Raw genomic sequence first — 113,838 nt, 5'->3', positions numbered from 1 at the left:
GCCAAGGACCTGGTCGAAGCTGCACCGAAGCCGGTTAAGGAAGCTGTTTCCAAGGCCGACGCAGAAAAGATCAAGGCACAGCTCGAAGCTGCTGGCGCCAAGGTCGACCTGAAGTAACTGTCGTGTTTCGGCGGGTGGCGCAAGTCGCCCGCCGATCCCCGCGACGGGGAACTACGTATTGGGAACCTCTTTCCTGAGGGCCGAAAACGGCCTTCCGGAAACGGGTTTTTACCCGTTTTGAATAGGCTGCCGTTCAAGCAGCCGGAAATGCAAGGCGCAGCAGGCGAAGCCGCGCCCCAAGAGACGCAAGCCAAGGAGCGACGATGGCCCAGACCCAGACTTTCAATGGCCGCAGACGCGTACGCAAATTCTTCGGTAAGATACCTGAAGTTGCGGAAATGCCGAACCTCATCGAGGTTCAGAAGGCATCGTACGACCAATTCCTGATGGTGGACGAGCCCAAGGGCGGACGTCCGGACGAAGGACTGCAGGCCGTTTTCAAGTCGGTCTTTCCGATTTCTGATTTTTCGGGCGCTTCGATGCTCGAATTCGTCAAGTACGAGTTCGAAGGACCGAAGTTCGACGTTGACGAATGCCGTCAGCGCGACCTGACCTATGCTGCACCCCTGAAGGTGACGCTGCGCCTCATCGTGTTCGATATCGATGAAGATACGGGCGCGAAGTCCATCAAGGACATCAAGGAGCAGGACGTCTATATGGGCGACATGCCGCTGATGACCATGAACGGTACGTTCATCGTCAACGGCACGGAGCGCGTCATCGTCTCGCAGATGCACCGTTCGCCAGGCGTCTTCTTCGATCACGACAAGGGCAAGTCGCACTCGTCGGGCAAGCTTTTGTTTGCTGCGCGCGTCATCCCTTATCGCGGTTCGTGGCTCGACATCGAGTTCGACTCGAAGGACGTCGTGCATGCGCGTATCGATCGTCGCCGCAAGATTCCTGCGACGAGCCTGCTCATGGCGCTCGGCATGGATGGCGAGGAAATCCTCTCCACTTTCTACCAGAAGATCACCTACAAGCGTTCCAAGGATCATTGGCGCGTTCCGTTCAGCGTCGATCGCTTCCGCGGCCTCAAGGCTGTCGGCGATCTGGTTGATGCCGATACGGGCGAAATCGTCGTCGAAGCTGGCAAGAAGATCACCGCGCGTCAGGCCAAGCAGCTTGCCGAAAAGGGTCTGAAGGCCATCAAGGCGACCGAGGACGATCTGTACGGTTCGTATCTTGCCGAAGACATCGTCAACCACGCAACTGGCGAGATCTATCTCGAAGCCGGTGACGAAATCGACGAAAAGACCCTGAAAGTTCTTCTTTCGACCGGTGCGGAAGAGTTCGAGGTTCTCGACATCGACCACGTCAATGTCGGCGCCTACATCCGCAACACGCTTGCCGTGGACAAGAACGAAGGCCGTCAGGACGCTTTGTTCGACATCTACCGCGTGATGCGTCCGGGCGAGCCGCCGACACTCGAAACCGCAGAAGCGATGTTCAATTCGCTGTTCTTCGATGCCGACCGTTACGACCTTTCGGCCGTTGGTCGCGTCAAGATGAACATGCGTCTCGACCTGAAGGCAGAAGACACGGTTCGCGTGCTGCGCAAGGAAGACATCCTCGCGGTCGTGAAGACGCTTGTCGAACTGCGCGACGGCAAGGGCGAAATCGACGACATCGACAATCTCGGCAACCGCCGCGTGCGTTCGGTCGGTGAGCTCATGGAGAACCAGTACCGCGTCGGCCTGCTGCGCATGGAGCGCGCGATCAAGGAGCGTATGTCCTCGATCGAGATCGACACTGTGATGCCGCAGGACCTGATCAACGCGAAGCCGGCTGCTGCCGCCGTGCGCGAATTCTTCGGTTCCTCGCAGCTCTCGCAGTTCATGGATCAGACCAATCCGCTGTCGGAAATCACCCACAAGCGCCGCCTTTCGGCTCTTGGACCCGGCGGCCTGACCCGCGAACGCGCAGGCTTCGAAGTCCGCGACGTTCACCCGACGCATTATGGCCGTATCTGCCCGATTGAAACGCCGGAAGGCCCGAATATCGGTCTGATCAACTCGCTGGCAACCTTCGCACGCGTCAACAAGTACGGCTTCATCGAAAGCCCGTACCGCAAGATCGTCGATGGCAAGCTGACCGATGAGGTCGTCTATCTTTCTGCAATGGAAGAAGCCAAGCACTTCGTTGCGCAGGCAAACGCCGAGCTCGACAAGAACGGCAATTTCGTCGACGAATTCGTCATCTGCCGTAACGCCGGCGAAGTGATGATGACGCCTCGCGAAAACGTCGATCTTATGGACGTCTCGCCCAAGCAGATGGTGTCGGTCGCAGCAGCGCTGATCCCGTTCCTTGAAAACGATGACGCCAACCGCGCTCTGATGGGCTCGAACATGCAGCGTCAGGCCGTGCCTCTGGTACGCGCCGAGGCTCCGTTCGTCGGCACCGGCATGGAACCGATCGTTGCGCGTGACTCGGGCGCCGCCATCGGCGCACGCCGTTCCGGTATCGTCGATCAGGTCGATGCGACGCGTATCGTTATCCGCGCAACGGAAGATCTCGATCCGGGCAAGTCCGGCGTCGATATCTATCGCCTGATGAAATTCCAGCGTTCGAACCAGAACACCTGCATCAACCAGCGTCCGCTGGTTCGTATGGGCGACCGGGTCAACAAGGGCGACATCATCGCGGACGGTCCTTCGACCGATCTCGGCGATCTGGCTCTCGGCCGCAACGTGCTCGTCGCGTTCATGCCTTGGAACGGTTACAACTACGAGGATTCGATCCTGCTTTCCGAGCGGATCGTGGCCGACGACGTCTTCACCTCGATCCATATCGAGGAATTCGAAGTCATGGCTCGTGACACGAAGCTTGGGCCGGAGGAAATCACGCGCGACATTCCGAACGTTTCGGAAGAAGCGCTGAAGAACCTCGATGAAGCCGGTATCGTCTATATCGGTGCGGAAGTGGCTCCTGGCGACATTCTGGTCGGCAAGATCACGCCGAAGGGCGAAAGCCCGATGACGCCGGAAGAAAAGCTTCTGCGCGCCATCTTCGGTGAAAAGGCATCGGACGTGCGTGACACCTCCATGCGCATGCCGCCCGGAACGTTCGGCACGATCGTCGAAGTGCGCGTCTTCAATCGCCATGGCGTTGAGAAGGACGAGCGCGCGATGGCTATCGAGCGCGAGGAAATCGAACGTCTCGCCAAGGACCGTGACGACGAGCAGGCCATTCTTGACCGTAACGTCTACAGCCGTCTGACCGACACGCTCGACGGTCGCGAAGCGATTGCAGGACCGAAAGGTTTCAAGAAGGGCTCCAAGCTCAGCCGCGAAGCGATGGGCGAGTATCCGCGTTCGCAATGGTGGCAGTTTGCCGTCGAGGACGAGAAGCTGCAGGGCGAACTCGAAGCTCTTCGTGGCCAGTACGACGATTCCAAGAAGGCGCTCGAGCAGCGCTTCATGGACAAGGTCGAGAAGGTACAGCGCGGCGACGAGATGCCTCCAGGCGTCATGAAGATGGTCAAGGTCTTCGTCGCTGTGAAGCGCAAGATGCAGCCGGGCGATAAGATGGCCGGGCGTCACGGCAACAAGGGCGTTGTTTCGCGCATCGTTCCTGTCGAAGACATGCCGTTCCTGGAAGACGGTACGCATGCAGATATCGTGCTCAACCCGTTGGGCGTGCCATCGCGCATGAATGTCGGCCAGATTCTGGAAACGCATCTTGGCTGGGCATGCTCGGGCATGGGCAAAAAGATCGGCGAGCTGATCGAAGCCTATAAGGCGGGTGCTGATATCCAGCCGCTGCGCGACACGATTGAGAGCATCATTCCGGACAATGACCGGAACGAGCCTGTGCGTCAGTATGACGACGAGAGCATTGTGCGTCTCGGCGAGCAGATGAAGCGCGGCGTTTCGATCGCGACGCCTGTGTTCGACGGTGCGCATGAAGGCGACATCGACGAGATGCTGGTGCAGGCAGGTCTTCACACGAGCGGCCAGTCGCAGCTCTATGATGGCCGTACCGGCGAACCGTTCGATCGCAAAGTGACGATGGGCTACATATATATGCTCAAGCTTCACCACCTTGTGGACGACAAGATCCACGCGCGTTCGATCGGGCCTTACTCGCTCGTTACCCAGCAGCCGCTGGGCGGCAAGGCGCAGTTCGGTGGCCAGCGCTTCGGCGAAATGGAGGTCTGGGCACTTGAAGCATACGGCGCGGCGTACACGCTGCAGGAAATGCTGACGGTGAAGTCGGACGACGTGGCAGGACGTACGAAGGTCTACGAGGCAATCGTTCGCGGCGACGACACGTTCGAAGCGGGCATTCCGGAGAGCTTCAACGTTCTCGTCAAGGAAATGCGCTCGCTCGGCCTCAATGTTGAGCTCGAAAACACGAAGCTCGAAGACGGCTCGCAGCGTCTGCCCGACGCGGCAGAATAAACAGAGACAGGCCGCGGGAGAATATCCCGCGGCCGCCTCGATTAGATTTCGGCGGCCGTGCCGGCCGCACATGAAGATCCGGTTACGTTTGCGAAGCGGCGGCGTAAGAGCGGATCACGAAATGGGCTCTATCGCCCGGTATTGTTCGGAAAATGGGATCGTCAAGGTCCCGCAAAGGAGAACGGCATGAACCAAGAGGTCATGAATCTCTTCAACCCTCAGGCGCCTGCGCAGGTGTTCGATTCCATCCGGATTTCGCTCGCGTCCCCTGAGAAGATTCTGTCCTGGTCGTTCGGCGAGATCAAGAAGCCGGAGACGATCAACTATCGTACCTTCAAGCCGGAACGCGACGGTCTTTTCTGCGCGCGCATTTTTGGACCTATCAAGGACTATGAGTGCCTGTGCGGCAAGTACAAGCGCATGAAGTACAAGGGCGTCATCTGCGAAAAGTGCGGTGTCGAAGTCACGCTGTCGCGCGTTCGCCGCGAGCGCATGGGCCATATCGAGCTCGCAGCTCCCGTCGCCCACATCTGGTTCCTGAAGTCGCTACCTTCGCGCATCGGCACGCTGCTCGACATGACGCTCAAGGATATCGAGCGCGTTCTCTATTTCGAGAACTACATCGTGACCGAGCCGGGCCTGACCGCGCTTAAGGAAAACCAGCTTCTTTCGGAAGAAGAATACACGATCGCCGTGGACGAATATGGCGAGGATTCCTTCACCGCCATGATCGGCGCGGAAGCCATTCATGACCTTCTGGCCGGAATGGATCTGGAAAAGATCGCTGGCGATCTGCGTTCGGAACTGGCTTCGACCACGTCCGAGCTGAAGCAGAAGAAGTACCTCAAGCGCCTCAAAGTCGTTGAGAACTTCATGGAATCGGGCAACCGTCCCGAGTGGATGATCATGAAGGTCGTTCCGGTGATCCCGCCGGATCTGCGTCCGCTGGTTCCGCTGGATGGCGGCCGTTTCGCGACGTCCGATCTGAACGATCTCTATCGCCGCGTGATTAACCGTAACAACCGCCTGAAGCGCCTGATCGAGCTTCGCGCGCCCGGCATCATCATCCGCAACGAGAAGCGCATGCTTCAGGAAGCGGTCGATGCTCTGTTCGACAATGGCCGTCGTGGCCGCGTCATCACGGGTGCGAACAAGCGTCCGCTGAAGTCGCTCTCCGACATGCTCAAGGGCAAGCAGGGCCGGTTCCGTCAGAACCTGCTCGGCAAGCGCGTCGACTATTCCGGCCGTTCGGTCATCGTGACCGGCCCGGAACTGAAGCTTCACCAGTGCGGCCTGCCCAAGAAGATGGCGCTCGAACTGTTCAAGCCGTTCATCTACGCCCGTCTCGACGCGAAGGGTTACTCCTCGACCGTCAAGCAGGCGAAGAAGCTGGTCGAAAAGGAAAAGCCGGAAGTCTGGGACATCCTGGACGAGGTTATCCGCGAGCATCCGGTTCTGCTGAACCGCGCTCCGACGCTGCACCGTCTTGGCATCCAGGCATTCGAACCCATCCTGATCGAAGGCAAGGCAATCCAGCTTCACCCGCTGGTCTGCACGGCCTTCAATGCCGACTTTGACGGCGATCAGATGGCTGTTCACGTGCCGTTGTCGCTTGAAGCGCAGCTTGAAGCACGCGTGCTGATGATGTCGACCAACAACATCCTGCACCCTGCATCCGGCGCGCCGATCATCGTGCCGTCGCAGGACATGGTTCTCGGTCTTTACTATCTCTCGATCGTCAACCAGAACGAGCCGGGCGAGGGCATGGTGTTTGCCGACATGGGCGAACTCCAGCATGCGCTCGAGACCAAGGCTGTCACGCTGCACGCCAAAATCCGCGGTCGCTTCAAGACGGTCGATGCCGAAGGCAACGTCGTGTCGAAGATCCACGAGACGACGCCTGGCCGCATGATCATTGCCGAGCTTCTGCCGAAGAACGTCAATGTTCCTTTCGACACCGCCAACCAGGAAATGACCAAGAAGAACATCTCCAAGATGATCGACACGGTCTATCGCCACTGCGGTCAGAAAGAGACGGTCATATTCTGCGACCGCATCATGGCTCTGGGCTTTGCCCATGCCTGCCGCGCCGGTATTTCCTTCGGCAAGGACGACATGCTCATTCCCGACAGCAAGCAGAAGCTTGTTGCCGACACCGAGGCGCTCGCCAAGGAATATGAGCAGCAGTACAATGACGGCCTGATCACTCAGGGCGAAAAGTACAACAAGGTCGTCGATGCCTGGGCAAAGTGCTCGGAAAAGGTCGCCGACGAAATGATGGCCCGCATCAAGGCCGTGGAGTTCGAAGACAACGGTCGTCAGAAGCCGATGAACTCGATCTACATGATGTCGCATTCCGGTGCGCGTGGTTCGCCGACCCAGATGCGTCAGCTTGCCGGTATGCGCGGTCTTATGGCCAAGCCATCGGGCGAAATCATCGAAACGCCGATCATTTCGAACTTCAAGGAAGGTCTGACCGTTCTTGAGTACTTCAACTCGACCCACGGCGCTCGTAAGGGCCTCGCAGACACCGCGTTGAAGACGGCAAACTCCGGCTACCTGACCCGCCGTCTCGTCGACGTCGCTCAGGATTGCATCGTCAACTCCGTGGATTGCGGCACCGACAAGGGCCTCACCATGCAGCCTATCGTCGATGCAGGCCAGGTGGTTGCCTCGCTCGGTCAGCGTATCCTGGGCCGTACCGCGCTCGACGACATCAATCACCCGATTACGGGCGATCTGATCGTCAAGGCGGGAACGCTTATGGATGAACGCGACATCGAGCTGATCGAAAAGGCGAGCATCCAGTCGATACGTATCCGTTCGGCGCTTACCTGCGATATCCGCACGGGCGTCTGCGCGGTCTGCTACGGTCGCGATCTGGCACGCGGTACCCCGGTCAACCAGGGTGAAGCTGTCGGCGTCATCGCCGCTCAGTCGATCGGCGAGCCGGGCACGCAGCTTACCATGCGTACCTTCCACATGGGCGGTACTGCACAGGTGGTCGACAGCTCGTTCCTCGAAGCGTCCTATGAGGGCACCGTTCAGGTTCGCAACCGCAACGTGGTTCGCAACTCCGACGGCAACCTCGTGGTCATGGGCCGTAACATGGCGATCCTCATCCTCGATGAGGCCGGCAAGGAGCGTGCAACGCACCGTGTCACCTATGGTTCGCGTATCTTCGTGGACGATGGCGACAAGGTGAAGCGCGGACAGCGTGTTGCCGAGTGGGATCCGTATACCCGTCCGATCCTCACGGAAATCGAAGGCCGCGTTGTCTTCGAAGACCTCGTGGACGGTATCTCGGTTCAGGAAACGGCCGACGAGTCGACCGGCATCACCAAGCGTGAAGTCATCGACTGGCGCTCGACGCCACGCGGTACGGATCTGAAGCCTGCGATCGCCATTCATGATGCGAAGGGCAAGGTCGGCAAGCTGGCACGTGGCGGCGACGCTCGTTTCATGCTTTCGGTCGAAGCCATTCTTTCGGTCGAGCCGGGCGGTACAGTGCGTCCGGGTGACGTTGTTGCGCGTATTCCGATGGAAAGCGCGAAGACGAAGGACATCACCGGCGGTCTGCCGCGTGTTGCCGAACTCTTCGAGGCACGCCGTCCGAAGGACCACGCCATCATCGCCGAGATCGACGGTACGATCCGTTTCGGACGCGATTACAAGAACAAGCGCCGCATCATCATCGAGCCTAACGACTCGACGCTTGAGCCTGTCGAATACCTGATCCCGAAGGGCAAGCCCTTCCATCTTCAGGATGGCGACGTGATCGAAAAGGGCGACTACATTCTGGACGGCAATCCTGCGCCGCACGACATTCTGGCAATCAAGGGCGTGGAAGCTTTGGCTTCGTATCTCGTCAACGAAATCCAGGAAGTCTATCGTCTGCAGGGCGTTTTGATCAACGACAAGCACATCGAGGTGATCGTTCGCCAGATGCTGCAGAAGGTCGAGATCACCGTTCAGGGCGACTCGACCTACATTCCGGGCGACCACGTGGACGTGATCGAACTGGAAGAGATCAACGACCGCCTGATCGAAGAAGGCAAGACCCCGGCCGAAGGCCAGCCGGTCCTGCTGGGCATCACCAAGGCATCGCTGCAGACGCCATCCTTCATCTCCGCCGCTTCCTTCCAGGAAACGACGCGCGTGCTGACGGAAGCTGCAGTCGCCGGCAAGACCGACATGCTCCAGGGCTTGAAGGAAAACGTCATCGTCGGCCGTCTCATCCCGGCCGGTACCGGTGGTCAGATGAGCCAGATTCGTCGTATCGCAACGTCGCGCGACGAACTGATCCTCGACGAGCGCCGCAAGGCATCTGGCGCCGAAACTGCCGAGCCTATGCTGACGGACATGACGTCGGCCGCTGAATAAACGGTCGATTTCATAATGCTTCAAAAGCCGCCGGGGCAACCCGGCGGCTTTTTTGTTGGCAAGCCGGATTGGCCGCCGCAATCCGAAGTTGTCATTGGTGTTTGACACTCATTCTGTACCGCCCTAACTTTTTTGGTGTGTGTGGGGCACGGATTGAGAGGGAACCGTGACTGACATTGCCAACACCACGTCGGGCGACAAGCCCATCGAGCCAAGCCTGCATCGTGTGATGGGGCCGTGGCTTCTTCTTCTCTTCATCGTCGGCGACATTTTGGGAACCGGCATCTACGCTCTGACCGGTCAGGTCGCCAAGCAGGTCGGCGGCGTTGTCTGGCTGCCGTTTCTCGTGGCGTTCGTCGTCGCGGTCATTACCGCTTTCAGCTATCTTGAGCTTGTAACCAAGTACCCGCGCGCTGCGGGTGCTGCACTTTACGCGCACAAGGCGTTCGGAATTCACTTCATCACCTTCATCGTCGCATTCGCAGTGATGTGTTCCGGCATAACGTCGGCGTCCACCGCATCGCGCGCCTTCGCGGCCAATCTGTCGGATGCGTTCGGGCTCGATCTGGCGAGCGGCATGGGCCTCACGCTGGTCGGCCTTGCATTCATGGCAGTCGTCGCGATCGTCAATTTTCGCGGTGTCGGCGAGAGCGTGAAAGCGAATGTCGTCCTGACGATCGTCGAACTTACCGGCCTGCTGATCATCATTTTCATCGGGCTTTGGGCGATCGGTCTGGGCGAGGGGGATTTCTCCCGCGTGACCCAGTTCTCGTCGTCGCCTGACCGCAGCGCATTCTGGTCGGTGATTGCGGCAACGACGCTCGCATTCTTCGCAATGGTCGGTTTCGAAGACTCGGTCAACATGGCCGAAGAATGCAAAAACCCGACGAAGATCTTTCCGAAAGTGCTTCTGGCAGGTCTGCTCATTACGGGCGTCATCTATGTTCTGGTTTCGATCTCGGCCATCACGCTGGTTTCGCCGGAAGAACTGGGTGAGGGGGAAACGCCACTGTTGAAAGTGGTGCAGGCAGGTGCTCCCGGCTTTCCGCTGGAGATTTTCGGCTTCATCACGATGTTTGCAGTGGCAAACAGCGCCCTGATCAACATGCTGATGGCCAGCCGTCTCGTTTACGGCATGAGCCGCGAGCATGTGCTGCCTCCCGTCCTGGGTAAGGTGCATCAGACGCGCCGGACGCCTTATCTCGCGATCATCTTCACGACGCTTCTGGCGTTCGGGCTGATAACCTTCGTCGGTGAGGTCCCCGCGCTTGGCGGCACGACGGCACTACTGCTGCTTTGCGTCTTCGCAGTCGTGAACGTCGCCGTGTTGATACTTCGCAAGGACAAGGTCGATCATGACCATTTCCATAGCCCGACCTTGTTGCCGATCATCGGCGCGATCTCATGCGCGTTTTTTGCCGGTCCATGGACGGGGCGCGATCCGGTTCAGTATAAGATCGCCGGAATACTGATCGCGATCGGTGTGGTGCTGTGGTTCGTGACTGTCGCGGTCAACCGCTCGATGGGCGTGAAACCGAAAGACCCGGAGATGGAAACGATCGGCGGCGGCGGTCCCGTCAACTAAGGCTTACGTTCAGATCGGCTCCTCGAAGGTGATGATCGAAACTTCACCTTCGACGGCGCCCTGATAGGCAGACATATGGGGCTCCTCATCGGGCTCGCCCTGAAGATCGCCGATCTGGACGAGCTCTGCCTCCACATAACCTTCCTTTGCAAGTGCCTCGAGCGCGACTCGCACTGCAGAATCATCGTCGGGCGCAACGAGCAGAACGTGCACGCCTTCAGAATCACCGCCTTTTCTCTGCCAGACTCGGCCGGTAATGATCGTTACCGGACGTTCTTCATTGTCGTTCATGGCGTGATTCCTGATCTGCTAATTGATAGGATATATTTTCGCATGAAGGCCAATGAGCGAACAGCAGAAATCGGGTTACTTTCTGTATGCGATCGCGCCTTTAACGAAATATTGTTACGCGTCGTCTCTTGCACGCCGTCGGAAGGCTGCCGCGCAAGATAATATCGGGCATGGGCTTGACGATAAGGGCGGTTACGCGTAGAAGCCGCATCACCTGAGCCGATGTGAGGTTTTGATTTCCAGGACGTCTCGTTCTGGAGTTTGCCTCAAACAGGGTTCGTCTTACGAGCGAAAAAACATTTCCGGCATGCATGAAGCGGTCACGCTTCCTCTGCTTTTTGTTCGGGCAAGACCGCCGCTGGTGGTTTGTGGCCTGAATTTTTGCATGGAAATTCTGCCAAGACGGCCCCGAAACGGGCTTGAGACACGGAATTGAAAGACAAGAGGAAGGTTTTATGCCTACCGTAAACCAATTGATCCGCAAGCCGCGCATTGCGCCGGTAAAGCGCAATAAAGTCCCTGCAATGCAGGCAAACCCGCAAAAGCGTGGCGTCTGCACTCGCGTTTATACAACGACGCCTAAGAAGCCGAACTCGGCTCTGCGTAAGGTTGCCAAGATCCGCCTGACCAATGGCTTTGAAGTCATCGGCTACATTCCCGGTGAAGGTCACAACCTTCAGGAGCACTCCGTGGTCATGATCCGCGGCGGCCGCGTGAAGGATCTTCCAGGTGTTCGTTACCACATCATCCGTGGCGTGCTCGATACGCAGGGTGTGAAGAACCGCAAGCAGCGCCGTTCGAAGTACGGTGCGAAGCGTCCGAAGTAAGGGTTTTTCGGCTTTGGCGCCTTTTGAGTGCGCCTTGCCGATGAAGTGAGAGACGAGAACATGTCCCGACGTCACAGTGCAGAAAAGCGCGAAATCAACCCGGATCCGAAGTTCGGCGATCTTGTGGTTACCAAGTTCATGAATGCTGTCATGTATGACGGCAAGAAGTCGATTGCCGAAACCATCGTCTATGGTGCTCTGGATCAGGTCCAGGCCAAGACGAAGCAGGAGCCGGTTTCGGTCTTTCATCAGGCGCTTGAAAATGTCGCTCCTCATCTTGAGGTTCGTTCGCGCCGCGTTGGTGGTGCTACCTATCAGGTTCCAGTCGATGTTCGCCCTGAGCGCCGTCAGGCTCTCGCGATCCGTTGGCTGATCACGGCTGCTCGCAACCGTAACGAAACCACCATGGTCGACCGTCTTTCGGGCGAATTGATGGATGCTGCAAACAACCGCGGCACCGCAGTCAAGAAGCGTGAAGACACCCACAAGATGGCTGAAGCCAACCGCGCCTTCGCGCACTACCGCTGGTAATAGCGCACGAAAGACTGAGAGGCACCTTCCATGGCTCGCGAATATAAAATCGAAGACTACCGCAATTTCGGCATCATGGCGCATATCGACGCCGGCAAGACGACGACGACTGAGCGGATTCTCTATTACACCGGCAAGTCGCACAAGATCGGCGAAGTGCACGACGGCGCTGCCACCATGGATTGGATGGAGCAGGAGCAGGAACGCGGCATTACCATTACGTCCGCTGCGACTACGACCTACTGGAAAGGCCGTGACGAAAAGCTCCGCCGCTTCAACATCATCGACACGCCCGGCCACGTCGACTTCACCATTGAAGTCGAGCGCTCGCTCCGCGTTCTCGACGGCGCAATCGCGCTTCTCGATGCGAACGCAGGCGTTGAGCCACAGACTGAAACCGTTTGGCGTCAGGCAGACAAGTATCATGTCCCGCGCATGATTTTCTGCAACAAGATGGACAAGATCGGTGCCGATTTCTATCGCTCGGTCGAAATGGTCGGCTCGCGTCTCGGTGCGCAGGCTGTCGTCATGCAGTTGCCAATCGGCGCCGAAAGCGATTTCAAAGGCCTCGTCGATCTGATCGAGATGAAGGCTTACGTATGGCGCGACGAGTCGCTCGGCGCAGCCTGGGATATTCTCGAAATTCCTGCCGATCTTCAGGCTAAAGCCGAAGAATACCGCGAAAAGCTCATCGAAGCTGCCGTTGAAATGGATGAGGCTGCACTCGAAGCTTACCTCGAAGGCAATCTTCCCGACAACGATCAGATCCGCGCATTGGTCCGCAAGGGCACGATCGCAGTGAAATTCTTCCCGATGTTCTGCGGCTCGGCCTTTAAGAACAAGGGCGTTCAGCCGCTCCTCGACGCAGTTGTCGATTTCCTGCCTTCGCCGATCGAAGTTCCGGCGATCAAAGGTATTGATGCGAAGACGGAAGCTGATATCGAGCGTCACGCTGACGACAGCGAGCCGGTTTCGATGCTGGCATTCAAGATCATGAACGATCCGTTCGTCGGCTCGCTCACCTTCTGCCGTATCTATTCGGGCAAGCTCACCAAGGGTATCTCGCTTGAGAACACCGTGAAGGGCAAGCGCGAGCGCATCGGCCGCATGCTGCAGATGCACTCCAACTCCCGCGAAGACATCGAAGAAGCTTTTGCTGGCGACATCGTCGCTCTGGCAGGCCTCAAAGAAACGACGACGGGCGACACGCTTTGCGATCCGGTCAATCCGGTCATCCTCGAGCGCATGGAATTCCCCGAGCCGGTCATTCAGATCGCGATCGAGCCGAAGACCAAGGCCGACCAGGAAAAGATGGGCTTGGCTCTTCACCGCCTCGCTGCAGAAGATCCTTCGTTCCGCGTCAAGACCGACGAAGAATCCGGCCAGACGATCATCGCCGGCATGGGTGAGCTTCACCTCGACATCATCGTCGATCGCATGAAGCGCGAATTCAAGGTTGAGGCCAACGTTGGCGCGCCGCAGGTTGCGTATCGCGAAACGATTACCCGCGCCCAGGAGCACGACTACACCCACAAGAAGCAGTCGGGTGGTTCGGGTCAGTTCGCTCGCATCAAGGTTCTTTTCGAGCCAAACTCGGAAAGCGAAGATTTCGAATTCAGCTCCAAGATCGTTGGCGGTTCGGTGCCGAAGGAATACATTCCGGGCGTCGAAAAGGGCATCCAGAGCGTCATGTCTTCGGGTCCGTTCGCGGGCTTCCCGATGATCGGCGTCAAAGCGACGCTCATCGACGGTGCATACCACGATGTCGACTCCTCGGTTCTCGCCTTCGAAATCGCCGGTCGTGCATGCTTCCGTGAAGCTGCTGCAAAGCTCGGCGTTCAGTTGCTCGAGCCGATCATGAAGGTCGAAGTCGTGACGCCGGAAGATTACGTCGGTGACGTGATCGGCGATCTGAATTCGCGTCGCGGTCAGATCCAGGGCACGGAAGCGCGTGGCATTGCCACCGTCGTCAATGCAATGGTTCCGCTGGCCAACATGTTCAAATACGTGGACAGCCTGCGCTCGATGTCTCAGGGCCGTGCCCAGTACACGATGCAGTTCGATCACTATGAGCCGGTCCCGACTGTGGTCGCTCAGGAAGTCCAAAAGAAATACGCGTAACAAACCAAACGTTTACGCAGTTCACTTAATCAAACGCCCAACTGGGCAGCAGGAAATGGAGATCTCACATGGCAAAAGGTAAATTCGAGCGTAATAAGCCTCATGTGAACATTGGCACGATTGGTCACGTTGACCATGGCAAGACGTCGCTGACGGCTGCGATCACGAAGTATTTTGGTGAGTACAAGGCGTATGATCAGATTGACGCTGCGCCGGAAGAGAAGGCACGCGGCATCACGATCTCGACGGCACACGTCGAGTACGAGACGCCTGCTCGTCACTATGCGCACGTCGATTGCCCCGGCCACGCTGACTATGTGAAGAACATGATCACGGGTGCTGCACAGATGGACGGCGCGATCCTGGTTGTTTCGGCAGCCGACGGCCCGATGCCGCAGACCCGCGAGCACATTCTGCTTGCCCGTCAGGTTGGTGTTCCTGCCGTTGTCGTGTTCCTGAACAAGGTTGATCAGGTTGACGACGCCGAGCTGCTCGAGCTGGTTGAGCTGGAAGTTCGCGAGCTTCTGTCGAAGTACGAATTCCCCGGCGACGACATTCCGATCGTCAAGGGTTCGGCTTTGGCTGCTCTGGAAGATTCGAACAAGGAAATCGGCGAAGATGCGATCCGCAAGCTGATGGCTGAAGTCGATGCCTACATTCCGACGCCAGAGCGTCCGATCGACCAGCCGTTCCTGATGCCGATCGAAGACGTGTTCTCGATCTCGGGTCGCGGTACGGTTGTGACCGGTCGCGTCGAGCGCGGCATTGTCAAGGTTGGTGAAGAACTCGAGATCGTCGGCATCCGCGCGACGTCGAAGACGACCTGCACGGGCGTCGAGATGTTCCGCAAGCTGCTCGATCAGGGCCAGGCTGGCGACAACATCGGCGCGCTGCTTCGCGGTGTCGACCGTGAAGGCGTCGAGCGCGGTCAGGTTCTTGCCAAGCCGGGTTCGGTGAAGCCGCACAAGAAGTTCAAGGCAGAAGCCTACATCCTGACGAAGGAAGAGGGTGGCCGTCACACGCCATTCTTCACGAACTACCGTCCGCAGTTTTATTTCCGCACGACGGACGTGACGGGCATCGTGTCGCTTCCTGAAGGCACGGAAATGGTTATGCCTGGCGACAACATCACGGTCGATGTTGAGCTGATCGTGCCGATCGCCATGGAAGAGCGCCTGCGCTTCGCTATCCGCGAAGGCGGCCGCACAGTCGGTGCCGGCATCGTCGCCGCTATCATCGAGTAATTGTATCAATCGATCTGTCGCGGGCGCTGGATATGCCCGCGCCCCGCGCCAGAACAAGGAAGTGACGCATGAACGGACAGAATATCCGCATCCGCCTGAAGGCGTTTGATCACCGGGTGCTTGACGCATCGACACGCGAAATCGTGTCGACCGCAAAGCGCACGGGAGCTAACGTACGCGGCCCAATTCCGCTTCCAACGCGGATTGAAAAGTTCACTGTCAACCGCTCGCCGCACATCGACAAGAAGAGCCGCGAGCAGTTCGAAATGCGCACGCACAAGCGACTGCTTGATATCGTGGACCCGACCCCTCAGACAGTCGATGCTTTGATGAAGCTCGACCTCGCTGCAGGCGTTGACGTCGAGATCAAGCTTTAAGGAGCGGGCAAGAGGCGTGTAGGGGCCGAGGCTCCGACAGGAACTCTGAAGAGGAATTGAACCGATGCGTTCAGGTGTAATCGCACAAAAAGTCGGGATGACCCGCGTCTACAATGACGCAGGCGAGCATGTCCCGGTCACCGTTCTCCGGATGGAGAGCTGCCAGGTTGTGGCACAGCGTACCGAAGAAAAGAATGGCTACACGGCCGTTCAGCTCGGTGTTGGCTTTGCCAAGGTAAAGAATACGTCCAAGGCGATGCGCGGCCATTTCGCGACCGCTTCGGTCGAGCCGAAGTCCAAGGTTGCCGAGTTCCGCGTGTCGGCCGACAACCTCCTCGACATCGGCGCGGAAATCACCGCTGATCATTTCGTCCCCGGCCAGAAGGTCGATGTGACGGGAACGACGATCGGTAAGGGTTTCCAGGGCGTTATCAAGCGTCACCATTTCGGTGGCGGTCGGGCAACCCACGGTAACTCCGTGTCGCACCGTACCCACGGTTCGACCGGTCAGCGCCAGGATCCCGGCAAGGTGTTCAAGGGCAAGAAGATGGCTGGCCACATGGGTTCGACCCGCGTGACCACGCAGAACGTGGAGGTCGTTTCGACCGACACGGATCGTGGCCTGATCCTCATCCGCGGTGCCGTTCCCGGCTCCAAGGGCGCATGGATCCTGGTTCGTGACTCCGTCAAGATTGCTCTTCCGGAAAACGCTCCTAAGCCTGCTGCGGTTCGCGCTGCACAGACGAGTGAAGCTCCGGCCAAAGAAGGGGCGGAATAATGGACATCAAGATTACCACACTGGCAGGTGCCGATGCCGGCAAGGTGAAGCTCTCGGAAGAGATCTTCGGCCTTGACCCGCGCGAAGACATCCTGCAGCGCGTCGTGCGCTGGCAGCTTGCAAAGAAGCAGCAGGGCACGCACAAGACCAAGGGCCGCGCGGAAATTTCGCGCACCGGCGCCAAGATGTACAAGCAGAAGGGAACGGGCCGCGCTCGTCACTCTTCGGCTCGCGCTCCGCAGTTCCGCGGCGGCGGCAAGGCACACGGCCCGGTCGTTCGCAGCCATGAGCATGACCTTCCCAAGAAGGTTCGCGCTCTCGGCCTGAAGCATGCGCTGTCGGCGAAGGCAAAAGCATCGAACCTGATCATCATCGATGATCTGGCTCTGGGCGAGGCCAAGACCAAGCTTCTTCTCACGAACTTCGAGAAGCTGGGCCTGACCAACGCATTGCTGATCGGCGGTGCCGAGCTTGACCAGAACTTCAAGCGCGCAGCGACCAACATTCCGAACATCGACGTTCTGCCGATCCAGGGCATCAACGTTTACGACATTCTTCGCCGCGGCACGCTGGTTCTTTCGAAGGCCGCCGTCGAGGCTCTCGAGGAGCGCTTCAAATGACCGATCTTCGACACTACGATGTGATCATCAGCCCGGCCATCACCGAGAAGTCCACCATGGCTTCCGAGCAGAACCAGGTTGTGTTCAACGTTGCCAAGAAGGCGACGAAGCCGGAGATCAAGGCTGCTATCGAGGCGCTCTTCGGCGTCAAGGTAACTGGCGTGAACACGCTGATCCGCAAGGGTAAGACCAAGCGGTTCCGCGGCACGATCGGTCACCAGAGCGATGTCAAGAAGGCGATTGTGACACTGGCCGACGGTCAGTCGATCGACGTCGCGACCGGTCTCTGAGAGGCGCGAGGAAAGAATTATGGCACTGAAGAAATTCAATCCGATAACGCCGAGCACCCGCCAGCTGGTGATCGTCGATCGTTCGGGCCTCTACAAGGGCAAGCCGGTCAAGGGCCTCACCGAAGGCCTGACCAAGTCGGGTGGCCGCAACAATGCAGGCCGCATCACGGCTCGCTTCATCGGCGGCGGTCACAAGCGTTCGTACCGTATCATCGACTTCAAGCGTCGCAAGTTCGACGTGTCGGCAACGGTAGAGCGTCTGGAATACGATCCGAACCGCACCGCGTTCATCGCGCTCATCAAGTATGATGATGGCGAGCTGGCATACATCCTGGCACCGCAGCGTCTTGCTGTCGGCGACAAGGTCATCGCCGGCGAACAGGTAGACGTGAAGCCGGGCAATGCAATGCCGCTTTCGGCAATGCCGGTCGGCACGATCGTTCACAATGTCGAGCTGAAGCCAGGTAAGGGCGGTCAGGTCGCACGTTCGGCAGGTGCCTATGTGCAGCTCGTCGGTCGTGACCAGGGCATGGCTATTCTGCGCCTGACTTCGGGTGAGCAGCGCGTCGTTCATGGCTCGTGCATCGCCACCGTCGGTGCCGTATCGAACCCCGATCACGGCAACATCAATGACGGTAAGGCTGGTCGTACGGTCTGGCGTGGCAAGCGTCCGCACAATCGCGGCGTCACCATGAACCCGGTCGATCACCCGCATGGCGGTGGTGAAGGCCGCACCTCAGGTGGTCGTCATCCGGTGTCCCCATGGGGTAAGCCCACCAAGGGCAAGAAGACGCGGTCCAACAAGGCGACCGACAAGTTCATCATGCGCTCGCGCCACGCGCGCAAGAGCTAAAGAGAGGTAGTCTGACGTGACCCGTTCAATTTGGAAAGGCCCGTTCGTCGACGGCTTCCTTCTCAAGAAAACCGAGAAGGTTCGTGAAGGCGGCCGTAACGAAGTGATCAAGATGTGGAGCCGTCGCTCCACGATCCTGCCGCAGTTCGTGGGCCTCACCTTTGGTGTCTACAACGGCCAGAAGCATATCCCGGTCAACGTGTCCGAGGACATGGTTGGTCACAAGTTCGGTGAATTCGCTCCGACGCGTACCTATTTCGGTCACGGCGCGGACAAGAAAGCGAAGAGGAAGTAACATGGGCAAGGCCAAAGCTCCGCGCAGGCTTGCTGACAACGAGGCACGTGCGGTACTACGCACGATCCGCGTCAGCCCGCAGAAGCTGAATCTGGTTGCGGCGCTTATCCGCGGCAAGAAGGTCGGCACTGCGCTTTCGGATCTCGAATTCTCGCGCAAGCGTATCGCTGGCACGGTGAAAAAGACTCTCGAATCGGCTATCGCGAACGCGGAAAACAATCATGACCTCGACGTCGACGCGCTTGTCGTTGCTGAGGCCTATGTTGGCAAGTCGATCGTCATGAAGCGTTTCCATGCTCGTGGCCGTGGCCGTGCAAGCCGTATCGAGAAGCCGTTTTCGCACCTCACGATCGTTGTTCGTGAAGTCGAAGAGAAAGAGGAGGCCGCATAATGGGTCAGAAGATCAATCCAATCGGTTTTCGTCTCGGCATCAACCGCACCTGGGATTCGCGTTGGTATGCGAACACCGGCGAGTACGGCAAGCTGCTTCATGAAGACATCAAGATCCGCAAGTATCTTCAGGAAGAACTGAAGCAGGCTGCGATCTCCAAGGTCGTCATCGAGCGTCCGCACAAGAAGTGCCGCGTCACGATCCATGCTGCTCGTCCTGGCCTGATCATCGGCAAGAAGGGTGCAGACATCGAGAAGCTCCGCAAGAAGCTGACCGAGATGACGCAGTCGGAAACGCACCTCAACATCGTTGAAGTGCGCAAGCCGGAAACCGACGCAACGCTCGTTGCACAGTCGATCGCTCAGCAGCTCGAACGCCGTATCGCGTTCCGCCGTGCGATGAAGCGTGCAGTGCAGTCGGCCATGCGTCTCGGCGCAGAAGGCATCCGTATCAACTGCTCGGGCCGTCTCGGCGGCGCGGAAATCGCTCGTATGGAATGGTATCGCGAAGGTCGCGTTCCGTTGCACACGCTGCGCGCCGATGTTGATTACGGTACGGCAGAAGCACACACCGCCTACGGTATCTGCGGCGTGAAGGTCTGGGTATTCAAGGGCGAAATCCTTGAGCATGACCCTATGGCCTCGGAGCGTCGTGCTACGGAAGGCGATCACTCGCATTCGGGCGAACGTGACCGCGGCCGTCGTCGCGAAAACGCCTGAGAAGCATAGAATTTTGGAGTAACGAACGATGCTGCAGCCAAAGCGCACAAAGTTCCGCAAGCAGTTCAAGGGCCGCATCCACGGCGCCGCAAAAGGCGGCACCAATCTGGACTTTGGGGCATTTGGTCTGAAGGCGGTCGAGCCTGACCGGGTCAACGCACGCCAGATCGAAGCGGCTCGCCGCGCGATCACACGTGAGATGAAGCGCCAGGGCCGTGTCTGGATCCGTATTTTCCCGGATGTTCCAGTGACCGGAAAGCCTACCGAAGTCCGAATGGGTAAAGGTAAGGGTGCGGTCGATTACTGGGCATGCCGAGTAAAGCCGGGCCGTATGATGTTCGAGATCGATGGTGTAAGCGAGGAAGTTGCTCGCGAAGCGCTTCGCCTTGGTGCTGCCAAGCTTTCGGTCAAGACGCGCTTCGTACAGCGCATCGCAGAATAGGAAGGGCTGATTATGAAAGCCTCGGAAGTCAGGACCAAGACCCCCGACCAGCTCGGAGACGAGTTGGCCAGCCTCAAGAAAGAGCAGTTCAACCTGCGCTTCCAGAAGGCTACTGGGCAGCTTGAAAAGACCGCTCGCGTGAAGGAAGTCCGCAGGGACATCGCGCGCATCAAGACCATCGCTGCCGAGAAATCGGCCGGCAAGAAGGCTTAAGGACGAAGAATATGCCAAAGCGCATTCTGCAGGGCACCGTCGTCAGCGACAAGAACGAGAAGACGGTCGTCGTCAAGGTCGAACGGCGCTTCACGCATCCCGTGATGAAGAAGACCGTGCGTTCGACGAAGAAGTACAAGGCGCACGACGAGAACAACGCACACAAGGTTGGCGATCAGGTTTTCATTCAGGAATCCGCGCCGATCTCGAAAGACAAATGCTGGGTCGTCATCACTGACGAGCAGGCAGCTCAGTAAATTAATTTTGGACAAGCCGGGGAGGGCGAGAGCTCATCCCCATGAATGAAGAAGGCGGCCAGTCATGATTCAGATGCAAACAAACCTCGACGTCGCGGATAATTCCGGCGCCCGTCGTGTCATGTGCATCAAGGTGCTGGGCGGCTCGAAGCGGAAATACGCTTCCGTTGGCGACATCATCGTGGTGTCGGTCAAGGAAGCTATTCCGCGCGGCCGCGTAAAGAAGGGTGACGTAATGAAGGCGGTCGTGGTTCGCACGGCCAAGGACATTCGTCGTCTGGACGGCAGCGTGATCCGTTTCGACAAGAACGCAGCAGTTCTCGTCGATAATAAGAAAGAGCCGATCGGCACTCGTATCTTCGGACCGGTTCCGCGTGAATTGCGCGCCAAGAACCACATGAAGATCATCTCGCTCGCGCCAGAAGTGCTGTAAGGAGCCGGAACAATGCAAAAGATTCGCAAAGGCGACAACGTCGTCGTTCTGGCTGGCAAGGACAAGGGCCGCACCGGTGAGGTGCTGCGTGTCATGCCTAAGGACGACAAAGCAGTCGTTCGTGGCGTGAACCAGGTTCGTCGCCACCAGAAGCAGTCCCAGTCCCAAGAGGGCGGGATCATCACCAAGGAAGCGCCGATCCACTTGTCGAACATCGCGATTGCCGACAAGGACGGTAAGCCGACCCGCGTCGGTTTCGAAGTCCGCGACGGCAAGAAGGTTCGGGTCGCCAAGACCTCCGGAGAAGTGATCAATGGCTAAGGCAGAATACCAGCCGCGTCTGAAGACGGTCTATAACGAGACCATCCGCCAGACGCTCCTCGAAGAGTTCAAGTATGACAATGTCATGCAGGTTCCGCGCATCGACAAGATCGTGCTGAACATGGGCGTCGGCGAGGCAACCGCAGATTCCAAGAAGCCGACCATTGCGGCTGCTGATCTGTCGCTGATCGCCGGCCAGAAGGCCGTTGTGACCCGCGCCCGCAATTCGATCGCAGGCTTCAAGGTTCGCGAACAGATGCCGATCGGTGCAAAGGTGACGCTGCGCCAGGAACGCATGTACGAATTCCTCGACCGCTTGGTCACGATCGCACTTCCGCGCGTTCGAGATTTCCGCGGCCTGAATCCAAAAAGCTTTGACGGCCGTGGCAATTACGCTATGGGCATCAAGGAACACATCATCTTCCCCGAGATCGCCTATGACAAGGTCGATCAGATCTGGGGTATGGACATCATCGTTTGTACGACCGCCAAGACGGACGACGAAGCACGGGCTCTGCTCAAGGCTTTCAACTTCCCCTTCCGGCAGTAACGGCAGCGAGAAAAGGATTTATCTGAAATGGCAAAGACCAGCTCAGTCGAAAAGAACAACAAGCGCCGTAAGCTCGTTGATCAGTATGCCGCCAAGCGCACCGCGCTCAAGGCGACCATCATGGATCAGAGCCTTCCGATCGAGGATCGTTTCCGCGCTCAGTTGAAGCTTGCCGCTCTGCCGCGCAACTCGGCCAAGACCCGCATTCGCAACCGTTGCGAAGTGACCGGTCGGCCACGCGCGTACTATCGCAAGCTCAAGGTGTCGCGCATTGCGCTTCGCGACTTGGGTAATAATGGCCTGATCCCAGGTCTTGTTAAGTCGAGCTGGTAAGGAGGCACGACAATGTCATTGAGTGATCCTCTCGGCGATATGCTGACCCGTATTCGCAACGCCTATGGCCGCAAGAAGACTTCGGTCTCCACGCCGGCCTCGACGCTGCGTGCCCGCGTTCTCGAAGTTCTGAAGAGCGAAGGCTATATCCGCGATTACAGCCAGACCGACTTCGACAACGGCAAGTCCGAAATCGAAATCGAGCTGAAGTATTTCGACGGCCAGCCCGTCATTCGCGAAATCGCCCGCGTTTCGAAGCCAGGCCGTCGCGTCTACGTTTCGGCAAAGTCGATCCCGCACGTCGCCAACGGCCTCGGCATCGCCATTCTTTCTACGCCGAAGGGCGTGATGGCTGATCATGAAGCACGTGAGCAGAATGTCGGTGGGGAAATCCTCTGCCAGATATTCTAATCCGGCAGAGTTGAATTAAGAACAGGAACGAGGACAACAAAATGTCTCGTATTGGCAAAAAACCCGTTCAGCTTCCCGATGGCGTGACTGCAAATGTCAATGGCCAGACGGTGACCGCAAAAGGTCCCAAGGGCGAGCTGAAGTTCGTGGTGAACGACGAAGTGCTGGTAAAGATGGAAGACGGCGAGATCGCTGTTCAGCCTCGTGACCAGTCGAAGGATGCCCGCTCAAAGTGGGGCATGTCGCGCACGCAGATCATCAATATCGTTCAGGGTGTGAAGGAAGGCTTCGAACGCCGTCTTGAAATCACCGGCGTCGGTTATCGTGCCGCTATGCAGGGCAAAAACCTGCAGCTCGCACTTGGCTTCAGCCACGACGTGATCTATGAAGCGCCGGAAGGCGTGACGCTCGCCGTGCCGAAACCGACGGAAATCGTCATCACCGGTATCGACAAGCAGCAGGTTGGCCAGGTTGCGGCCGAAATTCGCGAGTATCGCAGCCCCGAGCCTTACAAGGGCAAGGGCGTTCGTTATGCAGGCGAAAAGATCGTCCGCAAAGAAGGCAAGAAGAAGTAACAAGCCGCGGTGCGCGGTCGCGGGAGGCCTTTGGGCTTACCGCAAATGGCCGCTCCCGTCTCATGAAGGCAAGGAATACACATTATGGCTTCCAAGGAATCCACACAGCGCCGCGCCGCGCGCGTTCGCCGTCAGCTCAAGGCTGTCGCGGGCGACCGTCTGCGTCTCTCGGTTCATCGTTCGTCGAAGAACATCTATGCTCAGGTCATCAATGATGCCAACGGCACGACCGTTGCTGCAGCCTCGACGCTTGAGAAGGATCTCAAGTCGTCGCTGAAGACCGGCGCTGACACTGCAGCGGCTGCTGCAATCGGCAAGCTCATCGCAGAGCGCGCTACGAAGGCCGGTGTCAAGGACGTCGTCTTCGACCGTGGCGCCTATATCTATCACGGCCGCGTCAAGGCGCTGGCCGAAGCCGCCCGCGAGGCAGGCCTTAGCTTCTGATGATTTTTTCGTGGTGCGTGGCGCCACGTCGCATCGTCTGATAGTTGAATTAAATCCGGCGACGTTATAGACGCCGGATTTAGATGTTTAACCACCGTGCTTCCGGAAAAAAATAAGGATAGGAAAATGGCACAAGAACGTAGGGAAGGCGGTCGTGGTCGCGATCGCGAAGAGCGCGACAGCGAATTCGTCGATAAGCTCGTCCACATCAACCGCGTTGCCAAGGTCGTCAAGGGCGGCCGTCGTTTTGGCTTTGCAGCACTCGTCGTTGTCGGCGACCAGAAGGGCCGCGTTGGCTTTGGTCACGGCAAGGCACGCGAAGTGCCGGAAGCAATCCGCAAGGCAACCGAATCGGCAAAGCGCGATCTGATTTTCGTTCCGCTTCGCTCGGGTCGTACCCTTCACCATGACGTCGAAGGCCGTTGGGGCGCAGGCCGCGTTCTTCTTCGCGCAGCCAAGGCTGGTACAGGCATCATCGCCGGCGGTCCTATGCGCGCTGTTTTCGAAACGCTGGGCATGCACGACGTCGTCGCCAAGTCGATGGGTTCGTCGAACCCATACAACATGGTTCGCGCAACGTTCGACGCTCTCAAGAGCCAGCTTCATCCCAAGGATGTTGCTGCGCAGCGTGGCATCAAGTACTCAACTCTTCAGGCTCGCCGCGGCACCGCCGTAGCGGCTGAAGAATAGTCGGCTCTGACCAGGGATTATGACCATGGCCAAGAAAGCTAAAACCGTCACCGTCGAGCAGATCGGCAGCCCGATCCGCCGTCCGAAAGAGCAGCGCGCTACGCTGGTCGGCCTCGGGCTGAACAAGATGCATCGCCGCCGCACTCTGGAGGATACCCCTTCCGTGCGTGGCATGATTGCCGCCGTCAGCCACCTCGTCCGCGTCGTGGACGAGGCATAGGCGAAAGCGCAGGAGAACGATCATGAAACTCAACGAACTGCGTAATAAAGAAGGCGCGACGCATTCCAAGAAGCGCGTCGGTCGCGGCATCGGTTCCGGCACCGGCAAGACTGCTGGTCGCGGTGTCAAGGGTCAGTCGTCGCGTTCGGGCGTCGCTATCAACGGCTTCGAGGGTGGTCAGATGCCACTCTATCGTCGCCTGCCGAAGCGCGGCTTCACGAACATCTTCGCAAAGTCCTTCACCGTTGTATCGCTTGGCCGCGTTCAGGCTGCGATCGATGCGAAGAAGCTCGATGCCAAGGAAGTCGTCACTGTCGATACGCTCATCGCTGCCGGCGTTGTCCGTCGTGCGAAGGACGGCGTTCGCCTTCTTTCCGATGGCGAGCTGAAGACGAAGGTCTCCTTCGACGTGGCAGGCGCTTCTAAAGCCGCTATCGAGAAGGTCGAAAAGGCCGGCGGTTCGGTAAAGGTGCCTGAAAAGGCCGCCGCCGAATAAATATCGTGGTCAACGCGGCGGTCCTTGTGACCGCCGCTTGCATCTTTGGAGTCCGGAGCCTATCTCGTGGCTTCGGTCATAAGCCGCCTTCGCGAGGTGGCATCCAGCATGACCAAGCGGAGAACTTTGCATGGCATCGGCTGCTGAACAACTTGCATCCAATCTGAATTTCGCAGCCTTTTCCAAGGCCGAGGATTTGAAGAAACGTATCTGGTTCACACTGGGTGCGTTGCTCGTCTATCGGTTGGGGACATACATTCCGCTTCCGGGCATCAATCCCGAAGCTTTCGCGCAAGCGTTTACGCAGCAGAGCCGCGGCGTGCTGGGCATGTTCAACATGTTCGCAGGCGGCGCCGTCGAGCGTATGGCGATCTTCGCGCTGGGCATCATGCCCTACATTTCCGCATCCATCATCATGCAGCTCATGACGTCGGTCATTCCGTCGCTCGAGCAGTTGAAGAAGGAAGGCGAGCAGGGCCGCAAGGTCATCAATCAGTACACCCGCTACGGCACTGTGCTTCTTGCGTTGGTTCAGGCTTACGGTATTGCCGTCGGGCTAGAGAGCGGGGCGGGCATCGTCACCGATCCGGGCTGGTTCTTCCGCGCTTCGACCATCATCACGCTGGTCGGCGGTACGATGTTCCTGATGTGGCTTGGCGAGCAGATTACGGCGCGCGGCATCGGCAACGGTATTTCGCTGATCATCTTTGCAGGCATCGTTGCAGGTCTTCCCCATGCGATCAGCGGAACGCTTGAACTTGGCCGTACCGGCGCATTGTCGACAGGCCTTATTCTCGCGATCATCATTCTGGCTATCGTCGTCATCGCGCTGATCGTCTTCTTCGAACGTGCGCAGCGCAGGCTTCTGATCCAGTATCCGAAGCGCCAGGTCGGCAACCGCATGTTCCAGGGCGACACGTCGCATCTGCCGCTGAAGCTCAACACCGCAGGCGTCATTCCGCCGATCTTCGCATCGTCGCTTCTGCTTTTGCCGGCAACGATCGCAGGCTTCTCGAATTCCGAGAATCTTCCGGGCTGGGCGAGCTCCATGCTTGCCGCACTCGGCCACGGCCAGCCTGCCTATATGGCATTCTACGCCGCGATGATCGTCTTCTTTGCATTCTTCTACACGGCCATCGTCTTCAATCCGAAGGACACCGCCGACCAGTTGAAGAAGCATTCCGGCTTCATTCCGGGCTATCGCCCGGGCGAGCGTACGGCCGAATACATCGATTACGTTTTGACGCGTATCACCGTTATCGGTGCGATCTATCTCGTACTCGTCTGCTTGATGCCTGAGTTTCTCATCTCGGCGACTGGCGTACCTTTCTATCTCGGTGGTACATCGCTTCTGATCGTTGTCAGCGTTACGCTTGATACGGTTGCCCAGGTTCAGGGACACCTCATTGCCCATCAGTATGAAGGGCTGATCAAGAAGTCGAAGTTGCGTGGAGGAAAGAGGGGAAGATGAGGCTGATACTGCTGGGGCCACCGGGCGCGGGTAAGGGAACGCAAGCGAAGATTCTGTCGGCGAAGCACAGCATCCCGCAGCTTTCCACGGGCGACATGTTGCGCGCCGCCGTTCAGGCAGGCTCCGAGATCGGCAAACGTGCGAAGGCGGTGATGGATGCGGGGCAGCTCGTTTCCGACGAGATCGTGAATGCGATCGTAGCCGAGCGCATCGAAGAGCCGGATTGCGCAAATGGCTTCATCCTGGATGGTTATCCACGCACAGTGCCGCAGGCGCGTGCGTTGACCGAGATCCTGGCCGCCAAGGACAAGAAGCTCGATGCCGTCATCGAGCTGAAGGTTGATGAGGCAGCGCTTATTCGTCGTATCGAATCGCGCGTTGCCGAGACGATCGCTTCGGGCGCTCAGGTACGTGCCGACGACAATCCCGAATCGTTCCGCAAGCGCCTTGTCGAATACCGTGAAAAGACTGCTCCGCTTTCCAGCTACTATGCTGGAACCGGCGAATTGAAGACAGTCGATGGCATGGCTGACATGAATGCCGTCACACAACAGATCGAAAACACGCTAAGTGCGGTCGCTGTCGAGTAGGCAATGGAGCGATGCTGCCAATTGTGGCGTCGCCTGTTGACTAAAACGGTAGACTGGACTATAGCGCGCCATCTTCCATCAGGCATGAGGCGGATCGATCCTAACGGACGATGACGTTGTTTGAAGGAAACCCCGCAAGGGCCGGCCTCCACCGGACGCGGGTCAATCAAAGCGCCGGTTTAACCGGCCCACATGGAGAAGAGAGAAAATGGCCCGTATAGCAGGCGTCAATATTCCTACGAACAAGCGCGTCGTCATTGCGCTTCAGTACATTCACGGCATCGGCAAGAAGTTCGCCCAGGAAATCGTCGACACCGTCGGCATTCCTGCTGAGCGCCGCGTCAACCAGTTGACGGACGCCGAAGTGCTGCAGATCCGCGAAGCGATCGATCGCGACTATCAGGTTGAAGGCGATCTGCGTCGCGAAACCTCGATGAACATCAAGCGTCTGATGGACCTCGGCTGCTACCGCGGCCTGCGCCATCGTCGTTCGCTGCCCGTTCGCGGTCAGCGCACCCACACCAATGCGCGTACGCGCAAGGGTCCCGCCAAGGCAATCGCCGGCAAGAAGAAGTAATTTGGTGAATGGTCGTCGGTGGATGTTGATTGGCTTGCCCTTTCATCATTTCACCGGCGGCCTTTTACCAGGTGTAGCCGCTGGTATTACGGCGGCGTAGAGATCGAAAGGAACTACTATGGCTAAGGAAGCCGGTCGCGTTCGCCGTCGCGAACGAAAAAATATCTCGTCGGGCGTGGCTCACGTCAACTCGACCTTCAACAACACCATGATCACCGTGACAGACGCACAGGGCAATACGATTGCCTGGTCGTCCGCTGGTGCGCAGGGCTTCAAGGGTTCGCGTAAGTCGACCCCGTTTGCTGCCCAGATGGCTGCCGAAGACGTTGCCAAGAAGGCACAGGAACACGGCATGCGTACGCTGGAAGTCGAAGTTTGCGGTCCGGGTTCGGGTCGTGAATCGGCGCTCCGCGCTCTGCAGGCTGGTGGTTTCACGATCACGTCCATCCGCGATGTGACGCCGATCCCGCACAATGGCTGCCGTCCGCGCAAGAAGCGTCGCGTCTAAGCAGACTTAACCGCCACACGGGCGCCTCAGTGCTCGTTGTGGCTTTTCCAGATCACCTGTCACGATTGGATGGTGGCAGGGAAACGGAAGGAAGCAAACATGATCCAGAAAAACTGGCAGGAACTGATCAAGCCCAACAAGATCGAGTTCTCTTCCAAGAAAAAAACGGTGACCACGCTGGTCGCAGAGCCGCTTGAACGCGGTTTTGGTCTGACGCTCGGAAACGCGCTTCGCCGCGTTCTTCTGTCGTCGCTGCGCGGCTCGGCTGTCACTGCCGTCCAGATCGATGGCGTGCTGCATGAATTCTCGTCGATTGCCGGCGTTCGCGAAGATGTCACAGACATCGTCCTGAACATCAAGGAAATCGCGATCCGCATGGAAGGCGATGGCCCCAAGCGCATGGTCGTTCGCAAGCAGGGACCCGGTGCGGTTCTGGCTGGCGACATCCAGACGGTTGGCGATGTCGAGATCCTGAACCCGGATCACGTCATCTGCACGCTCGACGAAGGCGCTGAAATCCGCATGGAATTCACGGTCGACACCGGCAAGGGCTACGTTCCTGCCGATCGCAACCGTGCAGAAGACGCCCCGATCGGCCTTATCCCGGTCGACAGCCTTTATTCGCCGGTCAAGAAAGTTTCGTACAAGGTCGAAAACACCCGTGAGGGCCAGGTTCTCGATTACGACAAGCTGACCATGACCCTCGAAACCGATGGCTCGATCACCGGTGAAGATGCAGTGGCTTTTGCCGCCCGCATCCTGCAGGACCAGCTCGGCCTGTTCGTCAATTTCGACGAGCCGCAGAAGGAAGTCGCCGCAGAACAGGTCACCGAGCTTGCCTTCAACCCGGCGTTGCTCAAGAAGGTGGACGAACTCGAACTTTCGGTTCGCTCGGCCAACTGCCTGAAGAACGACAACATCGTCTATATCGGCGATCTGATCCAGAAGACGGAAGCAGAAATGCTTCGCACCCCGAATTTCGGCCGCAAGTCGCTGAACGAAATCAAGGAAGTGCTCGCGTCGATGGGCCTGCATCTCGGTATGGAAGTGCCGGATTGGCCGCCGGAAAACATCGAAGACCTCGCAAAACGTTACGAAGACCAATATTGAGCGGCGGGCTTCGCGCCCGAACCGCCATTTGAAGGAGAAAAGCCATGCGCCATGGATTTGCCGGCCGCCGGCTTGGCCGCAGTGTAAGCCACCGGAAGTCGATGTTCGCGAACCTCGCTGCATCGCTGATCGAACATGAGCAGATCACGACGACCTTGCCGAAAGCCAAGGATCTTCGCCCGATCGTTGAAAAGCTTGTCACGCTCGGCAAGCGTGGCGATCTGCACGCCCGCCGTCAGGCGATCGCACAGATCGGCAACGAGCCGCTGGTAAAGCGTCTGTTCGACACGATCGCACCGCGTTATGCCACCCGCAACGGCGGCTACCTGCGTATCATGAAGGCGGGCTTCCGCCACGGCGACAACGCCGCAATGGCAGTGATCGAATTTGTCGATCGCGACGTTGCAGCCAAGGGTGCAGCAGACCGCGCCCGCGTCGATGCAGAAGCGACCGAGGAAAACGAAGCAGCGTAAGCTTCTTCGATCCAAACATTTGAGGGGCCTTCGCGGCCCCTTTTTTGTGTCTTGAATTTGCTCCCTGCTGATTGATTCAATGTGCCGGTGCAGCTATCGAGCGCACGAAATGGAAGCTTTAAGCCTTTCATTCCGCACAATCTTCACGACTATATACAGGCTCACTTTCCGGGAGGATTCGCGATGCGAATTACAAGAACACCAATCTTTCTGATTTGCGCCTGCCTGCTTGCGGTTTCGATGATCGCGAGTGGCCGTGCCTCTGCGCAGGAACCGCCGCAGCAGGGTCTGAAAGACGTGTTGAACGAATTGCTGGGCGGTGATGAAAAGAAGGCCCCGAACCAGGCGCCTGCCGCAAGCTCTGATCGCAGATTGCCCTTCGGACGGCAGGAAATGCAGCTTTCCTTTGCGCCGCTCGTAAAGGCCACCGCGCCGGCGGTCGTCAATGTCTACGCCTCACAGCAGGCCCGTCAGCGCGTTTCGCCTTTCGCTGGCGACCCGTTCTTCGAACAGTTCTTCGGTCGTCAGGCCCCGCCGCGCGCCCAGTCTTCGCTCGGTTCCGGCGTTATCGTTGACCCGGCAGGCATCGTCGTTACCAACTATCACGTGATCCGCGATGCGGATGAGGTGAAGGTAGCACTGTCCGACGGACGTGAATTCACCAGCAAAGTCCTGCTGAAAGACGAGTCGCTCGATCTCGCTGTTCTCAAGATTGAGTCCGACAAGCCATTTCCGACTATCGCAATCGGCGATTCCGATGTACTTGAAGTGGGCGACCTTGTGTTGGCTATCGGAAACCCGTTCGGCGTCGGCCAGACGACCACGAGCGGTATCGTCTCGGCTTTGGCGCGCACCCATATCGGCGTTTCCGATTTCGGGTTCTTCATTCAGACCGATGCTGCCATCAATCCCGGCAATTCGGGCGGTGCGCTCATCAACATGACCGGCCAGGTCGTTGGCATCAACACAGCCATTTTCAGCCGCAGCGGCGGCTCCATCGGCATCGGCTTTGCCATTCCGTCGAACATGGTTCGTGCGGTTGTGGAAGCCGCCAAGCAGGGTCGTGATTATTTCGAGCGGCCGTTCATCGGCGCGACATTCGAGCCGGTTACCGCGCAAATATCCGAAGCGCTCGGAATGGCACTGCCGGTCGGTGCGCTTGTGTCCAACGTGGCACCGGAAGGACCCGCCGCTCGCGCGGGCTTGAAGCCGGGTGATGTGGTGTTGAAGCTGAACGGCGCGCCCATCGAACATGTGGATGCGCTGGGCTACCGGCTGGCCACGCGGCCCATCGGCGGCAAGGTCAATCTGGATGTGTTGAGCCAGGGTCAGGAAAAGATCGTCGAGGTGGCGCTTGAGCGTGCGCCTGAGGGCCAATCTTCCAATGAGGTGACAATCGACGGCAGAAGCCCGTTCGCGGGCGCGAAGGTGGCGGAACTCTCGCCGCGCCTCGCGCAACGCCTGAGATTGCCGACGGACACGACCGGCGTAACGGTGATCGACATAACGCGGGGTTCGCCTGCCGCGAATTTCGGATTGCAGCCGCGCGACATCGTGCGCGAGGTGAATGGCGAAGCTGTCGAAACCGCCGACCAGTTGAAGCAGGTTGCCGAGCAGGATTCGCGCTGGTGGCGTTTCACCATCGAGCGTGACGGCCAGATGCTGCGGCAGACGCTGCGCTACTGATGAGCGACCTCTTCAACGCAGACGAGCCGCAAAAAGCGCCCCCTGGGCGCCCCCTTGCCGATCGTCTGCGTCCAGCCAGGCTGGAGGAGGTTGTCGGTCAGGATCATCTGACCGGTGAAGACGGTGCGCTGACCCGCATGATCCAGTCCGGTTCCTTGGGCTCCATGATCTTCTGGGGGCCGCCGGGCACTGGCAAGACGACCGTCGCGCGGCTGCTTGCGGGCGAAACAGGACTGGCCTTCGAGCAAATCTCCGCGATTTTCTCAGGCGTGGCGGATTTGAAGCGGGTCTTTGAGACCGCGAGACTGCGTCGCACCAATGGCCGCCAGACACTGCTTTTCGTGGACGAGATTCATCGCTTCAATCGCGCCCAGCAGGATTCGTTTCTGCCCGTCATGGAAGACGGCACGGTCATTCTGGTCGGTGCGACGACTGAAAATCCGTCTTTCGAGCTGAATGCCGCTCTTCTTTCCCGCTCAAGGGTGCTGGTTTTCCATTCACTTAGCGAGGAAAGCATCGCCCAATTGCTCGTAAGAGCCGAAGAGACCGAAGGCAAGAAGCTGCCGGTGGATCAAGAGGCGCGCGAAATGCTCGTACGGCTCGCAGATGGTGATGGCCGTGCATCTCTGACGCTTTCGGAGGAAATCTGGCGCGCAGCAAAGCCTGACGAGGTGTTCGATCCTGAAGGGCTTCTGCGCATCGTGCAGCGCCGCGCGCCGATCTACGACAAGGGGCAGGACGGACATTACAATCTGATTTCGGCACTTCACAAATCCGTCCGCGGCTCTGACCCTGATGCCGCACTTTACTATCTGTGCCGGATGTTCGATGCCGGTGAAGACCCGCTCTACATCGGGCGCAGGCTGGTTCGCATGGCGGTGGAGGATATCGGGCTTGCAGACCCGAATGCGCTCGTCATCGCCAATGCGGCTAAAGACGCCTATGATTATCTCGGCTCGCCGGAAGGCGAATTGGCCTTCGCGCAGGCCTGCGTCTATCTCGCGACCGCGCCCAAGTCGAACGCGCTCTATACCGCTTTCAAAGGCGCGATGCGCGCCGCAAAAGAGCATGGTTCGCTACTGCCGCCCAAGCATATTCTGAACGCCCCGACCAAGCTCATGAAGGAAGAGAGCTACGGCAAGGGCTATCGTTACGACCATGACGAGCCTGAAGCCTTTTCCGGCCAGAACTATTTTCCCGAAAAGATGGGCCGCCAGACATATTACGATCCACCGGAACGCGGTTTCGAGCGTGATATTCGCAAACGGCTCGATTATTGGCAAAAGCTTAGACGCGAGCGCGGCGAAGAATAAGCGTCAAGCATGTCTCCCAAAAGTGGAAGCCGGTTTTGGGAGACATGCGTAAAACAAGAAACTGAAGCGTAAGGAGCGAATCTGAAAGATCGCGACACGCTTCAGGCAAGGGGCTGACGAATGTATCATCTCATGCTGGTGGCAGTCGGCGGCGCGATCGGCGCATCAATCCGGCATCTTGCGAACATTGCAGCGCTTCGATTTTTCGGTGCAGCCTTTCCGTGGGGAACATTGGCGATAAACATCGTCGGCTCGTTCCTGATGGGCGTGTTCATCGAATTGCTTGCCCGGCGGTTCGGCGCTTCCAACGAATTGCGCCTGTTCGTTGCCACCGGCATCCTTGGCGGCTTCACGACGTTCTCGGCTTTTTCGCTGGATTTCGCGACGCTTTGGGAGCGAGGTGCGGCACTTTCGGCACTTTCCTACGTTCTTGCCAGCGTTATCGGGGCAATCCTTGCACTCTTTGTCGGTCTATGGCTCGCAAGAAGCATCGCTTGATGCTATTGCGCGGAGCTTCAGGCATTGCGGCCAGCTTAGTTTGGCCTCGCACATATGCTAAATCGAACATTTTAGAGCGATGACTTCCGTACGATCGGACCTGATGCTCTAGCAGGACAAAGAACTATGGCAGGCGTAGAGCAGATTAAAGTCGAAGCCGACGAAACCGGCATGCGGTTGGACCGCTGGTTCAAGACGCATTTTCCGGGATTGGGTTTCGGCCATCTCCAGAAACTCTTGCGGTCGGGCCAGATAAGGATCGACGGCAGCCGTGCGAAAGCCGATACGCGCGTCGAACCCGGCCAGTTGATCCGCATTCCGCCGCTGGGCATCGACAGAAAAGGCGAGGGTGGCCCTCTGACCGCGCGCACGATGCGCGATCAGGACGATGGTGACGTGCTGGCGAAAATGACGTTGTACGAAGACGACAAGGTCATCGTGTTCGACAAGCCTGCCGGTCTGGCAGTGCAGGGCGGCTCTGGCCTTACGCGTCATGTCGACGGTATGCTGGAAGCGCTTCGCAACAAAAAAGGCGAGAAGCCGCGCCTCGTGCACCGGCTGGACCGGGATACGTCGGGCGTGCTCGTTGTCGCAAAAACGCGTCTCGCTGCCATGCGGTTGGCTGAATCCTTCCGCGCTCGCGAAACCAAAAAGACCTACTGGGCACTTGTGAGGGGCGTTCCCAAAAAGCGCGAAGACAAGATTTCGAGCTGGCTGATAAAGGAACAGACACCGGACGGCGACCGCATGCGTGTTGCACAGCATGGCGAAAAAGGTGCGGATCATGCCGTTTCCTACTACCGCGTGATCGAGCAGGCGGCGCAGACGATGTCCTGGCTGGAAATGGAGCCCTATACGGGCCGAACCCATCAGCTTCGCGTTCATGCAGCGTCGATCGATTGCCCCATCATTGGCGATCCGAAATATTTCGAGGCTGACCAGAATTGGGAATTTCCCGGCGGGCTGCAGAACAGACTTCATCTGCATGCACGTCGCATCATCATTCCACATCCTGACAAAGGCGTGATCGATGTTACCGCTCAACTGCCGCCGCATATGCGCCAAAGCTGGAACCTGATCGGATTCGACGAGAGCAATGCCGAGGCGTGATGGTTGGGGATACGCTGAGACTTTCTGATCGCCGGGACGCGATCGATGCGGCGGCGGTCGCTATCCTTATCGGGATTACTTTCTCCTGGGGATTGAACGGTGTTGCCGCCAAACTCGCCAATACCGGTTTCAATCCGATCTTCGTAACACTTGCCAGATCCGCGCTCGGCGGCATTCTGGTTCTGGCGTGGTGCCGCTATCGAAAGATCAATGTTTTTACGCGGGACGGCACACTTGTTGCCGGGCTGATCGCCGGGTCCCTTTTCGGCGTGGAATTCATTCTCGTTTATGTCGCGCTCGATTATACGAGCGTGGCGCGCAGCACGTTGATGGTCAACACGATGCCTTTCTGGGTGCTGATAGGCGCGCATTTCCTGCTCGGCGAACGTATGTCGGCGATGAAGTTCGCCGGAATGGCGATGGCCTTCGTCGGCGTCGCGCTTGTCTTCTCGGATCGCCTGAGCCTGCCTGATCCGTCTGCGATCACCGGCGACATTATGAGCCTGGTAGCGGGCGCGCTTTGGGCTGCAACGACGCTGGTCATCAAGAAGACCCGCCTTGCGGAAACGAGCGCCGAAAAGCTGCTGCTTTATCAATTGGCAGTAGCTTCGGTAATGGCGCTGCCGCTGCTTGCCGTCAGCGGGCCGATCATTCGCGAAATTTCGGCCATTTCAATTTCGGCAATCTTGTTTCAAGCGGTTTTCATCGTCGCCTTCACCTATATTCTATGGTTCTGGCTGATGCGGCGTTACCCGGCGACGGGCCTTTCAAGCTTTGCCTTTCTGACGCCAGCTTTCGGCGTCATATGCGGCGGTGTATTGCTTGGTGAAACGATCAGCGCGCGGATAGTGATCGCGCTGGTGTTGATTGCGGCGGGGTTGATGTTGGTAAACCGCCCGGCCAAACGAAAAACGATCTAAAGAGGTCATGATGCGCGATCTTCTCGAAGACATTGAAGCTGGACGTTTTCTCTCGGACCCGGACCCGGTCCGCCGCGCCCAGATCCAGATGAAAACGCCATTGCCGAAGCGCTTTTACGAGACGGTTTCCGTTGCGCCCTTGGAAGACAGCTTTGCAATCCATCTCGATGGCAAGTCGGTGCGAACACCGACAAAGGCGCTGCTTGCACTGCGGACTGAGGCCGCCGCCGATCTGGTGGCAGAAGAGTTTCGCGCGCAGGTCGAGGTGATCGACCCGGTTTCCATGCCGGTCATGCGCCTGGTCAATACAGCCATCGATGGTGTCGTTAACGACCCGCAGGCGGTGCTGGAAGACATTCTGCGCTTCGCCTCTTCCGACATGCTGTTCTACCGCGCCGACACGCCGGAACGGCTCGTAGCGCTTCAGGACGAGGCATGGGATCCGATTCTGGAATGGGCGCGCGTCTCGCTTGGCGCGCGCTTTACGCTTGCCGAGGGTGTCGTGCATGTTCAACAGCCGCGCGAGGCAATCGGCGCTGTTGGCATCCATCTTCAGAAGCGCGATGACCCGTTAAAGCTGGCTGCCTTGCATCTGATGACGTCCCTGACCGGCTCGGCGCTGATCGCAATTGCCGTCGAAGCGGGCGAAATCGACCTTGAGACAGCCTGGACCGCGGCCCATATCGATGAAAATTGGAATATCGAGCATTGGGGACAGGATTCGGAAGCGCTGGCACGTCAACAGGCGCGCAAGCGCGACATGCTTGCTGCCGTAAAACTGCTCGAAGCGCTGGAAAGCCCTATAAAAGCTGCCTAATCCGGCGCTTTTCGCCCGGAAACTCGGTCATAGGCGAGCTTTAATGCCAGAAACACTGCCAGAATAACGACATTCGAGATTATGCCGATCCCTATCTGGCTCATCTTGTCGGGAGTTTCGCTGGCAAGTGATGTTGGGATCAGGACGGCCACGAAAACCACGCCAAGCGCCAGCGGAATTAGCGACCCGACCGTTCCAGCCGTGCGCAGGCTCGTCAGAAAAAGTGCTGCGACCAGCCCGATGCGGAACGGATCGGTCAATTGCGCGATGAACATATCGCCAAAGTCCATATCTGCAGCCTCCCTTTGCAGTCCGATTTCAGTTACTTACAGCAATCCATTGAATCATAATAATATTTTTCATCCGATTGCTTTCGATGCTGAAACTCTATTCCGGTTTGGAGGCTACGCGAAGCACGTGCAATTAGACGAAAGTCATAATTCCAAAGCATCGTAGCCGAGTGACCTGATTTTCTGTCATGTCTTGGGAGATGAGTGCCATGAGTCTGCGGTCCGGGAGGGGGCGCGGACCAGTGATGGCAACATCTGTGACACATGGGAGGAGGACACGATGTCAGTGGCAGCAACTGCCGGTTCGGCAAATCGCAGCATGACGAGGGAAGAAAAGAAGGTCATCTTCGCTTCTTCGCTCGGTACCGTTTTCGAATGGTATGATTTTTATCTCTACGGCTCACTCGCGGCCTTTATCGGTGCTGCATTCTTCAGCGAATATCCGGAAGCCACCCGCAACATCTTTGCATTGCTTGCATTTGCCGCCGGCTTCCTCGTGCGCCCCTTCGGTGCGCTGGTGTTCGGCCGTATCGGCGATCTCGTCGGCCGCAAATATACCTTCCTCGTCACCATCCTTATCATGGGCTTTTCGACCTTCTTCGTCGGCCTGCTGCCCGGTTCCGCTACCATCGGTATTGCGGCTCCGATCATCCTGATCATCCTGCGCATGTTGCAGGGTCTGGCACTCGGCGGTGAATATGGCGGTGCGGCAACCTATGTGGCCGAACACGCGCCGGATGGGCGTCGTGGCTTCTACACATCATGGATTCAGACGACGGCAACGCTTGGTCTGTTCCTCTCACTGATCGTTATTCTGGCCATCCAGACCTATCTCGGCCCGGAAGATTTCAAAGCCTGGGGCTGGCGCGTTCCATTCCTGCTTTCGGTGTTTTTGCTGGGTGTTTCGGTCTGGATTCGTCTGTCGCTGAATGAATCTCCGGCTTTCTTGCGTATGAAGGACGAGGGAAAAGGCTCCAAGGCACCGCTTTCCGAAGCTTTCGGTCAGTGGAAAAACGCCAAGATCGCAATTCTCGCTCTGTTCGGCCTCACCGCCGGTCAGGCTGTGGTCTGGTATTCGGGCCAGTTCTACGCGCTGTTCTTCCTGCAGAACGTGCTCAAGGTTAATGCTGTCTCGGTCAACATCATGATCGCGATCGCGCTGGCTCTCGGCACGATCTTCTTCGTCGTGTTCGGCTGGCTGTCCGACAAGATCGGCCGCAAGCCGATCATCATGGCTGGTCTGGCTCTCGCAATCGTCACTTACTTCCCGCTGTTCAAGGCTCTGACCTGGGCTGCGAACCCGGCATTGGCGACGGCGCAGGAAAATATGCGTGCGACCGTTACCGCAGCACCCGGCGACTGCAGGTTCCAGTTCAACCCGGTCGGAACGGCGAAGTTCACCACGTCTTGCGATATCGCAACGTCCTTCCTGACCAGAAACTCCGTGCCATATGATGTCGTCACGACGGCAGCACCCGGCACTGCGGCAACGGTCACGATCGGTGGCGAGACGATCCCGTCTTACGATGCGGTAGCTGCCGGTGATCAGGCAAAGGCGATGGACACGACGTTTACGACGGCGGCGTTCACCTCCTTGCAGAGTCACGGTTATCCGCTGGTCCAGAACGAGGCAGGGGCCTTCACCATGGTCGCTGATCCCGCTCAGGTAAGCTGGCCGAAGGTCATCGCCATCCTGTTCGTTCTCGTTCTCTACGTGACGATGGTTTACGGGCCGATCGCGGCAATTCTGGTCGAGATGTTCCCGACCCGGATTCGCTACACCGGCATGTCGCTGCCTTACCATATCGGCAATGGCTGGTTCGGCGGCCTGCTTCCGGCAACCGTTTTCGCGATGAGCGCTGCACGAGGCGATATCTACTTCGGCCTCTGGTATCCGATCGCGATTGCGGCAATGACGCTGGTTATCGGCATCATCTTCGTGAGAGAGACGAAGGATACCAATCTCGACGCTGTAAAGTAACGGTTCGGCAATCAAGAAAAGCCCGGCGCATGAAAGTGCGCCGGGCTTTTTCACGTCTGGATTCGGTAAAGCTTTAGGTGCTGTTTGCGGGCAACAAAAAAGGCCGGGTAAACCCGGCCTTTCTTTAGTCGATCCGAAAGGATCAGACGGAGTAGTACATGTCGAATTCGACCGGGTGCGGCGTCATTTCGAAACGCATCACTTCAGCCATCTTCAATTCGATGTAGGCATCGATCTGGTCGTCGTCGAACACGCCGCCGGCCTTCAGGAAGCCGCGATCCTTGTCGAGGCTCTGGAGCGCTTCGCGCAGCGAGCCGCAAACGGTCGGGATCTTCTTCAGTTCTTTTGGCGGCAGGTCGTAAAGATCCTTGTCCATCGGCTGGCCAGGGTGGATCTTGTTCTTGATGCCGTCGAGGCCAGCCATCAGGAGCGCTGCGAAAGCGAGGTACGGGTTCGCGCCCGGATCAGGGAAACGAACTTCGACGCGCTTTGACTTCGGATTGGAGCCGAAAGGAATACGGCAGGAAGCCGAACGGTTGCGAGCCGAGTAGGCCAGCAGAACCGGAGCTTCATAGCCTGGAACCAGACGCTTGTAGGAGTTGGTCAGCGGGTTGGTGAACGCATTGACTGCCTTGGCATGCTTGATGACGCCGCCGATGAAGTACAGGCAGCTTTCCGACAGGCCAGCATATTCATTGCCTGCGAAGGTCGGCTTGCCGTCCTTCCAGATCGACATATGCACGTGCATGCCCGAACCATTGTCGCCGAAGATTGGCTTCGGCATGAAGGTTGCCGTCTTGCCGTAGGCGTTTGCGACCTGATGCACGACATACTTGTAGAGCAGCATCTTGTCGGCGTTGCGGACGAGCGTGTCGAACTTCACGCCAAGCTCATGCTGGGCAGCCGCCACTTCGTGGTGGTGCTTTTCAACGCGCACGCCCATTTCGGTGAGCACGGTCAGCATTTCAGAACGCATGTCCTGGGCGCTATCGATCGGCGGAACCGGGAAGTAGCCGCCCTTGACGCGCGGACGGTGGCCGAGGTTGCCGGTCTCATAGTCGGTGTCGTCGTTGGACGGCAGTTCAGTGGAGTCCAGCTTGAAGCCCGTATTGTACGGGTCGGCCTTGTACTTCACGTCGTCAAAGATGAAGAATTCAGCTTCCGGGCCGACGAAGATGGTGTCGCCGACGCCTTCTGCCTTCAGATAGGCTTCTGCCTTCTTGGCGGTGCCGCGTGGGTCGCGGTTGTAGGATTCGCCCGAAACCGGATCGAGAATGTCGCAGAGAACGACGAGCGTCGACTGAGCGAAGAACGGGTCGAGATGGACGGTCTCTGGATCCGGCATCAACACCATGTCGGATTCGTTGATGGCCTTCCAGCCGGCGATCGACGAGCCGTCGAACATGACGCCGTCAGCGAACATGTCTTCATCGACTTCGGCAACGTCCATCGTCACGTGCTGGAGCTTGCCCTTGGGATCGGTGAAGCGCAGATCGACGAATTTTACGTCGTTGTCCTTGATCTGCTTGAGGATGTCTTTTGCTGTCGTCATGTTTTGTATCCTGTATTATGACGTTGAATTAGAATGGTTTAGAGCGGCGCGCTAAAGTCAGATAGCGTCTATGCCGGTTTCGCCAGTGCGGATGCGCACGACTTCTTCGATATTCGAAACGAAGATCTTACCGTCGCCGATGCGGCCCGTTTGCGCCGCCTTGCGGATCGCTTCTATCGCGCTTTCCAGCGCTTCGTCACCGAGCACGACCTCGATTTTCACCTTTGGAAGGAAATCCACCACATATTCGGCGCCGCGATAGAGCTCGGTATGGCCTTTCTGACGGCCAAAGCCCTTGGCTTCGGTGACCGTGATGCCCTGCAGCCCGACCTCCTGAAGCGCTTCCTTCACCTCGTCGAGTTTGAAGGGCTTTATGATCGCTTCGATCTTTTTCATGCGTTTTGTAACCTCCGCGTGGGTACCAACGGGTTATTTACCCCGCTTGTGCCTATGAAAAGCACGAACCGTGCCAGTTTTTGCCGAAAGCAAGAAGTTTTGCCAAGACGGCGAGTTGAGACGGAATCTTGCACTTATGCGCTCTTTATCCGCCATCGACGCAGCTATTTTATGTGCAGCCAAATTCATGGCTTCTCAGGATTGGGTTATTTTTAGGCATAACGCCTAAATAATAAGCATGGATTGGGATTTTGCGGTCAATAATTGCCGCTAAAGTGGACTGGTGGCGAACTCGATTTCAACTAGATTGTTCGGGCCATGTCCAATGAAATCCTGACGCCAAAACAGATGTCGGAGCTAGACCACCTTGCCATAGAGCAGGGACCTTTTGACGAAGATGCGCTCTTGCAGCGCGCCGGAAATGCCGTTGCCGCGACAATCCTTTCGCGGTTTGCGGGGTGTCGTTCTGTCTCGGTCCTGTGCGGACCGGGCAACAATGGCGGTGATGGATATGTCGCTGCGCGTGTTTTGGCGGAGGCCGGCGTTTCGGTTGATCTCTTTTCGAGTGAACGACCGCGCGACGGGAGCGCTGCTGCACGCGCCGCACACGCCTATTCTGGCGAGGTCAGGCCTCTTCCGGAGTTCACCGCTCGTGACGATGCTCTGGTCGTCGATGCACTTTATGGGGCAGGGCTGTCACGCCCGATTTCGCGCGACATCTTGAGTCTAATTGATACTGTCGCTCGCTCGAATGCCCCTGTGCTTGCAGTAGATTTGCCTTCGGGCCTTTCCGGCGAAACCGGAAAAATCCTTGGTGGTGCGTTTAAAGCCGCTGTCACGGTGACATTCGTGCGCAAGAAACCAGCGCATCTGCTTTTTCCTGGCCGCTCTCTGTGCGGTGAAGTCGTCGTGGCTGATATCGGTATTCCTGACGCGCTTGTCTCCGAAATGAAACCTAACTGCTTTGAAAACGGTCCGCGCCTATGGCTATCGGCGTTTCCATCTCCGGCGATCGATGTGCACAAATACAGCCGGGGCCACGTCGCGGTACGATCGGGCAATTCGGCGGCTACGGGTGCGGCGCGCCTGTCGGCAGGTGCTGCAGCCCGCACAGGTGCCGGAGCAGTAACATTGCTTTCTCCCGAAGATGCGCTTGCAGAAAATGCCGCGCATCTCACGTCGATCATGCTTCACAAAGCGGATGGCCCTGCCGAGCTGCGAGAGTTTTTCGAACGACGCAAACCAGCCGCTCTGGTTTTCGGACCGGGTCTGGAGCCAGACGAAGCCACTTCGGACCTCGCACTGAAGCTGCTCGACGCGTCGCCCAATCCGAAACATCTGGTCTTCGATGCCGGTGCGCTTTCTGCGCTTGGGCTGCATGCGAAAGAAAAATGGCGCAGCAAAAAAGGTGGCCCATCACTGGTTTTGACGCCGCATGAGGGTGAGTTTCGGCGGCTATTTCCAGATATTGCGGAGAATGATGCGCTTTCGAAGCTGGAAATGACGCGAAATGCCGCCGACAGGTCGAACGCGACTGTCATTTTCAAGGGACCGGATACGGTGATTGCCGCGCCGGATGGACGAGCGGCAATAAATACCAATGGCACGCCGTTGCTGGCCACTGCCGGGTCCGGCGACGTGCTTTCAGGGATTGTTGGCGGTCTGCTGGCCCAAGGCATGCCTTCGTTCGAAGCGTGTTGCGCTGCCGTGTGGATGCATGCGCAAGCAGCGAGGCGCTTCGGGCCGGGACTTGTTGCGGATGATCTGGCCGATGCGCTTTTGCCAATATTGCGGGAGTTGTTTGCGGAAAAAGACGCTCAGACTACGCGCAAATAGGTCGAACCGGATACGCGATTTCGACCGTCACGCTTGGCTCCATAAAGCGCCTGATCGGCATCGATGAGAAGACGCTCGAAACTTATGTCTTCCTGGCCGCTGAACCCGACGCCTGCACTTACCGTGCAGCTCAGCATGCCGTTATCCGTCATGATCTGGCGCCGTGCAAACGCCGCACGGATGCGTTCTGCAGTGCTTTCGGCTCGATCCGGGAGGATTTGCGTCAGTACCAGCGCGAATTCCTCGCCGCCAAGCCGCACAGCGACATCGGTAGAGCGCTTGTTCGCAATGAGTTCGCTGGCGAAGATGCGCAAAACCTCGTCGCCCGCTGCGTGCCCGTATTCGTCATTGACCGCTTTGAAATTGTCGAGATCGAACATGATCACAGCCATCAGCGGGCCGGGCTTGCTCTTTCCGAAAAGCTCAAACAGGGCACGACGATTGAACAAACCGGTCAACTGGTCTGTTTGTGCGTCATGCTGGTGGACACGCGCCATGCGCGAATGGTTGAGGGTCAGGGAAATCGCGCCGATGCCGGTCAGGCCGGCAATTGCGGTGGCAAGATTGAGATTTTCAGCCCAGTTTTTCGGAGCGCTGCCGAGGATCAGGTTTCCATCCCAAATGAGAACGGCGGCGCACAGGGCGAATGAAATTCCGGTCAGTGTGTAAAGCACAACCATGCCTATGATCTGCCCCGGCGCTTCCTTGCGGCCACGCCAATATTCGACGGCAACAGCAAGAAGAATGACGCATGCGGCGATGTTCAGCAGCATGAAGCCCAGCCCATCATACCCGATTACCAACGGCGTTATGGCGATCAGATTGGAAATGATGCCTACGGAGGCAAAAAGCGGGATTGGCGAATTGCCAGTGCGAAACTGATGAGCCGCACCGAGCATGAGTGAAAAGCCACCCAGCAAAAGTGCGTATGTCGCGTAGGCGTAAAGCACCTGACCGGTATTGATGTAGAGGCTGTAGGCGAAGACGTTGACCACGATGAGCAGAACGGCCAACGACCAGGTCAGCAAAAAGCGCTCGCTACGTGCCGTGAGCCAACTGCCGAAAAGCGTCAAGGCAAGGCATGCCCCGGAGAAGCCGACGGCCACAAGAAGTGAACTGTAGTCGAGCGTCATTACCGCTCTGCCCCCGCTGCAACCGGCAAACCTTAAATTCACGGTCGAAACTAATATAAGGAAATGACGATATAGTTACGTCAGCAAGCAAAATCGGAATGATTGTAACCTATTCGACGCGTTTCATAAATGCCTGAGCGCCTTGCGGTGCGTGGATTTTCCCCGATGTGATAAAGTAGACATAGACGTCGCGCTTTTTCTTTTCAGGCTTCGACGAGGGGTCGGCAAAGTTCAGGTCTTCCGGTGCGCTTCCGTCCCGCCAGATTTTGGCACGTGCCGCCCATTGATCGAGCGCCTTCGGCGGATAACAGGTTGGCTCGTCATCATTACCTTTCTGCAGGCGTGCATAGACGAAATCGCCGGTCACATCGGCTATTGCCGGATAGGTTTCATGCTCTGCAAAGACGACAGTGATCTTGTGCTTGCGCAAGAGAGCGATGAATTCCGGCACCACGAAGGAAGGATTTCGCACTTCGACAGCATGCCTGAGGGGAATTCCGGCAAGCTTTTCAGGCAACAGCTTCAAAAACGCTTCGAAATCCTCGGGATCGAATTTTTTCGTCGGTGCAAATTGCCAGAGCAGAGGCCCAAGCTTCTCACCAAGCTCGGCGACGCCTGAATCGAAGAATCTGGTAAGCGATTCACCAGCCTCGCCAAGAACCCGGCGATTTGTGATGAAACGGTTTCCCTTCAGCGAAAATACGAAACCATCCGGCGACTCGCTCGCCCATTTCGCGAATGTGTTCGGTTTGAAAGTGGAATAATAGGTTCCGTTGACCTCGATCGTCGGAACCTGCCTGCTCGCATATTGGAGCTGTTTGGCCTTTGCCAGCTTGTCGGGATAGAAGGATTTGTCCCAGGGCTCGAATGTCCAGCCACCCATGCCAGCGCGAATTTTTGCTGTCATTCCTAATCCTCCAACTGACTGTGAAAATTTCGGCCGAAGACGAAATTATTCCGCAGCTTCCGCATTTCTCCCCGGCCGGCGACCGAGCAACTCCTTCAGGAACTGTCCGGTGTAGGAGCGTTCGACCTCGGAAATATCTTCCGGTCTGCCGCTCGCAACAAGTTCGCCGCCGCCGTCACCGCCTTCGGGACCCAGATCCAGAACCCAGTCGGCGATCTTTATGACTTCGAGATTGTGCTCGATGACGACGACGGTGTTTCCCTGATCGACAAGTTCATTCAACACTTCAAGTAGCTTGGCTACGTCATGGAAATGCAAGCCGGTTGTCGGCTCGTCAAGAATGTAAAGTGTCTTGCCGGTCGCCTTGCGGGACAGCTCTTTCGCCAGCTTGATGCGCTGTGCTTCGCCGCCCGAAAGCGTGTTCGCCTGCTGGCCGATATGGATGTAGCCGAGGCCAACCTTCGCCAGCGTTTCAAGCTTGTCGCGGACGCCGGGTACGGCCGCAAAGAAATCGACGCCTTCCTCGACCGTCATTTCCAGAACGTCTGCTATCGACTTGCCCTTGAAGGTGACATCGAGCGTTTCGCGGTTGTAACGCTTGCCGTGGCAGACATCGCAGGTGACATAGACATCGGGCAGGAAGTGCATCTCGATCTTGATGACGCCGTCGCCCTGGCAGGCTTCGCAGCGCCCGCCCTTCACATTGAAGGAGAAGCGGCCAGGCGCATAACCGCGCGCCTTTGCTTCGGGCAAGCCGGCGAACCAGTCACGGATCGGCGTGAAAGCGCCCGTATAGGTCGCAGGATTGGAGCGCGGCGTGCGCCCGATCGGCGACTGGTCGATGTCGATGACCTTATCGAGAAACTCCAGCCCCTCGATGCGATCGTGTTCGGCTGGGTGTTCGCGCGAACCCATGATGCGGCGCGAGGCAGCTTTGAACAGCGTCTCGATCAGGAAGGTCGATTTGCCGCCGCCGGAAACACCGGTAACCGCAGTAAACGTTCCAAGAGGGATTTCAGCGGTGACGTTCTTCAGATTGTTGCCGCGTGCGCCGACAACCTTGATGCGACGACCCTTTTTGAATTCGCGACGTTCCGTGGGCATGGCAATTGCGAGCTCACCGGTGAGGTATTTTCCGGTAATCGAATTCGGGTTGCTCATGACCTCGGAAGGCGTGCCCTGCGCGATGATCTCGCCGCCGTGGATACCGGCGGCTGGACCCATATCAACGACATAGTCTGCCGTGAGAATCGCGTCCTCGTCATGTTCGACGACGATGACCGTATTGCCGAGATCGCGCAGATGTTTCAGCGTGTCGAGCAGGCGCGCATTGTCGCGCTGGTGAAGGCCGATGGAAGGCTCATCCAGCACGTAAAGCACGCCTGTAAGGCCGGAGCCGATCTGCGAGGCAAGCCGGATGCGCTGGCTTTCGCCGCCGGACAATGTTCCCGAATTTCGGGAGAGCGTCAGATAATCGAGGCCGACATCGTTCAGAAAGCGCAGGCGTTCGCGGATTTCCTTCAGGATGCGCGCAGCGATTTCATTCTGCTTGCTGTTGAGCGCTTCTGGCAAAACCTCGAACCAGGAATTCGCCTTGCGGATCGCAAGCGCGGTGACTTCGCCGATATGCTTGCCGGCAATTTTCACGGCGAGCGATTCCGGCTTGAGGCGATAGCCGTCGCAGGCCGGGCAGGGCGTTGCCGCCATGAAGCGCTCGATCTCTTCGCGCATCCATGCCGATTCTGTTTCCTTCCAGCGGCGCTGTAGGTTCGGGATCACGCCTTCGAAGGTTTTTGTCGTCTTGTAAGAGCGCAATCCATCATCGTATTGGAACGCTATCTCGCGCGTGCCTGTGCCATGCAGGATCGCGTCGCGGGCCTCTTCCGACAAATCCTTGAACTTGTCGCCGATCTTGAAGCCATAGACTTTGCCGAGCCCTTCGAGGGTCTGCGAGTAATAGGGCGAGGTGGATTTTGCCCAGGGCGACACCGCGCCGTCGCGCAGGGAAATATTGTCGTCCGGCACGATCAAATTCGCGTCGATGGCGCGCTGGTGGCCGAGCCCGTCGCAGGCCGGGCATGCGCCGAAGGGATTGTTGAACGAGAACAGCCGCGGCTCGATTTCCGGGATCGTGAAGCCGGAAACCGGGCAGGCAAACTTTTCGGAAAACAGAAGCCGCTCATGCGTCTCGTTCTTCGATTTGTTGACAGAATCCTCTCCGGTCTGGCTGGCGTCCAGCGGCTTGTCCGCAAATTCCGCAACGCAAAGCCCGTCTGCCAGCTTCAGCGACGTTTCGATGGAATCCGCCAGACGCGTTGCGAGGTCACCGCGAAGGACGATGCGGTCCACGACCACGTCGATGTCGTGCTTGTATTTTTTGTCGAGCGCCGGAACGTCTGCGATTTCGTAGAAAACGCCGTCGACTTTTACGCGCTGGAACCCTTTTTTCTGAAGCTCCGCCAGCTCCTTGCGGTACTCGCCCTTTCGGCCGCGCACCATCGGCGCCATGATGTAGAGGCGGGTGCCTTCTTCAAGCGCCAGAACGCGATCGACCATCTGGCTGACGGTCTGGCTTTCGATCGGCAACCCGGTCGCAGGCGAATACGGAACGCCGACGCGCGCAAACAGCAAGCGCATATAGTCGTAGATCTCGGTGACCGTACCTACGGTCGATCGCGGGTTTCTCGACGTCGTCTTCTGCTCGATGGAGATGGCCGGCGAAAGCCCGTCGATCTGATCGACGTCGGGCTTTTGCATCATTTCAAGAAACTGGCGGGCATATGCCGAAAGACTTTCGACATAGCGGCGCTGGCCTTCCGCATAGATCGTATCGAATGCGAGCGACGATTTTCCCGAACCCGACAGCCCAGTCATCACGATCAGTGAATCGCGGGGAAGGTCGAGATCGACATTTTTCAAATTATGTTCGCGCGCACCGCGAATGGAAAGATACTTGTGGTCGGCCATGCCGGTCCGCGCCTCATTGGAAAACTGAATTGCCTGCAAGGCCACTCATGTAGGTAATCGGAGAGCTATTTCGAGTGCCACGGGTTCGTGCACGCGACGATCAGGTTTATCGCGCTTTACGTTATGGCGGCAAGTCAAAAAAGAACAAAGGCCGAACAGGCTGCTGACAGATTTGTCAGGAGTGACAGTGGGGCGATCACATTTCATTTCCTCAGACATAAGGTGGTTGACGGCAGCAATGGCCGGGCGCAGAATTTGATCGTGATTGAAAGTTGCCCGCGCCTGCGAGACGCCGCAGGCAATCGAAACTGGCAGAGGAGTGAGGCATGACCCCGCCTGACAGTATCAATGCTCCATCGATCGGTGGAGCAGCGTAAGGCCGCAATCTTCGATTGGCCGACGCATTTATCCAAAATCAGAAACCATTGTCGGATCGGCGAAGGATATTCGCTTTATTCCGAATAAAAACCAGGAGCTTACTCCGGTATCAGGCATGAATTGCCTGAAGGCCTCGCGTCTCATTAGAGAGCGAGGCCATTTTTATAAGTGCAATCCCGGCGCGAAGCTTGATTTCCTGCAGGTTATATGTAGAACAAAATAAGAACAAACATTTTGTGGACAGCGAACGAATTTGAACCACGCGAAGGATCGTGTGTTATCTATGACGTCAGACGGTTCAGCGCATCGCTGTTTCTAGGATTTAAGTACGGAGCGGAGTCATGGCAGGTAGCGTCAACAAAGTCATTCTTGTAGGCAATCTTGGCGCGGACCCGGAAATTCGGCGTCTGAATTCGGGCGATCCGGTCGTCAATATTCGTGTCGCCACGTCCGAAAGCTGGCGCGACAAAGGCTCGGGAGAGCGCAAGGAAAAGACCGAATGGCATAATGTTGTGATTTTCAACGACAATCTGGCCAAGGTCGCCGAGCAGTATCTGAAAAAAGGCATGAAGGTTTACGTCGAAGGCCAGTTGCAGACGCGCAAATGGCAGGACCAGACCGGCAATGACCGCTACACGACCGAAATCGTTTTGCAGAAATTCCGCGGTGAGCTGCAGATGCTCGACGCGCGCGGGCAGGGCGGCGAAGGCGGTGGCCAGGTTGGTTACGGCGGCGGAGGAGGCCGTAGCGGCGGTTCGGACTTCGGCCAATCCGGCCCGAATGAGGATTATGCTCGTGGCGGCGCAAGCCGGGGCGGTAGTAGTGGTGGCGGTGGTGGCGGTGGCGGAAACCGCGATCTCGACGACGAAATTCCGTTCTGATCGTCAGCAAGTAATTTTTTCCGGCACATAAGCCGACAAAGAAGGTGCCCTTCGTGAGGGCATCTTGACGTATGAATAACAAGCAATTGGACGGCCCGGTTTCGTAAAGACGGGTAGGACGTTACCGGCAGGGGGAAACATGGCGGGGATGAGAAGCGGCTTGATAAGGTCGGCATTGCTGCTGTTGTTCGTTTTATCGGCGTCGCCTGCTTTCGCCGCGGAAGGATTGCCTGGCGAGAGCATGTCTTTGCTATGGGCGCTGCCTTTCGCTGGCATACTTCTGTGCATCGCAACCGGACCGCTGCTCTATCCGCATGTGTGGGAGCATCACTACGGCAAGATCACCGCGCTCTGCTCGCTTATGGTGATCGTTCCGATGGTTCTGCTCTACGGGCCGTCGATCGCTTTGACATCGGTGGCTCACACGATGCTGCTGGAATATATGTCGTTCATCATCCTGCTGTTCGCGCTGTTTACGATCGCGGGCGGGATATTGATTTCCGGCAACATCCACGGAACGCCGGCGATAAATGCGGGCATTTTGCTGATCGGCGCGTTGCTGGCATCGGTGGTCGGTACGACCGGCGCGTCGATGATCATGATCCGGCCGATTATTCGCGCAAATGACAATCGCCCGATCAACGCGCATGTCGTCATCTTCTTCATCTTCCTCGTCTCCAATATAGGCGGTTCCCTGACCCCGCTTGGCGATCCGCCCCTGTTCATCGGATTCCTGCGCGGCGTCGATTTCTTCTGGACGACCTCTCACTTGATCTGGGAAGCCGCGTTTGTCGGCGGCATCGTGCTGGGTGTGTTCATTGTTCTCGATGTGATCCTGCATCGCCGCGAAGACGGCCTCCCGAAAATCAAAGATCCGACGCCCGATTCCAAAATTCGCGTACGCGGATTGGTGAATTTGCCGCTTCTTGGTGGTGTGATCCTCGCAATTCTCATGTCTGGAACGTGGAATCCCGGCATTTCTTTCACCGTATTCGGTGTTGAACTCGAATTGCAGAACCTCCTGCGCGACGCCATCATCCTCGCTTTGGCACTCCTTTCGCTCGCTATCTCACGCCAGGAATTCCGCGAGGCAAACGGCTTCAATTGGGGGCCGATCCTCGAAGTCGCGAAGCTTTTCGCAGGCATTTTCATCTGCATCATTCCCGTCATCGCTATTCTTCAAGCGGGTCTTGGCGGCGCATTTGCCCCGCTGGTCTCGCTCGTCACCGGGCCGGACGGCGCGCCGAACGATCTGGCATATTTCTGGATGACCGGAATATTGTCGTCTGTCCTCGACAACGCACCGACATATCTCGTTTTCTTCGAACTCGCCGGTGGCGACCCGCAGGTGCTGATGACGACGCTCGCCAGAACGCTGACCGCGATTTCCGCCGGCGCGGTGTTCATGGGAGCGAACACCTATATCGGCAACGCCCCGAACTTCATGGTTTATGCGATTGCGCGCGGTCAGGGCGTCAAAATGCCGAGCTTCTTCGGCTACATGGCGTGGTCAGGCGCAGTTCTGATCCCGACTTTCATTCTGGCAGGCTTCGTATTTTTCTGATTGAGCGGAGCTATCTGTTTGGCAATCCGTTCGCTTTTCGCTTGGCGCGAATGTCATCTGCCTGCTTGATCATGGAATCCCGGAGTGACTGCAAGCCGGCGCGATTTTGCGCAAGCTGACTCGCGCATTTCGTTTTCGATGTGAAGTCATTCTTATTGCGGGCGTCCCATTCCAGGGCCGCATCGATGGTTTTCACCGCTTCATCGACATCGCCGAACGCATACTCGTTCAGCGGGCGGCCAATGACTTCGGAGAATGAGCCGAAAAGTGCAGCATCTCCCGACTTGCCCTGATCCAGTGGACAGGCGAGGTGCACGCGGTAACGAAGCTGTCCGGCATAGAACCAGAAAACGGCTTCGTCTTTTTTACCGCTGTAAAAGAGCTTGTTTGCCAAAATGTAGTAGGCGGCGGGATGTGCGGAGGTAAGCGACGATTTGAGCTCGTCTGTGCTCATCGAATTGTAGTCTTGAGCGGATACTGTGCCGCTGAAACTCATGGAAAGTGCAGCTGCCAGTAAAAGACGCATTGCAGTTTCTCCTGTTCAGACGGCGATAAGCGCCCTCACGCCATCGGCGATGAATTGCACGGCCAGCGCCGCGAGAATAACGCCGAGAATACGGGTCAGTATCGAGCGTCCGGTATGCCCAAGCAGGCCATCGACACGTTCTGCCAGAATGAAGACGAGATAGGTCAGAAGCAGGCAGACGAGGATGATCGCCACGAGCGCGATTTGTGCCGACCAGCCTTGAAACGATCCTGAAAGCAGAACCGTTGCCGAGATGGCACCCGGACCGGCGATCAATGGGATCGCCAGCGGGAAGGCGGCGACGTTATGGATCATGTCCTTGGTGATGGCGACGGTCGCGCTGTTTTCATGCCGCTGCTGACGACGCTCGAAAATCATGTCGAACGCGATGACGAAAAGCAGAATTCCACCCGCTACACGGAAAGCGGGCAGGGTGATGCCGAACAAATTGAGAATGAAGGCACCGGCCAATGCGAAGATCGCGAGAATTAAAAAGCCGATGACACTCGCCCGGATCGATACCTGCTTGCGTTCATCTCGTGTCATGCCGCGGGTGACGGCGAGAAAAAGCGGGGCGAGGCCGGGCGGGTCGATCGTGACGAGGATCGTCACGAAGGCGTTGAACAGAATGTCATAGCTTGGCACAGCCCTATTCCTTTCCGTTCATGCTGATATTCGCGGAGATAAAGCCCGCGCGGTGAAATCAGACTTCTATAGCGGCGCGGATTTTCTCTGCGTTCGCGGCAAGAATTTCCGGCTTTTCCATGTTGCCGCTATGCGGCCGCAACGCAACGCCTTCGAAGCGCGGAATAATGTGGACATGAAGGTGGAAGACGATCTGTCCGCCCGCAGTTTCGTTAAATTGCTGAACGGTGACGCCATCGGCGTCGAACGCCTTCTTTACGGCGCGAGCCAGCTTTTGCGTTGTTTTTGCAACCGCTGCGAGACTGTCGGTCTCGACGTCGAGAATATTACGTGAGGCCTTCTTCGGGATCACCAGGCAATGGCCGTCGCCGCGCGGCATGATGTCCATCAGGGCGTAGGTGTCGTCGTCTTCGTAAAGCTTGTGCGACGGAAGTTCGCCGCGCAGGATTTTAGCAAAGACATTGGTGTCGTCGTAAGTGCCCATCTCGTCCCTCTCTTTAGTCGATTGCATAGAGCGAGCATGCATGCCGCGTCAATCTTGCGGCTCGTTGCCGGTCTTGCGAAACGGTGTGTGCTCATCGAGATATTGTTTCGTGTCTTCGACGTCGCGTCGTTCACGCTGCAGATAATCGGCGATTGCACGGCGCAGTCCCGGATGTGAGATGTAGTGAGCGGAATGGGTGATGACCGGCTGATAACCGCGCGCCAGCTTGTGCTCCCCTTGTGCGCCGGCCTCGACGACACGCAAGCCGCGCTCGATCGCGAAATCGATTGCCTGATGGTAGCAAACTTCGAAATGCAGATAGGGATGATCCTCGATGCAGCCCCAGTTTCGTCCGTAAAGTGTGTCTGAGCCGATGAAATTGATCGCGCCCGCAACATAGTTTCCCGCGCGGCGCGCCATGACGAGCAGCACGTCGTCGGCCATTCGCTCGCCAATCAGCGAAAAGAATTTCCGCGTGAGATATGGGCGACCCCATTTGCGGCTGCCGGTATCCATGTAGAAGGCGAAGAAATCGTCCCATACGGCTTCCGTCAAATCACTTCCGGTTAGCCATTCTATCTCTATGCCTGACGAAAGCGCTTCGCGCCGCTCCTTGCGCAAAGCCTTGCGCTTTCGCGAGGCGAGCGTTTCCAGAAAGTTCTCGTAGGTCGAAAAGCCTTCGTTGAAAAAATGGAATTGCTGGTCGGTTCGCGGCAAGAACCCTGCCTCTTCAAGCGCCAGCATATCGTCTTCCTGCGCAAAGGTGACGTGCGATGATGAAGCGCCGAGCCGGTCGGTAACGGTTTTCAGACCGGCGGCGAGGGCCGCCTTTACGGCCTGTGCGTTCGCTGCACGCGATGACAGAAGCCGTGGCCCGGTCGCAGGCGTGAAAGGCACACAGGATTGAAGCTTGGGATAGTAGCGCCCGCCGGCGCGCTCAAATGCATCCGCCCAGCCATGGTCGAAGACATATTCGCCCTGGCTATGCGATTTCAGATAGCACGGAACGGCACCGAGAAGTGCGCCGTCCGGCGCTTCCAGTCGCAAATGATGTCCCTGCCAGCCCAATCCTGGGCTGACGCATCCAGACTCTTCAAGTATTTGTAAAAATTTGAACGAAATAAAAGGGTTGTATGCTTCTTCTAAAGTTTCTTTTGAGCTGCCGGAAAGGCCATTCCATTCGCTTTCTGTGAAGCTTCCCATCCCCGGAACGGCGCGGATAACGAACTCTCCGCCGTTTCCTTCGCCTTCATCTGCCGAGCTTTTGTCCATGTCGCTTACTTACGCCTTGGCAACGGCAAAACAATGGGTGGCATGTTCGCTTTAAACGGAAGCGGCTTCGGGTTCGAAGCCTTCGAACGTCATTTGATCCGCATGTTCGAATGTCTGCGCTACCGCCTTGTCGTTTCGAACCGTCCAGGTGATGACCGGCATCCCAAGCTTGCCACGCACAAAACTGACGAACGGGTTCGGCAGATGGTCAACGGCGTAAGATACGAAGGAAATGCCGTTGCCGAGCATGGCGAAATGCGCTTCCAGCTCGTGTTGTTCTGAACCCCATGCTGTCAGCCCCGCCGGAATTCCTTCGGCGTGTTTGGGAAATTCGCGGATCAGCCAATGATCGAAGGACATGATCGCGGCTTGTCCTTCGTAGGCGCGCAGAAGCGTGCAGACACGCTCGACCAGTCCATCATCCTTTCCCGGTGTACCTTTCAGCTCGATGACGAGCGGCACGCGCCCGGCAACGAAGTCGAGCATTTCCTTGAGGGTGGGAGCGTGGTCGGCGGTGCCGCCAATCTGCATGGCACCAAATTCCGCAGCCGTTCGCTGCCACACATAACCGTCCGTTCCAGCAAGACGCTTCAAGCCGTCATCATGAAAAACGACTGGAACGCCATCCGACGACAAATGCACGTCGCATTCGATCGCGTAGCCCTTTTTGATCGCTCGACCGAAGGCGGAGAGGGTATTTTCCCAGATTTTATTGTTCAGGTCGTGATAGCCGCGATGGGCAATCGGCCGGCTGGTCAGCCAGGAAATGTCGGACATTGAGGCAACTCACGCGGTTTCAATAATGGCTTCGATCTCGACGGCGGCATTCAGCGGCAAAACTGCCGTGCCAACCGCGGAACGTGCGTGCTTTCCGCGCTCGCCGAGCACTTCCACCAGGAAGTCGGATGCGCCGTTGGCCACGAGGTGCTGTTCGGTAAAGCCGGTGTCGGAAGCGACGAATACGGTGATCTTCACCAGCTTTTTGATCTTTTCGAGATCGCCTAGTGCGGCTTTTGCCTGCGCCAGAATGTTGATTGCGCAAAGCTTTGCGGCTTCCTGGCCCGCTTTGGTGTCGAGATCGCGCCCGAGCAATCCGCTTGCCGCCAGTTTTCCATCCTTGAGAGGCAACTGGCCCGCGGTGAACACGAAATTTCCGGTCTGAACGAAAGGAACGTAATTCGCGGCAGGTGCAGCGGCGACTGGCAGCGTAATTCCCAAATCTGCCAGACGGCTCTCGATTGTGTCGCTCATTGCGTTTACCTCTTTTGATGTTTGATACTGGTACTGCTGGAAACTGCTATTTTTGCCTCGCTTCCGCCACGACTTTTTTTAGAATGCCCAACTTTCACAGCGGTATTCATGCCGTCGAATGGAGTTCGTTCATGCGCGCATCGCGCCTCGTTCCGCTTTCCCTGTTTTCGACCCTGGTATTTTTTTCGGCGCAAGCCTCGGCAGCACCTGTCCTTGCGCCGCACCGCGCTGTCTATGACCTCGTATTGGACAAGGCCTCCGATCGTTCGGGCATTACGGGTCTGTCTGGCCGCATGGTCTACGAATTCAACGGATCACCTTGCGAAGGCTACACCGTCAATTTCCGCTTCGTGACCCAGATACAGACGGGTGATAAGTCGCAAATGACGGATCAGCAGACGACGACTTTCGAGGGCGGAGACGGAAAGACGTTCAATTTCGTCACCAAATCCTTCGTCGATCAGAATCTGGATCGGGAACTGAAAGGCACGGCGGAAGTCGAGCCGTCCGGCCTCAAGGTGCAGATCGACAAGCCGGATGCCAACAGTCTCGAACTCGGCAAGACGCAGTTTCCAACCCAGCATCTGGTGGAAATGATCGACAAGGCGGAGAAGGGCGAAACCTTCTACGAGACCAATCTGTTCGATGGCTCCGAAGACGCCGACAAGGTGATGACGACGACCGTCGTCGTCGGCAAGAAGAGCGAAGTGAAGTCAGACGACCCGGAGCGCCCGGTACTGGCCGGTCTTGAAAAAGACGCCTACTGGCCGGTTGATATCGCCTATTTCGATCTCGACAATGGCGGCGGCGAAGAGGTGCCGGAATACAGGATCAGCTTCAAGCTTCATGAAAATGGCCTGACGCGCGACCTGCTGATGGATTACGGCGAGTTTTCCATGACGGGTAAGCTGGTCAATCTTTCGCTGTTCAAGCCTGCGCCAAAGCAGACCTGCGACAAGTAAAGCGCTTAGACGCGTTTTACCAGATTTCCGAGATGATCTGCGAGCCGCAAGGCGAGCGCTACCGCGGGAAGCGTCGGGTTTGCCTGTCCCGCAGTCGGAAACACCGAGCTTCCTGCGACGAATAGATTCGCGACATCGTGAACCCGGCAGTTGCGATCGACCACGCCGGTCGATTGGCTTTCCGACATCCGCGTCAGCCCGATCTGATGATAGCCATCCAGCGCCTGATTGAGCACGGCTTCATCGCGGCGTTCGGGTGCGGTCAGATAGTGAAGTCGGCCGATTCCCTCGCTTTGAAGCCATTCATCGATGATTTCGTGAGACCGGACGACCGATTCGACATCCTGCTTCTGGAAATGAAAATCGACGCTCAGGCGCGGTAGTGCTGCCCCGTCCTCGCGCTCGCTTAAAGTGGCGCGACTGGTCGGATCGGGCACCTGTTCGGTGTGATAGCGCAGCAGATAATGGTTCTCGGGATTGGCGAGAGCAAAGATTTTCTTTCCGAGTCGCCTTCCTACAAGCTGCGAAAGAACGTGAAACGTGCCGGTAAGAAGCCGGGGATCCTGCCGGATATTGGAAAAATGCCGGCGATAATTTCGCGCTTTCGGTTCGGTGGGCGAGGGCGCAAGACCATTTCCCACCTTCGGATAGAGACCGAGCATAGCCATGCAGACATAGAGCATCGACAGTGCGCCGCTGCCATGTTCAGGGTCTGCAACCGAGAAACTGTCGAGCCAGAACGCGCCGTTCAGCAGCGAGTGCTTCAGTTGCGCTTCCTGGCTAAGCGCCAGCCGCCGCCGTATGTGCGAGCCATCGCGATTCTTTCGGTACCAGAGGCGCTTGGCGAAATCGGGCTTCGCAAAACGGATCGCTGCGAGATAGCCGGTGAGGTGGCCGCAATAAAATCTCCCAAGCGCCCCATCCGGCCCCCCGAATTTATCGGGCCAAAGCTGCTGGGCCGCCAGGAGAAGACGAGCGTTTTCGAGGCCACCGCTGGCCAGCACATAAGATTTCGCCCGTATAAAAGAATCGCTTCCTCGTGATCGGACGTGGACACCGGTTACTTTGGCCCCGGACGCATCCAAGGCGATCGCGGTGACGGTCGATCCGAGCCGGACCGTGATGCGCTCCGATTTGCGCAACTGGGCTTCATGCAAATCTTTGAGGTCCGGCTTTGCGCTCCAGCGTTCAAGGAAATCGTCGACGATATCGCCCGATGCTTCGGCTGCTGCCAGCCGGAGAGCATCGTCGTCGCGACCGTAGCCGAGAAACGACAGCGCCTCGTCATAATGTTGGGCGATTTCGCGGTGACTTATCGGCCAGCCTGAAAAGGCGACGAAATCGCGTGGCTGAAAATCGATGTCGTCGAGCGTGACGCAGCGGCCGCCCCAGAGAATGGAGGTTCCGCCGATACCGCGTCTCGTTGTGAGGCTTGTTTCGGCGTGATGCGGCGTCAGGATCTCGACTGGGCCAAGCACATTCTGGTCGTTGTCGGTGTCGGCGCCACCTGATTCCAGAACCGTAACCGAGAGGCCTTGAGCGGCGCATTTGAATGCAAGGGCGAGACCGACCGGACCGGCTCCCACGATACAGACATCGCTATCTGATTGCTGGCCCGTATCGGAAAATTCAAAAATCATTTCAAGCAATTCAATTTATGTGAAAGCACCAAGCAACCATCAAAGCGCCATAAGGCACAAGTAACGTTGTGCAACGCACCCGAACTCTTTGTGCGTTGCACCCGTAAGCCGAAGCGCATGTGAAAAGCTTGGCTCCGCTTGCTTTTGCGCAAAGGTGCAGTTATATGCGCGCTCATTCCACACACGGACTTTGGTGTCTGCTCGGGAGAAATCCGACAGAAACCTCCGGTGGCGCAGAGGGATAGTCCCGAAGCGTCGGTGTCCGTGGAGGCCAACCGGAAAGGAAAACTAGAATGGCTCTGCCTGATTTCAGCATGCGCCAGCTTTTGGAAGCTGGTGTTCACTTCGGCCACCAGACTCACCGCTGGAACCCGAAAATGGCGCCTTACATCTACGGCGCACGCAACAACATCCACGTCATCGACCTCAGCCAGACCGTGCCTTTGCTGCACCAGGCTCTGAAGCAGATTTCGGACACCGTCGCCAAGGGCGGCCGCGTTCTGTTCGTCGGCACGAAGCGCCAGGCTTCGGACATCGTGGCGGACGCTGCTCAGCGTTCGGCTCAGTATTACGTCAATTCGCGCTGGCTCGGCGGCATGCTGACCAACTGGAAGACGATCTCCAACTCCATCGCTCGCCTGCGCAAGCTCGACGAGATGCTGGCTGGCGAAGCTCAGGGCTTCACCAAGAAGGAGCGTCTGAACCTCGACCGCGAACGCGAGAAGCTCAACAAGGCTCTCGGCGGCATCAAGGACATGGGCTCGACGCCTGACCTGATGTTCGTGATCGACACCAACAAGGAAGCAATCGCCATTCAGGAAGCCAAGCGTCTTGGCATCCCGGTCGTTGCGATCATCGATTCCAACTGCGATCCGGACCGCATCGACTTCCCGATCCCCGGCAATGACGACGCGGCCCGTGCGATCTCGCTCTATTGCGACCTCGCAGCCCGCGCTGCCATCGACGGCATTGCGCGTCAGCAGGGTTCGTTCGGCGTTGATGTCGGCGCTTCCGAAGAAGCTCCGATTGAGCCTGCTTTGAGCGAAGCCCCGGCCGAAAAGCCGGAAGCATAAGTTAAGGCCGACAGGTCTTAAATCGTTGATGTTCGGCGCGCATCGTCGCGCCGGCGTCCGGCGCATCATCGATTGTCGATGGTGCGCGAACGCATTTCGAACAAAGAGGTCACAATGAGCATTACGGCAGCACAGGTCAAAGAACTGCGCGACCTGACCGGCGCAGGCATGATGGACTGCAAGGCAGCGCTGAACGAAACGAACGGCGATATCGAAGCAGCGGTCGATTGGCTGCGCAAGAAGGGTATCTCCAAGGCCGACAAGAAGGCTGGCCGCACGGCTGCCGAAGGTCTAATCGGCGTTGCATCCGATGCAAGCGGCGCGGTTGTCGTCGAAGTCAATTCGGAAACCGACTTCGTTGCACGCAACGACGCGTTCCAGGACATCGTCCGCAACGTCTCGCAGGTCGCTCTGGCGACCGACGGTTCGAGCGAGACTGTTTCGGCTGCAAAATATCCGGGCTCCGACAAATCCGTCGTTGACGCAATCAAGGACGCTGTCGGCACGATCGGCGAAAACCTCTCGTTCCGCCGCTCGGCAAAGCTTTCGGTTTCGAACGGCGCTGTCGCAACCTATGTGCACAACGCGGTTGCCGACAACCTCGGCAAGCTCGGTGTTCTGGTTGCTATCGAGACGACCGGCAATGCAGATGCCGCCCGCGCTTTTGCGCGTCAGGTTGCCATGCATGTCGCAGCGACCAACCCGCTCGCACTGACGGCTGAAGAAGTCGACGCTTCGGCAGTTGCTCGTGAAAAGGCGCTTTTCTCGGATCAGGCTCGCGAATCCGGCAAGCCGGAAAACATCATCGAAAAGATGGTGGAAGGCCGTATGCGCAAGTTCTACGAGGAAGTCGTTCTGCTCAAGCAGGCCTTCGTTCTCAACCCCGATGTGACGGTCGAGCAGGCTCTCAAGGAAGCTGAAAAGGAAATCGGCGCTCCTGCAAAGCTCACCGGCTTCCTGCGTTTCGCTCTTGGCGAAGGCATCGAGAAGGAAGAAACCGACTTCGCAGCGGAAGTAGCAGCAGCGGTTAAAAAGTAACGCAGCATCAATCCCTTGTGGGATTCGTTGCCAGCATCGATTTGACGAAGGGCGCCGCGTGACATCGCGGCGCCCTTCGTGTATCGGACAGCCAAGATAGTGTTCCACGAGGCCCCTGATGACATCTAAGCCCCTATATCGCCGCGTGCTGCTCAAAGCTTCCGGCGAAGCATTGATGGGCGAACAGGGGTTCGGGATCGACGTTTCGGTGGTGGATCGCATCGCCGCAGACATAGCCGAAGCCCGCTCGCTGGGTGTTGAGGTCGGCGTGGTGATCGGCGGCGGAAACATCTTCCGCGGCGTTGCAGTCGCTTCCAAGGGCGGCGACCGCGTAACCGGCGACCACATGGGAATGCTGGCAACCGTCATCAATTCGCTGGCGCTGCGCACCTCGCTGGTCAAGCTTGGCGTGGAAACGGTTGTTCTCTCGGCAATTGCCATGCCAGAGATTTGCGAAAGCTTCTCGCAGCGCCAGGCGACCGCCTACATGAATGCCGGCAAGGTCGTCATCTTCGCCGGCGGCACGGGCAACCCCTTCTTCACCACGGATTCGGCAGCGGCTCTAAGGGCCGCCGAAATCGGCGCGGACGCGCTTTTGAAGGGCACGCAAGTCGACGGCGTCTATTCGGCCGATCCGAAAAAAGATCCGACCGCAACGCGCTATGACAGGATCACCCACCAGGAGGTGCTGGTCAAAGGCCTGTCGATCATGGATACGGCGGCGATTGCGCTTGCACGCGAAAACAACATACCGATAATCGTCTATTCGATACATGAAGAAGGCGGTCTCGGCGACATTCTCAGAGGGGCTGGCCGTTGCACGGTCGTCTCCGAAACGTAATTCGAAATTGACCGCCTAATTCAGGAGGAAAGAATGAGCTTCGATTTGAACGATCTGCAGCGTCGCATGGAAGGTGCCATCAGCGCGTACAAGCACGATTTGGCGTCGCTTCGTACCGGACGCGCTTCGAGCAATCTTCTCGATCCCATTCAGGTGCAGGCTTATGGATCGCCCATGCCGATCAGCCAGGTTGCGACCGTGTCAGTTCCAGAGCCGCGCATGATTTCGGTTTCCGTGTGGGACAAGCAGCTTGTCGGCGCAGTCGATCGCGCGATCCGGGAATCGAATCTCGGCTTCAATCCGATCATGGACGGCACCAATCTTCGCATTCCCTTGCCGGAACTGAACGAACAGCGCCGCAAGGAACTGGTGAAGATCGCCCACACCTATGCTGAAAACGCCCGCGTCGCGGTAAGGCATGTGCGTCGCGACGGCATGGACCAACTGAAGAAGTTCGAAAAAGACGGCGATATTTCGCAGGACGATGCCCGCACTCAATCCGACAAGGTGCAGAAGCTGACCGATGACACGATCAGCTCGATCGATAGTCTTCTGACGGGCAAAGAAGCTGAAATCATGCAGGTTTGACGGAAACGCCTGAGGCTACTGAAAACAGAACAATGACCAATCCCGCGCATGTCGCGATAATCATGGATGGCAATGGCCGTTGGGCCAAGGAGCGCGGTCTGCCGCGCGTTGCCGGCCATCGCTCGGGCGTGGAGGCATTGCGGCGGATCGTTCGCGCAGTTGGCCAAAAGGGCATTCCATGGCTGACGGTCTACGCGTTTTCTTCGGAAAACTGGACGCGGCCGCAATCCGAAGTGAGCGACCTTATGGGATTGCTCAAAATCTTCATCCACAAGGATCTGAACGAGCTTCACGGAAATGGTGTTCGCGTTCGGATCGTCGGTGAGCGCGAAGGTTTGCAGCCTGAAATCCGCAAATTGCTTGAGGCGGCTGAAGAAAAGACCGCTGAAAATCGCAATATGACGCTCGTGATTGCCTTCAACTACGGCGGTCGGGACGAGATATTGCGCGCTGCAAAGAGAATGGCCCGCGCCGCGATGGATGGTGACTTGCAACTTGAATCCGTAACCGCTGAAACCTTTGGCGGATTTCTCGATACGGCAGGCATTCCCGATCCTGAACTGGTGATCCGCACCAGCGGCGAAATGCGCCTTTCGAACTTCCTGCTCTGGCAGGCGGCATATAGCGAGTTGGTCTTCATGCCATGCTACTGGCCGGATTTCACATCCGATCATCTCAATCAGGCGCTTGATCAGTTCTCGCGCCGCGAACGACGCTTCGGCGGTCGCACCGAGCAGGAGTTCGCGTCGTGAAGGAGATGAGCAATCTCCAGCTCCGCATAATCTCGGCGATCGTGCTTGGCGCTGCCGTTCTTCTCATCACATGGCTTGGCGGCTTGCCGTTTCGCATTCTGGCTGCGCTGATTTCCGGTGCCATGTTCTATGAGTGGGCAGTGATGTCGCGCGGTGCCTTGGCCAACCGTGTTTCAGGCAGCCTTGCGATGCTGCCGGAAATCCTGATTCTTGTTTTTATGGTCGCTCTGGTCGGCGGAGTTAGCGCCAATCTCTTGATCGGCTTCATAGTGCTGGCGGCAATCGCTCTTATTATTTGCGCGAAAGCCGGAATGACCACGCGATGGGACGCGGGCGGTTTTGTCTACGCATCCCTTTCCGGTCTGGCCATTGCAATGCTGCGTGATGGTGACGCATCGGGCCTCGTCGCGATCCTGTTCCTGTTCGCAATTGTCTGGACCACCGACATTCTGGCCTATTTCGTCGGGCGCGCCATTGGCGGCCCCAAGCTGGCGCCTGCCATCTCACCAGGAAAAACGTGGAGCGGTGCAATCGGCGGTACGATTGGCGGAATTCTGGGCGGTTTTTTGATTGCCGCGTTTGTAGGAACAGGTGCGACTTTCTTTCTGATAATCGTGGCTGCATTCCTGTCAGTGATTTCGCAACTCGGCGATCTTTTCGAATCCTGGGTGAAACGGCGGCATGGCGTCAAAGATTCCGGTCACCTGATACCGGGCCACGGCGGCGTTATGGATCGCGCCGACGGGCTTGTCGCGGCAGCTTTTGCCATGTACCTGATCGGGTGGGCGCTCGGCTCGGCCGATCATCCATCGCATGTTTTCTTCTCAATCTAGCTCCTTTCTGTGGCTGGATAAAAATCACGCCGTGAACGCCACGGATTCGCCCGGTTTGAAGCCACATTCAGCTTCTGTGTCGCGTGAGTTTCCGACCGAGGGTTTGAATTGAACGAGATAATTTCCGCACTGTTCAGCACCAACGGCATCCTGATCGGCACGATCGTACCTTTTCTTTTCGTTCTGACGGTTGTCGTGTTCGTCCACGAAATGGGCCACTATCTGGTCGGTCGCTGGTGCGGCATCGGTGTGCAGGCGTTCTCGATCGGCTTCGGCCCGGAATTGATTGGCTTCAACGATAAGCGTGGCACGCGCTGGAAGCTTTCAGCCATTCCGCTTGGCGGATATGTGAAATTCGTCGGCGACATGAACGCGACGAGCACGCCAAATTCCGGCGAGATGGATGCGCTGACGCCCGAAGAGCGCAAGGTCGCGTTCCACACCCAGCCGGTCTGGAAACGCGCGGCGACTGTTTTCGCCGGACCTCTCTTCAATTTCCTGCTGACCATTGCGGTTTTCACAGTTCTTTTCGTGACTTACGGCAAATTCGTGAGCGAACCGACCGTTGCCGAAGTGCGTGCGGAAAGCCCTGCGGCACTGGCCGGATTTGAGCCCGGCGACCGTTTTGTCAGCGTTGGCGGTCAGAAGGTTCAGACGTTTGCCGATGTCCAGAGGCTTGTTTCGGGCAGGGCAGGCGATTCCATCGACTTCGTTATGCTGCGCGGCGAGCGGGAGGTGACTCTCAAGGCGACGCCGGAAATTTCCGAGCAGCAGGATGCGCTTGGAAACACGATCAAACTTGGCGTCATCGGCGTTGTGAACAACGAGCAGATGGGGCAGCCGCGCGTAATTGAATATGGCCCGGCAGGCGCGCTGGTAGAGGCGGTAAAGGAAACCGGCCACATTATTGCGCGCACTGGGCAGTTCCTGCAGCGCTTCGTCGTTGGGCGTGAGGACAAGTGCCAATTGGGCGGGCCGGTGAAAATTGCCGATATGGCTGGTAAAGCTGCCAATCTCGGCTTCGAGTGGCTTGTGCAACTTGTCGCTTTGCTGTCTGTGGGAATCGGAATTCTGAACCTCTTGCCGATTCCGCCGCTCGATGGCGGACATCTGATGTTTTATGGAGCCGAGGCCGTGATGCGGCGGCCGGTTTCGGAACGTGTGATGGATCTGATCTATCGGGTAGGGATGTTTCTGGTGCTCGGCTTCATGCTCTTCGTTTTCTGGAATGATCTGTTTGGTTGCTGAAATTATGAAGAAATTCGCTACAAACGCCGCGCTCGTTGAGGTGGTTTTAACCATAACGGCCTGTAAGCGTGACGCGAATGCCACGCCGTGCGGCGAAGTAGTTACAATTTAACCAGAAGCCTTGCTTGTAAGGAAAATCCGGTTAATACGGTACGAGAATTTACCGCGACGTCCGGCTTTCTCGCCGTGGGGACTTCGAGAAAAAGGTTATAAAGCCCTATGAAGGCATCATCTAATTTCCTGAGCGCCGCATCCGCGGTGGCCATGTCCGCCGCTCTGGTTGTTCCGGGGTCTGTGGCTTTGCAGGTTGCAGCGGTTTCTGCTGCGCAAGCTGCTGTGGTCAACAATATCGATGTGCGTGGCAATCAACGCGTCGATGCAGAGACGATCCGCAACTATGTGGGTATTCGTCCGGGCGGCTCATTTTCCAACGCTGACATCGACGAGGCGGTGAAGAAGCTCTTCGCTACCGGCTTGTTCTCCGATGTCCGTATCAATCAGCAGGGCTCGACGCTTGTCGTGCAGGTTTCCGAGCTGCAGGTTGTCAATCAGGTGCTCTTCCAGGGCAACAGCAAGATCAAGGACGTGCAGCTTATCAACACCGTACAGGTGAAGCCGCGCGGAACTTTCTCGGCCCCGGCGCTGGAAACGGATGCTGAAGCCATTCGCGCAGCCTATGCCCGCATCGGCCGCGATGATGCGACTGTCACCACGCAGGTCATGGACCTCGGCGGCAATCGCGTGAATGTCGTGTTCAACATCAACGAAGGTGATCGCACGAAAATCGCGGCGGTTAATTTCGTCGGCAATACTGCGTTCGGCGATCGTCGTCTTTCGGACGTGATTGCGACCAAGAAGTCCACGATCCTTTCGTTCCTGCTGCGTGATGACATCTATGATGAAGATCGCCTGCGTGCGGACGAAGAAGCCCTTCGTCGCTTCTACTACAACCGCGGCTATGCGGATTTCCGCGTCGTTTCGGCATTCGGTGAATTGGACGAAGCGAACAATCAGTACACGGTGACGATCACCGTTGAAGAAGGTGCGCGCTACAAGTTTGGTGGCGTCAGCGTTGAAAGCACGATCCCCGAGCTCGATGGTCAGACCCTTCTGCCGCTGGTCGATTCGCGTGAAGGCGATGTCTACAGCGCCAAGAAGGTTGAAGATTCGATCGTTGCCCTTACCGAGCGTGCGGCAGGCCTTGGCTATGCCTTCGCTCAGGTAACGCCGCGTGGCGACCGTAACTTCGAAAACCAGACGATCTCGGTCGTTTATACCGTCGATCAGGGCACGCGCGCTTACGTCCAGCGCATCGAAATCCGCGGCAACGCCCGTACGCGTGACTATGTAATTCGTCGCGAATTCGATATCGCCGAAGGTGATGCGTTCAATCAGGTTCTGATCCAGCGCGCCAAGAAGCGCCTTGAAGCCCTTGATTACTTTGAGCGCGTCGAAGTTTCGACCGCTCCGGGTTCCGAGCCTGATCAGGTTATCCTGGTCGTCGATGTGGTTGAAAAGTCGACGGGTGAATTCTCGATCGGTGCAGGTTACACCACGGGCGGCGCAACGCCTGGTCCGTCGGTGGAAGGCTCGATCACCGAGCGTAACTTCCTCGGTCGCGGTCAGTTCATTCGCGTTTCCGCCGGTGGCGGCAGGAATTCTCGCGATTTCGGCTTGTCATTCACGGAGCCGTATTTCCTCGGTCGCCGTATCTCGGCCGGTTTCGATATTTACCGCCAGACGCGCCAGTACGATAAGTACGAGAGCGAGCTGACGGGCGCGACCGTGCGTCTCGGTCTTCCGATCACGGAAAGCTTCTCGACGCAGATCGCCTACAACTACACGGAAGAGCGCTACGATTTCCGCAATCGCTGCTTGACCAATGATAATTATGATCCGTTGAAGTGCGATATTTCGGAGGCGATCCAGCAAGGTATTGAGGAAAGCCCGTGGACCAAATCGTCTGTCTCGGGAACATTGCTTTACAACAGCATCGACGACATGAAGAACCCGCATTCGGGCGTGTACGCAACGTTCACGACGGAAGTTGCCGGTCTCGGCGGCGATGCGCAGTGGGTGAAGTTCACAGGTCGCGGTTCTTACTATCACACGCTCAACGAAGAATACGACGTTGTCGGCCTCTTGAGCGGCGGTGCGGGTCATATTGCTTCTTATGGCTCGAAAGATCTGCGTATCTTTGATCACTTCCAGAGCACGGATCGCATTATCCGCGGTTTCGATTTCAATGGTATCGGACCATACGACGGGAACTCAGACGATCATCTCGGCGGCACGACGTATTTCAATGCGTCCGCTGAAGCTCAGTTCCCGATGCCAGTTATTCCTGAAAGCTTCGGCTTGAAGGGTGCCGTTTTTGCCGATGCGGCAACCCTTTACGGCAACAAGACTACTTTTGCGACTGAGTCCGTAGGAATGGAATGGCGCGCATCTGTCGGCGTCGGTCTGATCTGGGCTTCGCCATTTGGTCCGCTTCGTATCGATTATGCCGTTCCGGTTGTCAAAAAAGACTCCGACGACGAGCAGAACTTCAATTTCGGCATATCGACGCGCTTCTAATTGCGTGAAACGATGCTTCCGGGCCGTTCCTTGGCCCGGAAGAGAAGGCTTACATGTCTGATCCGGTTTTCTTCGTGCCGTCGCGTTTCTACACTGTATTGGAAATAGCGACCCTGACCGGTGCGCAGCTCGTAAATGCTGCTCATGCCGAACGACAAATTTCCACCATCGCTTCCGCCACGGAGGGCGGCGAGGGCGCAATTGTGTTTGTCGATGGCAAACGCAATGCGGAGAACCTCGGTGATTTGAACGCAGCAGCGATTTTCTGCACGGGCGACGTGGCTCAAAAAGTGCCCGAAGGCATCGCTGTTCTGGTCACGCCGCGTCCGCAGTCGGCGTTTGCCCAGATCGGCCGGCTTCTCTACCCGATGGCAGCCTTGCCCGGCCCGGTGAGCGGTGAGACTGGTATTTCGGAACGCGCATTCGTCCATCCATCTGCAAAGATCGAAGAAGACGTAATCATCGAGGCTGGCGCTGTTGTCGGCCCGGATGTCTCGATTGGTGCACGTACACTCATTGCTCCCAATGCAATCGTCGGTCATTCGTGCCAGATCGGGCGCGACTCCTATGTCGGCCCGAACGCCAGTGTCCAATATGCTATGATTGGCAACCGCGTGGTCATTCATGGCGGCGCGCGGATCGGGCAGGACGGTTTCGGCTTTGCCGCAGGCGCTCAAGGGCCTGAGCGCATGCCACAGATCGGCCGTGTCATCATTCAGGACGATGTCGAGATCGGTGCCAACACGACGGTCGATCGTGGCGCGCTTGCAGATACGGTGATCGGTGAAAACACCAAGATCGATAATCTCGTACAGATCGCACACAATGTCCGCATCGGTCGCCATTGTGTGATTGCAGGCCATTGCGGCATTGCGGGTTCGGTGACGGTCGGCGATTACGTAATGATGGGCGGACGTGTTGGCCTCGCCGACCATCTGACCATCGGCAGCGGTGCGAAGCTCGCCGCGGCGAGCGGCTTCATGAACGACGTTCCGGCCGGTGAGGTCTGGGCTGGCCTTCCGGCAAGGCCGATTCTCGATTTCATGCGCGACGTCGCCGCGATCAGAAAACTTTCAAAGCTCAAGCCGACACGGGGTGGCAGTGATGGCTGACGGCCAGACGACGACGATGGACACGCTGGATATTATGCAGGTGATGAAGCTTTTGCCTCATCGCTATCCATTTCTGCTCATAGATCGCATCATCGAAGTGGATGCCGACAATTCGGCAATCGGCATCAAGAATGTCACCATCAATGAGCCGCATTTTCAGGGCCATTTTCCTGAGCAGCCGGTGATGCCCGGTGTGCTGATTATCGAGGCGATGGCGCAGACCGCAGGCGCGATCTGCATTCGAAGCCAGGAAACAGAATGTCCGTCGCTTGTTTATTTCATGACCATCGACAATGCGAAATTCAGGCGCCCTGTCGTTCCGGGCGATCGCCTGGAAATTCATGTTAAGAAGTTGAAGAAGCGCGGCAGCATATGGCGTTTTGCTTGTGAAGCCATGGTAGACGGACACAAGGCGGCCGAGGCCGAGATTTCCGCTATGATGTCGCCCAAGCAACCCGCCTGATCCGCGAGACCTTATGCACGCAGAAACTTTCATTCACCCATCCTCTGTAATCGAGCCGGGCGCTAAAATCGGCGCCGGCGTTCATATCGGACCGCTTTGTTACATCGGGCCGGACGCGGTCATCGGCGACGGCGTACAAATCGTCAGCCACGTGTCGATCATCGGTGCTACGACACTGGGTGAGGGCAGCAAGGTCTATCCGCAGGCCGTGCTCGGCGCGCCTCCACAGAATGCGAAGCACAAGGGCGGACGCACGACGCTCGATATCGGGCGCAATTGCGTCATACGCGAAGCCGTGACGATGCATACCGGCACGGACGATAGCCGCGGTGCGACGACAGTCGGCGAGAACGGAAATTTTCTCGCATATTCCCATATCGCGCATGATTGCATCGTTGGCCGAAATGCCACTTTTGCAAATGGCGCCACTTTGGGCGGCCATGTCGAGGTCGGCGACAATGTGAATATTGGTGGCCTGACTGCAGTTCATCAGTTCGTACGCATCGGTGACAATGCATTTCTGGGCGGATGCTCGGCAATCGTCGGCGACGTCATTCCTTTTGCAATAGCGATGGGAAATCGCGCAAATCTTCGCGGTTTGAACATTGTCGGGTTGAAGCGCTCAGGATTGGCGCGCTCCGAAATCCATTTGTTGAGAAAGGCTTACCGGACGATCTTCGACCGTTCTCGCACCGTTGCCGAGAATGTCGAGATGGCGAAGGCCGAGTTCTCCAGTTCGCCGACTGCGATGAAAATAATCGACTTCATCACGTCGCGCGGGAAACGTCATTTTTGCGTTCCGCCGCTCAAAGATGGCGGCGATGACGACGCCAGCAATGACGAAGGCTGAAGCGGTTCTTGACCCGCATCATTCTGACCACCGCAAGGTGGCGGTTGTCGCCGGTGGCGGGCGCCTTCCGGTAAATGTAGCGCGCAGCATTGCCGCGGCTGGCGAAAAGCCCTTCATCGTCATAGTCGATGGTGAGGTGGATAGCGATTCCGGCCTCGAGGCATACGATCACAAGGTTTTGTCGCTGGAGCAGATCGCTCTGTTGATCCCGACGCTGAAGCAGCAATCCGTTACCCACGCTGTTTTGGCTGGCTCGATCGACCGCAGGCCGGACTGGAAAAAGCTCCGGCCCAATCTCGCCCTCATTTCCATTCTTCCACGATTGATCGCAGGGCTTACGCGCGGCGATGACGGGCTTTTGCGAACGCTGATCCGTGGCATCGAGGATGCCGGTATCAAGGTGGTCGGCGCGCACGAAATCGTCCCATCCATGCTGGCGGACGAGGGCCTGATGACCAAGGCGCGGCCTCTGGCGGCGGATTCGCGCGATATTGAATCTGCCCTGGCCGCAGCAAAGGCGATCGGCGCACTCGATATAGGGCAGGCGGCCGTGGCCATCGGCGGACGAGTGATTGCACTTGAAGGCATCGAAGGCACGGACGGCCTTCTGGAGCGCGTGGCCGATCTTCGTTCACACGGGCGCATTGCTGGCAAGGGACGCGGCGTGCTCGTCAAATGCGCAAAGCCGCAGCAGGAATTGCGCGCGGACTTGCCGACGATTGGACCGGCAACCGTCATCGCGGCGCATCGTGCAGGTCTTGCTGGCATTGCAGTCGAAGCGGAATATTCCTTCATTCTCGACTATCCGGAAGTGATGAGCCGCGCCGATGAATGCGGGCTCTTCATATTGGGATTGGCCAGGAGGGAAGACACATGACCTCCAGCGCGCCGCTGAAAATCGCTATCGTTTCCGGAGAGGAATCCGGCGATCTGCTGGGTGCGGACATTGTGCGCGCCCTTGCCCGCAAGACGGGCCGTGAGATCAAGCTGGTGGGCGTCGGCGGCCGTCATTTGATGGAGCTCGGCCTTAAGCCTCCATTCGACGCGAGCGACATCGCATTGGTCGGCGTCACTGCGATCCTGCGGGATTTGCCGCGCCTTATCCGCCGTATCGGCGAGACGGCGCGCATGATATGCGCTGAGAAGCCCGATTGCCTGATTACCATCGACAGCCCGGATTTCACGCTGCGCGTGGCAAAGAAAGTCCGTGCATCATGCCCGGAAATTCCGATTGTCCATTATGTCTGCCCAAGCGTCTGGGCATGGCGGCCGGGTAGGGCGCGCGCCATGTTGCCCTATGTCGATCATATTTTATGCCTTCTTCCGTTCGAACCCGCCGAACTGGAAAGGCTTGGCGGGCCGAAAGGCACTTTCGTTGGCCATCGTTTGAGCCATGATGCGAATGTGCTTGCTGCTGCGACGTCTCAAGACCAACGAATAGAGCGAGGTTCCGGCCAAAAGACGCTGCTTCTGCTGCCGGGTTCGCGAAAGAGTGAAGTTCGCGGCCTGATCGACCTTTTCGGCGAAACCGTTTACCTGTTGCGCAGTCGCGGGCATGATCTGCGCCTCGTGCTGCCGACCGTTCCGCATGTCGCGGAGCTTGTTTCTGCTGCAGTGGCGAATTGGCCGGAAAAGCCGGAGATTCTGCTTGGTACGGAAGATAAGTGGCGCGCCTTTGGGAAAGCCGATGCAGCACTTATCGCATCCGGTACCGTCTCTCTGGAACTTGCACTGGCAGGCGTGCCGTTCGTCTCCTGCTACCGCGTGGATGCGGTGATGAAGGTCGCAAAGCGCCTGATCAAGTCCTGGTCGGCGCTGCTGCCAAATCTCATTGCGGACCGGCCCGTAGCATTCGAGGCCTATGAATCCTACCTGCGTCCCGGCTATCTGGCCCGTTGTCTCGAACCGCTTCTCGACGAGACGCCTCTGCGACGTTGGCAGAAGGAAGGCTTTGCAGAGGTCAGGCATCGGATGGCGACGAGCGAGCCTTCCGGTGACATCGCGTCTCGGATCGTTCTGGACGCAATCGCTGGCCCGCGGAATCTGCAATAAAGCGTATCGTCTCCCCGCTATCCACGCTGGGTTGCATTATCGTCTTCAGTTTGGTCACATCTCCCTGAAGGAAGAGGAGAGGTGATGATGCATATATTAAAACTGACTGCTTTGGCAGGAATGCTGGCGATCGCAGGATGCAATACGGGCGCAAGCTACGATGTCGGTCGTGAGGCCCTTAAAGGCAGCCCCGCCTTGCGCGCAGATTTCGTCAACAACTGCACCAGAAACATAGCACGCAAGCCGATCGCAACGCAGCGGGCAATGGCCAAGCTTATGAATGTTTCCGTGCGCAATACACCACGTGTCTATTGTCAGCGTGTAACCCGTGGCGTGGCGTCAGGCCGCCTGACGAACTCGGATCTCAGTGCCGGTGCTCGCGGCCAGCTTACGCCCAACGTGGTGCGTGTCCTGCAAGGTCGATGAGCTGAAATGCAGGTAAACAAAAAGGGCGCCGATCGGCGCCCTTTTTGCTGACTAGCGTTTTGCGATCGGAACGTAGTCGCGTTCTGCTGCGCCGGTATAAAGCTGGCGCGGACGGCCGATCTTCTGGCTCGGGTCTTCGATCATTTCCTTCCACTGAGCGATCCAGCCGACGGTGCGCGCAACAGCGAACAGAACGGTGAACATGGTCGTGGGGAAGCCGAGGGCCTTCAGCGTGATGCCCGAATAGAAGTCGATGTTCGGATAGAGCTTCTTTTCGATGAAATATTCATCGGTCAGCGCGATACGCTCAAGTTCGATTGCAACGTCGAGCATCGGATCGTCCTTGATGCCGAGTTCGCCCAGAACCTCATGCGTCGTCTTCTGCATGATCTTGGCGCGCGGATCGTAGTTTTTGTAGACCCGGTGGCCGAAGCCCATGAGACGGAACGGGTCGTTCTTGTCCTTGGCGCGATTGACGAATTCGGGAATGCGATCGACATGGCCGATTTCGGAAAGCATGTTGAGGGCAGCTTCATTGGCGCCGCCATGGGCTGGACCCCAGAGGCATGCAATGCCTGCAGCGATACAAGCAAATGGGTTGGCGCCCGACGAACCGGCAAGGCGCACGGTCGATGTCGAGGCATTCTGCTCATGGTCGGCATGCAGGATGAAAATGCGGTCCATAGCGCGCGCCAGGACCGGGTTCACCTTGTATTCCTCGCAAGGCACGGCAAAGCACATATGCAGGAAGTTGGCGGCGAAGTTCAGTTCGTTCTTGGGATAAACGAAGGGCTGGCCGACATGGTACTTGAATGCCATCGCGGCAATCGTCGGCATTTTCGCGATAAGGCGGATCGATGCGACCATACGCTGATGCGGATCGGAAATGTCGGTCGAGTCATGGTAGAATGCCGACAACGCACCGACGACACCGCACATGACGGCCATCGGATGGGCGTCGCGGCGGAAGCCGGTGAAGAAGCGCGACATCTGCTCATGCACCATCGTATGGCGCGTTACGCGGTAATCGAAATCTTCCTTTTGAGCCTTTGTCGGCAATTCGCCGTAAAGGAGCAGGTAGCAGATTTCGAGAAAGTCGCCATGCTCGGCAAGCTGATCGATCGGATAGCCGCGGTGAAGGAGAACGCCTTCATCACCATCGATGAAGGTTATCTGCGACTCGCAGCTTGCAGTGGAGGTGAAACCCGGATCGTAGGTGAAAATTCCAGCATCTTTATAAAGCGCCGCAATATCGACTACATCTGGACCGACAGAGCCACTTCGAACCTTGAACTCATGAGTTTTGCCACCCAATTCGAGTTTTGCCGTCGAGTCACTCATCGCAAGCTCCTTAATATTACAGCACCAAAAGGCCAAAGTTTCCGAGGAACGTCCCTCGGAAAATATCGATTGCGCGCCTGTGCTATCGCATTTCCAAATGCCTGCCAAGTTAACTTGACGGCATATTGCTGCACTGCACGTAATGCGGCGTCTTAATCGATTTGATCGCGAATACGTCCCAGACTTTCGTCGCGGCCCAGCGTGGCCAAAACGTCGAAAACGCCCGGAGATGTGATTCTTCCCGTCAGTGCGGCGCGCAAAGGCTGCGCCACACCACCAAGCTTCAATTCGTTTGCGACCGCATACTGGCGCACCGCTTCTTCGGTCGAAGCCGCATTCCAGTCGATCACTTTTTCGAGTTCGGCGAGGGCACCGGCGAGAATTGCCTTCTGAGGGGCACCAAGCAGTGCCGCTGCTTTCTCATCGACATCGAGAGGACGCGACTTGAACAGAAATGCAGCGCCTTCCGCGAGTTCGACAAGCGTTTTGGAACGCTCCTTGAGGCCGGGAAGTGCTGCCAGCAACTGCGCCTTGCGCTCGTCGGTGAGATTGTCTGAAATCAGCTTGCCGTTTTCCAGATAGGGCAGGGTGTTGATGAAAATCTCCAGAAGCTGCCCATCGGGCATCTGACGCATATGAACGCCGTTGACCGCTTCAAGCTTTGCGAAATCGAAGCGCGCAGCACCCTTGTTCACATCGCCGATGTCGAACCAGCGGATCATATCGTCCATGCTCATGATCTCGTCATCGCCATGGCTCCAGCCGAGGCGCGCGAGATAGTTCAGCAAAGCGGACGGCAGATAGCCCATTGCTCGGTAGGCCTCGACACCAAGCGCGCCGTGCCTCTTCGACAGCTTTGCGCCATCCGCACCATGAATCAGCGGAATGTGCGCCATAACAGGCACGTCCCAGCCCATGGCCTGATAAATGATCGTCTGGCGGGCAGCATTCGTCAGATGATCGTCACCGCGAACAATGTGGGTGACGCCCATGTCGTGATCATCGACCACCACCGCATGCATATAAGTCGGGTTGCCATCCGAGCGCAGGATGATGAAATCGTCCAGATCCTTGTTCGGAAAACGCACCTCGCCCTGCACACGATCCATGACGATTGTTTCGCCTTCCATCGGAGCCTTCACGCGGATAGCGCCTTTGACCCCTGCCGGAGCCTCGGATGGATCACGATCACGCCAGCGACCATCATAGCGCGGAGGGCGACCCTCGGCGCGCGCCTTTTCGCGCATCTCGTTCAGCTCATCTGGCGAGGCAAAGCAGTAATAAGCCTTGCCGTCGCGCACCAGTTGTTCTGCGACTTCGCGGTGACGCGGCGCGCGCTCGAACTGGGAAACCGGCTCGCCCTCCCATTTCAGCCCGAGCCAGCTCAGGCCGTCCAGAATCGCCGCCGTGGCTGCGTCGGTCGAGCGCTCGCGGTCGGTATCTTCAATGCGCAGAAGCATCGTGCCATCGGTATGGCGGGAATACAGCCAGTTAAACAGCGCGGTTCGCGCGCCACCGATATGCAGATAGCCGGTCGGCGATGGCGCAAAACGGGTGACGATTTTTTCGGACATAAAGGGTTCCAGATTTGGAATGCGCGAAAGAGGTTCGGCGCATGGCGTTTCAGTCGGGTTCATGTAGCATAGGGGGTGAGGGGTTCAAGGGGTGCTCTGGCGCAAGCCGGAGGCGGGCATGGCGGGAAAGTCATCTGTCGGCGACGTAAGCGAGCGTTCGCTTCTGGCATCTGTGATGAGCGATGCCTCGCCTGTCTTGTTGGATACTGCCCCTGACTACAACACAACGCAGCCCTACGCGCTTGTTGATGAGCGGCCGATTGACCGGTCAAAACCGACCGGTCCGGTCGAAAAATTGCGTATTTTCGGTACGGGCTTATCCAAAGCCTTCAACGTCGAGATCGATCGCGGCACGGCATTCGTTCTGATCCCGGTCTTTCTGGGGCTTGGGATCATTCTGTATTTCGCAATGCCAGGCGAACCAGCGGCATGGCCGGTATTTCTCGCGCCGATATGCCTGCTTCCATTCGTTTTATTCCTTCGTTCAATGCCAACTTTGCGATTGTTGATGTTTGCAGTTTTTCTGGTTTCGTCAGGCATTGCATTGGCAAAACTCGAAACCTGGCGCGCACAAACCAAAGTTTTGGGTTCGGAAATATCGACCAATCTGACGGGAAGCGTTGTTTCGATCGAGCGCATGTCAAGCGGTCGCGTGCGGCTCACGCTGGATGTTCTGGAAACGTCGCGGCCGACGCTGCGATATGCGCCGGATCGTGCGCGCGTCAGTGCCAGAACAGTTCCCGACGCGATCAGGATCGGCAGTTCGGTGGCGGGCTATGTGAGGCTTATGCCACCATCCGGACCTGTGCGCCCGAACAGTTATGATTTCTCTTTCGAAAGCTATTTCGACGGCATCGGTGCAAGCGGCTTCTTTCTGAGTGAGCCGAAATTGATGCCGGAAAGCGCAGGCAGCTTCTCGATCTGGAACGCCGCAGAAAATGCGCGCAATGCGATTGCGGATCGTATTCGGAAAAAGATCGGCGGACCAGAAGGGGAAATCGCCGCCGCCTTGGTCGTTGGCGTGCGGGCTGGCATACCGGAAGAGATCAACGAGGCGATGCGCCGAACCGGAATCTATCACGTCATTTCCATTTCCGGCCTGCATATGGCGTTGGTAGCCGGCACGATAATGGTCGCTTTACGCACGATCTTCGCATTTTTTCCGTCCTTTTCCTCGCGGCGGCCGGTGAAGAAATACTCGGCCTTCATCGCGCTTTTTTCGATTGCCTCATATCTCTTCATCTCGGGTGGCGAGGTGGCGGCGCAGCGAAGTTTCATCATGCTGGCGGTGATGCTGATTGCGGTCATGTTCGACCGGGCGGCTCTCAGTATGAGAAACCTCGCCATTTCGGCCATGATCGTCATCGCTATCTCGCCGCACGAGGTCGTCGGGCCAAGTTTCCAAATGTCGTTCGCCGCGACTGCCGCATTGATCGGCGCTTATGCTGCCTGGTCCGATTATCGTTCCCGAAGGCGAGGCTCGCCGCCTGAACGCAGCCCATCGGCGTTTCGTTTCATATCGCGACAGGCCGTTGTGTTTCTGGTCGGCCTTGCCGCGACCTCAATCATCGCCGGGCTGGCTACGACCGTATATGGAGCTTTTCATTTTCAGCGCGTGTCGCCGCTGACTTTGGCGGCAAATCTTGCCGCAATGCCGTTCGTTTCTGCGATCGTTATGCCGTTCGGCGTCATTGCCGCCGTCGCAATGCCTTTCAATCTGGATGGGCCGTTCCTCTATATAATGGGGTGGGGACTGACCATGATGATTGAAATATCCGTCTGGTTTTCCGAACGCTCACCCATCGATGCTGTCGGCCTGATCCCGATATTCTCAGTGCTCGCGATTACTATTGCGCTTGTGTTCGCGACCATGATGACCACACGGATCAGACTTCTAGCGATACCGTTCGCCGTGGCCGGGGTCCTAACTCTGCCTGCTGCACAAACTCCCGATATTCTCATTTCAGAAGATGGACGTCTCGTCGGGGTGGTTCTGGAAAACGAACGCCTTGCCATCAATCGGGCAAAGCCAAACGCGTTTACGATCGACAATTGGAAACGCGCATTGAACGCTGAAAATCTGATGGCCCCGATTTCGAAGCAAAAGAATTCTACGGCTGAAGATCAAAGCTTGAAGAAGGATCCCCACTCCACCGCTTCGGATCGAGGTTCGAATGGCCTTGCGCAATTTGCAGGAAAACCATTCGACTGTTCGAATTCAGCCTGCGTGTCTACGCATCGGTCTGGAGCGCTTATTGCGCATGTTTCCGATTCCAAAGCGGCTCAACCGTTTTGCGAAAAGGCTGCTGTAATCGTGATTGAGGATGCGACCGCACAGTATCCGTGTAGCGACGACGGGCCGCTAATCGTTGGAAAGCGCGAGCTCGCACAATATGGAAGCGCAGCGATTTTCCTGGGTAAATCCTACGACGATCTTGTGGGCGAAACACCCAGACCAAGAGCGGTATTGCAGTTTGCTATCAGCAAACCCTATCGCCCATGGCATACGCAACGCGCATTTTCCCGTGAGGCGAGGGGATTGGCACCCTATCAACGCCCGGACAATTCAAAGAGAAGAAATCTATCGCCGGGTACGAAATCGTCACCCGGCAGCGTCATAGACTAGCTCTCGGAGCCGTCAGTAGCGCCGGATCAGGCCGACCAGCTTGCCCTGAACCTTGACACGATCAGGCCCAAAAATACGCGTTTCATAGGCGGGATTGGCAGCTTCCAGCGCGATGGATGCGCCCTTTTTGCGAAAACGCTTGAGCGTCGCTTCTTCCTCATCGACGAGAGCAACGACGATTTCACCCGGTTGAGCCGTATTCGCATTGCGAATGATGACCGTGTCGCCGTCGAAAATACCGGCTTCGATCATCGAGTCGCCCTTGACCTCAAGCGCATAATGCTCGCCGCCCATGATCATCTCCGGAGGCACGGAAATGGAATGAGTGCGGTGCTGTATCGCGTCGATCGGGACACCGGCGGCGATACGCCCCATGACAGGAATGGAGACTGCCGCGCTGGCGTCGTCGTCATTGCCGGCTTTGAAGGGCGACTTCGTTTCCGGCTTGCGGCCAAGGCTGCCTTCGATGACGCTGGGCGAAAACTTTCGAGGCGATGGAGCCAGACCCGGCGCAATTGAATCTGGCAGACGCAAAACTTCAAGCGCACGCGCCCTGTTCGGCAGGCGCCGGATGAAGCCGCGTTCCTCCAGGGCAGTAATCAGCCTGTGGATGCCGGACTTGGACGCAAGATCAAGCGCCTCTTTCATTTCATCGAAGGAAGGCGGGATACCCGATTCCTTGAGACGTTCATGAATGAACAGCAGGAGCTCATGTTGTTTGCGCGTCAGCATTCCCGGCCTCTCGGAATCATTAAAAACAAAACCAGAACAAACACTATCTGTTCCAGTTGTGTTCCGCAATATTTTAAATTTTAATGAATCTGTTGATGCTTTGTTCATCTCAACCGCGTCACACGGCAGGTGTCGCCACGTGATGAGGCCGGGGCATTCGGCGCGCGAATTATGAGTGCGTCCGCATCCGAAAATGTGCGGAGCATGGACGAATCCTGAATTTGGAAGGGTGTTGCCACTAAGCCTTCGCCGGTTTCGATCAGGCTGGCGCGCACATAATCCTGCCGATGATCGTTGGCAGCCATCGCCTCCCCAAGCCGCGCTTCCTCTATTACGGGGGCGTAGGGACGACCGCCAAGGCGCGACAGGAGGGGGACGAGAAAGAGGTGAGCACAAATGAGGCTCGCGACCGGGTTTCCGGGCAGGCCTATACAGCGCGTCTCTCCGACACGGCCAAACATCAACGGTTTGCCGGGGCGCATCGCGATACGCCAGAAATCCAGCCTCATGCCGTAATCAGTCAGGACATCGTGAACCAGATCGTGGTCGCCGACCGACGCGCCGCCGAGCGTGACGATGACGTCTGCCCTTGCATCGAGCGCTGCCTGTACGAGATCACCGATTGCGCCCTTTGTATCGCGCGCAATGCCGAGATCCATAACGCGGGCACCGGCGATCTGCGCAATCGCGCCGACGCCATAGGCATTCGATGCGATGATCTGGTCCGGTGCGGTTTCACTGCCGGGCGGCATGAGTTCGTCGCCGGTTGCGATAATGGCGACGAGCGGCTGCCGCACGACTTCAAGTCGCGGATGATTGCCGGCCGCTGCAAGCGACAGTGCAGCCGGGTCGAGTTGCCTGCCTGCTTCAAGAAGGACGTCGCCTTCGTTGAAATCCAGGCCGCGACGGCGAATGTGGCGTCCTGCGCCGACCGTCTCAGTGATTTCTATGGTGTCGGAACCCAGATCGCGGACATTTTCCTGAATGACGATCGTATCGGCACCTTCGGGAACCGGCGCGCCGGTGAATATGCGCACGGCTTCGCCTTGCCCGACATAGCCTTTGAACTGTTTGCCGGCTGGCGCGATTCCCTTCACCGTGAGGCGTGCCGGAATGCTTCCGACATCTGCCAGACGAACGGCATAGCCATCCATGGCGCTGGCATTGAAGGGCGGCTGCGTTCTGAGCGCCACCACAGGCTCGGCCAAAACGCGTCCCGCGCATTCGGAAAGCGGTACTGTTTCGGAGGCGATTGCTTTCGCGTCGCCAAGCAAACGTTCCAGGGCTTCATCGACAGGCAGCAGAGCCATTAGCGGGCAACCCCATAGTCGCCGGATTTGCCGCCTGACTTTTGGACCAGACGCAAATCTGAAATCACCATGCCTCGATCGATGGCCTTCGCCATGTCGTAGATGGTGAGGCACGCGACAGAGGCTGCGGTCAGCGCTTCCATCTCGACGCCGGTTTTTCCCGTAACGCGGGCAAGTGCAGTGACGCGCAAGCCGGGCAGGGCATGATCGGGTTCGATGTCCACGGACACTTTGGTCAGCAGCAGCGGGTGGCAGAGCGGAATAAGCTCATGTGTCTTTTTCGCAGCCATGATGCCGGCGATCCGCGCCACACCCAGCACGTCGCCCTTTTTCGCATTACCTTCAAGAATGGTCTGCAGCGTTTCGGGAAGCATAGTCACACTGCCTTCCGCTATGGCCGTGCGTTCCGTTTCCGCCTTGCCGCCGACATCGACCATATTGGCGTCGCCGCCTTCGGAAAGATGCGTCAATGAGCGTGAAGGCATTTGGCAGTCTCCGTCAGGATGTAGCGACCCGTTCGCCTTCCAGAAGGCGCCGCGTGGCAGAAGCGACATCTTCCTGCCGCATCAGGCTTTCGCCGACGAGGAATGTACCAATGCCCACTTTTTCGAGACGGCGGCAATCTTCGTTCGAGAATATTCCACTTTCACCGACCAGCAGCCGGTCGTCCGGCCCCATCGGGGCCAATCGCTCGGATGTTTCAAGGCCGATTTCGAAGGTTCTGAGATTTCGGTTGTTGATGCCGACGAGGCGGGATTTCAGGCGAAGCGCGCGTTCCATCTCGTCTTCGTCATGGACTTCGATCAGGACATCCATGCCAAGTTCGAAAGCGGTATCTTCGAGCGCCTTCGCGTCGTCGTCAGTCAGGCTGGCCATAATGATGAGTATTGCGTCGGCACCCCAAGCGCGGGCCTCATGGACCTGATAAGGCTCGAACATGAAATCCTTGCGCAGCGCCGGTAGGCTAACGGCTGCGCGCGCGGCAGTCAGGAATTCCGGCGCACCCTGAAACGATGGCGCATCCGTCAGAACGGACAGACAAGCCGCGCCGCCCTGTTCGTAGGCTTTTGCGAGTGCGGGCGGATCGAAATCGGCGCGAATGAGCCCCTTGGAAGGGCTCGCCTTCTTAATCTCGGCAATCAGCCCGAATTGCCCGGCCGCGCGCTTATTTTCCAGCGCCTTCAGGAACCCGCGAGGCGCATCCGCGTCAATCGCGCGTGCCTTCAATTCCGAAAGCGGCATGCGCAATTTGGCGGCCGCGATCTCTTCGCGTTTGTAGGCCTCGATTTTTCGCAGAATATCGGCCATTTTTTATCCGTTGGACACTTTGATAAGACGCTTCAGCACGTCGAGAGCCGCGCCATTATCGATAGCTTTGACTGAGCGCGCGATGCCGTCTTCAAGGGTTTCGGCCGTGCCGGAAACCACAAGACCGGCACCGGCATTCATCAACACCGTGTCGCGGTAAGCGCCGTGCGCACCCGAAAGAAGCTTGTTCAGTTCCGAAGCGTTATAGGCAGCGTCCCCGCCGCGCAAATCCTCGGTTCTGTGACGGCTGAGGCCAAATGCTTCGGGCGTCAGCGTAAAGCTGCGGATCTCACCATTTACGAGTTCGGCAACATGCGTTTCGCCCGTCGTGGTGATCTCGTCATAGCCATCGCCATGCGCTACCCAGGCTTTTTCGGTGCCGAGCGTTTTCAGCGTTTCCGCGACCGGCAAAATCCATTCGGGCGAGAACACGCCAACCATCTGACGCTTTACGCTTGCCGGATTGGAAAGCGGCCCGAGAAGATTGAAGATCGTGCGCGTGCCGAGTTCTGAGCGGGTCGGACCGACATGACGCATTGCCGGATGATGCGAGGGCGCAAACATGAAGCCGATACCGGCCTCTTTTATGCAGCGCCCGATAGCTTCAGGGTCGAGATCGATCTTCACGCCAAGGGCAATCAGAACGTCAGCCGCACCCGTTTGCGACGAGAGGCCGCGATTTCCGTGTTTCGCGACGGGCACGCCAGCACCAGCCATGACGAAGGCGGATGCGGTCGAGATGTTGACGCTGTGTGAGCCGTCTCCGCCGGTCCCGACGATATCGACTGCGCCCGCCGGCGCAACCACCGGCAGCATCTTGGCGCGCATGGTTGCGACTGCGCCTGCGATTTCGTCCACGGTTTCACCGCGCACGCGCAGCGCCATAAGGAAGCCGCCGATCTGACCGGGCGTCGCGTCGCCCGACATGATCGTGTCGAAAGCATCTTTTGCTTCTTCGAAGGTGAGGGGTGCGCCTCCCGCGACCTTCGCTATGTATGTTTTGAGCGCGCTCATCGGATCAGAATGAGAGAGCCTGATCGATCGCGGTACGGTTCGTTTGAACCTCATACTGCGATTGAAGGCGTGCAACGAGCTGATCGAGAACATCGTCCGACATGCCGGAGGCGAAATTGTTGCGATCGGTTTCCGCGACGCTGTTTGCATCCGCGCCGGCTGGTTCGAAGACTTCTGTCACCTTGAACAGGATCTTCGCATTGCCGGTCGGTGCGGAAATCACGTCCACGCCGCCTTCCTTGACTGCGAACGCAGCCGTGACACCGTCGCGACCGATATCACCATCATCGGCCTGGCGGCGCAGGCCGCGCTTGGTCTGCTTTTCAAGCGACAGCTCGGTCGCGATGTCGTCCAGCGAAGTCCCGTCCGTGACGCGTTTTTCGAGTTCGGTAGCCTTTGCAAGGAGGCGCGATTCGGCTTCCGCGTTCTTCCAATCGGTGACGACGCGGTCGCGGACTTCGTCCAGCGTGCGGTCGCGGGGCGCAACGACGTCTTCGATTTCGTAGAACACATAACCGCTGGCGCCGATGTTGACGGGCGGATTTTCCATGCCCTGGTCCCCCTCGAACACGGCCTGAACGAGTTCGCGTGACTGCGGCAGATCATTGACGACGCTGCCATCCGGACGTTGTCCGGCACGATCCATCGCTTCGACGGTTACGATTTCGAGATCGAGCTTGCCTGCCGCTTCCTGCATGGTTTCGCCATTGGCGCGCGCATCTTCATATGCATCGTGCACCTGAACGAGATTGCGGCTGGCTTCCGAGATTGCGATCTGCTGGCGAATCTCGTTGCTGACTTCGGCCAATGGCTTGACGACTTCCGGCGTGATGGCGGTCACGCGCAAAAGCACCGGACCGAAACTACCTTTGACGACCTGGCTCACTTCATTGGCCGAAAGCGCAAAAGCGGCATCTGCGATCGCAGAGTCTGCCACCTTGTCCTTGGAAACCGTGCCGAGAGACACATCTGCCTCGGTCTTGCCTTCGCCAGTCATGACCTGATCGAAGGTCGCACCGCTCTTTATGGAAGCAAGAGCTGCGTTTGCCGCGTCTTCCGAAGCGAAAACGAGCTGCTGGATCGTGCGGGTTTCCGGCGTCGTGAACCGCGCCTTGTTGGCGTCGTAGTTTTCCTGAATTTCCTGATCCGTCACCGCATTCGGTTGTGCTGCATCTTCCGGCTCAAGCTTCACATAGGCGAATTTGCGATATTCGGGCGCCGAGTAGGTTTTGAGATTGTCCTCAAAGTATTTCGTCAGGACCTCGTTGGAAGGCTCATCGATGGGCTCGACCAGCGAGCGCGGCAACACGATATAATCCGCCGTACGGTCTTCACCGCGATAAAGCGCCACTGCGCGAAGGAATGCATCGGGAGCCTGCATGCCATCGGAGACGGCTTCGACGATCTGCTGGCGCACGGCAACCTGTGCACGATTGTCGAAATAATCGTCCGGCCTCATGCCGACCTGCTGAAGCACATAATCGAACTGCTGGCGATTGAACTGGCCGTCCGGTCCCTGAAACGCCGGGTCCTGACGCGTCAGATGCGCGATGCGGTCTTTGGAAAGGCCAAGACCAAGCTTGCGCGCCTGCTCGTCCAGCACGGCGCCTGCGACCAATTGGCCGAGCACCTGATTGTCGATGCCGAAAGCGCGAGCCTGATCACGCGAAATGCGCTGGCCGAATTGCTGCGAAAGAATGCTGAGCTGCCGGTCATAGGCAAGGCGATATTCCATGACTGAAACCGATGTTTTGCCGGCAGTAATTACCTTGCCGCCCATCTGGTCGTTGACGGAGCCCGAGATTCCCCAAACAGCGAAGCTCAGGACGAGCATCATAAGGAGCAGTTTGGCTACCCAGGTTCCAGCAGCACTTCTCAACGTTGTCAGCATTATACGTTCCGGTTTCGGTTGCCTTGCGCGAGTTTCCGCGGGTCGTGTTGCCCAAGGGCAATAGCGTCCTTGCAAGCTAGTGTCGATTGCTTTGTGGCCTGTTTTTGATAGTGAGGGGCACGATTTTCAGAACTTCTCCTCCAATTTTGAAGGAAAACAATTCATGACCCAAGGAATTCGGCCTCTGGTTGCAGGCAATTGGAAAATGAACGGGCTGACGGCATCGCTTAACGAATTGCGCGAGATCGGCCATGGTTTCATGAGCGGCCTCGATGCCGAAACGGATGCGCTGATCTGCGTCCCTTCGACGCTTCTTGCAAAAGCAGCCGAAGCGCTGTCCTCGACACCGGTCAAGGCGGGCGGGCAGGATTGCCATGCGAATGAGAGCGGAGCGCATACCGGAGACATTTCGGCAGAGATGTTGAAGGACGCTGGTGCATCGCACGTCATCGTCGGTCATTCTGAACGCCGGACGGATTATGGCGAAAGCGATGAGGCCGTGGCGAACAAGGCAAAGGCCGCATGGCGTGCCGGTTTGACCGCTATCATTTGCGTTGGCGAAACCAAGGCGCAGCGCGAATCCGGCAGGACGCTCGATGTGCTGTCTTCGCAGATTGAGGGCTCGGTTCCGGGTGAGGCGACTGCCGCTAATGCTGTCATCGCCTACGAACCGGTCTGGGCAATCGGTACTGGCTTGACGCCGACAGCCGGCGATGTGGCCGAAGCGCATGCGCATATTCGCAGCCGACTTACCGAAAAGCTCGGCGCAGAAGCTGCAAAAATGCGCATTCTCTATGGTGGATCGGTAAAGCCGTCCAATGCGGTCGAATTGCTGTCCATAGACAATGTGGATGGCGCGCTCGTCGGCGGTGCAAGCCTGAAATCCGCGGATTTCCTCGGTATCGCCGAGGCTTATCGTTCAATATGACGGCGCCTTTGCTGCTTGCAAACGAGGCGGCAGCGCCCATATTCCGTCATGGGCTTGGAAATGCGGCAAAAGCATTGTATTGAGCCGCGTCCAAGTCCAGGGCTTTTGAGTCCCACGTAACAAACCCAGCCGGAACCCGCCATGGAAACCATTCTGATCGTAATCCATCTCATGGTCGTGCTCGCCCTTGTTGGAGTGGTGCTTCTGCAGCGCTCTGAAGGCGGCGGCTTGGGGATTGGCGGCGGCTCCGGCTTCATGACAGCACGCGGTGCAGCCAACGCGCTAACGCGTGCGACGGCCATTCTGGCAGCGGCATTTTTCGCGACCTCACTGATTCTCTCGGTGATGGCGCGTTATAGCGAGAGTCGGATCGACATTCTCGACCGCGTTCCGGCGACTCAGGGTCAAACGGGTGGTCAGGGCAGCGGCAATGGCGTTCTCGATCAGCTTGGCGGCGAAACGCCTGCTGCGCCGACAGCGCCCGCTCCGGCAGGTGAAGCTTTGCCAGCAGCACCGGCTGCTCCAGCAGAACCGCAGGTTCCGAACCAGTAAGCGCGCATCAGGAGTTGTTGTTCTTTGAACACAGTTCCTGAAAATGCGTTCGCCTGAACTTCGTTTGACCTTCGTTCTACTTGAGGGTCGAACTGACCCGGGCGTATAGGATTCGTTGGCGGCAAGGGCTGGGCGAAGCATCGAAAATCCCGTTGCCGATCTTTATCGTTATCGGGACAATCAAAATGCGAATTCGCAGCCTCGTTTTCCTCGGCATCTGCGCGATGCTGGGTATGAGTTCGGTTACCTACGCCGAAGCGCCTACCAAAACTTATCTTTTCCCTTCCAAGGCCGACAGGGCCGCTGCCGAGAAAGCCAAGGCGACTGAGGCACAAAAGCCCGGCAGCAAGAAGCTTTCCGAGAAAGCCACGCGCGCAGAGCAGCGCAAAGCTGCCGCTGCAGCTAAGGCGAAGAAAGAAGCCGCAGCCTTTGCAAAGGCCGTGCCAATGCAGGCACCCACCGAAGTTGCCGCACGAGGCAATAATGGCGAGTTGCGCAGCGAGCAGCGCGGGCAGCCTGTTCGCCCGGCCGGTGGACTTTTTGCCGGCCTGTTCGGTGGCGCAATAAAGCCGCAGCAGCCCCGGATGCTTCCGCAAACGCAGGCGCTTGATGCCGTTCTTGAGCAGAAACAGGCAGCAAAGCGTTTTAACGTGAAAGCCGACTTCCTGCCGCAGTCGGTTCCGTTCTCCGGTTACAAGCCGGGAACGATCGTCGTGGATACGCAGTCGCGCTATCTCTATCTGGTCGAATCATCCCGTTCGGCGCGCCGCTATGCGATCGCAGTCGGCAAGGAAGGTCTTGAATTCAAGGGGGCGGCAGTCGTTGGCGACAAGCAGGAATGGCCGCGCTGGATTCCGACAGCCGATATGCAGAAACGCGAGCCCAAGAAATACGGCCAGTACAAGGACGGAATGAACGGCGGGCCAGAAAATCCTTTGGGCGCACGCGCGATCTATCTTTACCAGGGCAAAAAAGACACCCATATACGCATCCACGGCACGAACCAGCCTCAGACGATCGGTACGAATTCATCGAATGGCTGTTTCCGCATGGTCAACGACCATGTCATGGATCTCTACAGCCGCGTCAAAATGGGCACGGAAGTCGTCGTGATGTAATTTTCGGGCAGAAATGCTTTCGGGCTTTCTGCCAACCTATCTACGGGAAAGGCCGGATTCTCCGGCCTTTTCTTTTTCGTGTGCCGGACAATCCAAAAGAAAACTGCCGTCCGGCACTTTTTTCACTAGCGGAATCAATTCCACAGCGATAAGCGATGAATCCCATGGCGCGATATGTATTTATAACTGGCGGCGTGGTTTCTTCCCTTGGAAAAGGCATAGCCGCAGCAGCACTCGGTGCACTCTTGCAGGCACGCGGTTACCGCGTACGCATCCGAAAACTCGATCCCTATCTCAATGTCGATCCCGGAACGATGTCGCCTTACCAGCATGGCGAAGTGTTCGTGACGGACGATGGCGCTGAGACCGATCTGGATCTCGGCCACTATGAGCGCTTCACGGGCCGCTCGGCGAACCAAAGCGACAACATCACCACTGGCCGCATTTACAAGAACATCATCGAGCGCGAGCGCCGCGGCGATTATCTCGGCGCGACCGTGCAGGTCATTCCGCACGTCACCGACGAGATCAAGAATTTCGTTCTGGGCGGCAATGAAGATTATGATTTCGTGCTGTGCGAAATCGGCGGCACGGTGGGCGACATCGAGGCAATGCCGTTCCTCGAGGCGATCAGACAGCTTGGCAACGATCTGCCGCGCAACAATGCCGTCTACGTGCATCTGACGCTAATGCCTTACATTCCGACTGCGGGTGAGTTGAAGACCAAGCCGACCCAGCATTCGGTCAAGGAACTTCGCTCGATCGGCATTGCGCCGGACATTCTGTTGGTGCGCGCCGACCGGGCGATCCCCAAGGAAGAGCGCCGTAAGCTTTCGTTGTTCTGCAACGTACGCGAATCGGCAGTCATTCAGGCTCTCGACGTCGGCCACATCTATGATGTGCCGCTGGCCTATCACAAGGAAGGCCTCGATTCGGAAGTGCTTGCCGCTTTCGGCATCGATCCGGCGCCCAAGCCAAGGCTCGATGCATGGCAGGAAGTTTCCCAGCGCATTCACAATCCTGAAGGCGAAGTCACCATCGCCATCGTCGGCAAATATACGGGTCTGAAAGACGCGTATAAATCACTGATCGAAGCGCTGTCTCACGGCGGACTTGCGAACCGCGTGAAGGTGAAGCTCGACTGGATCGAATCCGAGGTCTTCGAAAAGGAAGATCCGTCGCCCTGGCTTGAAAAAGTCCACGGCATTCTCGTTCCCGGCGGTTTCGGTGAGCGTGGATCGGAAGGCAAGATATTGGCGGCGAAATTCGCTCGCGAACGCAAGGTGCCATATTTCGGCATCTGCTTCGGCATGCAGATGGCCTGCATCGAAGCTGCACGGTCGCTTGCCGGCGTTTCGCATGCGTCATCATCGGAGTTTGGTCCGACCGAGGAGCCTGTCGTTGGCCTGATGACGGAATGGCTGAAGGGCAACATGCTCGAAAAGCGCCAGTCGGCAGGCGATCTTGGCGGCACGATGCGGCTTGGCGCGTATGACGCCACGCTGAGCGAAGGCTCGAAGATCGCGGAGATTTACGGCGATACATCCATTTCCGAGCGCCACCGCCACCGTTATGAGGTCAATATCGACTACAAGGAACGGCTGGAAGATTGCGGTCTGGTTTTCGCGGGCATGTCGCCAGATGGCGTGCTGCCCGAAACCGTCGAGTATCCCGATCACCCATGGTTCATCGGCGTTCAGTACCATCCTGAACTGAAGAGCCGTCCGCTTGATCCGCACCCGCTGTTTGCGAGCTTCATCGAGGCTGCCGTGGAACAGAGCCGCCTCGTTTAAACCGTTCGGCACTCAAAAAAGCCGCAAGTCAGATCGAGAAAGCGCCCGAAAATACGGAAATATTCGCGAAAGGGCGAATCTTGACCAGGAATATCGGCGCTTTTCTCGTGAAATTCGTAAGTCTGATTGGTTTCGCGCTGCTCGTCGGTTGCCAGACGGCGCAGAGTCCGGGTGGAGCAGCAGGAGCGTCCTCAAGCGGCGTAGCCTACCTCGCATCCATCCGGTCTTCGAGCGGCCTGTCGTCGCTCACGCCAGATCGCCAGCTCGAAAAAGCAGCGTTGGAACAAGCCAAGTATATGGCCGCAGCAGGCCGTATGACGCATTCGACCGGATGGCGTCGCGATTTCGCGACGCGCATGAAAAGCAATGACATCGACGGCGCGGCGGCTGAAAATCTTGCGCATGGACGCATGGAACCAGCCCGCGTCTTCTCGATGTGGATGGACTCGCAAGGGCATCGCCGAAACATGCTGGACGGCCGTTTCGGGCGCTTCGGCCTGGCTTATGCCTATGAAAGCCCCGGAAGCGATCGCCGTTACTGGGCACTGGTTCTGGCACGATGATTGAGACTGCGGCGCTTGTGCGCGTGCCGATTTTGCTGCAAATCAGACGCCCATGAAACTTCATCCGCTCGATCATCTTGTTCTGCCCTGCGCGTCTCTGGACGAGGCGCGTGCGCGTTTGACTGCCTTGGGATTTACGGTTTCGCCGCGAGGCGAGCATCCGTTCGGTACGATCAATTGCTGCGTCTATTTTTCGGACGGCACATTCATCGAGCCGCTGGCCATTGGCGATGCCGACAAGGCGGAGCAGGCGGCAAAAGAAGGCAATGTATTCGTAGAGCGGGACAAGTTGTTTCGCAGCCGCAATGGTGACAACGGTTTCTCCGCACTTGTGTTGGGAACCGAAGATGCCGACGCAGATCACGCTCGTTTCGTGAAAGCAGGAGTTTCGGCTGGAGAAATCCTGTTCTTCTCGCGCGATTTTGTCGATGCAAGCGGCGCTAAGGACAAAGCCTCGTTCAAGCTGGCATTTGCCGCTGACGAAAAATCCCAGGATGCTTTTGCTTTTGCCTGCCAGCGCGTCAACGTCCCAAAGGTCGACAAGTCGGAACTGGAGCGCCACGGAAACGGCGTGATGCGCATCAAAGGCGTTGTGGCGGTAAGCGCTACACCTGAAAAGTCATCCGAGTTTTTGACTGTTGCGGCTGGCGGCCAGAAATTTGCAGCCAACACGACGCTTTTGCCCAATACGGAACTGACTGTTCTGAATGCGGAGGCGTTTTTTGAACGCTATGGCGTAGCGTCTCCGAAATCTGACGAATTGGTGTTCTCAGCTATCAGATTTGGCGTGGCTGATATGAACGCGACGCATACACTGCTGGCACGAAACGGCGTGGACAATCACAAGGCGACCGATTTTATTCTCGTGCCGAGCGCACCGGGACAAGGCGCACATATAATCTTCGAGGAAAACAAATGAACGCGATCAACTCCGACAAGCCGAACCCAATTGTGAAGGCAGGCAACGTTTCGTTTTCAAATACGATGCCTCTCACCCTTATTGCGGGTCCATGCCAACTCGAATCGCGTCAGCATGCGTTCGATATGGCAGGCGCTCTCAAGGAATTGACGACGAAGCTCGGCATCGGCCTCGTCTATAAAACGAGCTACGATAAGGCCAATCGCACCTCGCTGTCCTCGACGCGTGGGGCTGGGCTCGACGCAGCGCTGCCGGTGTTCGATGATCTGCGCAAGGAGTTCGGCCTGCCGGTGCTGACCGATGTGCATTCCGAAGAGCAATGCCGGATTGTCGCCCCGCATGTCGATGTTCTGCAGATCCCGGCGTTCCTGTCGCGCCAGACTGACCTTCTCATCGCCGCTGCCAATACGGGCAAGGTGGTGAATGTGAAGAAAGGGCAGTTCCTCGCTCCGTGGGACATGAAAAATGTGGTGGCCAAAGTCACCGGTTCGGGCAACGCCAATGTCCTGGTCACCGAACGCGGCGCTTCCTTTGGCTACAACACACTCGTCTCTGACATGCGCGCGCTGCCGATCATGGCCGAGATCGGCGCGCCGGTAATCTTCGATGCGACCCATTCCGTCCAGCAGCCGGGCGGGCAGGGCGCGACATCGGGTGGTGAGCGCCGCTTTGTGGAAACCTTGGCCCGTGCTGCTGTCGCTGTCGGGGTCGCCGGTGTGTTCATCGAGACGCATCAGGATCCGGATAATTCGACATCGTCGGATGGCCCGAACATGATACCGCTCAAGGACCTACCGGCATTGCTTGAGCGCCTTATCGCGTTCGACCGGATCGCCAAATCGAACTGACGGCCTGATAAAAGTCGGAACCTTCGCTGCCGGCACCCATTTCCTCCATATCCAATTCTGGAATATGAGGAGACGAAACATGACGACAGCGACAGGACATACAGACGCCATTCGCGCATCGCGCGTAATCGGCACGTCGGTCTATAATACGGCTGGCGAAAGCATTGGCAGCATCGAAGACGTGATGCTGGACAAGACCAGCAATGGCATCATGTTCGCGGTGGTCGGTTTCGGCGGCTTCCTGGGAATCGGTGAAAAGTATCACGCCGTTCCGTGGGCTTCGCTGGACTACGAGAAGGAGCGTGGCGGCTACGTCGTTCCCTTCTCCCAGGAACAGCTCAAGGCAGCACCCGCGCACTCGATCGACGAGTTAACCGGCAATGACGGGCTGAATGCCCGCGACGAGTCATACGAATATTACAAGGTCGAGCCCTACTGGAATTGACCTCATAACTCTCGCAAAGAGCCTGCCATCTGGCGGGTTCTTTTGCGTTTTGGCGTTGGCGGGATCAAGGCTCCGTAACCGTCCATTAAGCAAACCGATGCACATTGTCGCAAAGGGAATCGGCCATGTGGACAAGACAGCATAGACAGCGAAATACCGGACGTTTGATCGTTCCGGGCCTTTGCGCGCTTTTCCTGTCCTATTTCGGTTTCCACGCCTATCATGGCGAATTCGGCATGTATTCGAAATACCAGCTTCAGGACCGCGTTACGGTTCTCGAGAAAAATTACCAGGCAATCAACAAAACGCGCACCGAACTCGAAAGTAGAGTGCAGTTGCTTCACGATGGCACGCTGGAAAGAGATATGCTGGATGAGTTGGCGCGCCGCGCGCTCAATGTATCGCGCCCGGATGAGGTGACGATCATGTTGCCGGCTCAAAATTGAATTAACTGAATTCAAGTTAATTTCCGATATATTTAACGATTTTAAGTGCTTAACTGCATGACAGCCATGCATTTTTCCGCATGGCGGAGTGCTGTTTTGCGTGCTAGCCTCCTCTGAATTCGTCGGATCCAAAGTCGTGTTCGACACGTGTCCGCTAAGAGACGCTATCAGGGAGTGATTTATGGCCGCTGCTGCCAAGAAACCGTCCGCCAGGAAGGTGGACGCAAAGACCCCATCTGCGCCCGTCGCGCCAAAGCCGGCAAATTTCACCAAAGAACAAGAGCTCAAGGCATATCGCGATATGCTGCTCATCCGGCGCTTTGAAGAAAAGGCTGGCCAGCTCTACGGCATGGGTTTCATCGGCGGTTTCTGCCATCTTTATATAGGTCAGGAAGCTGTCGTCACCGGAATGCAGATGGCGCTTGTCGAAGGCGACCAGATGATCACCGCTTACCGCGATCACGGTCACATGCTTGCGATGGACATGTCGCCTCGCGGTGTGATGGCGGAATTGACCGGTCGCCGGAGTGGCTATTCCAGGGGGAAGGGCGGCTCCATGCACATGTTCTCCAAGGAAAAGAATTTCTATGGCGGCCACGGCATCGTCGGCGCACAGGTTTCGCTGGGAACCGGACTGGCTTTCGCCAATCGTTATCGCGAGAACAAGAGCGTCTCGCTGACCTATTTCGGCGACGGTGCTGCCAACCAAGGCCAGGTCTACGAAAGCTTCAACATGGCTTCCTTGTGGAAGCTGCCGGTCATCTACATCATCGAAAACAATCGCTATGCGATGGGCACGGCAGTCAGCCGTTCGTCGGCGGAGACGGATTTCTCTCAGCGCGGGCTTTCGTTCAAAATTCCCGGCATTAAAGTCGATGGAATGGACGTGCGCGCGGTGAATTCCGCTGCTGAATTGGCGCTTGAATGGTGCCGTTCCGGCAAAGGCCCGATCATTCTTGAGATGGAAACCTATCGCTATCGCGGCCATTCCATGTCCGATCCTGCGAAATATCGCTCGAAGGACGAAGTCCAGAAGATGCGCTCGGAGCATGACCCGATCGAGCAGGTCAAAGCACGTCTTCTTGAGAAGAAGTGGGCCAACGAAGACGAACTGAAGCTGATCGACAAGGAGGTTCGCGATATCGTTGCGGATTCCGCCGATTTCGCACAGACCGATCCGGAGCCGGATGTATCCGAGCTCTATACGGACATCACGCTTTAAGGGAGGGCAGAGATATGCCAATCGAAATTCTCATGCCCGCGCTCTCACCGACAATGGAAGAGGGCAATCTTTCCAAATGGCTCAAGAAAGAAGGCGATAGCGTTAGCCCCGGCGACGTTATTGCTGAAATCGAAACCGACAAGGCCACGATGGAAGTCGAGGCCGTCGATGAAGGTACGCTCGGCAAGATTCTGATTGCCGAGGGCACGGAAGGCGTGAAGGTGAATACGCCTATCGCCGTTCTGCTTGCTGAAGGCGAAAGCGCCGGCGATGCGGCAAAGGCCCCTGCGAAGCAGGAAGCCGAAGCTGAAAAACCAGCGGACGCCGAAGTGCAGGAAGAAAAGCCTGCAGAAAAGAAGCAGGCGGCAGTTCCAGCCGCTCCTAAAATGGAAGTGGCTGCCGACCCGGATATTCCGGCAGGCACGGAAATGGTTTCGACCACCGTGCGTGAAGCGCTTCGTGACGCGATGGCCGAAGAAATGCGCCGTGACGCCGACGTTTTCGTCATGGGCGAAGAAGTCGCCGAATATCAGGGCGCCTACAAGATCACGCAAGGCTTGCTGCAGGAATTCGGCGCAAAGCGCGTTGTCGATACGCCGATCACTGAGCACGGCTTTGCCGGTGTCGGTGTCGGTGCTGCGATGTCCGGCTTGAAGCCGATCGTCGAATTCATGACGTTCAACTTCGCGATGCAGGCGATCGATCAGATCGTAAACTCTGCTGCGAAGACGCTTTATATGTCGGGCGGCCAGATGGGCGCGCCGATCGTGTTCCGTGGACCTAACGGCGCGGCTGCACGCGTCGGGGCCCAGCATTCGCAGTGCTACGCCGCATGGTACAGCCATATTCCTGGCCTCAAGGTCGTCATGCCTTACACGGCAGCGGATGCGAAAGGCTTGTTGAAGGCTGCGATCCGTGATCCGAACCCGGTCATCTTTCTGGAAAACGAAATCCTCTACGGCCAGTCTTTCGACGTGCCGAAGCTCGATGATTTCGTCCTGCCGATCGGCAAGGCGCGCGTGCACAAGAAGGGCAAGGACGTTACCATCGTCTCCTTCGGCATTGGCATGACCTATGTGGTCAAGGCAGAGGCCGAACTGGCCAAGCTCGGTATCGATGCGGAAATCATCGATCTGCGCACCATTCGCCCGCTGGATTTCGACACGATTATCGAATCCGTAAAGAAGACCAACCGTCTGGTCGTGGTCGAGGAAGGCTACCCGCAGAGTTCTGTTGGCGATCATATCGCAAGCCAGATCATGCAGCGCGCGTTCGATCATCTCGATGCGCCGGTCGTTACTATTGCCGGTAAAGATGTGCCGATGCCGTATGCCGCCAATCTCGAGAAGCTTGCGCTTCCGAATGTCGGTGAGGTTGTCGAGGCGGTGAAAGCCGTCACCTATCGCTAAGCGGGGAGGACGCAATGCCGATTAACATTACGATGCCGGCCCTCTCTCCCACGATGGAAGAGGGCAATCTGGCAAAATGGCTGGTCAAGGAAGGCGACAAGGTTTCGCCTGGTGACGTGATTGCCGAGATCGAAACCGACAAGGCCACGATGGAAGTCGAGGCCGTCGATGAAGGAACGGTCGCGAAGCTTCTCGTCGCGGCAGGTACCGAGGGCGTAAAGGTCAACGCGGTCATCGCCGTGCTGGTCGAAGAAGGCGAAGATGCTTCTGCGGCTGCTACGGAAAGCGCCGAAGCGCCTGCCAAGGCAGAGGCCAAGCCGGAAGCCGCCAAGGCCGAGGCCGCACCGGCGGAAAAGAAGGCTGAAGAGCCAAAGGCTGCTCCCGCTCCGCAAGCTGCGGCTCCTGCAAAGGCAGAGAATAAAGGCGACCGCCCGTTCGCATCGCCGCTCGCGCGCCGCATTGCCAAGGACGCCGGTGTCGATGTTTCTGCCGTGAAAGGCTCCGGTCCGCATGGCCGCGTGGTCAAGGCGGACGTGGAAGCCGCGATTGCCGGAGGCGGCGCGAAAGCTGCTCCTGCAGGCAAGGACTCTGGCGCTCAACAGGCTCCCATAGTCAAGGGCATGTCGGACGATCAGGTGCTGAAACTCTTCGAGGAAGGTTCCTACGAGCTAATTCCGCATGACGGAATGCGCAAGACGATCGCGCGCCGTCTCGTCGAGGCGAAAACGACCATCCCGCATTTCTATCTGACGCTCGATTGCGAACTCGATGCGCTTCTGGCGCTGCGCAAGCAGCTTAACGATGCGGCTCCCGTCAAAAAGACGGAGAAGGGCGACGTTCCGGCCTACAAGCTTTCGGTCAATGACCTCGTCATCAAGGCAATGGCGCTGGCCTTGCGGGACGTTCCGACCGCCAATGTGTCCTGGACCGAATCCGCAATGGTTCAGCACAAGCATGCGGATGTCGGCGTTGCCGTTTCCATTCCGGGTGGCTTGATTACGCCGATCGTTCGCAAGGCCGACGAAAAGACGCTTTCTGTTATCTCCAACGAGATGAAGGATCTGGCCGCGCGTGCACGAAACCGCAAGCTGAAGCCCGAAGAATATCAGGGCGGAACGACTGCTGTTTCCAACCTCGGCATGTTCGGCATCAAGGATTTCGCGGCAGTCATCAATCCGCCGCATGCAACGATCCTTGCCGTCGGTTCAGGCGAAGAGCGTCCGGTCGTGAAGAATGGCGAAATCAAGATCGCCACGATCATGTCCGTCACGCTGTCTACGGATCACCGCGCCGTCGATGGTGCCTTGGGTGCTGAACTTCTCTCAGCCTTCAAGCGTCACATCGAAAACCCGATGGGGATGCTCGTCTGAGGCTCGCTGGCCAAGGTGATTGAAGCTGATGAGGGAAAGCACCATGAGGCAGACTGTACTGTGGCTATCATGCGTCTTTGCATTGACTGTCACCGGCATGTTCGGGAGCCTCATGCTTGCGACGCCGCATGCTTTTGCGGCATCGCAGGAGAATGCAGAGCACATTTCGGATAGGTTTGGTTTCGAAGAATCCTACCTCACGAATGTCGATGGGTTGATTGCCGAACTCAGGAAATTTCCCGGCATGTTCTCTGGTCGGGAAAACAAGGACACGGAGGAGCTGCGTGTCCGACTGACCCGCGAGCGGCTCGTTGGGATGCAGAGTGAAATACTAGGCACGGCCCGCAGCTTCATCGCCGAAAATCTGTCGGATGAAGAGGTCGAGCACCTGCTTTCGAACATGGGCGCTGATGGCCGGATCGACGATGCGAAGGCGACAGAGACAAAGGATCAGGTCGTGAAGCTCTATCGCGACGCCATCTTCAACGCCATCATCGCCTCCGCCGTGCCGGTGCAGGAGCAGGCTGACAAGATGAAAAAATCGGGCGAGGCGGCGCAGTGAAGACAGTTCTCTGCTATGGCGACTCGCTGACCTGGGGCTACAATGCCGAGGGGCCGACGCGGCATGCATATGCAGATCGCTGGCCAAGCGTTTTGCAGGAAAAGCTCGGTTCGGAATTTCTCGTGGTTGCCGAAGGTTTGAACGGCCGGACGACTGCTTTCGATGACAATATGGCTGGCGAAGATCGTAATGGAGCGCGCATCCTGCCGACATTGCTCGGCACGCATTCGCCACTCGATCTCGTCATCATCATGCTTGGAAGCAACGACATGAAGCCGTGGATTCACGGCAATCCGCTTGCTGCGCGTCAGGGAATTGCAAGGCTTATCAAGATCGTAAGCGGACATTCGTATCAGTTCGATATGCCTGCGCCGCAAATTCTCATCGTTGCACCGCCTGTCGTCAGCCGTACCGAAGACAAGGAATTTTCGGCGATGTTCGAAGGCGGCAACGAAGCGTCGAAATTTCTGGCCGCGCATTATTCCGAACTCGCCGATCAGGAAGGCTGCGGGTTCTTCGATGCCAATTCGGTAGCGAAGACCACACCACTGGATGGCGTACATCTCGACGCAGAAAACACACGAGCAATCGGCACGGCGCTGGAACCAATGGTTCGCGTCATGCTCGCTTTATAGAAACGGGGAGATACACCGTGGCTGAAAATTACGACGTCATCATCATCGGCTCCGGCCCCGGTGGCTATGTGACCGCGGTGCGTTCCGCGCAACTTGGCTTCAAGACCGCGATCGTCGAGCGCGAGCATCTGGGCGGCATCTGCCTGAACTGGGGCTGCATCCCCACGAAAGCGCTGCTGCGTTCAGCCGAGATCAAGCATTATGCAGAGCATGCCAAAAGCTACGGCCTGACGATCGACGGAACGGTAACGGCGGACGTAAAAGCCGTCGTTGAGCGCTCGCGCGGCGTTTCTGCCCGTTTGAACGGCGGCGTCGGCTTCCTGATGAAGAAGAACAAGGTTGATGTCATCTGGGGCGAGGCCAAACTCACCAAGCCAAACGAGATCGTCGTTTCGAAAACGTCCAAAAAGCCGATGGAGCCGCAGCATCCGATTCCCAAAGGCACCAAGGGCGAGGGCACCTACACAGCAAAACACATTATCGTCGCGACAGGCGCTCGGCCGCGTGCATTGCCGGGCATCGAGCCGGACGGCAAGCTGATCTGGACCTACTTCGAGGCCATGGTGCCGAAGGAAATGCCGAAATCCCTGCTGGTCATGGGCTCCGGCGCAATCGGCATCGAATTCGCGAGCTTCTATCGCACGATGGGCGTGGATGTGACCGTTGTCGAACTCATGCCTGCTGTCATGCCGGTAGAAGACGCCGAAGTCTCGGCTTTCGCGAAAAAGCAGTTCGAGAAGCAGGGAATGAAAATCCTGCTCGAAGCAAAAGTCACCAAGGTTGAAAAGGGTGCGAACTCCGTCACCGCCCATATCGAGACCAAGGACGGCAAAGTTCAGAAAATCACCGCCGACCGCATGATTTCGGCTGTCGGCGTGCAGGGAAACATCGAAAATCTCGGACTGGAAGCGCTTGGCGTTAAAACCGAGCGCGGCTGTGTGGTCATCGACGGTTACGGCAAGACGAATGTGCCGGGCATCTATGCGATCGGCGATGTTGCCGGCCCGCCGATGCTGGCGCACAAGGCGGAGCATGAAGGCGTCGTCTGCATCGAGAAGATCGGCAATGTTCCGGGCGTCCACGCAATGGACAAGCTCAAGATCCCCGGCTGCACCTATTGCCAGCCGCAGGTCGCCTCGGTCGGTCTGACAGAGGCCAAGGCAAAGGAAGCTGGATACGACATTCGCGTCGGCCGCTTCCAGTTCGCGGCAAACGGCAAGGCAATCGCGCTTGGTGAAGATCAGGGCTTCATCAAGACGATTTTCGACAAGAAAACCGGGCAATTGCTGGGCGCGCATATGATCGGCACGGAAGTCACCGAGCTCATTCAAGGCTTTGTCGTCGCGATGAATCTGGAGACGACCGAGGAAGAACTGATGCACACGATCTTCCCGCATCCGACACTTTCGGAAATGATGAAGGAAAGTGTTCTCGACGCATATGGACGCGCGCTTAACGCATAGGAGCTTTGTCGGCAGCGCCCCTGTTTAGTCGCTTCGACTTCGACTATATGGGAAGGACGTAAAGCCGCCCAAGGAGACCGATATGGATCCGCAGTACGGAATCATGGGAATGCCCGGCGTCGGGTTTTTCGGAATGCTGGTTATTGGTTTTCTTGCAGGCTATGTCGCGGAAAAGGCGACCAGCAGCAATCATGGACTGTTCACCAACATCCTTGTTGGTATAGCTGGTTCCTTCGTCGGCGGCACCCTGGCCGGTCTTCTTAACTTCAACTATTACGGCTTCCTCGGAAATCTTGTGGTCGCCATTGCCGGTGCCATCGTCATTCTCTGGATATTCGGCCGAAGCCGCAAAAGCGTGTAAGATAGTCAGATATGGTCACTGTTCTCGACAATGTAGCCAACAAGCCGCGGCCAAGACACCCTGAAAAGGCGCATCGCCCGGATCAGGAAGTCTTGCGCAAACCCGACTGGATTCGCGTAAAAGCGCCCGTATCAAAGGGCTATGCCGAAACGCGCGAGATCGTGAAATCGCATAAGCTTGTCACGGTTTGCGAAGAGGCTGGCTGCCCCAACATCGGCGAATGCTGGGAAAAGAAGCACGCGACTTTCATGATTATGGGCGAGATTTGCACGCGCGCCTGCGCATTCTGCAATGTCGCGACCGGCATTCCGACGGCACTTGATCCCAACGAACCGGGAAGCGTGGCCAAGGCTGTCGCGAAAATGGGCCTGTCCCATGTTGTTATTACGTCCGTCGATCGCGACGATCTGGCTGACGGCGGCGCGCAGCATTTTGCCGATGTGATCTATGCGATCCGTGCTGAAACGCCGAACACAACCATCGAAATTCTGACACCCGACTTCCTGCGCAAGGAAGGCGCTCTGGAGATCGTCGTTGCGGCAAAGCCCGACGTCTTCAATCACAATCTGGAAACGGTGCCTTCGAACTATCTGACCGTTCGTCCGGGCGCGCGCTATTTCCATTCGATCCGGCTTTTGCAGCGGGTTAAGGAAATCGATCCATCGATTTTCACGAAATCCGGCATCATGGTTGGGCTTGGCGAAGAACGGCACGAAATCCTTCAGTTGATGGACGATCTTCGCAGCGCCAATGTCGATTTTATGACGATCGGGCAGTATCTGGCCCCGTCGAAGAAGCATCACCCGGTGAAGAGCTTTGTCACGCCAGACGAATTCAAGTCGTACGAGACTGTTGGCAAGTCCAAGGGTTTCCTGCTCGTCGCTTCAAGCCCGCTGACACGCTCGTCCCACCACGCAGGCGACGATTTCGCAAAGCTGCGCGTCGCGCGCGAGGCAATGCTCAAAAAAGCCGGCTGACGACCGCCAAATGCCGAAATTCGAAACAACGCGACACGTCAGTCACGCGCCGGAGCAGATGTTCGCCCTTGTTGCGGACGTGGAGAAATATCCCGAATTTCTGCCGCTTTGCGATGGGCTGACGGTACGCTCTCGAAAAGAACGCGATGGTCGCGCTCTTCTGGTTGCCGATATGACGGTCGGCTACAAGGCGGTGAAAGAGACATTCACCAGTCAGGTCCATCTGAAGCCCGACGAGAACACTATCGACGTGAAATATCTCGATGGGCCGTTCAAATACCTCACGAACATCTGGCGTTTCGACAGCTCTGGCGATGGCCAGACTGACATTCATTTTTTCATCGATTATGAATTCAAAAGCCGCATTTTAGGTGCGCTGATGGGTACGATGTTCGACCGCGCCTTTCGTATGTTCACAGATGCATTCGAAAAGCGTGCGGATGTGGTCTATGGCAAATCTGAACCGGTAAAAGCCGTTGGACAATGAGATCGCCGGATATGAGCTGCTCGCCGGTACGCCGGATGTCGAGACGTATAGGCGTTTGCGCCGTATTTCGGGCCTGAGTGAAAAATCTCTGGAGGCCGCAACACGCGGACTGCCGAACACGCTTTTCGCGGTCACGATTGTATCGAACGGCGAAAAAGTCGGTATGGGGCGCATCATCGGCGATGGCGGCTGTTTTTATCAGATCACGGATATCGCGGTCGATCCCGCCCATCAGGGTAAGGGTCTCGGCAAGATGATCATGAAGGCGCTGGTCGATCATCTGCGGGAGACGGCGCCAAAAAGTGCTTATGTCAGCCTGATCGCGGATGGTCCCGCGAAGCATCTTTATGAGAAATTCGGCTTCAAAGCGACCGCACCAGTGTCGATTGGCATGGCTTTACAGCTTTAAACGTCTGCGTTCAGCTCTCTAATTCCGATTTCCAGTGCGGTTTTTACGGTTTCCTGCCGGATAAAGTCGCGCCCTAGGTTCAGAAAAATACGATGCTCGGCAATAGGCGGGCGTCCTTTGATCGCCAGGCCAAACCAAACCAACCCGACCGGCTTTTCTTCAGAGCCGCCATCCGGCCCGGCTATTCCCGTTACCGAAAGCGCTATCTCCGCTCGCGAATATTCCAGCGCGCCCGAAGCCATCTCCAACGCTGTTTCTTTCGACACCGCACCATAGGTGTTCAGCGTATCTTCACTGACGTCGAGCATTTCCTGCTTCGCTTCATTCGAATAGGTGACGAAGCCGCGGTCCACCATCGACGACGAACCGGGAATGTCGGTTAGCGTCGCGATGATCAGGCCGCCGGTGCAGGATTCCGCGGTTGCGGAGAGTATTTTCCGCGAGGCGCATGCCTTCAGGAAAGCATCGGCGAGATCTGCGATTTGGCTCATTCAGGAAGTTCCCCCGGATAAACAACGCTTGCGGTGGCGATAGCCGCAATGCCTTCTTCCCGGCCCAGAAAGCCGAGCTTTTCATTCGTTGTGGCCTTGATCGATATCCGATCCGGCGAAATGCCGAGCATGCCGATCAAGGCAGCAGTCATCGCCTCGCGATGAGGGCCGACGCGTGGCGCTTCGCAAATCAGCGTTATGTCGGCATTGGCGATACGACCACCACGCTCCCGCACGATTGCGGCGGCATGTTCGACGAAGAGTTTCGAGGCGGCGCCCTTCCATTGAGGGTCGGACGGCGGAAAATGTGTGCCGATATCGCCCGCACCGCAAGTTGCCAGCAATGCGTCGGTTAGCGCATGAAGGCCAACATCGGCGTCTGAATGGCCGTTGAGTTTTTTGTGATGAGGAATTTTCACACCACAGAGCGTGACATGATCGCCAGCCTCGAACGAGTGAACATCGTAGCCGTTTCCGGTCCGCACATCTGGGAAATTCATGGGCCTGCCTGAAAATCGTTGGTTTGCAATCTCTATATCCCGCGCCCAGGTGATCTTGATGTTGTCGGGCGAGCCCTCAACCAGCCTGACGGGGATGCCTGCCCACTCTGCGATTGATGCGTCATCCGTAAAAGCATCTTCCGCACTGTTGAATGCGCGCTCATGCGCATCGAGGATTTTTTCGAACGGAAAGCCCTGTGGTGTCTGGGCGGAATAAAGATTCTCGCGCGAAATGGTTTTATCGACGGTGCCGTCTGCCGAACCGTGTTTGAGCGTATCAGACACAGGCACTGAGGGCAGGGCGCCATGAATGTCGTCGATCGCGGCAACTGTCCTGTCGATGAGCGCATGATCGATGAAGGGCCGCACGCCATCCTGTATCAGCACTGATTGCAGCCCGCTGTCGCGAAGTGACAGAAGCGCCAATCGTGTGGATTCCTGACGCGTTGGCCCGCCATAAACCGGCGTCACCCGATCCGCGAACGTGCCAATCGCTTTGCGAAACAGCGCATCGTCATCTGGATGTATCGCAACCACGATAGGTCCAATCTTATCATGCGTAGCAAAGGCCTCTATCGTGCGCTCAAGGATGGAACGACCGCCGATCTCGCGATATTGCTTGGGTCCGTTTTGTTGACCCGCACGTTCTCCACGACCGGCCGCCACGATGACGACGCCAATCGTTTCTTCTTCAGGCCGGTCGGATTTCGGACTTTTTGTTTTCATAGGAACGGCATAGCCACGGCCCTTCGCTTATGCCAGTAATTTCATCTCATCCTTTGATGTGTCGTTTTGAACGGTTGCGCCAGCAAGCGGAAATGTCTATTAGATAAGCAAAATTATGCGGTGCTTTGTTTTTGTGCATGCCTACTCCGATCAATCTTGCTGAGCCGCTCAATGTCGGCGGCGTCGAACTGCGGAACAGAGTGTTTCTTGCGCCCTTGTCCGGCATAACAGACGTCTGTTTTCGGCAGCGCGCCTATGCGCATGGCGCAGGTCTTGTCGTATCGGAAATGATCGCAAGCGGCGAGCTGATCAAGGGCAGCTCGGAATCGATCAGGCGAACGATGGGATTCGGGCAAGGTGTGCGGATGGTGCAGCTTGCCGGTCGCGAATCTGGGGCCATGGCCGAAGGCGCGCGCATCGCTGAAGGCGAGGGCGCAGACATCATCGACATCAATATGGGTTGCCCGGCGAAAAAAGTGACGGGCGGGTATTCCGGCTCGGCACTCATGCGCGATCTCGATCATGCGGTCTCACTGATCGACGCTGTTGTTGGAGCCGTTTCGGTGCCGGTAACCGTCAAGATGCGGCTTGGCTGGGATGACGGGCTGATCAACGCGCCCTCGCTTGCGGAGCGCGCCGAACAATCCGGCGTCAGTATGATTACGGTGCATGGGCGCACACGCTGCCAGTTCTACAACGGGGCCGCAGATTGGGATGCCGTCCGCGGTGTTCGGCAAGCCATAAAAATCCCGTTGGTCGTCAACGGCGATATTTCTTCTCGTAAAGAAGCTGAAGAGGCGCTTGCCCGATCAGGAGCGGATGCCGTGATGGCCGGGCGCGCGCATTATGGTGCACCTTGGATGGCCGGCGAAATAGCTGGAAGCGCGTTGGCTGTACCCGAAGCCGCTGCGGAAATGTCCGACTATGTCGTGTCTCATTACGAAGACATGCTTGGCCTTTATGGCGTCGAAAGCGGCCTGCGACAGGCTAGAAAGCACCTCGGCTGGTACATGGACAAGCATGCACCCTTAGCGCCCATAGATCTCCGCCGCTCGATCATGACTGAAACAGATGCAAATAAAGTCATGAATATGCTGAGAAAAATGTTCAACCACGACGACATCCAGAAAGAAGCTGCATGAGTATGGCCTCAAATTTCCAAAAGGATGTGCCAAACGCAGCACAGATCGTTCTGAACACGATCCGTCGCCCGGTGGTGATGATCTCGCACGACGATTTCATCGTTTACGCAAATGCCGATGCCGAAGATTTCTTCCGGGCTAGTGCGACCACGCTTGCGCGCAGCAAGCTGGACCGTTTCGTGCCGTTTGGCAGCCCCATTCTGGTTCTGGTCGAGCAAGCGCGTGAGCGCAATTCGCCCGTGAACGAGTATCGCGTCGACATTTCCTCGCCGCGTCTGGGCATCGAGAAAATCGTCGATATCTACGTCTCGCCCGTACCCGAAATTCCGGGCTCTGTCGTCGTCATGTTTCAGGAAAGGTCGATGGCCGATAAGATCGACCGTCAAATGACGCATCGGGGCGCTGCGCGTTCGGTCACTGGACTTGCCGCCATGCTCGCACATGAGATCAAGAACCCGCTGTCAGGCATACGTGGTGCGGCGCAGCTTCTGGAAACGGCCGTCTCCGACGAAGATCGGGCGCTTACGCGCCTCATCACCGACGAAACGGACCGTATCGTCTCGTTGGTTGATCGTATGGAAGTGTTTTCCGATGAACGCCCGATCGACCGTTATCCGGTCAACATTCACGTCGTTCTCGATCATGTCAAAGCCATCGCAAAGAACGGTTTTGCAAGGCAGATCAAGATCGTCGAGGAGTATGATCCATCGCTTCCGCCTGTCTACGCGAACAGGGATCAACTCATACAGGTGTTCTTAAATCTGATTAAAAATGCGGCAGAAGCTGTTGAAAACAAAGATAATGGCGAGATAATTCTGTCTACGGCATTCCGGCCAGGCATACGCGTTTCCGTGCCGGGAAGTCAGGAGCGCGTTTCTCTGCCTCTCGAATTTTGCGTCTACGATAATGGTCCAGGCGTTTCCGAAGATATTCTGCCCATCCTGTTCGATCCCTTCATCACGACCAAGCCGAACGGTTCCGGCCTCGGCCTCGCGCTCGTCTCCAAGATCGTCGGCGAGCATGGCGGTATCATCGAATGTGAATCGACCCCGCGCGGAACTGTCTTCCGTGTCCTGATGCCTGCGTGGAAAGAAGCGCCCGCAACGGCCGAAGAATTGAATAGTGGAGACGTGAAATGAGCATGCGCGGCAGCATTTTGGTGGCAGATGACGACGCCGCCATCCGCACGGTTCTCAATCAGGCGCTTTCGCGGGCAGGTCACGAGGTTCGCGTGACATCCAATGCCGCCACGCTTTGGCGCTGGGTGGCCGCGGGCGAGGGCGATCTGGTCATCACCGACGTCGTCATGCCCGATGAAAACGCGTTCGACATGCTCCCGCGGATCAAGAAGGCGCGGCCTGAACTTCCCGTCGTCGTGATGAGTGCGCAAAACACCTTCATGACCGCCATTCGCGCATCGGAAGTCGGTGCCTATGAGTACCTTCCAAAGCCGTTCGATCTGACCGAATTGCTGAACATTGTGAACCGGGCATTGGCCGAGCCGAAGCGGCCAAGCGTCGATCCGCGCGGGGATGACCAGCTCGATACGATGCCGCTTGTCGGACGTTCGGCAGCGATGCAGGACATCTACCGCATGCTGGCCCGCATGATGCAGACCGATTTGACCGTGATGATTACCGGCGAGTCGGGCACGGGCAAGGAACTGGTGGCGCGTGCGCTTCATGAGTATGGCCGTCGCCGCAATGGCCCGTTCGTTGCCATCAATATGGCAGCCATTCCGCGTGATCTGATTGAATCGGAGCTGTTTGGTCACGAAAAAGGGGCGTTTACTGGCGCTCAAAACCGCTCGACCGGACGCTTCGAGCAGGCAGAAGGCGGCACGCTATTTCTGGATGAAATCGGCGATATGCCGATGGAGGCTCAAACCCGGCTGCTGCGCGTTCTTCAGCAGGGCGAGTACACCACGGTCGGTGGACGCACTCCGATAAAGACCGACATTCGCATCGTCGCCGCGACCAACAAGGATCTTCGCACACTCATCAGCCAGGGACTGTTTCGCGAGGATCTTTTCTACCGTCTGAATGTCGTTCCGCTCCGAATTCCTGCACTCCGAGAACGCTCGGAGGATATTCCCGATCTTGTCCGCCATTTCTTCAAGCAGGGAAAAAACGAGGGGCTGCAGACGAAGCGTATTTCCACAGGCGGCATCGAATTGATGAAGCGCTATTCGTGGCCCGGCAATGTGCGCGAACTGGAAAACCTTATCCGGCGTCTGGCGGCATTGTATCCGCAAGACGAAATTTCGGCCGAAATCATCGAGCTAGAGCTTCGTACTGGCGAGCAACCGGCTGCCGCTTCCGAGCTCATTCCTGAAAATCTTTCGATAAATCAGGCCGTCGAGCATTATCTTCAGCGCTATTTCGCTTCCTTTGGTGAAAATCTGCCGCCGCCCGGCCTGTATCAACGCATCCTTGCCGAGGTCGAGTACCCGCTGGTGCTGGCTTCGATGACCGCCACGCGCGGCAACCAGATCAAGGCTGCCGAGCTTTTGGGCGTGAACCGCAACACGCTTCGCAAGAAAATACGCGAACTGGGCGTCAACGTGTACAGAGGCTCCAAGCACGGCTGATTTCAGCTATTTCGCATTCGCGTTTTCTTCCCCACAGTTTTGTTGCATAATCGCCACAATGCGTTGCATAGATGCGACGCATTGTGTGGGGTGGCTTTCGTGAATTGGCAGAATTCCCCTCACGATTAGCGCACTTTGGTCGCTCATTGCGGGCGATTATTCAGGAATTTACGCGGCAGAATGGCTATTCAGGCAGCAACTGCAAACGAACCGATTCTTCCACGGCGCGCCAAGGGTGCTGTCGAAGGACGTCGATTGCTTGCTTTGCCGGGCGTCGTCGCAATCATCGGCGCGCTGCTGACAGCCGGTATTTCATTCGCGATTCTCGTCGGCGCGACGCCGATCAGTCCTAATTCATCCACGACATGGTCGCTTATCGGCCTGAATGCCGTTTTCGTTCTGCTTCTCATCATTCTGATAGGACGCGAAGCGCACCGCATTTTCATGGCCCGGCGGCGCGGAAAGGCGGCTTCGCGCCTGCATGTTCGCATCGTTGCGATGTTTGCTCTGGTCGCGGCAACGCCTGCCATCATGGTCGCTGTCATTGCTGCAATTACACTGAATGTCGGTCTGGATCGCTGGTTCGAGATCAGGACAAAGACGATTGTAAGTTCCTCGCTGTCGATCGCCGACGCATATGTGCAGGACTATGCGCGCAATCTGCAGGGCACCACATTGTCGATGGCCTATGACCTCGACAACGCCAGATCGCTCTACAATCTAGACCGAACCGGGTTCCTCAATTTCATGAGCGAGCAGGCGGTTGGCCGCGCCCTGGCGCATGCAGCACTCATCCGCGCAGACGGCTCATTCGTCATGAGCGCAAAGACCGGCGCGGACTTCGCTACACCGGAACCGCCGCAGGGCGCTGCGCAAAGTGCTGCGAGCGGAACGGTTGTACTTATCGAGCCCAGAACTCGAAACATCATTGGCGCGATCATAAAGCTGCGGGAGTTTGACGATCTTTATCTTTACACGATACGGCTGGTCGATCCTGAGGTGATCAAAGCGCGCGAAATCGTTCGCGCCAATGCCGATGAATATCGCGGTCTGGAGGCCAACCGAAGGCCTTCGCAGATTGCGTTCGCGCTGCCATATATGTCGATGACGCTCATCATCATCCTTTCAGCAATATGGACGGGCATTGCGGTGGCGGATCGCCTTGTCCGACCGATCAGGCAGTTGATCGGCGCGGCAGATGAGGTGGCAACCGGCAATCTGGACGTATCTGTGCCGACGCGAACATCCGATGGCGATGTCGCGTCACTCGGCGAGACGTTCAACAACATGCTTCTGGAGCTGAAATCCCAGCGCAATGAGATCCTTCACGCGAAGGATCTGGTCGATGAGCGCCGCCGCTTTTCCGAAGCTGTTCTTTCGGGCGTTACCGCGGGCGTTATCGGTATCGATCCGTCCGGTACGGTGACCATCGTCAACAAGTCTGCCGAAACGATGCTGGCAATCTCGGCAACTGCGTCTGTAGGCCGAAACCTGTCGGTCATTCTTCCGCATGTAGGTCGTGTGTTCGAAATAGGCCGCAGTTCAGGACGACCGGTCTATCGCGAACAGGTTGCGTTCATCCGTGCAGGTTCCGAGCGGACATTTAACGTCCAGGTCACCATCGAGGCAGGCGAAACGCCAAGCGACGAGAAATCCTACGTCGTGACAATCGACGACATCACCGACCTCATGGAAGCGCAAAGGTCGTCTGCTTGGGCCGATGTTGCTCGCCGCATCGCGCATGAGATCAAGAATCCGCTGACACCGATACAATTGTCCGCAGAGCGCATTCGCCGCCGTTACGGGAAAGTCATAACGGAAGACCGCGAGGTCTTCGATCAATGCACCGAAACGATCATCCGCCAGGTCGGCGACATTGGCCGCATGGTCGATGAATTCTCTTCCTTTGCGCGTATGCCGAAGCCTGAAATGCGAAAGATCGACATCCGTGAACCGCTTCGTGAGGCGTCGTTCCTCGTTGAAGTGAGCAAGTCCGAGATCAAATTCGAACGCGAATTCGGAAACGAGCCGCTGTTTGGAACTTTTGACAGCCGGCTTATGGCGCAGGCGTTCGGAAACCTTATCAAGAACGCTGCGGAGGCCATTGAAGGCGCCGAATTCGCGCCGGGCGAGAAGCGCGCGATCCGCATAAGATCGCAGCGCCAGGGCGAGTTCATTCGCGTCGATATCATCGACAACGGCAAGGGACTTCCGCGAGAAAATCGCCAACGTCTTCTGGAGCCCTATATGACTACGCGAGAGAAGGGGACCGGCCTTGGCCTCGCTATCGTCAAGAAGATTGTTGAAGATCACGAAGGACGTCTGGAATTGAACGACGCGCCCGATGATTTCCACAATGGGCGTGGAGCAATGGTCAGCATGATTCTGCCCGCAGCCAGCGATTCGGACGCTATGCCCGATCGCAACGACAAGGCTGAAGAAAGACATACAACTGAAAAGGTCGACAATGGCGTCTGACATTCTCGTCGTAGATGACGAACAGGACATTCGAGAGCTTGTTGCTGGTATTTTGAGCGACGAAGGTCACGAAACGCGAACCGCACATGATGCCGATAGCGCGCTCGCAGCAATCGCGGACCGTGCACCCCGGCTGATATTCCTCGACATATGGCTGCAGGGCTCGCGCCTCGACGGGCTTGAATTGCTCGACCAGATCAAAATTCTCCACCCGACCTTGCCGGTTGTGATGATTTCCGGGCACGGCAACATCGAAACGGCAGTCTCCGCAATCCGCCGCGGCGCATATGATTTCATCGAAAAACCGTTCAAGGCAGATCGGCTGATATTGATCGCAGAACGCGCGCTGGAAACATCCAAGCTCAAGCGCGAAGTGTCTGATCTCAAACTGCGCAGCGGCGAGACGTTCGACCTGATCGGCATGTCTTCTGCGATGTCGCAGCTTCGTCAGGCGATCGAGCGGATTGCGCCGACGAACAGCCGAGTGATGATTATCGGGCCTTCCGGCTCCGGCAAGGAGCTTGCGGCGCGTGCAATTCATGCGCAGTCGGCACGCAAAGCCGGGCCTTTTATCACCCTGAACGCGGCAAATATCACGCCGGAGCGTATGGAAATCGAGCTTTTCGGTACCGAATCGAACGGTGCCGAGCGAAAAGTCGGCGCGCTTGAGGAGGCGCACCGCGGCATTCTTTATCTGGACGAAGTGGCTGACATGCCGCGCGAAACGCAGAACAAGATTCTGCGTGTTCTGGTCGAGCAGCAATTCGAGCGGGTAGGGGGCACCAAGCGGGTCAAGGTCGATGTGCGCATCATTTCTTCGACCGCGCACAATCTGGAAGCGATGATCGCCGATGGGCGTTTCCGCGAAGACCTTTACCACAGGCTGGCGGTGGTTCCGGTTATGGTGCCGGGACTTGCCGAGCGTCGCGAGGATATTCCTTACCTCGTTGACGGTTTCATGAAGCAGATTGCGCGCCAAGCTGGCATCAAGCCGCGCCGCATCGGCGACGATGCGATGGCCGTTTTGCAGGCGCATAATTGGCCGGGCAACGTGCGCCAGCTCCGAAACAACATCGAACGCCTGCTTATTCTGGTGCGCAGCGACGATCCGGATGCGCCGATTACGGCCGATCTGCTGCCCGCCGAGATTGGCGATGTCATGCCGCGTGCGCCGAACCAGTCGGACCAGCACATCATGGCGCTGCCGCTGAGAGAAGCGCGCGAACTCTTCGAAAAAGAGTATCTGATCGCGCAGATAAACAGATTTGGCGGCAATATTTCGCGTACGGCCGAGTTCATCGGCATGGAACGCTCTGCATTGCATCGAAAACTAAAATCTCTCGGAGTATGATTTTGAAACGTTCCGGGGCGGGGCAGCGACTTCAATGCGCGTAATCATTTGCGGTGCCGGTCAGGTCGGCTATGGCATCGCGGAACGGCTGGCATCGGAAAAGAATGACGTATCGGTGATCGACACCGCACCCGAACTCATCCAGTCGGTGCGCGACACGCTGGATGTCCGCGGCTTCGTCGGCCACGGTTCGCACCCTGACGTTCTGGAAGCTGCCGGTGCGCAGCAGGCGGACATGATCATCGCCGTGACGCTCTACGACGAGGTCAACATCGTCGCCTGCGAAGTGGCGCATGGGCTTTTCAACGTGCCGATGAAAATCGCGCGTATCCGCTCTCAATCCTACCTTCTGCCGCATTATCAGGATTTGTTCTCACGCGATCATATGCCGATCGACGTGATCATTTCGCCCGAAGTAGAAGTGGGTGAGATGGTGCTGAGACGCATCAGCCTGCCCGGTGCGACCGAGGTGGTGCGTTTTGCCGAAAACCGCATTCTCATGGTCGGCATCGAGTGCCTCGAAGAATGCCCCGTTATCAATACGCCGCTTGCGCAGCTTAGCGAATTGTTTCCCGATCTGCCGTCAACCGTGGTCGGTGTCGCGCGAAACGGCAATCTCTTCATACCGCGCTCTGCCGATCAGCTTGTTGCGGGTGATCTCGCCTATGTCGTGACGACAAAGGACCAGGTGCGCCGCACGCTAGGCCTGTTTGGGCATGACGAGCAGGAAGCGACACGCATCGTCATCGCCGGTGGCGGTAATATCGGCCGGTATGTCGCGAAGACTTTGGAGCAAAAGCAGAGCCGCACGCGCATCAAGATCATCGAGAATTCGCGTGAACGCTCGATCAAGGTTGCCGACGAATTGCGCCGTACTGTCGTTTTGAATGGCAGCGCTCTGGACCAAAAACTGCTGCTTGAAGCCGACATTCAGGATGCCGACCTCATGGTCGCGCTGACCAACAACGATCAGGTCAATATCCTGTCGAGCGTCATGGCCAAAGGTATGGGCTGCAAGGGCAATCTGACGCTGATCAACAATCCGGCCTACCATGACCTCACGAAATCGCTCGGCATCGACGCGTATGTAAATCCCGGCAGCGTCACGATTTCGCGTGTGCTTCAGCATGTGAGGCGAGGGCGCATCAAGACGGTGCATAGCGTTCATCGCGGCGGCGCCGAGATCATCGAGGCCGAGGCGCTCGAAACATCACCGCTGGTCGGTATTCAATTGCGCGATCTGGATTTGCCCGATGGCATGAGAATAGGCGCGGTCTATCGCGACGGTGTGGTTCTCAAGGCCAATGGGGAGCTCAGGATCAAGCCGAAGGATCGTGTGGTCATTTTCGCGCTTGCGCATGCGGTTCGCCAGGTCGAACAGATGTTTCGCGTCAGTCTGGACTTTTTTTAATAGCGCCTGTCGATTTTTCGGAGTTGGGAAATCATGCCACGCATTGCCTATGTCAACGGACGTTATGTTCCGCACGGCGCAGCCGTCGTTCATATCGAGGATCGCGGTTATCAATTCGCCGATGGTGTTTATGAAGTCTGCGAAGTTGCGCGCGGGCACATCATCGACATGACCCGCCATCTTGATCGCCTAAGCAGATCGCTTTCCGAGCTCTCCATCGCATGGCCTGTCGATCGCGGTGCCCTGCAGATTCTTATGCGTGAAGTCGTGCGGCGCAACCGCGTTCGCAACGGTCTGGTCTATCTTCAGGTCACGCGTGGCGTTGCCAGCAGGGATCATGTTTTCCCGCATCCTTCGACGCGACCGGCCCTGGTCATTACGGCAAAGCACACGGACCCGACCGCTGCTGCAAAGCGGGCGGAAAGCGGAATAAAGGTCATCACAGTGCCGGAAAATCGCTGGGAGAGGGTGGACATCAAATCGACCGGCCTGCTGCCGAATGTTCTTGCGCGCCAGAAAGCCAAGAGCGAAGGCGCGCAGGAAGCCTGGTTTGTCGATCCCGACGGCACGGTGAAAGAAGGTGCTGCGACCAATGCCTGGATCGTGACCAAGGACGGTACATTGGTGACACGCCCGGCAGAAACAGGAATTTTGCGCGGCGTCACCAGAACTACCGTGTTCGATGTTGCTGCAAAACTTGGTTTTACGATCGAAGAGCGGAATTTCTCAGTCGATGAAGCAAAGGCGGCACGCGAGGCTTTCATCACGGCGGCGACCACTATTGTCATGCCCGTTGTGGCGATAGATGGCTCAACCGTCGCAAATGGACATCCGGGCTCGGTGGCACTTTCGCTACGCGAGGCCTTTTTTGACGTTGCGGAAAAAAAGCTAGCCTGATAACCGCAGAGGGCAATAATAATTAATCTCTCCGCATGGGGCTGCATGAGTTCCCGTGTGGAGGTTTGCGTGCTTGACAGATGCCTCCAAATTTGGCGCATTGGCTCGCAAATCAATAAAAACGCCGAAAGATAATAAAAATGGCTGAACGGTCGCAAAACCTCCAAGACCTTTTTCTCAATTCCGTCCGCAAGAGCAAAAATCCCCTCACGATATTTCTGATCAACGGTGTGAAGCTGACCGGCGTCGTCACGTCGTTCGATAATTTTTGCGTTCTGCTGCGCCGCGACGGACATTCCCAGCTTGTCTACAAGCACGCGATCTCAACCATCATGCCGAGCCAGCCTGTTCAGATGTTCGAAGGCGAAGAAAGCCAGGGTGCCTGATTGTCGGCGATAAAGGGCGGTAAGGAAACTTTGTCGCCGGAAGAAAAGCGAGCCGAACATCCCACCAAGGCTGTGATCGTGGTGCCGGTGGTGGCTCGCTCCTCGCGCGCTCAGGAAGATGCCGCAGGCAATCGTCCGCGGCTTGTGCGTTCGCCGGAAGCCCGGCACGAAGAAGCTATAGGCCTTGCCCGCGCAATCGACCTTGTGCCGATACACACCGCCATCGTTCAAGTAAACGATCCGCGTCCGGCCACCTTGCTGGGCAGCGGCAAGGTCGAAGAATTTGCCGAAATCGTCAAGGAAACCGGCGCGGAGCTGGTTATCGTCGATCACCCGCTGACGCCGGTGCAGCAGCGCAATCTTGAAAAGCAGTTCAATGCCAAGGTGCTAGATCGCACCGGGCTGATCCTTGAGATTTTCGGCAGGCGTGCCCGAACGAAAGAAGGCACGCTTCAGGTCGAACTCGCTCATCTGAATTACCAGAAAGGGCGGCTGGTCAGAAGCTGGACCCACCTTGAACGTCAGCGCGGTGGTGCAGGCTTCCTCGGCGGCCCCGGCGAAACGCAGATCGAAGCGGATCGTCGCGCGCTGCAGGAAAAAATCATCAAGCTGAAGCGCGAACTCGAAACAGTTCGCAGAACACGCGACCTGCACCGCGCGAAGCGCAAGAAGGTGCCGTTTCCGGTCGTTGCGATCGTTGGCTATACGAATGCCGGCAAATCCACGCTGTTCAACAGGCTGACCGGAGCAGGGGTGCTTGCCGAGGATATGCTGTTCGCAACGCTGGACCCTACGCTGCGTCGCCTGCGGCTACCGCATGGCACGCCGGTCATACTGTCCGACACCGTCGGCTTTATCTCCGACCTGCCGACCCATCTGATCGCAGCTTTCCGTGCGACCCTCGAAGAAGTCGTCGAGGCCGATCTGGTCATTCATCTTCGTGACATTTCAGACCCCGATACTGCCGCACAGGCAGACGATGTCGAGCGCATCCTGCTCGATCTTGGCGTCGATCTGTCGGAAGCGGACCATATCGTCGAAGTCTGGAACAAGATCGACGAACTCGACGAGGGCAACCGCGAGCGGCTTCTGAACGAATCCGGCGATGCTGCCAACCGCAAGCCGATCCCCATATCGGCGCTAACGGGTGAGGGCATTCCTGCTCTGGTTTCGCTCATCGAGGAGCGGCTGTCCGGCGAACTCACGTTGATGACGCTGGAAATCGCACCCGAAAATCTCCGGCAGATCGATTGGCTGTATCGCAACGGCGATGTCGTCAAACGTACCGATAATGACGACGGCAGCGTAACTCTGAATGTCAATGTCACGAATTCGGCACGTCAGGAAATCGAAGACAGATTACTATTGAAAAACAATAGCTAGTCTCTTTTACTTCACTTTCTTTGCATCTTGCCAAAGCGCTTCCATCTCTTCGAGAGAAGCATTTTCCAGACTATTGCCGGAGGCAAGCAGGGCTGCCTCCACATAATGGAAGCGTGTTCTGAATTTCTCATTCGTGCCGTTCAACGCGGCTTCCGATTCAATGTTCAGATGCCGGCCGAGATTGACGAGGGCAAACAGAACGTCGCCGAATTCGTCCTTTATTGAAGGCTGGTCGTTTGATTGCATCGCTTCGCGAAGCTCCGCAATTTCCTCTTCGATCTTGTCGAGGATGGGTTCTGCCTCGCCCCAGTCGAAACCGACGCGCGACGCTTTTTCCTGCAATTTCAAAGCTCTGGTAAGGGCAGGGAATGCAACGGGTACACCGTCGAGGAAACCTGCTCCATGGTCCTCCGGATCGAGGCCGCGAGCAAGCCGCGCATTCCGCTTTTCGGCTTTTTCCTCCGCCTTTATCTTCTCCCACATGCCCTTGGCCATGCCAGCGCTTCTGGCGGATTCCGGGCCGAAAACATGCGGATGACGGCGTATCATCTTCTTCGTGATCGCCTGAACCACGTCCTCAAAGGAGAACGAACCTTCTTCTTTTGCAAGTTGCGCATGATAGACAACCTGAAGCAAAAGATCGCCTAGCTCATCGCGCAGATCGTCCATGTCGGCACGAGCGATCGCGTCGGAAACCTCATAGGCTTCCTCGATCGTGTAAGGGGCGATGGATGAAAAGTTCTGCTCGACATCCCAGGGACAACCCGTTTTCGGGTCTCTCAGGGCTGACATGATCTCAATGAGACGCGAAATATCTTTGGACGGTTGCATTCGACACTTTAACGCGCCGTCTCACCATTTTGTGCGCCGGTTTTTAAATGTCAGGCGTTGTCCACAATTACGCTAAGGCTGGTCAGATCTAGCGCAGCGTACGATTTGCCGGGATATCCTGTTTCAAAGCGATCGTATCCGCTCTGAACTCGGTAACAAGAATACCGGTTATACGAGCAAAACTCGAAAATGCCTTACGTGCATCTTCGGCGGAAATTTGCGCAGCCATAGCGGCAGAGCAGCTATTCAGGGCGCATCGGTATACCGGCCCGCGACGTCCTACCGGCCAATGTTGCAGGAAGTCCATCGCTTCGGCGACACTCGACAATTCTTCTGTAGTCAGGCCTTGCCCTCGCAACACCTGTACCGGTTGATTGAAACTTAGTCGGCTCATGTTGGTAATCCTCTGGGGCTTGATCTACAACGCCGTAAAGGCGAGGCAGTTGCATGCGAAAGGGATCACAAGAAAATAAACTTGGAATGCTGGTTCCAGCTTGAATGCAACGCTGGCCGAAAATCTACATGTTTTGCCTTTCCATAGCCAATAGGTGCTGGCTGAACATCTCCTTTGGCGTCTGGAACCCAAGGCACTTGCGCGGCGTGTCGTT

115 protein-coding genes (1 of these 115 only partly in view) are annotated in these 113,838 nt (G+C 57.3%); 89 read left to right on the top strand and 26 right to left on the bottom strand.

Annotated features, from left to right (window positions below; all coding sequences use genetic code 11):
- The 4 genes from rplL to ABFT80_RS05940 form a co-directional block, all read left to right on the top strand.
- A protein-coding gene (gene rplL, locus ABFT80_RS05955) for a 50S ribosomal protein L7/L12 (protein WP_347970966.1) crosses the window boundary here: on the top strand, positions 1-117 show its end. It extends 258 nt beyond the left edge of the window; the window shows 117 of its 375 coding nt (coding positions 259-375); its start codon lies beyond the left edge, outside the window; it ends in the stop codon at positions 115-117.
- Between the two features lie 206 nt (positions 118-323).
- On the top strand, positions 324-4,460 hold the full coding sequence (gene rpoB / locus ABFT80_RS05950) for a DNA-directed RNA polymerase subunit beta (RefSeq protein WP_347970965.1): 4,137 nt from the start codon (positions 324-326) through the stop codon (positions 4,458-4,460).
- A gap of 186 nt (positions 4,461-4,646) precedes the next feature.
- A complete protein-coding gene (gene rpoC, locus ABFT80_RS05945; RefSeq protein ID WP_347970964.1) occupies positions 4,647-8,843 on the top strand; it encodes a DNA-directed RNA polymerase subunit beta' in 4,197 nt (1,398 codons plus the stop codon).
- 229 nt (positions 8,844-9,072) lie between these two features.
- Positions 9,073-10,428: an APC family permease gene (locus tag ABFT80_RS05940; protein WP_455189895.1), complete on the top strand. Its 1,356-nt coding sequence runs from the start codon at positions 9,073-9,075 to the stop codon at positions 10,426-10,428.
- 9 nt (positions 10,429-10,437) lie between these two features.
- Here the strand turns inward: ABFT80_RS05940 and ABFT80_RS05935 are convergent, their stop codons facing one another.
- Positions 10,438-10,719 carry a transcriptional regulator gene (locus ABFT80_RS05935; RefSeq protein ID WP_347970962.1) on the bottom strand — a complete coding sequence of 94 codons (282 nt, stop codon included), beginning with the start codon at positions 10,717-10,719 and terminating at the stop codon, positions 10,438-10,440.
- Positions 10,720-11,174: 455 nt separating this feature from the next.
- Here ABFT80_RS05935 and rpsL point away from each other — a divergent pair, with 455 nt between their 5' ends.
- The 37 genes from rpsL to ABFT80_RS05750 all read left to right on the top strand — a co-directional run bounded on the left by rpsL (position 11,175) and on the right by ABFT80_RS05750 (position 36,223).
- Positions 11,175-11,546 carry a 30S ribosomal protein S12 gene (gene rpsL / locus ABFT80_RS05930; protein ID WP_008837709.1) on the top strand — a complete coding sequence of 124 codons (372 nt, stop codon included), beginning with the start codon at positions 11,175-11,177 and terminating at the stop codon, positions 11,544-11,546.
- A gap of 60 nt (positions 11,547-11,606) precedes the next feature.
- The gene (gene rpsG / locus ABFT80_RS05925; RefSeq protein ID WP_347970961.1) at positions 11,607-12,077 is read left to right on the top strand and encodes a 30S ribosomal protein S7; all 471 of its coding nucleotides are present in this window, start codon (positions 11,607-11,609) and stop codon (positions 12,075-12,077) included.
- A 30-nt stretch (positions 12,078-12,107) separates the two neighbouring features.
- Positions 12,108-14,198 carry an elongation factor G gene (gene fusA / locus ABFT80_RS05920; RefSeq protein ID WP_347970960.1) on the top strand — a complete coding sequence of 697 codons (2,091 nt, stop codon included), beginning with the start codon at positions 12,108-12,110 and terminating at the stop codon, positions 14,196-14,198.
- 68 nt (positions 14,199-14,266) lie between these two features.
- Positions 14,267-15,442: an elongation factor Tu gene (gene tuf, locus ABFT80_RS05915; RefSeq protein WP_347970959.1), complete on the top strand. Its 1,176-nt coding sequence runs from the start codon at positions 14,267-14,269 to the stop codon at positions 15,440-15,442.
- 68 nt (positions 15,443-15,510) lie between these two features.
- Complete coding sequence (rpsJ, locus tag ABFT80_RS05910) at positions 15,511-15,819, top strand: 30S ribosomal protein S10 (RefSeq protein WP_007066362.1); 309 nt, start codon at positions 15,511-15,513, stop codon at positions 15,817-15,819.
- A 64-nt stretch (positions 15,820-15,883) separates the two neighbouring features.
- Positions 15,884-16,597 carry a 50S ribosomal protein L3 gene (rplC, locus tag ABFT80_RS05905; RefSeq protein ID WP_347970958.1) on the top strand — a complete coding sequence of 238 codons (714 nt, stop codon included), beginning with the start codon at positions 15,884-15,886 and terminating at the stop codon, positions 16,595-16,597.
- Positions 16,597-17,217: a 50S ribosomal protein L4 gene (gene rplD / locus ABFT80_RS05900; protein ID WP_347970957.1), complete on the top strand. Its 621-nt coding sequence runs from the start codon at positions 16,597-16,599 to the stop codon at positions 17,215-17,217. The genes rplC and rplD overlap by 1 nt, the downstream gene beginning before the upstream one ends.
- On the top strand, positions 17,214-17,507 hold the full coding sequence (locus ABFT80_RS05895; protein WP_347970956.1) for a 50S ribosomal protein L23: 294 nt from the start codon (positions 17,214-17,216) through the stop codon (positions 17,505-17,507). Before rplD ends, ABFT80_RS05895 begins: the two co-directional genes overlap by 4 nt.
- A 19-nt stretch (positions 17,508-17,526) precedes the next feature.
- Complete coding sequence (rplB, locus tag ABFT80_RS05890) at positions 17,527-18,360, top strand: 50S ribosomal protein L2 (RefSeq protein WP_347970955.1); 834 nt, start codon at positions 17,527-17,529, stop codon at positions 18,358-18,360.
- Between the two features lie 16 nt (positions 18,361-18,376).
- Positions 18,377-18,655 (top strand): 30S ribosomal protein S19, encoded by a 279-nt coding sequence (gene rpsS, locus ABFT80_RS05885; protein WP_347970954.1) that lies wholly within the window; start codon positions 18,377-18,379, stop codon positions 18,653-18,655.
- 1 nt (position 18,656) lies between these two features.
- A complete protein-coding gene (gene rplV / locus ABFT80_RS05880) occupies positions 18,657-19,046 on the top strand; it encodes a 50S ribosomal protein L22 (protein WP_347970953.1) in 390 nt (129 codons plus the stop codon).
- A complete protein-coding gene (rpsC, locus tag ABFT80_RS05875) occupies positions 19,046-19,765 on the top strand; it encodes a 30S ribosomal protein S3 (protein ID WP_347970952.1) in 720 nt (239 codons plus the stop codon). Before rplV ends, rpsC begins: the two co-directional genes overlap by 1 nt.
- A 28-nt stretch (positions 19,766-19,793) precedes the next feature.
- The gene (rplP, locus tag ABFT80_RS05870; protein ID WP_347970951.1) at positions 19,794-20,207 is read left to right on the top strand and encodes a 50S ribosomal protein L16; all 414 of its coding nucleotides are present in this window, start codon (positions 19,794-19,796) and stop codon (positions 20,205-20,207) included.
- Positions 20,208-20,219: 12 nt separating this feature from the next.
- On the top strand, positions 20,220-20,420 hold the full coding sequence (gene rpmC, locus ABFT80_RS05865; protein ID WP_347970950.1) for a 50S ribosomal protein L29: 201 nt from the start codon (positions 20,220-20,222) through the stop codon (positions 20,418-20,420).
- Between the two features lie 11 nt (positions 20,421-20,431).
- The gene (gene rpsQ / locus ABFT80_RS05860; protein ID WP_347970949.1) at positions 20,432-20,677 is read left to right on the top strand and encodes a 30S ribosomal protein S17; all 246 of its coding nucleotides are present in this window, start codon (positions 20,432-20,434) and stop codon (positions 20,675-20,677) included.
- Between the two features lie 64 nt (positions 20,678-20,741).
- Positions 20,742-21,110, top strand: a complete 369-nt coding sequence (gene rplN / locus ABFT80_RS05855; RefSeq protein ID WP_347970948.1) for a 50S ribosomal protein L14 — start codon at positions 20,742-20,744, stop codon at positions 21,108-21,110.
- A gap of 12 nt (positions 21,111-21,122) precedes the next feature.
- Complete coding sequence (rplX, locus tag ABFT80_RS05850) at positions 21,123-21,431, top strand: 50S ribosomal protein L24 (RefSeq protein WP_347970947.1); 309 nt, start codon at positions 21,123-21,125, stop codon at positions 21,429-21,431.
- A complete protein-coding gene (gene rplE / locus ABFT80_RS05845; protein ID WP_347970946.1) occupies positions 21,424-21,981 on the top strand; it encodes a 50S ribosomal protein L5 in 558 nt (185 codons plus the stop codon). Before rplX ends, rplE begins: the two co-directional genes overlap by 8 nt.
- 27 nt (positions 21,982-22,008) lie before the next feature.
- Positions 22,009-22,314: a 30S ribosomal protein S14 gene (gene rpsN / locus ABFT80_RS05840; RefSeq protein WP_347970945.1), complete on the top strand. Its 306-nt coding sequence runs from the start codon at positions 22,009-22,011 to the stop codon at positions 22,312-22,314.
- Positions 22,315-22,326: 12 nt separating this feature from the next.
- The gene (rpsH, locus tag ABFT80_RS05835) at positions 22,327-22,725 is read left to right on the top strand and encodes a 30S ribosomal protein S8 (protein ID WP_347970944.1); all 399 of its coding nucleotides are present in this window, start codon (positions 22,327-22,329) and stop codon (positions 22,723-22,725) included.
- 41 nt (positions 22,726-22,766) lie between these two features.
- Positions 22,767-23,300, top strand: coding sequence for a 50S ribosomal protein L6 (gene rplF, locus ABFT80_RS05830; protein ID WP_347970943.1), 534 nt, complete (start codon positions 22,767-22,769; stop codon positions 23,298-23,300).
- 84 nt (positions 23,301-23,384) lie between these two features.
- Positions 23,385-23,744 carry a 50S ribosomal protein L18 gene (gene rplR, locus ABFT80_RS05825; RefSeq protein ID WP_347970942.1) on the top strand — a complete coding sequence of 120 codons (360 nt, stop codon included), beginning with the start codon at positions 23,385-23,387 and terminating at the stop codon, positions 23,742-23,744.
- A 126-nt stretch (positions 23,745-23,870) separates the two neighbouring features.
- On the top strand, positions 23,871-24,434 hold the full coding sequence (gene rpsE, locus ABFT80_RS05820; protein WP_347970941.1) for a 30S ribosomal protein S5: 564 nt from the start codon (positions 23,871-23,873) through the stop codon (positions 24,432-24,434).
- Positions 24,435-24,453: 19 nt separating this feature from the next.
- A complete protein-coding gene (gene rpmD, locus ABFT80_RS05815; RefSeq protein ID WP_455189883.1) occupies positions 24,454-24,654 on the top strand; it encodes a 50S ribosomal protein L30 in 201 nt (66 codons plus the stop codon).
- Positions 24,655-24,676: 22 nt separating this feature from the next.
- Positions 24,677-25,150, top strand: coding sequence for a 50S ribosomal protein L15 (gene rplO / locus ABFT80_RS05810; protein WP_347970939.1), 474 nt, complete (start codon positions 24,677-24,679; stop codon positions 25,148-25,150).
- Between the two features lie 130 nt (positions 25,151-25,280).
- Entirely contained in the window at positions 25,281-26,621 is a 1,341-nt protein-coding gene (gene secY / locus ABFT80_RS05805; protein ID WP_347970938.1) for a preprotein translocase subunit SecY, read from the top strand.
- The gene (locus tag ABFT80_RS05800) at positions 26,618-27,211 is read left to right on the top strand and encodes an adenylate kinase (protein ID WP_347970937.1); all 594 of its coding nucleotides are present in this window, start codon (positions 26,618-26,620) and stop codon (positions 27,209-27,211) included. Before secY ends, ABFT80_RS05800 begins: the two co-directional genes overlap by 4 nt.
- A 208-nt stretch (positions 27,212-27,419) precedes the next feature.
- On the top strand, positions 27,420-27,788 hold the full coding sequence (rpsM, locus tag ABFT80_RS05795; RefSeq protein WP_347970936.1) for a 30S ribosomal protein S13: 369 nt from the start codon (positions 27,420-27,422) through the stop codon (positions 27,786-27,788).
- A 118-nt stretch (positions 27,789-27,906) separates the two neighbouring features.
- Entirely contained in the window at positions 27,907-28,296 is a 390-nt protein-coding gene (rpsK, locus tag ABFT80_RS05790; protein WP_347970935.1) for a 30S ribosomal protein S11, read from the top strand.
- Positions 28,297-28,395: 99 nt separating this feature from the next.
- Positions 28,396-29,406, top strand: a complete 1,011-nt coding sequence (locus ABFT80_RS05785) for a DNA-directed RNA polymerase subunit alpha (protein ID WP_347970934.1) — start codon at positions 28,396-28,398, stop codon at positions 29,404-29,406.
- A gap of 44 nt (positions 29,407-29,450) precedes the next feature.
- On the top strand, positions 29,451-29,879 hold the full coding sequence (gene rplQ / locus ABFT80_RS05780; protein WP_347970933.1) for a 50S ribosomal protein L17: 429 nt from the start codon (positions 29,451-29,453) through the stop codon (positions 29,877-29,879).
- 183 nt (positions 29,880-30,062) lie between these two features.
- Positions 30,063-31,565 (top strand): DegQ family serine endoprotease, encoded by a 1,503-nt coding sequence (locus tag ABFT80_RS05775; protein ID WP_347970932.1) that lies wholly within the window; start codon positions 30,063-30,065, stop codon positions 31,563-31,565.
- A complete protein-coding gene (locus ABFT80_RS05770) occupies positions 31,565-32,878 on the top strand; it encodes a replication-associated recombination protein A (protein ID WP_347970931.1) in 1,314 nt (437 codons plus the stop codon). The genes ABFT80_RS05775 and ABFT80_RS05770 overlap by 1 nt, the downstream gene beginning before the upstream one ends.
- A gap of 120 nt (positions 32,879-32,998) precedes the next feature.
- Positions 32,999-33,376: a fluoride efflux transporter CrcB gene (gene crcB / locus ABFT80_RS05765; RefSeq protein WP_347970930.1), complete on the top strand. Its 378-nt coding sequence runs from the start codon at positions 32,999-33,001 to the stop codon at positions 33,374-33,376.
- A gap of 126 nt (positions 33,377-33,502) precedes the next feature.
- A complete protein-coding gene (locus ABFT80_RS05760) occupies positions 33,503-34,486 on the top strand; it encodes an RluA family pseudouridine synthase (protein WP_347970929.1) in 984 nt (327 codons plus the stop codon).
- On the top strand, positions 34,486-35,406 hold the full coding sequence (locus tag ABFT80_RS05755; protein WP_347970928.1) for a DMT family transporter: 921 nt from the start codon (positions 34,486-34,488) through the stop codon (positions 35,404-35,406). Before ABFT80_RS05760 ends, ABFT80_RS05755 begins: the two co-directional genes overlap by 1 nt.
- Positions 35,407-35,416: 10 nt before the next feature.
- Entirely contained in the window at positions 35,417-36,223 is an 807-nt protein-coding gene (locus ABFT80_RS05750) for an ATP12 family chaperone protein (protein ID WP_347971381.1), read from the top strand.
- Here the strand turns inward: ABFT80_RS05750 and ABFT80_RS05745 are convergent.
- Positions 36,220-36,513, bottom strand: a complete 294-nt coding sequence (locus ABFT80_RS05745) for a hypothetical protein (protein ID WP_347970927.1) — start codon at positions 36,511-36,513, stop codon at positions 36,220-36,222. The two genes, ABFT80_RS05750 and ABFT80_RS05745, sit on opposite strands and share 4 nt — an antisense overlap.
- 280 nt (positions 36,514-36,793) lie before the next feature.
- On the opposite strand from ABFT80_RS05745, the gene ABFT80_RS05740 reads away from it, so the two are divergent.
- A complete protein-coding gene (locus ABFT80_RS05740) occupies positions 36,794-38,494 on the top strand; it encodes an MFS transporter (RefSeq protein WP_347970926.1) in 1,701 nt (566 codons plus the stop codon).
- A gap of 142 nt (positions 38,495-38,636) precedes the next feature.
- On the opposite strand, the gene glnA is transcribed toward ABFT80_RS05740, so the two are convergent.
- Together glnA and ABFT80_RS05730 are read right to left on the bottom strand one after the other, a co-directional pair.
- A complete protein-coding gene (gene glnA / locus ABFT80_RS05735; RefSeq protein ID WP_347970925.1) occupies positions 38,637-40,046 on the bottom strand; it encodes a type I glutamate--ammonia ligase in 1,410 nt (469 codons plus the stop codon).
- A 57-nt stretch (positions 40,047-40,103) separates the two neighbouring features.
- Entirely contained in the window at positions 40,104-40,442 is a 339-nt protein-coding gene (locus ABFT80_RS05730; RefSeq protein ID WP_347970924.1) for a P-II family nitrogen regulator, read from the bottom strand.
- Between the two features lie 318 nt (positions 40,443-40,760).
- On the opposite strand from ABFT80_RS05730, the gene ABFT80_RS05725 reads away from it, so the two are divergent.
- The gene (locus tag ABFT80_RS05725) at positions 40,761-42,278 is read left to right on the top strand and encodes an NAD(P)H-hydrate dehydratase (RefSeq protein WP_347970923.1); all 1,518 of its coding nucleotides are present in this window, start codon (positions 40,761-40,763) and stop codon (positions 42,276-42,278) included.
- Here the strand turns inward: ABFT80_RS05725 and ABFT80_RS05720 are convergent.
- The 3 genes from ABFT80_RS05720 to uvrA form a co-directional block, all read right to left on the bottom strand.
- On the bottom strand, positions 42,260-43,411 hold the full coding sequence (locus ABFT80_RS05720; protein WP_347970922.1) for a GGDEF domain-containing protein: 1,152 nt from the start codon (positions 43,409-43,411) through the stop codon (positions 42,260-42,262). The genes ABFT80_RS05725 and ABFT80_RS05720 overlap by 19 nt on opposite strands.
- A 109-nt stretch (positions 43,412-43,520) precedes the next feature.
- On the bottom strand, positions 43,521-44,318 hold the full coding sequence (locus ABFT80_RS05715; RefSeq protein WP_347970921.1) for a DUF72 domain-containing protein: 798 nt from the start codon (positions 44,316-44,318) through the stop codon (positions 43,521-43,523).
- Positions 44,319-44,363: 45 nt separating this feature from the next.
- The gene (uvrA, locus tag ABFT80_RS05710; protein WP_347970920.1) at positions 44,364-47,285 is read right to left on the bottom strand and encodes an excinuclease ABC subunit UvrA; all 2,922 of its coding nucleotides are present in this window, start codon (positions 47,283-47,285) and stop codon (positions 44,364-44,366) included.
- A 719-nt stretch (positions 47,286-48,004) separates the two neighbouring features.
- Between uvrA and ssb the strand changes: the two genes are divergently transcribed.
- Together ssb and ABFT80_RS05700 are read left to right on the top strand one after the other, a co-directional pair.
- The gene (gene ssb, locus ABFT80_RS05705; protein WP_347970919.1) at positions 48,005-48,544 is read left to right on the top strand and encodes a single-stranded DNA-binding protein; all 540 of its coding nucleotides are present in this window, start codon (positions 48,005-48,007) and stop codon (positions 48,542-48,544) included.
- 148 nt (positions 48,545-48,692) lie between these two features.
- A complete protein-coding gene (locus ABFT80_RS05700) occupies positions 48,693-50,108 on the top strand; it encodes a sodium:proton antiporter (protein ID WP_347971380.1) in 1,416 nt (471 codons plus the stop codon).
- A gap of 10 nt (positions 50,109-50,118) precedes the next feature.
- On the opposite strand, the gene ABFT80_RS05695 is transcribed toward ABFT80_RS05700, so the two are convergent.
- The 6 genes from ABFT80_RS05695 to ABFT80_RS05670 form a co-directional block, all read right to left on the bottom strand.
- A complete protein-coding gene (locus ABFT80_RS05695; RefSeq protein ID WP_347970918.1) occupies positions 50,119-50,634 on the bottom strand; it encodes a hypothetical protein in 516 nt (171 codons plus the stop codon).
- A 15-nt stretch (positions 50,635-50,649) separates the two neighbouring features.
- Positions 50,650-51,279 carry a MarC family protein gene (locus tag ABFT80_RS05690; RefSeq protein WP_347970917.1) on the bottom strand — a complete coding sequence of 210 codons (630 nt, stop codon included), beginning with the start codon at positions 51,277-51,279 and terminating at the stop codon, positions 50,650-50,652.
- 58 nt (positions 51,280-51,337) lie between these two features.
- Positions 51,338-51,763, bottom strand: a complete 426-nt coding sequence (locus tag ABFT80_RS05685) for an HIT family protein (protein WP_347970916.1) — start codon at positions 51,761-51,763, stop codon at positions 51,338-51,340.
- Positions 51,764-51,811: 48 nt separating this feature from the next.
- Positions 51,812-52,966, bottom strand: coding sequence for a GNAT family N-acetyltransferase (locus ABFT80_RS05680; protein ID WP_455189894.1), 1,155 nt, complete (start codon positions 52,964-52,966; stop codon positions 51,812-51,814).
- A gap of 120 nt (positions 52,967-53,086) precedes the next feature.
- Positions 53,087-53,812, bottom strand: coding sequence for a glycerophosphodiester phosphodiesterase (locus tag ABFT80_RS05675; protein ID WP_347970914.1), 726 nt, complete (start codon positions 53,810-53,812; stop codon positions 53,087-53,089).
- 9 nt (positions 53,813-53,821) lie between these two features.
- Complete coding sequence (locus ABFT80_RS05670) at positions 53,822-54,286, bottom strand: RidA family protein (protein ID WP_347970913.1); 465 nt, start codon at positions 54,284-54,286, stop codon at positions 53,822-53,824.
- A gap of 131 nt (positions 54,287-54,417) precedes the next feature.
- On the opposite strand from ABFT80_RS05670, the gene ABFT80_RS05665 reads away from it, so the two are divergent.
- Positions 54,418-55,248: a cell envelope integrity EipB family protein gene (locus ABFT80_RS05665; RefSeq protein ID WP_347970912.1), complete on the top strand. Its 831-nt coding sequence runs from the start codon at positions 54,418-54,420 to the stop codon at positions 55,246-55,248.
- 5 nt (positions 55,249-55,253) lie between these two features.
- Here the strand turns inward: ABFT80_RS05665 and ABFT80_RS05660 are convergent, their stop codons facing one another.
- Positions 55,254-56,888, bottom strand: a complete 1,635-nt coding sequence (locus ABFT80_RS05660) for a GMC oxidoreductase (protein WP_347970911.1) — start codon at positions 56,886-56,888, stop codon at positions 55,254-55,256.
- 293 nt (positions 56,889-57,181) lie between these two features.
- On the opposite strand from ABFT80_RS05660, the gene rpsB reads away from it, so the two are divergent.
- The 14 genes from rpsB to ABFT80_RS05590 all read left to right on the top strand — a co-directional run bounded on the left by rpsB (position 57,182) and on the right by ABFT80_RS05590 (position 70,741).
- The gene (gene rpsB / locus ABFT80_RS05655) at positions 57,182-57,961 is read left to right on the top strand and encodes a 30S ribosomal protein S2 (RefSeq protein ID WP_347970910.1); all 780 of its coding nucleotides are present in this window, start codon (positions 57,182-57,184) and stop codon (positions 57,959-57,961) included.
- A gap of 114 nt (positions 57,962-58,075) precedes the next feature.
- On the top strand, positions 58,076-58,999 hold the full coding sequence (tsf, locus tag ABFT80_RS05650; RefSeq protein ID WP_347970909.1) for a translation elongation factor Ts: 924 nt from the start codon (positions 58,076-58,078) through the stop codon (positions 58,997-58,999).
- Between the two features lie 118 nt (positions 59,000-59,117).
- Positions 59,118-59,840 carry a UMP kinase gene (pyrH, locus tag ABFT80_RS05645; RefSeq protein WP_347970908.1) on the top strand — a complete coding sequence of 241 codons (723 nt, stop codon included), beginning with the start codon at positions 59,118-59,120 and terminating at the stop codon, positions 59,838-59,840.
- A gap of 33 nt (positions 59,841-59,873) precedes the next feature.
- Positions 59,874-60,428, top strand: coding sequence for a ribosome recycling factor (gene frr, locus ABFT80_RS05640; RefSeq protein WP_347970907.1), 555 nt, complete (start codon positions 59,874-59,876; stop codon positions 60,426-60,428).
- Entirely contained in the window at positions 60,425-61,180 is a 756-nt protein-coding gene (locus ABFT80_RS05635) for an isoprenyl transferase (RefSeq protein ID WP_347970906.1), read from the top strand. Before frr ends, ABFT80_RS05635 begins: the two co-directional genes overlap by 4 nt.
- Positions 61,181-61,185: 5 nt before the next feature.
- Complete coding sequence (locus ABFT80_RS05630) at positions 61,186-62,013, top strand: phosphatidate cytidylyltransferase (protein WP_347971379.1); 828 nt, start codon at positions 61,186-61,188, stop codon at positions 62,011-62,013.
- Between the two features lie 108 nt (positions 62,014-62,121).
- On the top strand, positions 62,122-63,261 hold the full coding sequence (gene rseP, locus ABFT80_RS05625) for an RIP metalloprotease RseP (protein WP_347970905.1): 1,140 nt from the start codon (positions 62,122-62,124) through the stop codon (positions 63,259-63,261).
- A gap of 219 nt (positions 63,262-63,480) precedes the next feature.
- Positions 63,481-65,838: an outer membrane protein assembly factor BamA gene (gene bamA / locus ABFT80_RS05620; protein WP_347970904.1), complete on the top strand. Its 2,358-nt coding sequence runs from the start codon at positions 63,481-63,483 to the stop codon at positions 65,836-65,838.
- 53 nt (positions 65,839-65,891) lie between these two features.
- Positions 65,892-66,950 (top strand): UDP-3-O-(3-hydroxymyristoyl)glucosamine N-acyltransferase, encoded by a 1,059-nt coding sequence (lpxD, locus tag ABFT80_RS05615; RefSeq protein WP_347970903.1) that lies wholly within the window; start codon positions 65,892-65,894, stop codon positions 66,948-66,950.
- Positions 66,943-67,413: a 3-hydroxyacyl-ACP dehydratase FabZ gene (gene fabZ, locus ABFT80_RS05610; RefSeq protein WP_347970902.1), complete on the top strand. Its 471-nt coding sequence runs from the start codon at positions 66,943-66,945 to the stop codon at positions 67,411-67,413. Before lpxD ends, fabZ begins: the two co-directional genes overlap by 8 nt.
- Before the next feature lie 13 nt (positions 67,414-67,426).
- A complete protein-coding gene (lpxA, locus tag ABFT80_RS05605; protein WP_347970901.1) occupies positions 67,427-68,263 on the top strand; it encodes an acyl-ACP--UDP-N-acetylglucosamine O-acyltransferase in 837 nt (278 codons plus the stop codon).
- Positions 68,235-69,140 carry an LpxI family protein gene (locus tag ABFT80_RS05600; protein WP_455189882.1) on the top strand — a complete coding sequence of 302 codons (906 nt, stop codon included), beginning with the start codon at positions 68,235-68,237 and terminating at the stop codon, positions 69,138-69,140. Before lpxA ends, ABFT80_RS05600 begins: the two co-directional genes overlap by 29 nt.
- The gene (gene lpxB, locus ABFT80_RS05595; protein WP_347970900.1) at positions 69,137-70,315 is read left to right on the top strand and encodes a lipid-A-disaccharide synthase; all 1,179 of its coding nucleotides are present in this window, start codon (positions 69,137-69,139) and stop codon (positions 70,313-70,315) included. Before ABFT80_RS05600 ends, lpxB begins: the two co-directional genes overlap by 4 nt.
- Positions 70,316-70,399: 84 nt before the next feature.
- Positions 70,400-70,741 (top strand): hypothetical protein, encoded by a 342-nt coding sequence (locus tag ABFT80_RS05590; protein ID WP_347970899.1) that lies wholly within the window; start codon positions 70,400-70,402, stop codon positions 70,739-70,741.
- A gap of 51 nt (positions 70,742-70,792) precedes the next feature.
- On the opposite strand, the gene gltA is transcribed toward ABFT80_RS05590, so the two are convergent.
- Together gltA and gltX are read right to left on the bottom strand one after the other, a co-directional pair.
- Positions 70,793-72,082: a citrate synthase gene (gene gltA, locus ABFT80_RS05585; RefSeq protein WP_347970898.1), complete on the bottom strand. Its 1,290-nt coding sequence runs from the start codon at positions 72,080-72,082 to the stop codon at positions 70,793-70,795.
- 152 nt (positions 72,083-72,234) lie between these two features.
- Complete coding sequence (gene gltX / locus ABFT80_RS05580; protein WP_347970897.1) at positions 72,235-73,656, bottom strand: glutamate--tRNA ligase; 1,422 nt, start codon at positions 73,654-73,656, stop codon at positions 72,235-72,237.
- Positions 73,657-73,774: 118 nt separating this feature from the next.
- Here gltX and ABFT80_RS05575 point away from each other — a divergent pair, with 118 nt between their 5' ends.
- Entirely contained in the window at positions 73,775-76,282 is a 2,508-nt protein-coding gene (locus ABFT80_RS05575; protein ID WP_347970896.1) for a ComEC/Rec2 family competence protein, read from the top strand.
- 12 nt (positions 76,283-76,294) lie between these two features.
- Here the strand turns inward: ABFT80_RS05575 and lexA are convergent, their stop codons facing one another.
- The 6 genes from lexA to ABFT80_RS05545 all read right to left on the bottom strand — a co-directional run bounded on the left by lexA (position 76,295) and on the right by ABFT80_RS05545 (position 82,537).
- A complete protein-coding gene (gene lexA, locus ABFT80_RS05570; protein ID WP_347970895.1) occupies positions 76,295-77,014 on the bottom strand; it encodes a transcriptional repressor LexA in 720 nt (239 codons plus the stop codon).
- 104 nt (positions 77,015-77,118) lie between these two features.
- Entirely contained in the window at positions 77,119-78,324 is a 1,206-nt protein-coding gene (locus tag ABFT80_RS05565; RefSeq protein WP_347970894.1) for a molybdopterin molybdotransferase MoeA, read from the bottom strand.
- The gene (gene moaC / locus ABFT80_RS05560) at positions 78,324-78,809 is read right to left on the bottom strand and encodes a cyclic pyranopterin monophosphate synthase MoaC (RefSeq protein WP_347970893.1); all 486 of its coding nucleotides are present in this window, start codon (positions 78,807-78,809) and stop codon (positions 78,324-78,326) included. Before moaC ends, ABFT80_RS05565 begins: the two co-directional genes overlap by 1 nt.
- Before the next feature lie 13 nt (positions 78,810-78,822).
- Entirely contained in the window at positions 78,823-79,632 is an 810-nt protein-coding gene (gene trpC / locus ABFT80_RS05555) for an indole-3-glycerol phosphate synthase TrpC (RefSeq protein WP_347970892.1), read from the bottom strand.
- Between the two features lie 3 nt (positions 79,633-79,635).
- Positions 79,636-80,646, bottom strand: coding sequence for an anthranilate phosphoribosyltransferase (gene trpD / locus ABFT80_RS05550; protein ID WP_347970891.1), 1,011 nt, complete (start codon positions 80,644-80,646; stop codon positions 79,636-79,638).
- 4 nt (positions 80,647-80,650) lie between these two features.
- On the bottom strand, positions 80,651-82,537 hold the full coding sequence (locus ABFT80_RS05545; protein WP_347970890.1) for a SurA N-terminal domain-containing protein: 1,887 nt from the start codon (positions 82,535-82,537) through the stop codon (positions 80,651-80,653).
- 163 nt (positions 82,538-82,700) lie between these two features.
- On the opposite strand from ABFT80_RS05545, the gene tpiA reads away from it, so the two are divergent.
- The 19 genes from tpiA to ABFT80_RS05450 all read left to right on the top strand — a co-directional run bounded on the left by tpiA (position 82,701) and on the right by ABFT80_RS05450 (position 99,044).
- On the top strand, positions 82,701-83,465 hold the full coding sequence (gene tpiA, locus ABFT80_RS05540; RefSeq protein WP_347970889.1) for a triose-phosphate isomerase: 765 nt from the start codon (positions 82,701-82,703) through the stop codon (positions 83,463-83,465).
- 141 nt (positions 83,466-83,606) lie between these two features.
- Positions 83,607-84,017: a preprotein translocase subunit SecG gene (gene secG / locus ABFT80_RS05535; protein WP_347970888.1), complete on the top strand. Its 411-nt coding sequence runs from the start codon at positions 83,607-83,609 to the stop codon at positions 84,015-84,017.
- 185 nt (positions 84,018-84,202) lie between these two features.
- Positions 84,203-85,135, top strand: coding sequence for a L,D-transpeptidase (locus tag ABFT80_RS05530; protein ID WP_347970887.1), 933 nt, complete (start codon positions 84,203-84,205; stop codon positions 85,133-85,135).
- A gap of 155 nt (positions 85,136-85,290) precedes the next feature.
- Positions 85,291-86,928, top strand: a complete 1,638-nt coding sequence (locus ABFT80_RS05525) for a CTP synthase (protein WP_347970886.1) — start codon at positions 85,291-85,293, stop codon at positions 86,926-86,928.
- Between the two features lie 80 nt (positions 86,929-87,008).
- Positions 87,009-87,491 carry a CAP domain-containing protein gene (locus ABFT80_RS05520; RefSeq protein WP_347970885.1) on the top strand — a complete coding sequence of 161 codons (483 nt, stop codon included), beginning with the start codon at positions 87,009-87,011 and terminating at the stop codon, positions 87,489-87,491.
- A 52-nt stretch (positions 87,492-87,543) separates the two neighbouring features.
- A complete protein-coding gene (locus tag ABFT80_RS05515; RefSeq protein ID WP_347970884.1) occupies positions 87,544-88,410 on the top strand; it encodes a VOC family protein in 867 nt (288 codons plus the stop codon).
- Positions 88,407-89,258, top strand: coding sequence for a 3-deoxy-8-phosphooctulonate synthase (kdsA, locus tag ABFT80_RS05510; protein WP_347970883.1), 852 nt, complete (start codon positions 88,407-88,409; stop codon positions 89,256-89,258). Before ABFT80_RS05515 ends, kdsA begins: the two co-directional genes overlap by 4 nt.
- Positions 89,259-89,337: 79 nt before the next feature.
- The gene (locus ABFT80_RS05505; RefSeq protein WP_347970882.1) at positions 89,338-89,703 is read left to right on the top strand and encodes a PRC-barrel domain-containing protein; all 366 of its coding nucleotides are present in this window, start codon (positions 89,338-89,340) and stop codon (positions 89,701-89,703) included.
- A gap of 125 nt (positions 89,704-89,828) precedes the next feature.
- Positions 89,829-90,149: an FtsB family cell division protein gene (locus ABFT80_RS05500; RefSeq protein ID WP_347970881.1), complete on the top strand. Its 321-nt coding sequence runs from the start codon at positions 89,829-89,831 to the stop codon at positions 90,147-90,149.
- A 181-nt stretch (positions 90,150-90,330) separates the two neighbouring features.
- Positions 90,331-91,371: a pyruvate dehydrogenase (acetyl-transferring) E1 component subunit alpha gene (gene pdhA / locus ABFT80_RS05495; protein WP_347970880.1), complete on the top strand. Its 1,041-nt coding sequence runs from the start codon at positions 90,331-90,333 to the stop codon at positions 91,369-91,371.
- A gap of 14 nt (positions 91,372-91,385) precedes the next feature.
- Positions 91,386-92,780 (top strand): pyruvate dehydrogenase complex E1 component subunit beta, encoded by a 1,395-nt coding sequence (locus tag ABFT80_RS05490; protein ID WP_347970879.1) that lies wholly within the window; start codon positions 91,386-91,388, stop codon positions 92,778-92,780.
- Between the two features lie 14 nt (positions 92,781-92,794).
- The gene (locus ABFT80_RS05485; RefSeq protein ID WP_347970878.1) at positions 92,795-94,150 is read left to right on the top strand and encodes a pyruvate dehydrogenase complex dihydrolipoamide acetyltransferase; all 1,356 of its coding nucleotides are present in this window, start codon (positions 92,795-92,797) and stop codon (positions 94,148-94,150) included.
- Positions 94,151-94,193: 43 nt separating this feature from the next.
- Positions 94,194-94,712: a hypothetical protein gene (locus ABFT80_RS05480; RefSeq protein WP_347970877.1), complete on the top strand. Its 519-nt coding sequence runs from the start codon at positions 94,194-94,196 to the stop codon at positions 94,710-94,712.
- Positions 94,709-95,347, top strand: a complete 639-nt coding sequence (locus ABFT80_RS05475) for an SGNH/GDSL hydrolase family protein (RefSeq protein WP_347970876.1) — start codon at positions 94,709-94,711, stop codon at positions 95,345-95,347. Before ABFT80_RS05480 ends, ABFT80_RS05475 begins: the two co-directional genes overlap by 4 nt.
- Before the next feature lie 17 nt (positions 95,348-95,364).
- A complete protein-coding gene (gene lpdA / locus ABFT80_RS05470) occupies positions 95,365-96,810 on the top strand; it encodes a dihydrolipoyl dehydrogenase (protein WP_347970875.1) in 1,446 nt (481 codons plus the stop codon).
- An 82-nt stretch (positions 96,811-96,892) separates the two neighbouring features.
- Positions 96,893-97,171, top strand: a complete 279-nt coding sequence (locus tag ABFT80_RS05465; RefSeq protein ID WP_347970874.1) for a GlsB/YeaQ/YmgE family stress response membrane protein — start codon at positions 96,893-96,895, stop codon at positions 97,169-97,171.
- 11 nt (positions 97,172-97,182) lie between these two features.
- Positions 97,183-98,148 (top strand): lipoyl synthase, encoded by a 966-nt coding sequence (lipA, locus tag ABFT80_RS05460; RefSeq protein ID WP_347970873.1) that lies wholly within the window; start codon positions 97,183-97,185, stop codon positions 98,146-98,148.
- A 10-nt stretch (positions 98,149-98,158) separates the two neighbouring features.
- Positions 98,159-98,635 (top strand): type II toxin-antitoxin system RatA family toxin, encoded by a 477-nt coding sequence (locus tag ABFT80_RS05455; protein WP_347970872.1) that lies wholly within the window; start codon positions 98,159-98,161, stop codon positions 98,633-98,635.
- Entirely contained in the window at positions 98,625-99,044 is a 420-nt protein-coding gene (locus ABFT80_RS05450) for a GNAT family N-acetyltransferase (RefSeq protein ID WP_347970871.1), read from the top strand. Before ABFT80_RS05455 ends, ABFT80_RS05450 begins: the two co-directional genes overlap by 11 nt.
- On the opposite strand, the gene ABFT80_RS05445 is transcribed toward ABFT80_RS05450, so the two are convergent.
- Positions 99,041-99,535 (bottom strand): CinA family protein, encoded by a 495-nt coding sequence (locus ABFT80_RS05445; RefSeq protein WP_347970870.1) that lies wholly within the window; start codon positions 99,533-99,535, stop codon positions 99,041-99,043. The genes ABFT80_RS05450 and ABFT80_RS05445 overlap by 4 nt on opposite strands.
- The gene (locus ABFT80_RS05440; RefSeq protein ID WP_347970869.1) at positions 99,532-100,761 is read right to left on the bottom strand and encodes a bifunctional 2-C-methyl-D-erythritol 4-phosphate cytidylyltransferase/2-C-methyl-D-erythritol 2,4-cyclodiphosphate synthase; all 1,230 of its coding nucleotides are present in this window, start codon (positions 100,759-100,761) and stop codon (positions 99,532-99,534) included. The genes ABFT80_RS05445 and ABFT80_RS05440 overlap by 4 nt, the downstream gene beginning before the upstream one ends.
- Before the next feature lie 137 nt (positions 100,762-100,898).
- Here ABFT80_RS05440 and dusB point away from each other — a divergent pair, with 137 nt between their 5' ends.
- The 9 genes from dusB to hflX all read left to right on the top strand — a co-directional run bounded on the left by dusB (position 100,899) and on the right by hflX (position 112,399).
- On the top strand, positions 100,899-101,903 hold the full coding sequence (gene dusB / locus ABFT80_RS05435; RefSeq protein WP_347970868.1) for a tRNA dihydrouridine synthase DusB: 1,005 nt from the start codon (positions 100,899-100,901) through the stop codon (positions 101,901-101,903).
- Positions 101,904-101,905: 2 nt separating this feature from the next.
- Positions 101,906-103,042, top strand: coding sequence for a two-component system sensor histidine kinase NtrB (locus tag ABFT80_RS05430; protein WP_455189893.1), 1,137 nt, complete (start codon positions 101,906-101,908; stop codon positions 103,040-103,042).
- On the top strand, positions 103,039-104,493 hold the full coding sequence (gene ntrC / locus ABFT80_RS05425) for a nitrogen regulation protein NR(I) (RefSeq protein ID WP_347970866.1): 1,455 nt from the start codon (positions 103,039-103,041) through the stop codon (positions 104,491-104,493). Before ABFT80_RS05430 ends, ntrC begins: the two co-directional genes overlap by 4 nt.
- A gap of 180 nt (positions 104,494-104,673) precedes the next feature.
- Positions 104,674-106,971: a sensor histidine kinase NtrY-like gene (locus ABFT80_RS05420; protein WP_347970865.1), complete on the top strand. Its 2,298-nt coding sequence runs from the start codon at positions 104,674-104,676 to the stop codon at positions 106,969-106,971.
- Entirely contained in the window at positions 106,961-108,322 is a 1,362-nt protein-coding gene (gene ntrX / locus ABFT80_RS05415) for a nitrogen assimilation response regulator NtrX (RefSeq protein ID WP_347970864.1), read from the top strand. Before ABFT80_RS05420 ends, ntrX begins: the two co-directional genes overlap by 11 nt.
- A 34-nt stretch (positions 108,323-108,356) precedes the next feature.
- Complete coding sequence (gene trkA / locus ABFT80_RS05410) at positions 108,357-109,733, top strand: Trk system potassium transporter TrkA (RefSeq protein WP_347970863.1); 1,377 nt, start codon at positions 108,357-108,359, stop codon at positions 109,731-109,733.
- Between the two features lie 33 nt (positions 109,734-109,766).
- Positions 109,767-110,630, top strand: a complete 864-nt coding sequence (locus tag ABFT80_RS05405; protein WP_347970862.1) for a D-amino-acid transaminase — start codon at positions 109,767-109,769, stop codon at positions 110,628-110,630.
- 140 nt (positions 110,631-110,770) lie between these two features.
- The gene (hfq, locus tag ABFT80_RS05400; protein WP_347970861.1) at positions 110,771-111,016 is read left to right on the top strand and encodes an RNA chaperone Hfq; all 246 of its coding nucleotides are present in this window, start codon (positions 110,771-110,773) and stop codon (positions 111,014-111,016) included.
- Positions 111,017-112,399, top strand: coding sequence for a GTPase HflX (hflX, locus tag ABFT80_RS05395; protein ID WP_455189881.1), 1,383 nt, complete (start codon positions 111,017-111,019; stop codon positions 112,397-112,399). It abuts the gene before it with no gap.
- Between the two features lie 6 nt (positions 112,400-112,405).
- Here the strand turns inward: hflX and mazG are convergent, their stop codons facing one another.
- Positions 112,406-113,230: a nucleoside triphosphate pyrophosphohydrolase gene (mazG, locus tag ABFT80_RS05390; RefSeq protein WP_347970860.1), complete on the bottom strand. Its 825-nt coding sequence runs from the start codon at positions 113,228-113,230 to the stop codon at positions 112,406-112,408.
- 88 nt (positions 113,231-113,318) lie between these two features.
- Positions 113,319-113,624, bottom strand: coding sequence for a DUF982 domain-containing protein (locus ABFT80_RS05385; protein ID WP_347970859.1), 306 nt, complete (start codon positions 113,622-113,624; stop codon positions 113,319-113,321).
- Positions 113,625-113,838 lie beyond the last annotated feature (214 nt).

Origin of the sequence: Foliimonas ilicis, assembly GCF_039939195.1 — a bacterium.
Lineage (GTDB): Bacteria > Pseudomonadota > Alphaproteobacteria > Rhizobiales > Rhizobiaceae > Foliimonas > Foliimonas ilicis.
This window is presented reverse-complemented; position numbering and strand designations above follow the sequence as displayed.

Excerpts from the sequence above, each read along its gene's own strand:
- ABFT80_RS05685 (WP_347970916.1), bottom strand. The coding sequence starts at position 51,763 with ATGGGCACTTACGACGACACCAATGTCTTTGCTAAAATCCTGCGCGGC.
- uvrA (WP_347970920.1), bottom strand. The coding sequence starts at position 47,285 with ATGGCCGACCACAAGTATCTTTCCATTCGCGGTGCGCGCGAACATAAT.
- rpoC (WP_347970964.1), top strand. The coding sequence starts at position 4,647 with ATGAACCAAGAGGTCATGAATCTCTTCAACCCTCAGGCGCCTGCGCAG.
- rplP (WP_347970951.1), top strand. The coding sequence starts at position 19,794 with ATGCTGCAGCCAAAGCGCACAAAGTTCCGCAAGCAGTTCAAGGGCCGC.
- tuf (WP_347970959.1), top strand. The coding sequence starts at position 14,267 with ATGGCAAAAGGTAAATTCGAGCGTAATAAGCCTCATGTGAACATTGGC.
- ABFT80_RS05715 (WP_347970921.1), bottom strand. The coding sequence starts at position 44,318 with ATGACAGCAAAAATTCGCGCTGGCATGGGTGGCTGGACATTCGAGCCC.
- crcB (WP_347970930.1), top strand. The coding sequence starts at position 32,999 with ATGTATCATCTCATGCTGGTGGCAGTCGGCGGCGCGATCGGCGCATCA.
- ABFT80_RS05455 (WP_347970872.1), top strand. The coding sequence starts at position 98,159 with ATGCCGAAATTCGAAACAACGCGACACGTCAGTCACGCGCCGGAGCAG.
- rpsB (WP_347970910.1), top strand. The coding sequence starts at position 57,182 with ATGGCTCTGCCTGATTTCAGCATGCGCCAGCTTTTGGAAGCTGGTGTT.
- ntrC (WP_347970866.1), top strand. The coding sequence starts at position 103,039 with ATGAGCATGCGCGGCAGCATTTTGGTGGCAGATGACGACGCCGCCATC.
- ABFT80_RS05940 (WP_455189895.1), top strand. The coding sequence starts at position 9,073 with ATGGGGCCGTGGCTTCTTCTTCTCTTCATCGTCGGCGACATTTTGGGA.
- ABFT80_RS05480 (WP_347970877.1), top strand. The coding sequence starts at position 94,194 with ATGAGGCAGACTGTACTGTGGCTATCATGCGTCTTTGCATTGACTGTC.
- moaC (WP_347970893.1), bottom strand. The coding sequence starts at position 78,809 with ATGCCTTCACGCTCATTGACGCATCTTTCCGAAGGCGGCGACGCCAAT.
- ABFT80_RS05745 (WP_347970927.1), bottom strand. The coding sequence starts at position 36,513 with ATGGACTTTGGCGATATGTTCATCGCGCAATTGACCGATCCGTTCCGC.
- rpmD (WP_455189883.1), top strand. The coding sequence starts at position 24,454 with ATGACCATGGCCAAGAAAGCTAAAACCGTCACCGTCGAGCAGATCGGC.
- tsf (WP_347970909.1), top strand. The coding sequence starts at position 58,076 with ATGAGCATTACGGCAGCACAGGTCAAAGAACTGCGCGACCTGACCGGC.
- ABFT80_RS05515 (WP_347970884.1), top strand. The coding sequence starts at position 87,544 with ATGAAACTTCATCCGCTCGATCATCTTGTTCTGCCCTGCGCGTCTCTG.
- ABFT80_RS05440 (WP_347970869.1), bottom strand. The coding sequence starts at position 100,761 with ATGAAAACAAAAAGTCCGAAATCCGACCGGCCTGAAGAAGAAACGATT.
- kdsA (WP_347970883.1), top strand. The coding sequence starts at position 88,407 with ATGAACGCGATCAACTCCGACAAGCCGAACCCAATTGTGAAGGCAGGC.
- ABFT80_RS05720 (WP_347970922.1), bottom strand. The coding sequence starts at position 43,411 with ATGACGCTCGACTACAGTTCACTTCTTGTGGCCGTCGGCTTCTCCGGG.
- fabZ (WP_347970902.1), top strand. The coding sequence starts at position 66,943 with ATGGCTGACGGCCAGACGACGACGATGGACACGCTGGATATTATGCAG.
- rplF (WP_347970943.1), top strand. The coding sequence starts at position 22,767 with ATGTCTCGTATTGGCAAAAAACCCGTTCAGCTTCCCGATGGCGTGACT.
- rpsJ (WP_007066362.1), top strand. The coding sequence starts at position 15,511 with ATGAACGGACAGAATATCCGCATCCGCCTGAAGGCGTTTGATCACCGG.
- lpxA (WP_347970901.1), top strand. The coding sequence starts at position 67,427 with ATGCACGCAGAAACTTTCATTCACCCATCCTCTGTAATCGAGCCGGGC.
- ABFT80_RS05405 (WP_347970862.1), top strand. The coding sequence starts at position 109,767 with ATGCCACGCATTGCCTATGTCAACGGACGTTATGTTCCGCACGGCGCA.
- rpsM (WP_347970936.1), top strand. The coding sequence starts at position 27,420 with ATGGCCCGTATAGCAGGCGTCAATATTCCTACGAACAAGCGCGTCGTC.
- ABFT80_RS05485 (WP_347970878.1), top strand. The coding sequence starts at position 92,795 with ATGCCGATTAACATTACGATGCCGGCCCTCTCTCCCACGATGGAAGAG.
- ABFT80_RS05575 (WP_347970896.1), top strand. The coding sequence starts at position 73,775 with ATGGCGGGAAAGTCATCTGTCGGCGACGTAAGCGAGCGTTCGCTTCTG.
- trkA (WP_347970863.1), top strand. The coding sequence starts at position 108,357 with ATGCGCGTAATCATTTGCGGTGCCGGTCAGGTCGGCTATGGCATCGCG.
- lipA (WP_347970873.1), top strand. The coding sequence starts at position 97,183 with ATGGTCACTGTTCTCGACAATGTAGCCAACAAGCCGCGGCCAAGACAC.
- ABFT80_RS05755 (WP_347970928.1), top strand. The coding sequence starts at position 34,486 with ATGGTTGGGGATACGCTGAGACTTTCTGATCGCCGGGACGCGATCGAT.
- ABFT80_RS05785 (WP_347970934.1), top strand. The coding sequence starts at position 28,396 with ATGATCCAGAAAAACTGGCAGGAACTGATCAAGCCCAACAAGATCGAG.
- frr (WP_347970907.1), top strand. The coding sequence starts at position 59,874 with ATGAGCTTCGATTTGAACGATCTGCAGCGTCGCATGGAAGGTGCCATC.
- rpoB (WP_347970965.1), top strand. The coding sequence starts at position 324 with ATGGCCCAGACCCAGACTTTCAATGGCCGCAGACGCGTACGCAAATTC.
- rpmC (WP_347970950.1), top strand. The coding sequence starts at position 20,220 with ATGAAAGCCTCGGAAGTCAGGACCAAGACCCCCGACCAGCTCGGAGAC.
- rplX (WP_347970947.1), top strand. The coding sequence starts at position 21,123 with ATGCAAAAGATTCGCAAAGGCGACAACGTCGTCGTTCTGGCTGGCAAG.
- mazG (WP_347970860.1), bottom strand. The coding sequence starts at position 113,230 with ATGCAACCGTCCAAAGATATTTCGCGTCTCATTGAGATCATGTCAGCC.
- ABFT80_RS05700 (WP_347971380.1), top strand. The coding sequence starts at position 48,693 with ATGAGAAGCGGCTTGATAAGGTCGGCATTGCTGCTGTTGTTCGTTTTA.
- ABFT80_RS05775 (WP_347970932.1), top strand. The coding sequence starts at position 30,063 with ATGCGAATTACAAGAACACCAATCTTTCTGATTTGCGCCTGCCTGCTT.
- glnA (WP_347970925.1), bottom strand. The coding sequence starts at position 40,046 with ATGACGACAGCAAAAGACATCCTCAAGCAGATCAAGGACAACGACGTA.
- dusB (WP_347970868.1), top strand. The coding sequence starts at position 100,899 with ATGCCTACTCCGATCAATCTTGCTGAGCCGCTCAATGTCGGCGGCGTC.
- rpsE (WP_347970941.1), top strand. The coding sequence starts at position 23,871 with ATGGCACAAGAACGTAGGGAAGGCGGTCGTGGTCGCGATCGCGAAGAG.
- tpiA (WP_347970889.1), top strand. The coding sequence starts at position 82,701 with ATGACCCAAGGAATTCGGCCTCTGGTTGCAGGCAATTGGAAAATGAAC.
- rplN (WP_347970948.1), top strand. The coding sequence starts at position 20,742 with ATGATTCAGATGCAAACAAACCTCGACGTCGCGGATAATTCCGGCGCC.
- rpsG (WP_347970961.1), top strand. The coding sequence starts at position 11,607 with ATGTCCCGACGTCACAGTGCAGAAAAGCGCGAAATCAACCCGGATCCG.
- lpxD (WP_347970903.1), top strand. The coding sequence starts at position 65,892 with ATGTCTGATCCGGTTTTCTTCGTGCCGTCGCGTTTCTACACTGTATTG.
- ABFT80_RS05680 (WP_455189894.1), bottom strand. The coding sequence starts at position 52,966 with ATGGGAAGCTTCACAGAAAGCGAATGGAATGGCCTTTCCGGCAGCTCA.
- ABFT80_RS05725 (WP_347970923.1), top strand. The coding sequence starts at position 40,761 with ATGTCCAATGAAATCCTGACGCCAAAACAGATGTCGGAGCTAGACCAC.
- rpsN (WP_347970945.1), top strand. The coding sequence starts at position 22,009 with ATGGCAAAGACCAGCTCAGTCGAAAAGAACAACAAGCGCCGTAAGCTC.
- ABFT80_RS05590 (WP_347970899.1), top strand. The coding sequence starts at position 70,400 with ATGATGCATATATTAAAACTGACTGCTTTGGCAGGAATGCTGGCGATC.
- rplB (WP_347970955.1), top strand. The coding sequence starts at position 17,527 with ATGGCACTGAAGAAATTCAATCCGATAACGCCGAGCACCCGCCAGCTG.
- fusA (WP_347970960.1), top strand. The coding sequence starts at position 12,108 with ATGGCTCGCGAATATAAAATCGAAGACTACCGCAATTTCGGCATCATG.
- lpxB (WP_347970900.1), top strand. The coding sequence starts at position 69,137 with ATGACCTCCAGCGCGCCGCTGAAAATCGCTATCGTTTCCGGAGAGGAA.
- ABFT80_RS05420 (WP_347970865.1), top strand. The coding sequence starts at position 104,674 with ATGGCTATTCAGGCAGCAACTGCAAACGAACCGATTCTTCCACGGCGC.
- trpC (WP_347970892.1), bottom strand. The coding sequence starts at position 79,632 with ATGGCCGATATTCTGCGAAAAATCGAGGCCTACAAACGCGAAGAGATC.
- hfq (WP_347970861.1), top strand. The coding sequence starts at position 110,771 with ATGGCTGAACGGTCGCAAAACCTCCAAGACCTTTTTCTCAATTCCGTC.
- ABFT80_RS05530 (WP_347970887.1), top strand. The coding sequence starts at position 84,203 with ATGCGAATTCGCAGCCTCGTTTTCCTCGGCATCTGCGCGATGCTGGGT.
- ABFT80_RS05935 (WP_347970962.1), bottom strand. The coding sequence starts at position 10,719 with ATGAACGACAATGAAGAACGTCCGGTAACGATCATTACCGGCCGAGTC.
- ABFT80_RS05675 (WP_347970914.1), bottom strand. The coding sequence starts at position 53,812 with ATGTCCGACATTTCCTGGCTGACCAGCCGGCCGATTGCCCATCGCGGC.
- rplO (WP_347970939.1), top strand. The coding sequence starts at position 24,677 with ATGAAACTCAACGAACTGCGTAATAAAGAAGGCGCGACGCATTCCAAG.
- ABFT80_RS05670 (WP_347970913.1), bottom strand. The coding sequence starts at position 54,286 with ATGAGCGACACAATCGAGAGCCGTCTGGCAGATTTGGGAATTACGCTG.
- bamA (WP_347970904.1), top strand. The coding sequence starts at position 63,481 with ATGAAGGCATCATCTAATTTCCTGAGCGCCGCATCCGCGGTGGCCATG.
- rpsC (WP_347970952.1), top strand. The coding sequence starts at position 19,046 with ATGGGTCAGAAGATCAATCCAATCGGTTTTCGTCTCGGCATCAACCGC.
- rpsQ (WP_347970949.1), top strand. The coding sequence starts at position 20,432 with ATGCCAAAGCGCATTCTGCAGGGCACCGTCGTCAGCGACAAGAACGAG.
- ABFT80_RS05385 (WP_347970859.1), bottom strand. The coding sequence starts at position 113,624 with ATGAGCCGACTAAGTTTCAATCAACCGGTACAGGTGTTGCGAGGGCAA.
- ABFT80_RS05740 (WP_347970926.1), top strand. The coding sequence starts at position 36,794 with ATGTCAGTGGCAGCAACTGCCGGTTCGGCAAATCGCAGCATGACGAGG.
- ABFT80_RS05730 (WP_347970924.1), bottom strand. The coding sequence starts at position 40,442 with ATGAAAAAGATCGAAGCGATCATAAAGCCCTTCAAACTCGACGAGGTG.
- ABFT80_RS05505 (WP_347970882.1), top strand. The coding sequence starts at position 89,338 with ATGACGACAGCGACAGGACATACAGACGCCATTCGCGCATCGCGCGTA.
- lexA (WP_347970895.1), bottom strand. The coding sequence starts at position 77,014 with ATGCTGACGCGCAAACAACATGAGCTCCTGCTGTTCATTCATGAACGT.
- ssb (WP_347970919.1), top strand. The coding sequence starts at position 48,005 with ATGGCAGGTAGCGTCAACAAAGTCATTCTTGTAGGCAATCTTGGCGCG.
- trpD (WP_347970891.1), bottom strand. The coding sequence starts at position 80,646 with ATGAGCGCGCTCAAAACATACATAGCGAAGGTCGCGGGAGGCGCACCC.
- rpsL (WP_008837709.1), top strand. The coding sequence starts at position 11,175 with ATGCCTACCGTAAACCAATTGATCCGCAAGCCGCGCATTGCGCCGGTA.
- rpsK (WP_347970935.1), top strand. The coding sequence starts at position 27,907 with ATGGCTAAGGAAGCCGGTCGCGTTCGCCGTCGCGAACGAAAAAATATC.
- ABFT80_RS05430 (WP_455189893.1), top strand. The coding sequence starts at position 101,906 with ATGGCCTCAAATTTCCAAAAGGATGTGCCAAACGCAGCACAGATCGTT.
- rplE (WP_347970946.1), top strand. The coding sequence starts at position 21,424 with ATGGCTAAGGCAGAATACCAGCCGCGTCTGAAGACGGTCTATAACGAG.
- ABFT80_RS05665 (WP_347970912.1), top strand. The coding sequence starts at position 54,418 with ATGCGCGCATCGCGCCTCGTTCCGCTTTCCCTGTTTTCGACCCTGGTA.
- ABFT80_RS05545 (WP_347970890.1), bottom strand. The coding sequence starts at position 82,537 with ATGCTGACAACGTTGAGAAGTGCTGCTGGAACCTGGGTAGCCAAACTG.
- ABFT80_RS05695 (WP_347970918.1), bottom strand. The coding sequence starts at position 50,634 with ATGCGTCTTTTACTGGCAGCTGCACTTTCCATGAGTTTCAGCGGCACA.
- ABFT80_RS05565 (WP_347970894.1), bottom strand. The coding sequence starts at position 78,324 with ATGGCTCTGCTGCCTGTCGATGAAGCCCTGGAACGTTTGCTTGGCGAC.
- ABFT80_RS05770 (WP_347970931.1), top strand. The coding sequence starts at position 31,565 with ATGAGCGACCTCTTCAACGCAGACGAGCCGCAAAAAGCGCCCCCTGGG.
- rplD (WP_347970957.1), top strand. The coding sequence starts at position 16,597 with ATGGACATCAAGATTACCACACTGGCAGGTGCCGATGCCGGCAAGGTG.
- ABFT80_RS05660 (WP_347970911.1), bottom strand. The coding sequence starts at position 56,888 with ATGATTTTTGAATTTTCCGATACGGGCCAGCAATCAGATAGCGATGTC.
- ABFT80_RS05490 (WP_347970879.1), top strand. The coding sequence starts at position 91,386 with ATGCCAATCGAAATTCTCATGCCCGCGCTCTCACCGACAATGGAAGAG.
- ABFT80_RS05445 (WP_347970870.1), bottom strand. The coding sequence starts at position 99,535 with ATGAGCCAAATCGCAGATCTCGCCGATGCTTTCCTGAAGGCATGCGCC.
- pdhA (WP_347970880.1), top strand. The coding sequence starts at position 90,331 with ATGGCCGCTGCTGCCAAGAAACCGTCCGCCAGGAAGGTGGACGCAAAG.
- secY (WP_347970938.1), top strand. The coding sequence starts at position 25,281 with ATGGCATCGGCTGCTGAACAACTTGCATCCAATCTGAATTTCGCAGCC.
- ABFT80_RS05500 (WP_347970881.1), top strand. The coding sequence starts at position 89,829 with ATGTGGACAAGACAGCATAGACAGCGAAATACCGGACGTTTGATCGTT.
- rplQ (WP_347970933.1), top strand. The coding sequence starts at position 29,451 with ATGCGCCATGGATTTGCCGGCCGCCGGCTTGGCCGCAGTGTAAGCCAC.
- rplR (WP_347970942.1), top strand. The coding sequence starts at position 23,385 with ATGGCTTCCAAGGAATCCACACAGCGCCGCGCCGCGCGCGTTCGCCGT.
- gltX (WP_347970897.1), bottom strand. The coding sequence starts at position 73,656 with ATGTCCGAAAAAATCGTCACCCGTTTTGCGCCATCGCCGACCGGCTAT.
- rplV (WP_347970953.1), top strand. The coding sequence starts at position 18,657 with ATGGGCAAGGCCAAAGCTCCGCGCAGGCTTGCTGACAACGAGGCACGT.
- ABFT80_RS05750 (WP_347971381.1), top strand. The coding sequence starts at position 35,417 with ATGCGCGATCTTCTCGAAGACATTGAAGCTGGACGTTTTCTCTCGGAC.
- ABFT80_RS05760 (WP_347970929.1), top strand. The coding sequence starts at position 33,503 with ATGGCAGGCGTAGAGCAGATTAAAGTCGAAGCCGACGAAACCGGCATG.
- ABFT80_RS05895 (WP_347970956.1), top strand. The coding sequence starts at position 17,214 with ATGACCGATCTTCGACACTACGATGTGATCATCAGCCCGGCCATCACC.
- gltA (WP_347970898.1), bottom strand. The coding sequence starts at position 72,082 with ATGAGTGACTCGACGGCAAAACTCGAATTGGGTGGCAAAACTCATGAG.
- rpsH (WP_347970944.1), top strand. The coding sequence starts at position 22,327 with ATGTCATTGAGTGATCCTCTCGGCGATATGCTGACCCGTATTCGCAAC.
- secG (WP_347970888.1), top strand. The coding sequence starts at position 83,607 with ATGGAAACCATTCTGATCGTAATCCATCTCATGGTCGTGCTCGCCCTT.
- ABFT80_RS05465 (WP_347970874.1), top strand. The coding sequence starts at position 96,893 with ATGGATCCGCAGTACGGAATCATGGGAATGCCCGGCGTCGGGTTTTTC.
- ntrX (WP_347970864.1), top strand. The coding sequence starts at position 106,961 with ATGGCGTCTGACATTCTCGTCGTAGATGACGAACAGGACATTCGAGAG.
- pyrH (WP_347970908.1), top strand. The coding sequence starts at position 59,118 with ATGACATCTAAGCCCCTATATCGCCGCGTGCTGCTCAAAGCTTCCGGC.
- rplC (WP_347970958.1), top strand. The coding sequence starts at position 15,884 with ATGCGTTCAGGTGTAATCGCACAAAAAGTCGGGATGACCCGCGTCTAC.
- ABFT80_RS05600 (WP_455189882.1), top strand. The coding sequence starts at position 68,235 with ATGACGACGCCAGCAATGACGAAGGCTGAAGCGGTTCTTGACCCGCAT.
- ABFT80_RS05800 (WP_347970937.1), top strand. The coding sequence starts at position 26,618 with ATGAGGCTGATACTGCTGGGGCCACCGGGCGCGGGTAAGGGAACGCAA.
- ABFT80_RS05630 (WP_347971379.1), top strand. The coding sequence starts at position 61,186 with ATGAGCAATCTCCAGCTCCGCATAATCTCGGCGATCGTGCTTGGCGCT.
- ABFT80_RS05525 (WP_347970886.1), top strand. The coding sequence starts at position 85,291 with ATGAATCCCATGGCGCGATATGTATTTATAACTGGCGGCGTGGTTTCT.